The following is an 84843-nucleotide window of genomic DNA, read 5'->3' on the forward strand; positions in this document are numbered from 1 at the left end:
ACTAACACGTCGCCGATCTTCTGGTGGCTAATCGCCAAGGCGTGCTGCCACCCCAGGTTCGCCGGGTCGCGTCTGGCCAGCGCCTCACTGATCGCCAAGGCCATGCGGTACGACGCCAGCGCATCTCCCTTGTCACCCTGCGCCACCAGCACGTCGCCGACGCGTGCGTGGCTAGCTGCAACGTCTTGCTGCCACTTCGTGTTGGCCAAATCGTGGTCGATTAACCCCTGGCCGATCGCCAAGGCCTTTCGGTACTCCGCCAGCGCACCTCCGCTGTCGCCTTGTACGACTAGCACGTCGCCGATCCTCTGGTAACTAACAGCAAGAGCGTGCTTCCACTCTGTGTTGGTCGGATCCCGCTCAGCCAACCTCTCGGCGATCGCTCGTGCCTTGCGATACGCTGCTAGACCATTTGCTCTGTCGCCTTGCGCTAACAGCACATCGCCGATTCTCTGGTGGTTGGCCGCCACGTCATGCTGCCTCCTCGTGTTGGTCGGCTCACTCTCGGCCAGTGTCTCGGCGATTAACAGGCTCCTTCTGAACGCCGCGAGCGCCTCCACCCTGTTGCCCTGTGCTACCAGCACGTCGCCGATGCTTGTGTAGCTTGCCGCCACATCGCGTTGCAACTTCGTATTGCCCGGGTCGCGCCTAGCCAACGCCTCCGCGATCGTCTGGGTCTTACGATACGCAGTCAAAGCCCCAAGTCCGTCGCCCTGCACCGCAAGCACATCGCCGACCCTGTCATGACTCAACGACAGGTCGCGTTGCCATTGGGTGTTGCCCGGATCTCGCCCTGTCAGCGTCCTGGCGATTTCCAGACCCTCGCGATACGCCACCAGCGCCCCCTCACCGTCGCCCTGCGCCACCAGCACGTCGCCGATCTTGTTGTGGCTCACCAACTGGTCGCGTTGCCACTCGGTGTTGGCCGGCTCTAACTCGGTCAAACGTCGTACTAGAGAATCGCCCGCCACGTATTCCCGCTGGGCATCGGCTATCGAAGAGTAGATGTGCGCCCGATTGCCCTGTTCGATGTGAAACCAGAATGCTGCGTGCAGCGCTTGAGGCCAGTCCGGCTCGACATCGAGGATCTCGGCATACAGTGCCCTGCTTTCGACATACGCCCCTTTCGTTCCATACAGTTCGGCGGTGCGCAGTAGCGGCTCAAGTTCGCTGCGGTTACGCTCACGGACGGCTGCGGCACGAGTGCGCACCGACTGAAGGATGGATGTCTTCTGTGCCGCCATGTAGGCGATCGCCTCATCGACGCCTTGCTCGGCGAGGATTCGGCTCAGTTCCCGGAAAACACTGGTCGAATCGCCCCGCGCCTCGATTTCTGCAAACGAAGTGGCGAGTTCATCGACCCGCATCCGCCACATGGCGTGGGCAGCGTCGGCTGCCTCGCGCCGCTTCTGCCGTTCGCGCCAGTCGCTGGCCGTTTCGGCTTCGGCCAACTCCTGGCGATGGGTTTCTTCGATGGTCGTGAGCAGATGGGCGCGGATTTTCTCTGCATCCACGACGGCGGCTTGTTGCACGGTGGTCGTCAGGTGTTGGGTCGCCCACCAGCCACCCCCACTCAGCATCAGCAGCCCAATCAAGACGGCGACGACGGCCTTCCACAGCCTGTGCTGCCGGATCTCGTCCGTGCGACGCAGTTTAGCGAGTTCGTCGCGCAGCTTGAGGATGATGTTCTCGAGCGCGGTGTCGTCGGTGGCCGTGTGGCGCAGGTGGTTCTCACGAACGAGCCAGTCGAGATAGGCCTGCTGAAGCTTGCGCCGTTCGGCCTGCCAGTTCTGGACGGCAGCTGGCTCGAGACCTGCTGCATTCTCAGGAAGATCAAGTTCCGAGGTGGCATGGTCGCGCGAGCAATGGTCGCCGATGAGGACGACCCAGGTCTTCTTCCCTTTTCTATGGGCATGAAGCAGCTCGAACTGGGTGTACGAAACTCGACCGAACTCGGGATCAGCGTCGGGCGGCTCAGCGCCATACGCGTCGCCCACAAGCTGGATCATCCCCTCACAGCCATCGATCTGCTCGCGCAGCCATTGGCGCAACTCGCCATAGCCGGTCGGAAAATCATCCTGCGATACCGGGTCGTAGCCGAGCGTGCGGACCGTGCGGGCCACCCTCTGCCGTGCGCTGCGCAGCTCCACGCTGACCGCAGATAGAAAGACCCGGGGCCGACTCATGGACATCCCCCATCGATCATGAGCGTTTCGAAAGTTGAGTCACGGAGTGCAGGCATTGCCTTGCGCACCTCACCAACTCACGACGAAAGCATAGTGCCATCAGATCGCCCACGGGGAACCGGGGACGATGATCGCGACGTCGACACCGATCGTCTCAGGAAGGAGGGCCCTGAGTGCGACCGGCAGGATATGCGCGACGACAGCCAATGCGAATTTATACGTGCTGTTGCATCGCTTCGATCCGTCATTGAACGCTTGACGTTTCCTGCGGGCGTCTAGCAGGGTGTTGAAAATTGAACCGACACCTTCGGTTTCCAGCTTGGCTGGGAAAAATCGACGCTGAAGAACCCGGGCGTGGTTTGGCATGAAGCACTTTCCAGCCGTTTTTCGAGCCGATTCCGCTACCGCAATTCAGCAGCGCTCCCGTCGCTGCAAAGACGTTGTTTCCTATCCCATGCCGCACTTCGAATGGCGCGCGAGCGCCAACGAATTACGACGCCAACAAATTGCCCAATCGCGTCAGGTTGTACGCGGCGAAATTGAGCAGCGCATGCGCGCGAATCTTGTCCAGGCCGCGTGCCATCAAACGGCGCAGCGTGCCGATGTCCTTCACCCAGCCGAAGGCTTCCTCGATCATCTTTCGACGACGCAGACTGACCGCGTAGCCTTCGGTGGCCTTGATGTGCTCGGGCACGGAGCTGCTTTGGGTCTTGGCCGCTACGTGCGGGGTAATCCCCAGTGCCGTCAGGGTGCTCACGAATTCGGCAGTGTCGTAACCCCGATCTGCAGCGACGGTGGGTTTGCGGCTCCCGCTCGCCGGCTTGACGCTGCGCTTGACCATGACCAGCGCGACCTCACGTTCGGCGGTCCCGGTGGCTGGAGTCGTGTGCACATCGACGATCAGCCCGTGCCGGTTCTCGGCCAGTGCATGCGTGGTGTAGCTCAGAAACGCCATACCGCCGCCCTTGCTCGCGAGCCGCGAATCAGGGTCGGTGCGCGAAACGTGCGTTGCGTTCGAGCGTTTCTTGCCCCGGAAATCGACCTCGGGGTTGCGCCCCTCACCGGGTCCGGGTGGCTCATCCGAGCCGTCGCGCGCGGCCATGCTCTTGTGCGAGGCCCACGCCCGCAGCAACGAGCCGTCGACGCTGAAATGCTCATCGGACACCAGCTCGACCCATTCGGCAATCGCCACCACGCCGCCGAAGAACTCGCGCATCACGCTCTCCTTGAGCAGGCGCTCGCGGTTGGCCGAGAACGTCGAGTGATCCCAGATCGCCTCGTCCAGCGTCAGCCCGACGAACCAGCGGTACATCATGTTGAAGTCGATATGTTCGACCAGCGCCCGTTCCGAGCGGATCGAAAACAGACATTGCAGCAGCGAGGCCCGCAGCAATCGTTCCGGCGCAATCGAGGGGCGTCCGCCTTCGGCATAGAGCGCATCAAAATGCGCAGACATCGAACGCAAAACCAGATCGGCGAGCACTTTCACGCGACGCAGCGGGTGGTCTCGGGGAATTCGATCCTCGAGATTGACGTAGCTGAACAGGGGGCTTTGTTTATGGTCAGTGCCGCGCATCGGAACAATTGGAGTGGTAATGCAGATCGTATTGTAACGTCCGGGAAAGCCTTGCCAGTGCTCGGATCTGGCTAAATCAACAACCTGTTAGGAATTCACGGCGGATATTCCGTGCTGATGTCATGATGAAGGCGCTGTCGAGCGAGCGGGCAGGCGAAGCACTTCAGATGGAATAAGGATGGTCGAGGAACAATGAGTCGTCGTTACCGAAGATCCAGGCGCGAGCCTGGCCTGATCGAGATTGCCGCCACATCGGATTGGAAAGTTGCAGCGGGGATGGCTGCCGTTTGCGCCTTGGCGGCGACTGTCATCATTCCGGCCCTGTTCGGAGGAAGCCGGGTACTCGGTGGCCTCGTACTGATGTTGAGCCCGCTGGCATGGTTGATGGCAGCCGTCTTCGGCGTCATCGCGCTGTTCCGTTTCCTGAAACAACGCACCGCCGCGCCTCCCTCTACCGCCATACCCTCTCGTGTCGAGTGGCGTGAGCCCACCACAGTAGTCACCAGTGCGCCGCTCTCCGATCTCGACAGGGAACTGCTGTCCGGGACGCGGCAGCCGTCTCCTGCGGATACGCCCTCGGCACGACCGACTGCGTGGTCAAGAGAGGTCATCGATCGCATCGAGTGGAAGCGCTTCGAGGATCTGTGCTGCGAGTTCTACCGGGTAAAAGGCATTCGTGCTGAGACCACCCGTCTGGGGGCGGACGGTGGCATCGACATCCGCCTCTTTCAGGACGACGCCGATCCCCAGCGCTGCACGGCGGTCGTGCAGTGCAAGGCGTGGAATCAGGCCGTGGGCGTGAAGCCGGTGCGAGAGCTGCGGGGGGTGATGGCGCACGAGAAGGTCGAGAAAGCCTTCTTCATGGCACCCAACGGGTTCACCGACGACGCCAAGGCGTTCGCGCTGGAGAACCGCATCACCTTGCTCGACGGCCGATTGTTTCTCGCGATGCTCGAGCGCTTGCCCGAGTCGCAACGCCAGGCGTTGCTCGAGTTCGCCACCACGGGCGATTGGACGACCCCTACCTGTCCCAGTTGCGGCCTCAAGATGAGGGCACGCGACAGCAAGCGTGGTCGTTTCTGGGGCTGTGTCAGCTATCCGGGGTGCCGAGGCATGCTGCCGATGCGCGCGACCGCAGGCTGAAAATGGGCGGTGTCACACCGTGTGACACATCTGCGGCTGATCGGTGTCATTGGACGAAACGGCGTCGACTGTCCAATGTCGCGCGCGGTGCGGCCGAAGGCCTCGAAGGTCCCGCGGGGAAGGAACGGCTGGATCCGACCCCTGGCCCGCCGGTCGCTGAGGCGAAGGCTGGGTGGCTCTTGCCCAAGTGAGCTGGCCGTTCGCGACCAGGGGTGCGCTCGTATCGATGTCGGCTCGCTTTACACTACCCGACGCCGCAATAGCTCGTTCGTAACTATTTCATTGTTTTTAAATATCTCTTTTGATTTGGCACTCTCATTGCTTGCTGAAATCTATGCGCAGTGGAACTGCGAACTCCAACAACAACAAGGAGAGAGACGATGACGGAGAGGATTCTGCCCTCACTGGCCACGGCGGGCCTCGCGCTGCCCATTGGTAGTCATGCCGCTGCGCTGGTTTCGTTCGTGGAGAGCGATGAAAAAGTCGTCGGTACGTATATCGACACCAGCTCAACCTACGTCCGGATCGCTCGATAGAGGAGACGCTCATGCTGAATTTCAATCGTTTTGGCCTTGTCCTGACGCTGGCGATAGCCCTCCCGTTCACATCTCATGCCAGTCAGGTGACGTACTACTTTGGCGGCACCTTGAACTTCGCCGATCCACTCCTGAGCCCGACCTTCGATGTCGGCAACAGCTTCCACGGATCCTTGACCGTCGAGTCGACCGCCGTCGACATCGATCCCAACCCGCAGCGCGGCGTCTTCGGGCCTGGACCCGCCTTTACCGTTGCCATAAACGGCATGACCTTTACCAAGGCAAGTATTGGCGGCACGGGCGGCGTAGCGGTAGGCAACGATCTAGGAGGACTCGACTCTGTATCGTGGAATTCGGAAGTTGCCACTGGCACGAGTGTGAATGGCTATACGCCGACGGGGTTTCACTTGCAGTTGCAGGACAACGAAGGCACGGTCTTCAGCAGCGATCAATTACCGACTGCCGGGATTGATCTGAGCCAATTCGAACTAGCAAGATTCGGACTGCTATTTCAGTACCTCAATCCGCTTGCCGTTCTTTTCGACAACGCGGAAATAGGTGGCGACCTTGATTACCTCAGCCTGACCGACCCCAATGCCGTGAATACGGTTCCTGAACCGTCTTCGCTGGCCTTGGGATTGCTGGCCCTAGGCGGTTTAGCTGGCGGAAGAAGGTTTTTCGGTGCCGAGAATCGAGCAGGGGGCGAAAGAACTTGAGGTTCGCGGGCCGCTTCTGTTCTCACCACCAACGTCGATATAGCGAGGATTTCTTCGACATATGCCATCTTCGAAGAGTATTTAAAACGAAACACGGGCTTAAGCTTCGCGGGAAACGGCATAGAGCCATTATGGAACACCGCGTCGTCGGGCCATGACCATGCGGGGTCGTTTAGGGGCATGGCGCGGCGTGATTAGACAAAATGAACCATTTTGTCCAACGGCTGGGCGCCACCCTCAGCGACAACGCGGCTTCGAGCCCGTCCTTCTTACTGTACTTTGGACAAAACGGACAGGGGACTGACCGAATGGCAGCAGCCCAAGTGCGCGGCCGTTCGAGCGGCAGCTCTATCTGCGGGCCAAACGGCGGGGCGTGGCCGGGTCACGCCCTGAGCTTCGTTCCTGTCACCTGTCGTTCGCGACCGGTTTGTAGCCGAGCCAGCTGTCCGGTCTGCGGCGACCGCTGACCCGCGATAGAAATAGCGGCTGATGACACGAGTGTTGGGTCTACCCCCTGTGCAGAAAAAGCAAGTCTGGTCAGTTGCAGAAAGCGTGAGCCGGCGGCGCTGGATTGCGAGCTCGGCGGACGGATTGCTAGCCGGGTTGCAAGGAATGTGAGCCTGGCGGTCTGGTCAGTTGCAGAAAATCTGAGCAGGAAACGGGCCTGGATTGCGAGCCGGGAGCGCTACGAGTGCAAGCCGCTACACATAGACGTCTTCGCGAAACCCCATCAGGCGTTCGAACCAATCCATCGGCGTCACCTTGTCACGACCCAGCGCCGCGTCGGCGCGACAGGTTCAGGACATATTGTTCCTGTTCAGCAGTCTCGATCGCCCCGGGTCGCGCCGACCGGACGCGCCCGATCGCTTCGACCGCCGGCATTCCCAGTTCGACCAGGAGACGGGCCGCGACCGTCCCCGCACGCCCGAGTCCGCCCCGGCAGTGCACCAGCACCCGGTGCCCGGCGAGCAACGCATTGCACAGCACCGGACCGCTCGTCTGCCAGCCCGCCTCGAATCGCGCGCCGGGCGGCTGAACGTCCGGGATCGGCAGGTGGTGCCAATCGAGGCCGCGAGCACGGATCTGGGCGCCGAGCTCGGGCACGCCGAGCAGCGCGAGTTCATGCTCCTCGAGAAGGGTCACCACCGCGCGCGCGCCCCACGCGACGATCACACCCAGGTCGACCGCGAGATCCCGCTCCCAGCGGAAGTCGTACAGGCTGGGGCCGGTCTTGCCCGGGCAAAACGTGATCCCAATGCGGCCGCATTGCTCACCGGCGATCACCTCGTCAATGTGAAGCGGATCGCTGCGGCTCGTCCGCACGGGCGCGGCCTTTTCCGTAAGCGTCCGCCCAATGCCGTCTTTCCTTCGGCGTAGCCGTCGCTGACGATCACCCCCTTGGAGGGGGCACCCAACTTTGTGCCCACAATGGATTTCATGGACACAAACTTGGATCAACGCCCGCAGCGTGGCCCGCGCGGGCCGTACCGCCGCCACACGATCGAGTTCAAACGCGCCGTTGTCGAGCAGTCGCTGCAGCCGGGCGCCTCCGTGTCGCGACTCGCGCGCCAGCACGACATCAACGCCAACCAGATTTTCGCGTGGCGCAAGGCCTACCACGAAGGTCGCTTGGACGCGGCTGCGTTCGTACCGATCGTCCTCACCGACACCGACGGCTTGGACGCAACGGAGAGGCTCGATCCCCCGGCGGTCGCGTTCGGTCGGCTGACGATCGAGCGCAAGGGCGCACGGCTGACCGTCGAGGGACGTCCTGACGCCCAGGTGCTCGCGCAGGTGCTGGCGGTGCTGCTGCGATGATCGTCCCGCCCTCTGGGACGCGGATCTGGATCGCGGCCGGCATCACCGACATGCGGCGCGGCTTCGATGGACTCGCCGCACTTGTGCAGACTCAACTCCAGACCGATCCCTTCAGCGGCCAGATCTTCGTGTTCCGGGGGCGACGCGGAGACCGGATCAAGGTGCTGTGGTGGGACGGCGACGGCTTGTGCCTGTTCGCCAAGCGGCTCGAGCACGGCAAATTCGTCTGGCCGCAGGTCACGCACGGGAGCGTAGCGCTGACAGCGGCGCAGTTGTCGATGCTGCTCGAAGGCATCGACTGGCGGCGCACGGTCAGAACGGCACCGAATCGGGCCGCCTAGCGGTAGATGAGCGTCTTTTAGCGGCATTTGGCGGCATGCTTCGGTATCATGTCGCCATGCCGAACGCGTCTGTTTCCGCCCCTGACGAAGTCATCGCCCTGCGGGCGAAGGTGAGCGAACAGGCGGCCGAGATCGAGCACCTGAAGCTGGTGATCGCCAAGCTGCGCCGCATGCAGTTCGGCCGCAGCTCGGAGCAGATGAACGAGATGCTCGGCCAGCTCGAACTCTCGCTCGAAGAGCTCGAAACAGTGTGTGCCGAGACCCCGGCCGAACCCGCGACGCCAGCCGACACGCGCGAGGCGCCCCCGTCCCGCAAACCGCTCCCCGAGCATCTGCCCCGCGACATCGAGGAGCACCTGCCTTCAGCGTGTGACTGCCCAGCCTGCGGCGGCACGCTCAAGAAACTGGGCGAGACCGTCAGCGAGATGCTCGAGTACGTGCCGGCGAGCTTCCGGGTGATCCGTCATGTGCGCCCCAAGTTCGCCTGCAGCCGCTGCGACACGATCGTGCAAGCGGACGCGCCCGCGCGACCGATCGCCCGGGGGCTGGCGGGCGCCGGGCTGCTCGCCCATGTGCTGGTCGCCAAGTATTGCGATCATCTGCCGCTCTACCGCCAGAGCGCTATCTATGCCCGAGAGGGCGTCGAGCTCGAGCGCTCGACGCTGGCCGATTGGGTGGGGCAATGCAATGCGCTGCTGCGTCCGTTGGTCCAGGTGCTGCGCCAGCATGTGCTCTCGGCCACCAAGCTGCACGCCGACGACACCCCGGTGCCGGTGCTCTCGCCGGGCGAGGGCCAGACCCGGACCGGTCGGTTGTGGACCTACGTGCGCGACGACCGCCCCGCAGGCGACGCGACGCCGCCGGCCGTGTGGTTCGCCTACTCGCCCAATCGCCGGGGCGAACACCCGCAACGCCACCTCGCGCCCTTCAAGGGCGTGCTGCAGGCCGATGCCTTTGCCGGATTCGCGCCGCTCTATCTGGGCGGGGCCATCCAGGAGGCGGCCTGCTGGGCGCATGTGCGGCGCAAGTTCTACGACCTGCACAAAGCGCAGGCCTCCCCCCTGGCGGCTGAGGCGCTCAAGCAGATCGGCATGCTGTACACGGTGGAAGAGTTGATTCGGGGCAAACCGCCCGAACTGCGCCGGGCGGAACGGCAGGCGCGCGCCGGCCCTGTGCTCGTTGCGCTACGCGCCTGGTTCGACGCCACCCTCAAGCAACTCTCGCAGAAATCGGCACTGGCCGAGGCGATCCGCTATGCGCTCGCCCGCTGGGAGGCGCTCGTGCGCTACAGCACCGACGGGCGCATCGAGATCGACAACAACGCCGCAGAACGGGCGCTGCGCACGGTCGCCCTGGGGCGGAAGAATTTCCTCTTCGCGGGTTCTGACGCGGGAGGCGAGCGTGCGGCGGCAATCTACAGCCTGATCGGCACGGCTAAGCTCAACGGCCTCGATCCCGAGGCCTACCTGCGTCACGTAATCGCCTGCATCGCGGAGTATCCGGTGAACCGCGTCGATGAGCTGCTGCCGTGGAAGGTCGAACTCAAGGCAGCGACTCCCAAACAGAAGGCCGCTTGATGAAGCATCCCGCCGCCGATCCGCTGGCAGCGCTCAAGAGCGTGGAGTGGCTGATCTCGAATGGTGGCCAGATCTCGCTCGGCGCGTTCGGTCCGGTGGAGTGTGCCGCCGTGGCAAATGACGAGAGCGACTGCCTGGCGATGCTACAGCGCCGCGATGGTGAATCCCTCTACCAGCTGCTGACCCGCCTCGATGCCGCCATCGCCCGCGCATGGAATGAGGGCGAGTTCACCGACGAGATCAACCCGGACTGCTGAACAACTGGCAAGACGGCGATCGTCGGACGCTTACCCTTTTCCTTCATACGCTCACCAAATGCCTGTCGGTCAGCACGGACTCGCCGTCTCAGCGGTACGCGACCAGCGGGCCCCGTTGCTGGCCGACCAATCGACGCACGCCGCGTGCGCCGACGAAGACCGCGATGCGCCCCGGATGACGCCAGCCGTCGACGGTGTGCCGATAGCCGAGCCTGGCCAGCAGGGCGTCGACCTTGTCGGCCTGCCCGTCCACGTCGCCGATGACGGCGTAGCCCATGGTGTCGCTCAGTGAAGCGTTGCGTCTTCCATCACACGATGCCTGCGTCGAAAGGCTCGCCCGCGCGCCTTTTCGGAAAAGTTGCGGTGCGAAAGCATGCCATGCCCGTGCGGCGCTTGCATGGCCCGGTGCCTACCACCACCCGCCGATCGGGCCGCCAGGATGACCGGGTCTCGAGCGCAGCCCAGAAGCGGCTTGCCGCGGCAACGCCCTCTGCACCGCAGCGCTGCAGCGCTGCAGCGGCATCGATCATCACCTGACATCCCTGAAGCCCCACTGCAGGAATCGCCCCGGATCACGCACCGCCCGCGCCCCGGGCGCCCATCGCCTCGAGCAGCGCCGCGTTCTGCGCCTGTAGCGCCTCGAGCTGGCCGGCGAGCCGGGCGGTGTGCTCCCGAGCGGCCACAGCGACTTTCGCCTGCTCGTCGCGCGCCTTCTCCACCGCGACCACCTTGTCCGCGCAGCGCTGCGCTTCCCGGGCCGCGTCCTTTCGGTGCTCTTGGTGTGATTTCTCCGCGGCCTCGGCCGTCGCCTTCACCGTCACCAGTTCGGCGCGCAGGCCCTCGACGGCCACTACCGCCTGCCTGAGTTCCTGCCGAACCTCGTCGAGCTGGGCGCCGGCCACCTTCAACGCCTCGGCGTGCTGTTCCGCCTCGGTCTGCGCCGCCCTCTCCGCCGCGGTCAGACGCTCGCGCAACTGGGCGAGCTCGACCTTGTGCCGCTGGGACTCGGCTGACACCTGGTCGAAGCGCTGCTGTAGCGCCTCGCGCTCGGCTCTGGAGGCTTCGAGCCGGTCCTCGAGGTCGTCGACCGTTTGCGCTGCGTCCGCGAGTTCGCGCTCGGCCTGTTCGCGCTGCTCGCCAGCGGCACGAACGATCTCCGCCACCCGGCGCTCGGCCGCCTTCACAGCCTTGTCATTGAGCTCGACTGCCAGCGCGGCGATCCGCTCGGTCAGCGCCCTGGTGACCTGAGCGACCGTCTCGGCGACTTCGACCGGCAACTCGGCGACGGGCTCCGCCTGTGCGACCTGCTTGCTCGCCAGATGCTCTTCCCACACCTGGCGCAGGCGCGACGGGTTGCCGCCCCCCACCCTCTGCCGGAGGGCGAAGCCGGTGACGTTGCGGCCGGCAGCCTGGATGGACTCGCCGGCGGCGACGATCTCCTCGGGGGTGTATTCGGCTGGACGCATGGCGGGATCTCCTCAACAGGGGCTAGACTATAAACTAAACAAAGTACTAAACAAACAAACTAATTAAATAAAGCTCTCGACCAGCGGCGATCCGGCGCCGCGCCGCGGCGAGAATCCGCAGAAAAGAGGGGGTTTTCGCCCGAGCAATCGGACGTCGTGCCGCAAACTGGCGTTCGAAGCGGGGAGAGATGGGTGGACGAGGCCCGGAAAACCGCTCAGATCGCCTGGATCAGCGTCGGCGAGTCGTTCCGCACGCTCCCCACCGCCCGCGAAACCGGATACGCCGCGAGCCCTGCCTCCGGACACGGCCTCATTAGCCCCTGCACCTGGTCGGCCGGCGTGGCCCCGCTCAACCACGCCGCGTAATCCCCCGGCGCCAGGATCACCGGCATCCGATCGTGCAGCGGCCGCATCGCCGCATTGGCCTCGGTGGTGACGATCGTGAACGTGTCGAGCTCCTCGCCGTCGGCCGGGCGCGTCCAGCGCTCCCACAGCCCTGCCAGCCCGAAGAACTCGCCCTCGACCGGGTGGATGTAGAACGGCTGCTTTTCGCCGGCGATCTGCTGCCACTCGTAGAAGCCGTTGGCCGGCACGATGCAGCGGCGGCGGCGAAACGCCGCCCGAAAGGACGGCTTCTCGGCAACCGACTCGCCGCGCGCGTTGATCAGCTTGATCGCGATCGCCTCATCCTTCGCCCACGACGGCACCAGCCCCCAGCGCAACAAATGGATCACCCGCTCGCCGCTCGGGCGCTGGCGCACCACCGGCAGCCACTGCATCGGCGCCGCGTTGTAACGCGGCTCGAACTCGAAGCCTTCGGGATCGGCCTCGAAGCGTTCGCGCAGGCGCGAGACCGGACCGTAGAGCGCGTAACGACCGCACATTGCTGAAGCCTCCTGCCGACGGGCTCGAGCAGCGCCCCAAGCCCGACACAATGAGCGAAAATAGACTGTATTTTTTTACAGTCTTTCCATGTACGTTAGAGTCGTCCAACTGATGGCCGAAGGAATACGCCGCCCGCGCGACACGTGCCTGGCCGACCCCGGCATCACCGGCACCCTCAGCATAGGCGACATCCCGATCGGCACCGCCGAGAAGCGCCCGCTGCGCGCCGCGCAACTCTGGGAACAGTGGGGCTCGGCGGCCAAGCGCCCACTGCTGCCGCCACTCTTCGACGTCCAGGTGCTGCGCATGACCCCGCGCGGGCTGCTGCTGCGCGGGTTCCAGATCGACAGCCGCAACCTCGAGGCCATCGCGCAGCACGCGCAGGAATGGTGGGCCGTGCCGATCCGCGACCAGGAATGAAACCTAGTGCAGCGTCCCGGAAGGCCCGCCCTTGCCTTCCTTCACCGGCAGCAGATCCGTGAACCGGCCCTACACCTCGGTGTAATGCCGGAACTCCGGCACCCCGATCGTGCGCTTCTTCTTGCTGATGCCTTTCGGCTTGATCGGCACCTGGGCGACCCACACGCCGTGGCGCGTCTCGAGCGCCAGGCTCACCACCTCGATCCGCCAGCTCGCCGGGCAGTCGAGCGCATAGCGCCCGATCACCGCCTGCTCGAATTCTGGCGTGCCGCGCGGGGGCAGGCCTGCCGGATCGAGGTCGTCGAGCGGGATCTGGAAGATTTCCGGGGCTTGGTGCGTAGTCATTCGGGGCGGGTCTGATCGCTGAAACGGAGGCCAGATTGTCGCACAGCCGATCCCCCCACCTGACGCCGCCCGCGCGTGCATCAAGCCGCCTCGAGGTGCTGAACAGGATCCCAGATGGCCGATGACATCCGTCCTGAGGTCGGGCCCGAGGCCCGTGGTGTCGCCTTCGCGTGCCCGCTGCGAACCACGGACACGCCTTCGTCGTGATCGCCATGCAACCGAGCCTCGACTCGAGGAGAGGTTATCCACAAAAACTGTGGATAAGTCCTGGGGTGAGGGCGCCAGCGGGCTGATTTTTCAGGGGCTCAAGGACTGCTCGGTCCTTGGGCAGAATCCCTTGCATCCTCGAGGGGCGCCAGACTCATCGGTTCCTCGACGCCTCCCAGGCGCAGGAGAAGGCGGGGCTTCGCGCGCCCGGTCAACAAGACATCAAGCCTTTGGGCGTTGTCCGCGAAATCATCGGTAAGCCCCGCGGGCGGGTATTCGGCTGCGTGGCGTTCCTGACCGTCCTGGAGCGCGGGCGGGAAGGGTGGCCGGCGACGAGGTTGCACCGGACCTACACGAAAACGTCGCCCCTCGGTCGAACAGCGAAGAGGTGTTGCCCCTGATTCGCCACACGGCGTGGATGCATGGCCATTGCCACACAGCCGGGCTGATCGTGTCGCGTTGTCTCGGCCAGCCCGCCCATCATCAGGAGAGGCGCCCGATCAGCGCGTCCAACTGGATTCATCGTGTGTCAACCGCCCGTCAGGGTCGTTGACGTTGACGGCATTGCCGTCCTTGAGCTGGCTCACATACACGACGACGTTGGTGCCACCCGCGTGCACCTGCCTGCGCTCGCTGCCTGACATGCGCGCCTGCATCACCGGAGACGATGACCCGCCGGGCGCTTCTGCTGACGCTTCTTACACCATTCCCGGGACACGATCGGAGGCAAACCCCGCGGCAGCCGTGGGGGGCGGGACCGACACGCAAAGCGCCACCCGTGTCTTCCCCGCGTGCCCCTGGGTCACTCTGCGTGGCATCATGTTCCACTTTCGTCATACCACGCCCCCGGCCACCCGAATGAAAGACTTCGACGAACTCACCCTCCCGCAACTCAGGCAGCTTCACGTGCGGATTTCGAAGGAAATCGACAAGCGCGCTTCAGCTACGAAGGCCGACCTCCTCAAGCGGATGCGCAAGCTCGCCGAACAGGAAGGCGTCACCCTTGAAGACCTGCTCGGCGGAACCACCGTCGACGCGCCCGCCCAGGCCCGGGGCGCACGCCGGCGCGCTGAAGCGGCCCCGACGCCGAATCAGAAGGCGCCGTTGCCCTTCAAGTACCGGAACCCGGACAATCCCGCGCAAGGCTGGTCCGGCCGCGGCCGCAAGCCCGGTTGGGTGGTGGCGTGGCTCGCCAACGGCGGCGCCTTGTCGGCGCTCGAGCACACCGGCGCGCTGAAGAAGTCCCGACGTCATACGCCAGCGCCTGCAGAGATCGCCCCAGCCATCGTGGCCTCGGACATCGACGCCGCTCCGGCCACCCCGTCCTCCGACGCATCCGCCGAGGCCACCTGACGGAACGTTCCGGCTCGCTTGCCCACCGCGCAAGTGCGCTTGTCGAGCGCCGGGAGCCCGAGCCTTTCCATGCAGGCCCCCGCCATCGCGCCGACAGGCGAGATCGGCCAGTAGCGCACGCTGGCGTGGCCAGGGCGCGCCCGTCGGCGTGCCAGCGGATCAGGGGTTCGACCAGGCAGGCACTGCGCCTGGCCTTACGCCTTCTCGCGCGATCAGCGGCCCATTCAGGTCCGCCCGCCCCGCGTGTCAGCGGCAGGCCGCGCAGGGCGCAGCACCAGTACGTCGCCGCGCTGGGCGAAATCCAGATGCTTCAGGACACTCATCCCCAGCAGCACTTCGTCATCCTTCATGCCGGGGTTCAGGTGGCCGCGGACGCCCGTCAGCCGGAACGTACCAAAGGCAAGTTCGGCGATTGAGGTTTCGCGCACGGCGACTGGGCCGTTTGCGGTCATCGCTGTGCCGCGGGCACCGGGCACCAACTGCAGCGCTTCAACGAGGTGCGCGGGCACCGCGACGTGCGTGGCGCCGGTGTCGAGCAGGAAACGCACTGGCCGGCCATTGATCAGGCCCGGAAAGCGGTAATGCCCGGCACGATCGCGCCTGAGCACCAGCTCCGTGGCGCCGGGATCGACCACCAGGTTCCGGTTGGGGTGATCGCGCCGCTCGAGCACGCCGTGGAAACTGACCCAGCCCAGCGCCAGAAAAGCCACGGTGGCAAGCAAGCCCATCGTTCGGCCCAGGCGGCGGGTGTCGGCATCGTGTCGGCTGGTCATCGGGGGTAGATCTCCTCGTCGTCGGCCGGGGCCACGCAAGTCAGGGGCGCGAGGTGCTTTGGCTCAGCCGGCGCCGGTTTCGTTCCGGAATCCGCGCTTTGCGGCGATGACCTCGCACCATCTATTCGACCCGGATTTCTGCCACGTCGCCCGTGGCAGGGAGAAAGGCGTCGTCGAGAACACTCAATAGTGTAAATCCGCGTATGTACATTATCCCAGCGCTGATCTAATGTACATCCACGGTACATTCATTTCGGAGTTAGAGATGCACACGACACGCGCGTTCAAGAACGGCAACTCACAAGCCGTCCGCATCCCCGCCGACCTGGCTTACGACAGAACGGACATCGAGCTTGAGATCGAACGGGAAGGTGACGAGATCCGCATCCGTCCGGCGCGTCGATCGCTTTCGGGGGTGCTCTCGAAATTCGCCAAATTCGCCCCGGAGTTCATGGAACAAGGTCGTGGCGACCAGGAGCAAAATGAAAGGGACGCACTGTGATGGCGCGCTACATGCTCGACACGAACATGTGCATCTACCTGATGAAAAACCAGCCCGAGGCGGTCGCCCGGCGCTTCGCACAGTGCTACGTCGGTGACGTGGTCATGTCAGCGATCACCTACGCCGAACTGGAGTACGGCGTAGCTGTGTGTGCGGATCCAGAGCGGGAAAAGGCCAATCTGGCAGCGCTTATTGAGGATATTCCCGTCGTTGCGTTCGATGCAGCGGCGGGAGTAGCGTACGGACCGATCCGGCTTGCAACCCGCGAGAACAAGAAGGATGCGCTCGACAAGCTGATCGCCGCTCACGCGGTCTCCATCGGCGTGACGGTCGTGACCAACAACACCAAGGACTTTGTCAGGTATCCCGGCGTAGCGGTTGAGAACTGGCTGGAGCCCGAAAAGGATGGTCACTGAACCGCGGACGACCACGGTTTTCGGCATTCGTGTGTTTTGGGCCGTCTCAGAACTCGGACAACAACGCACGCCAAGGGTTGGCGCGTCAGGTTGAGCCCATAGACGCCATCCCGTAGGCCTCGGCCACACGGCCGATGCTGCCGACCTCGTCGGCTCGCTTGACGGCCTGCTCCTTGGACTCGGCCGTCCGCTCCGGCTTCCGTGCCGATTGAGGAGGGCGAAGGCCTCGGGGCCGAAGAAATGCTCCAGGAGCTCGACGTCGGTGAGCGCCCGAAGCTCCTCATAGAAGGAAAAGAGCATCGCAAGCTCCTTGCGAAGCCCGGAGACAGTTCCGGGTACCGCTGCGGCAGCGGTGCTGCGGCGATGCCCGGCGGTGTCTTTCCCATCCTTCACCCTACAACCCCACGAGAACGCGTCAAGAGGGCGCTTGCTATTGTTGTATGTTGTAGCAACCTACAACATAACCAAAAAGGAGCACCATTATGGCAATCAGCAAGGAGCAGATCTTCACTATTGCCGACGAGCTCGACGCCGCCGGCCAGAATCCGACCCTTGCCGCCGTGCGCAAGGTGTTGGGAGGCGGGAGCTTCACCACGATCTCCGAGGCGATGAACGAGTGGAAGGCGCGGAAGGCCGAGAAGGAAACCCCGCTCCGTCAGCCGGCCCCGGAGGCCGTTGCCGAACGACTCGCCGAGTTCGGTGCTGAGGTCTGGGCGCTTGCGCTCGAACTCGCGAACGGCCGTTTGGCGTCCGAGCGTGAGGCGCTCGATGCGGCCCGTGTCCAGCTTGAGGCAGAGCGGCAGGAGGCGGCGGAGCTCGCCGACCAGGTATCGGCCGAGCTTGAGGCTCTGCAGCAAAAGGTTGCCGAGCTCGAAGAGGCAAACACAAAGCTCGAGAGCGAGCACGAGAAGGCGCTGCGCCAGGTATCCAAGGCTGAAGAGCGAGCTACGACCGCCGAAGCCCGGATCACGGAGATCGAGAAGCGTGCGGATGACCTCAATACCGAGCTCGCGCGAGTGAATACGCAGAACACCGATCTGGTGAAAGCGCTGGCGGATACGGCGATGCGCGCGAACGACGCTGTAACCAAGAAGGAGTAACGGGGGGAGGTCTCTTCCTTCAACCCGAAAAAGTTGGGACGTCCCAACTTTTTCTCTCGTGGAGCGCCCCGGTCAGAGGGAGGAGAATGCGGCTGCACCAGTTCACTGGGCTGGCCGCCTCGCGTGCAGCGGGCTTCTGACAGAAAACGGTCAGGCGTCCACTGCACGCACCGCCGCGAAAGATCGAAATTGCTCGGAACTCCTGTGCACGGCGCGACAAAGCCGGTCCGTCACAAAAGGCGCGTTGATTGCCCTTGCGCCGTGAGAAGTGCCACCGCCTTCTTATCGAAGGAGACGAAGGTGTCCCCGCCAAGCCAGTTGCCTTCGTAGGCAATGACGCCATCGGCAAAGTCGCCGCCCGCGTCAAGCATCAGCAAGCCGGCCTCGACAGCAGGCCGGTTCACTTCCACATTCGCGGCGGCCAGTAGTGCCCGGATCGCGCTGGCCGCGTCGGATTGCTGGAAGCCGTAGACACGCAGCAGCACCCAAACAAATTCGCATAGGCACGGCAACGCGACCGCGATCAATTCGGCGTCGGTCAAGACTGCGGCGGCAACGTCCGCTTGTACGGGATCGTCACGCACAACCGCACGTACAAGGACGTTGGTATCGACTGCGACCTTCATTGCTTACCTGCCCAGCCTTGCGCCGCCGCCTCGTTGATTTCTTCGATGGTGGCAACTTTCTGTGTCCTGCCCGCGAGCAGGCCGACAAAGCCGGCTATCGTCCCTGCGGGCCGTGCCGCCTTGAGCATGCCCCGACCGTCTGGCAGCAAGTCCAGCTCGATCTTGTCGCCTGGCTTGATGCCGAGGTGTTGCAGTACCTCCTTCCGGAACGTCACTTGTCCCCGTGCGGTAACGGTCAATGTGGTCATAGTGGTGCGCCCTCACAATTCAAGGTTGATGCTTTGCAGTGTAATGCAAAAAAGCCTTACTTGAAGTTTTCGCCAAACGATCATTAGACGGTCAAACCGGACGTGATTTATTTTCCGTTTTCTGAGACGACCCCTGCCTTAGAGGGGTCGCCTCAGAAAACGGAAAAAATCGTACGCTAAGCCGGTTGCAGCGGTCGTAGCGGCCTGAACTTGCCCGCGCCGATCTTGGCGCTGCTGCGCCAGAGGTAATCGCCGGTCAGGTTGATGTGCTCCCAGCCCAGCGGCGACAGGCACTGCAACAGGCTGTCATCGATGACTTGGCCGTGGCTACGCAGGGCGTTCGCCGCCCGCTCCAGATAGACCGTGTTCCACAACACGATGGCCGCCGTCACCAGGTTGAGGCCGCTGGCCCGGTAGCGTTGCTGCTCGAAACTGCGATCGCGGATTTCGCCCAGCCGGTTGAAGAACACGGCGCGGGCCAGCGCGTTGCGGGCTTCGCCCTTGTTCAGCCCGGCATGCACGCGGCGGCGCAGCTCGACGCTTTGCAGCCAGTCCAGAATGAACAGCGTGCGCTCGATGCGCCCCAGCTCGCGCAGGGCCACGGCCAGGCCGTTCTGGCGCGGGTAGCTGCCGAGCTTCCTGAGCATCAGCGAAGCCGTCACAGTACCCTGCTTTATCGAAGTGGCCAGCCGCAGGATTTCGTCCCAATGGGCACGGACGTTCTTGATGTTGAGCGTGCCGCCGATCATGGGCTTCAGTGCCTCAAAGGCAGCATCGCCCTTCGGGATGTAGAGCTTGGTGTCGCCCAGGTCGCGGATGCGTGGCGCGAAGCGAAAGCCCAGCAGGTGCATCAGCGCGAAGACGTGATCGGTGAAGCCCGCCGTATCAGTGTAGTGCTCCTCGATGCGCAGGTCGGATTCGTGGTACAGCAGGCCGTCGAGCACGTAGGTCGAGTCGCGCACACCGACGTTGACGACCTTGGTGTGGAACGGTGCGTACTGGTCGGAGATGTGGGTGTAGAACGTCCGCCCTGGACTGCTGCCGTATTTCGGGTTGATGTGGCCGGTACTCTCGGCCTTGCTGCCGGTGCGGAAGTTCTGGCCGTCTGACGACGAGGTGGTGCCGTCGCCCCAATGCTCGGCGAAGGGGTGACGGAACTGCGCGTTGACCAGCTCGGCCAGCGCCGCCCCGTAGGTTTCGTCGCGGATGTGCCAGGCTTGCAACCAGGCCAGCTTGGCGTAGGTCGTTCCGGGGCAGGATTCCGCCATCTTGGTCAGGCCGAGGTTGATTGCGTCGGCCAGGATCGTGCTCAGCAGCAGGTTCTTGTCCTTGGCCAGATCGCCCGACTTGAGGTGGGTGAAGTGACGGGTAAAGCCCGTCCATTGGTCCACCTCCAAGAGCAGTTCGGTGATCTTGACGTGCGGCAGGATCATCGCCGTCTGGTCGATCAGCGCCTGCGCGGTGTCGGGCACGGCCGCATCGAGCGGCGTGATCTTTAGACCCGACTCCGTGATGATGGCGTCCGGCAGTTCGTTGGCCAGCGCGATGCGGTTGACCGTGGCGAGCTGCGTTTCCAACAGTGTCAGCCTGTCACGCAGGTACTGATCGCAGTCGGTGGCCACGGCCAGCGGCAATTCGCTGGCCTGCTTGAGGCTGACGAATTTCGCGGGCGGCACCAGGTAGTCCTCGAAGTCCTTGAACTGGCGCGAGCCTTGTACCCAGATGTCGCCGGAGCGCAGCGCGTTCTTCAGCTCCGACAGCGCGCACAACTCGTAGTAGCGCCGGTCGATGCCGGTGTCGGTCATCACCAGCTTCTGCCAGCGCGGCTTGATGAAGTCGGTCGGCGCATCGGCGGGCACCTTGCGGGCGTTGTCGCGGTTCATGCCGCGCAGCACCTCGATGGCGTCGAGCATATCCTTGGCGGCAGGCGCGGCTCGCAGCTTGAGCACGTCGAGGAATTCCGGCGCGTAGCGGCGCAGCGTGGCGTGGTGCTCGCCGATGCGGTGCAGGAAATCGAAGTCCTCGGGCTGCGCGAGCCGCTGCGCCTCGGTGACGCTCTCCGTGAAGGCGTCCCACGACATGACCGCCTCGATGGCGGCGAACGGATCGCTGCCCGCCTGTTTGGCCTCGATCAGCGCCCGGCCGATGCGGCCGAACAGGCGCACCTTGGCGTTGATCGCCTTGCCGGATGCCTGAAACTGCTGTTGATGCTTGTTCTTGGCGGCGTTGAAAAGCTTGCCCAGGATGCGATCGTGCAGGTCGATGATTTCGTCGGTGACGGTGGCCATGCCCTCGATGGCGAGCGCTACCAAGGTGGCGTAGCGGCGCTGCGGCTCGAACTTGGCGAGGTCGGCGGGCGTCATCTGGGCGCCCTCGCGAGCGATCTTCAGCAAGCGGTTCTGGTGTACCAGGCGCTCAATACCGGAAGGCAGATCGAGCGCCTGCCATGCCTTGAGGCGTCCGATGTGTTCAAGCATGTGCCGCGAGTTCGGCTTGGCCGGTGACTGGCGCAGCCAGGCCAGCCAGGTCGCCTTGCCGTTCTCGCGGCGCTTGAGCAGATCGTCGAGGCGGCGGCGATGCGCGTCCGACAGCGGTTCGGCCAAGGCGTCGTAGATGCGCCGGTTGGCGCGGGTGATCGCCTCGGCGCAGACGCGCTCGATCACATCGAGTGTCGGCAAGATGATGTGTTGGTGCCGCAGGGAGTCGAGGACACTGCCGGCCAGCACGATGCCCTTGTCGGTCTGCAAGGCCAGTGCGGTCGTGGCATGAACAGCCTGGCGATAGTGCCCCAAGCCGAACGGCTCCATGTCCAGGTACGCCCGCAGTTCGAGCAGGTGTTCGCGCCGGGTCTCCTCCCGTTCGGAATATTGCGGCCAACATGCCGGATCGAGTCGCAGGTGCCGTTCGATCCATTGCAGCAGGGGCCTCGGCACCTCAGCGTCCGGTAACAGGCCCTGACCGGGGAAGCGCAGCAAACACAACTGCACCGCGACACCCAGGCGGTTGGCCTCACCGCGCCGCTGGCGGATCAGTGACAGGTCGGATTCGCTGAAGGTGTAGTGTCGGATGAGTTCGTCTTGTGTATCGGGCAACGCCAGCAAGCTTTCGCGCTCGGCAGCGGACAGGATCGAACGGCGAGGCATGGTCAGGTTTCTCGCATGTACTGGTAAAGCGTTTCGCGGCTGATGCCGAACTCGCGGGCGAGCTTGGCTTTCTGCTCGCCCGCCGCGATGCGCCGTTTCAGTTCCTCGATCTTTTCGCTGTTCAGAGACTTCTTGCGCCCCCGATAGGCTCCGCGCTGCTTGGCGAGCGCGATCCCTTCGCGCTGCCGCTCGCGGATGAGCGCCCGCTCGAACTCGGCGAACGCGCCCATCACCGACAGCATGAGGTTCGCCATCGGCGAGTCCTCACCGGTGAAGGTCAGACTCTCCTTGACGAATTCGATGCGCACGCCGCGCTGGGTGAGCTTTTGCACCAGGCGGCGCAGATCATCGAGGTTGCGCGCCAGGCGGTCCATGCTGTGCACCACCACGGTGTCGCCCTCGCGCACGAAGGCGAGCAGCCGTTCCAGCTCAGGACGCTGGGTGTCCTTGCCCGACGCCTTATCAGTGAACAGCCGGTCCACCGAAACCTGCTCGAGCTGGCGTTCCGGGTTCTGGTCGAAGCTGCTGACGCGGACGTAGCCGATGCGCTGACCGTTCAAGGTGTACTCCTGAGGACAATGTGTCAGGAAGAAATTTATGACCCTTGGTGGCGTGTGTCAATCAATTCGGAAAGCAAGTCTATCCTGACGCTTTCGCGTCGGCTGGTCTGACGCCAGGTTAGGGTATGCTTCAAATTGACACAAAGGAGCGAAATACAGACATGCAAGACATCCGGGAAATATTCGAGAGGCACCAAGTCGGCATTTACTTCGCGGCCGTTGTGTTGGCTGCGCTTGTCGCTTTGCTCGTACCCGGCACGGCAGCGCTTGAGGGTGGCGTCAACCCGGCGCTTGCACTCATGCTGTTCGTGACATTCCTGCAAGTGCCCCTGGCCGACCTTGGCCGGGCCTTCAGTCGCGGCCGGTTCCTTGCCGCACTGCTCATTACCAATTTCATCGTAACGCCGCTCGTGGTGGCCGTATTGGTGCAATTCCTGCCATCGGACCCTATGGTGAGGCTTGGCGTGCTGCTGGTGTTGCTGACGCCTTGCATTGACTACGTGGTTACGTTCTCGCACCTCGGTCGTGCCGATGCGCGGCTGCTACTGGCGGCAACCCCTGCGCTCCTGGTTGTGCAAATGCTGCTGCTGCCGGTCTATCTCGGCCTGCTTCTCGGGAACGATGCCGCAACCCTCGTGCAGCCCGGCCCGTTCGTTCATGCCTTCGTCTGGTTGATCGCGGTTCCACTCGCTCTTGCTGGGCTTGTGCAACTATGGGCGGCTCGAAGCCTGGCCGGTGAAAAGACCTCAGCGGCACTTGGTCTATTGCCGGTACCAGCGACCGCCCTTGTCCTATTCGTCGTCGTCGCGGCCGTGGTGCCGCGCCTCGGCTCCGCGACCGATGCGGCCTTGGGTGTGATTCCCTTCTATATCGCCTTTGCTGTGATCGCCCCCCTGATCGGATGGAGCATCAGCCGGCTGTTCCGCCTTGATGCCCCCGCCGGCCGAGCCATCGCTTTCAGCGCAGGCACTCGAAATTCCCTTGTCGTGTTGCCGCTTGCTCTCGCTGTGCCTGGGGCCATACCCGTATTGCCTGCCATCGTCGTTACGCAAACTCTTATCGAGCTGCTCAGCGAGTTAGCCTATGTCCGCTTCATCGCGCGACTCGGCGATATTGATCCTGTTGCTTCGCAAACCTCCTCGTAGTCGAGCGTGGCAAATTTAGGGCCGCTACGACCGGCTTAGCGTACGATTTTTCCCTTTCGTGAGCCGACCCCGACTACTGCACCCGATTCGCTATCGACGCACCAACCCCTCATACATCGCCACATAGCAACCAACGACGGCAGCCCTGGAATGATGGGCTCGCACGGTATGGGCGCCCCGCTCGGCAAGCCGATGCCAGGCAGTCGGCCCCGCCGTGAGCAATGACCGCAGACATCCTGCAAGTTCGTCGGGCCGACCCGTTGCAACAACGAGCCCATTGTCTTCCGCCTGAATCAACTCGCGAGCGCCTACCGTGTCGGTGGACACAACCGGCAGTCGATGTGCCCAGGCCTCGAGAATGACATTGCCCAGCGGCTCATCGCGTGACGGGCAGATGAAGATATCGGCCAGATGAAAAATCGGCGTCGTCTGCATCTGCCAGCCGAGCCATCGTGTTCTGTGCTCGATACTTAGCGCCGCCGTTTGGCTTGCCAGCTTCGTGCATAGGGGTCCATCCCCGGCAATCACGAGAAAAAGGGGACGTCCGCCGATATGAGTCGGCAACGCTGCAAACGCCTCAAGGAGGTCCGAGAAGCCCTTCTTGGGAATCAGGCGTCCGAGCGAGAAGAGCACGATGGCATCGGCAGGAATTTCATACTGTTTGCGCAATGCGCCGATGAGGCTGGCCGGCGTGGGCGCAGGTGGCTCGACGAAGTTTCCAATACGATAGACGCGCTGAGCAGGCAGCCCTTCTCTGATCAGATAGTCGCACAGGGCCTTGCTGTTTCCGACCCAGGCATCGGCATGCCGATAATAGCCATCGATCTTGTAGAAGCCGCCCAGCCGAGCGACGTGAACAGCCGACGCACTGCGTGGAATGCGTGTCAGCCGCGTCGCCCGCCCCATGTAGGTTTGGACGATATCCGGCCGAAGACGATGAATCAGCCGCCGAATCGAGACGACGGATGCAAGGTCCCATCCACTTCGCATGGGTACGCCCTGACATGTCAAATCGGACGGCAAGGTCTGCGCCACCATTGCACCGGGGCGCGTTACGGCAACGACCTCCTGCCCTTCGAAATTTGACAACGCAGGGACAAATCGGGAGTAAAAGCTTTCTGCGCCGCCCAGTTCCCGACTGCCGATGATATGCAATGAACGCATGATTTGACGCCTGTGAAGTTATCTTTGGAACAATTGATTTGGGCAACGCGCGCGATGGGGCTTCGCTGTCGAGGCTGCTGCCGTACAGGCGCACAGTCGCAGCCTCAATCGCCCACGACGCCAAGGGGACGAGGCAGTACGCGGCACTGAACGGTGTGCATAAGGCGTGACCGGCCGCCCGGTGCCGGAAGCGACACCAGGGAGCGCAACAATGAATGCGGATCAGGCGGCTGCTCGAAACGTGCTCAGCACGTAGAGCGCAATGGGTGCGTCAAGTCATCGCAATCGGAACCATACGGTTGCCTCACCCCGCCCGGGGAGGGCAACCACGGCCACAAACTTCATGCCGGGGATGATCTTGAAGTGGCCTTGCACCTCGAATTTCTCCCCGGCGGGCAAGAGCGCGGTTTCGATCCTTTCCTTACCCGACAGCAAAGTGACTCTTGCGGCGCCTCCGGTGACGGCAACGCTCTTCCCATGATCGCGAAGGTAGAGTTGCAGCAGGGTTCGCGTAGCCACGAGTTCATAGTCCACTTCATTGACTTCGGCCACCATGCCGCCATGTCGGGGCACATGGTCCTTGTCATGGTCATGCCCGCCTGCGGCGAAGACGCTGAAGGACACCAGGACGATCACCGTTGCAATGACAGAAGCGTGTTTCATGCGACCTCCATGACGAAGGAGAGAACCGCGGGTGGATCGGGTCTATCGGGCGAAAGCGCAGCGGTCCGTACCCTTCCGCCCCACACAGGATCAATGGGCGGGAGCCAATGTCTCCGCGGGTGACGCCATTCGCCTCTCGCGTCCATGGGCGATGCGATACAGCGCCGGCAGCACGAGCAGCGTCAGTGCGGTAGACGACAGGATGCCGCCGATGACCACAGTGGCCAGTGGCCGCTGCACTTCGGCACCGGTACCGACCGCGATCGCCATGGGAACGAACCCGAGCGATGCGACCAGCGCCGTCATCAGCACGGGACGCAATCGCGTCAGCGCGCCCTCCCGGATCGCGTCATCGAGATCGAAGCCGTCATCGCGCAGACTCCGGATGTACGAGATCATCACCAGGCCGTTCAGCACGGCCACGCCCGACAGCGCGATGAAGCCGACACCGGCGGAGATCGACAGCGGGATATCGCGCAACCACAGCGCCAGGATGCCGCCGGTCAGCGCGAAGGGGACGCCGGTGAAGACCAGCAGCCCGTCCTTGACATTGCCAAACATCATGAAGAGCAACGTTAGGACAAGCAGCAACGCGACCGGCACGACGATCTGAAGCCGTTTGGCGGCCGACTGCAACTGCTCGAAGGTGCCGCCCCAGGTCGTCCAGTACCCTGTGGGCACCTGCACCGCCGTGGCGATCTTCGTTTCCGCCTCGGCGACGAAGGAACCAATGTCGCGCCCGCGCACGTTGGCGGTCACCACAACCCGACGTTTGCCGTTTTCGCGGCTGATCTGGTTGGGGCCGGGCGCAGACTCGATGCGTGCGACATCGCCCAGCCGGACGAAGCCACGCGCGCCGTTCTCGCCGGCGGGCACGCGGATTGGCAGACGGCGGATCGCCTCGAGGTCACCGCGAATCGCATCGGGCAACCGGACCAGGATGTCGAAGCGCCGGTCGCCCTCGAACACCGCCCCGGCCTCCTGCCCGCCGAGCGCAGCCGAGACGCTGTCCTGGACGTCGGCGACGTTCAGGCCGAGCCGGGCAATCTGATTCCGCTCGATCCGGACCGTCAGCATGGGCAGGCCAGTGGTCTGCTCCACCTTCACGTCGGCAGCACCCGGAACCCCCTCGAGCACGGCGGCAATGCGTTCTGCCGTCTCGTTCATGGTGTCCATGTCGTCACCGAAGACCTTCACCGCCACGTCGCTGCGAACGCCCGAGATCAACTCGTTGAATCGCATCTGAATCGGTTGCGTAAACTCGTAGTTGTTGCCCGGTATCTGACCGACCGCACGCTGCATCGCCGCGACCAGCTCACTCTTGGACTTCTGCGGGTCCGGCCACTGGTCCCGCGGCTTGAGCATCACGAAGTTGTCGGCGACATTGGGTGGCATCGGGTCGGTGGCGATCTCGGCCGTACCGATCTTGGCGAACACGTTGTCGACTTCGGGGAAGGTCTTGACCGTGCGCTCCAGTTGCACCTGCATGTCGATCGATTGGCTCAGGCTCGTGCCTGGAATGCGCAACGCATGAAGTGCGACGTCGCCCTCATCGAGGCTCGGGATGAATTCGCTGCCCATGCGGGTCGCCAGTAGCCCTGACAGCACGATGCTGACGCAGGCGATCGTCAGAACCAACGGCTTGCGCGCCATGACCCAGTCGAACGCCGGGGCGTAGCCGCGCTTGGCGATCGTCATCAGCCGATTTTCGGTCTCGCTGACCTTGCCGGACAGAAAGAGCGCAACCGCTGCGGGTACGAAGGTGACCGACAGAATCATCGCGCCCAGCAATGCGGTCACGACGGTAAAGGCCATCGGGTGGAACATCTTGCCTTCGACCCCGGTCAGGGCAAAGATCGGCAGGTACACCACCATGATGATGAGCTGGCCGAAGAGCAGCGCCCGCCGCGATTCCTTCGACGCCACGAAGACTTCGTGAAACCGCTCGTTGCGCGTCATCGGCCGGTCGAGCGCAGCCTGCGCGTGGGCGAGGCGGCGCACACAGTTCTCGACGATCACCACGGCCCCATCGATGATGATGCCGAAGTCCAGGGCGCCCAGGCTCATCAGGTTGGCGCTGACCCGGTTCGTCACCATGCCGGTGAAGGTGAATAGCATCGCCAGCGGGATCACCATCGCGGTGATGAGCGCCGCACGGATGTTGCCGAGAAACAGGAACAGGATGGCAATGACCAGCAGAGCGCCCTCGGTCAGGTTCTTCTTGACCGTGTCGATGGCCTTTTCGACCAGGATGGTGCGGTCATAGACCGTCTTGGCGACGATGCCCTCGGGCAAGGTCTTGTTGATTGCCTGCAGGCGTGCGTCGACCGCCTTCGACACGTCGCGGCTGTTCTCACCGATGAGCATGAACACCGTGCCCAGCACCACTTCGCGGCCATTCTCGGTCGCGGCACCGGTGCGCAGCTCCTTGCCCAGGCCCACTTCAGCCACATCGCGGATGCGTATCGGGACCCCTTGGGCGTGGCCGACGACGATATTGGCGATATCGTCGATGCCGGCGACCTGTCCCGGTGCGCGGATCAGATACTGCTCGCCCCGACGCTCGATATAACCTGCCCCCACGTTGGCGTTGTTGCGCTCGAGCGCCGTGACCAGATCGCTGATGGCCAGCCCGTAGGACACCATGCGCTCGGGCAGGGGTGCCACCTGAAACTCCTTTGCATAGCCGCCGATCGTGTTGATCTCGGTGACCCCTGGGACGGTGCGCAATTGCGGCTTGATGATCCAGTCTTGAATCTCGCGCAGATCCATCGGTGTGTACGCGCTTCCGTTGGGTTTTTTCGCGCCCTCGGTCGCCTCGACCGTCCACATGTAGATTTCGCCCAGCCCGGTGGCGATGGGGCCGAGCGCCGGGGCGAGGCCGGCCGGCAGTTTGCTGCGGGCCTCCTGGATGCGCTCGTTCACCAGTTGCCGGGCAAAGTAGATGTCCGTGCCGTCCTTGAACACGACGGTGACCTGGGACAGGCCATAGCGCGACAGGGAACGGGTCTGCTCGAGATTGGGCAAACCGGCCATCGTGGTTTCGATCGGGAAGGTCACGCGCTGTTCGGACTCCAGCGGGGAGTAGCCGGGTGCTTCGGTGTTGATCTGGACCTGGACATTGGTGATGTCGGGCACCGCGTCGATGGGCAGACGCTGATAGTTGTAGATTCCGACGCCGACCATGCCGAGCACGGCGAGCAGCACGAGCCATCGTTGATCGATGGCGAAGCGGATGATGCGTTCGAACACGAGCCTCTCCTCAAAGCGCCGCGGCGTCGCGTTCGCCGGTGCGAATACGGACCGCGGTGACGAGTTCGACGACACCGACCATCCCGTCGCCCGGTTGCCCCGTGCGTGCCGCCGCCGCGACCGCGTCGACGATGGCGGACGCGTCATCGTCCTGGCACAGGATCAGCAGCACGAGCACATCGTGGGCGTGGGGATTCCATTCATCGGCGACGAACCGGTGGTCCGGCCCATGCCCGCGGGGATGGCCTTTCGCGCCGAATACGGTGAAGCCGGGGCAATGCGGGAGCGTTTCGAGCGCCGTCTCGACGGCGTCGAGGCGGTGGGGGCGAATCATGGCAGTGATCTGTTTCATGTCGGGGGCTCCCGGTCAGTGGTCGTGGCTGGCGCCGGCCTTGCCGAGCTCCGCCTTGATGACATAGCTGTTCTTCGCCGCGTAGCGCTCGCCCGCCTGCAGGCCTGCCAGCACCTCCACGTGTCGGCCGTCGCTGCGACCCAGTTCGAGCGGGCGCGCTTCGAAGGCGTCGCCGTAGCGGCCGAATACCACCTTCCAGTCGCGCAGATCCTGGACGGCGTCCACCGCGACCGCGACCGGCACCTTCGTTTCCGCGGCGACGACGGTGACGGACACCGGCAATCCCGGTCGCCAGACACCGGAGGGGTTCTGCACCACGATGCGGGCGATGCCAGTACGGGACTGCTCGCCGATCAGCGGGCTGATGAAGGTGACCCTGCCCGGCGCCGACGCGTCGAAGGCGCTGGCGCGGATCGTTACCGTCTGGCCTGCGGCGAGCGCACCCAGATCCTGCGCGGACACCGGCGCCTCCACCCATACCGACGACAGGTCCGAGACGGTGAAGACCGCGGCGTCCTCCTTGACCGCCTCGCCGACCGACAGGCGTTTGTCGGTCACGACCCCGTCGATCGGGGAGCGAAGCTCATAGCGCGTGAGTGCGCTGCCGCCCGAAGCAACGCTGCCCAGAGTGGCGAGCTTCTGTTGTGCGCTCTGTACGGCAATCTCGCCTTCCTGCATGACGGTGCGCGCCTGCAGCATGTCCTGCTCGGGCGAGATCTTCTCCTGCCACAACGTCCTTTCACGCTCGTAGGTGGTCCGCGCGAGTGCGAGACGACGCTGCGCGGCCAACAATTCGGTACGCTGGTCGGCGAGCAATTGACTGCTCAGCACGGCGAGCACCTGTCCCTTGCGCACACGTTCGCCTGCGCTGACCGCCACCGACTCCACCAGGCCGGCCAGCCGCGGGACGACCTGCACGGTACGATCACTGTTGTAGCGCACCTCTCCCAGTAACTCGAGCGCTGTTCCGATCGTGGCCGGCCCCGCTTCGGCGAGCTCGATTCCGGCGCCCTGGAGCTGTGCATCGGTCATGGTGACGCGGGCCTCGACCTGTTCGTAGCCGAGCTGGTAGCGTTTTCCTTCGTAGTCCGCCTGTACCTTGACCGCAAAGGAGTGCGGCTCGGCCACGACCGCATCGCCCTTGAGGTAGTCCCCTTCCTTGATGAAGCTGAAACGTTGCGGCGACTGTCCCAACCGCTCGAGGACGAGCTGGATCTGGCTCTGCGCGACATCGAGCGGCTTGCCCTCCCAGTACGTGTAGAGCCGGAATTGAGGTTCCGCCCCGGTTTCGAAGATCGTCACCTCGATGCCGTAGCGGCCATCGGTGAGCAGCTTGCCGCCGTGTGGACCTTTGGCCGGTTCGGCGGCGGCCTCGTGGTGCTCTTCATCGGCATGCGAGGCATCGTCGGCGTGGTCGGTCGACTTGGCCTGACCGTGATGCTCCTCCTCGGCGTGCCCGGGCGCCTCCGGGTGGGCGGCATGCCCATGTTCGTCAGTGACGGCCTTGTTGCCATCGGTCGCAAGAATCGCTGCACCCAACGCGAGCCCGACGACGAGCACGGCGACGATCGCCCAGTGTGTGTTCTTCGGTTTGGTTTCTGCCATTTCACTCTCCAGTGCGCCGGACCGTTGCCGGCGCGAGCGGGGTTTCGGTTGATTCGTCGAGGCCGAGCAGCCGGTCGAGGTCCGCGCGGGCGCGGTGGGTATCGGCCAGGGTGCGCAGGTACTGGCTGCGGGCCTGCAGCAGCGTGCGCTGCGCATCGAGCGCTTCGAGGAAGCTGAACTTCCCCAGTTCGAAGCCCTTCGCCGCCGCGTCGTAGGCACTTTGGGCGCCGGGCAGCACCTGCTCGGCGAAGAGCTGGGCTTCCTGGCGTAGCGACGCCAGGCGCGCACGGGTCTCCCGCGCTTCGGCCGACACCTGCAACTGGCTGGCGGAGAGTCCTTCCCGAGCCTTCTCCTCGCGCTTGAGCGCCTCGAGCAGGTTGCCCCGATTCGTATCGAAGATCGGCAGCGGGACGGACAGGCCGACGATGGCCTGGTTGCGCCCCAACTCTTCAGACCGCTTCGCCCCCAGGCTGACGGTGATGTCCGGGATTCGGCGCGCCTTCTCGAGTTCCGTCAGCGCCTGCCGTCGGTCGATCTCCAGTCGGGCGCGGCGCAGGGCCGGCGCGTTGTCGAGCGAGCGCTCGAGATCGGCCATCGACGGGACCGCGGGCAACGCATCGAGCTGGGCGTCCAGCCTCCACGACAGGCCGCCGGGCTCGCCGAGCAAGGCCGCCAGCCGCGCCTGCGCACCGACCCACTCACTGCGCGCCTGACTCAGTTCGACCTGTACGCCCGCTTGCGCAACGTGGGCCTTGGTCTCCTCGATGGGCGCCACCTTGCCGGCCTTGACGCGCTGGCCGGCGGCCCGGCTTGCCCGCTGGGCAAGCTCCATGGCCTGCTCGGCCAGGCGCACGCGCTCCTGTGCGGTCAGCGCGTCGTAATACGCGGAGGTGACGGACGCGCGGATCGCGAGTCGCCTTGCCGTGAGTTCCTCGGCGGCGATGTCGTGGCCGCGCTCGGCCGCCAGCATGCGCGCCGCGCGTTTGCCGCCCAGCTCGATCGTCTGGTTGAGCTGGAGCGTCGTCGTCCGCGTCTGACGCTGGGTGTCCTCAAGCAGGTAGGCGATTTCGGGGTTGGGGCGGCTGTGCGCTTGCTGGCTCGCGCCGGCCATCGCCTCCACCTCGAGCCGCGATGCGGCCAGTTCCGGGTTCTGCGCGTGGGCCAGCGCGAGCGCTTGGCCTAGCGACAGGGTGCCACTCACTGCCGCGTCGCCGGCTGCCGGCTGCGAACGCCATGCTGGCGCTGGCGCGGCCGGCGCGGAAGTGGGCGGGTTCTGCGCCCACGTCATGAGGGGAAAGCACAGTGCGACGCACAGGCCGATGCCGCGCGAAGGGTCGATCTTCGTCATTGAGTCCTCGTCTGGACGGCGTCAGGCTCGCTCGGGCAATGCGCCCGGCGAGACGGATCAAAAGGAAACCGACGAGGGCGGCCACGCGACCGGTGCTCAACCGATGCGTGGATCCATGAAACCCGAACTCGTCGGCGGAATCAGACGAGGAGGGATGCGGGCGGGCGAAGGAGGTTGTCCGGCGGCGGCTCGGACAGCGGGGAGCGATAGGGACTGTCGCCCGAGCGGTCCGGGAAGACCTCGAGACTGTGCGTGGCGGCAAACAGGGCGTGCGGGCTATGGCTGTGGTCGTGATCGGCGCTGCAACTGGCGTCACACGCCTTGCTCGTCCCGTGATCCGAGCGCTCGGTGCCGTCACGGTCCGCATGATCGTGCGTGTGATGACCCAGATGAGCGCGCTTCAGGGAACCGCCTTCGTGCGAGCAAAATGCCGCCACGGCCGCGGTGCTCCACTGCAGCGGCAGAAAAAACACGAGGAGGACGATCAGAAGCTTGCGCACGCACCGATTCTACAGGAGGTCTCAGGGTTGGAAATGGGGTGGCATCAATCCGTGGCGCGAACTGGAGGCTCAGTTCGCGCCATAGAGTTCCTCCATGTAAGCGCGCTCGGCAGGCGTCACGTTCTTGAGTTCCTGCAGGACCTGCTCTCGCGTTTTGCCGGGGCCCGCGTTCGTATCCGGCATCGGCAGATCACGCAGGAAAGATTCGTAACTTCCGTCTGCCTTGGCCTGCGCAAGCTCGCGCATCACGTCAGCGCGGGTCTTGGTGCTTTCACCATGGTCGGGATGAAACGTCCAGCCCACCTCGGTCGTCGTGCGATGCCAGACGTCCGCGTACGAGACGGTGGGGGCGACCAGAAGGCTGGCGATGAGCGCAGTGGAAGTGAGTATGCGAGCGACCATGATGGAACTCCTGTCGAATCATCCGTGACGCCAGACCGGTTTGGGCCTGCCGATGCCTTGAGGGTGAAGGCATGAATCGACTATACGAAGGCCGCTTCGTCAATTTGCGAACTGCCGCATTACGTTTTTGTAATGTCCGGCTCAGCCGGTTCTTGACATAATTCGATCATGAAAGTCCTGGTGATTGAAGACGAGCCCAAGCTTGCCGACTATCTTCGCAAGGCCTTGTCGGAGAGCAGCTACGTTGTCGATGTCGCCAATGACGGGGCCACCGGACTGCACTTCGCCCGCGAAGGGCAATACGATCTGATCCTGCTGGATGTCATGCTGCCGGTCGTCGACGGCTTCGGCGTCCTGAACGAACTGCGCAAGAGTAATCAGGTTCCGGTCCTCATGCTGACGGCGCGCGACAGGATCGAAGACCGGGTACGGGGGCTACAGGACGGCGCCGACGATTACCTCGGCAAACCGTTTGCGCTGTCCGAACTGCTCGCGCGGGTGCAGGCCTTGATGCGCCGGGGTGCCCTTTCCGCGTCACCCGCGGCGGAACTCAACATGCTTCGCCTCGAAGACCTCGAACTCGACCTGATGCGCCGCAGGGCGACCCGCGGCGGGCTGCGGCTGGAGCTGACCGCCAAGGAGTTCACGCTACTGACGTTGCTGCTGCGCCGGCAGGGGGAGGTCCTCTCCCGCACCGTCCTGGCCGAGCAGGTCTGGGACATGAATTTCGACAGCAATACCAATGTCGTCGAAGTCGCCGTTCGCCGCCTGCGCGGGAAACTGGACGATCCCTTCGACCGGAAGCTTCTGCACACGGTCCGGGGGATGGGCTACGTGCTCGAAAGCCGGGAAGAATGAAACCGGCGGCCCCTCGTTCGCTGCGCCGGTGGCTCTCGCGAGGGCTTGCCCTCCTGACCCTCGTCGGCTTGGGTCTGGTCTGCGCAGCCGTGTATGTGGCCACACACTTGAGTCTGGCGTCCCGGCAGGCGGTTTCGCTCGAGCAACATCGTCAGGTGATTGAACATCTCGTTGAAGAGCTTACGACCCCGGGCGACCTGGCCATCTTGCGTCACAAGCTCGACGACTTTTTTGCCGGTCGATCCGATCTGCGCTTGCGCCTGCGCTCCGCATCGGGCCAGTGGGTCTACGGCGCCGATGATCGAGGCCTCCTCATGCTCGCAAACGAGAAGCGGGTGGTCTTCGAGATCGCTTCTCCAACACATCCCTTCGCCCTGATGCAGGCAGAACTGACGTTGGACGTTTCATCCGACGATCAGTTGCTGCGCGGACTTGCATGGACACTGGCCGCCTGCGCCTTGACAGGCACGATCGCGATTTCATTGGGAGGAGCGTGGCTGGTGCGTCGAGCGCTCGAGCCGGTCAACGAACTGGCGCAACAGGCGATGCGTCTCGTGCCCGAACGGCTCGCAGAACGGCTCGACGGCGCCGCGCAGGCAGAGGAAGTGCAGCCGCTGGTTCAGCAGTTCAACGCCGTGCTCGAACGCTTGCAGGGAGCGTACATCCAATTGGAAGGTTTCAACGCAGACGTCGCACACGAACTGCGAACCCCCTTGACGACGCTGATAGGGCAGACGGAACTGGCGCTGAAGGGCAAAGGTGACGCGGCTGAGCTTCGCGACATCATGGGTTCAAACCTCGAAGAGCTACACCGTCTTTCGAGTCTCGTGCACGACATGCTGTTCCTGTCCAATGCGGACCGGGGCGTCAAGGCACGCACCCGCACGATCAGCAGTCTTGCCGCGCTTGCGCGTGAAGTCGCCGAGTACCATGAGGCCCCGCTGCTCGAGGCGCGGCTCACGATCGGGATCATTGGCGATGCCGTAGCGTGCGTCGATGGTCGTCTCGTTCGGCAGGCGCTGTCGAATCTTTTGTCGAATGCCACCCGATACGCGCAACCTGGCACGACGATCGAGGTCGATATCCACGAAGCGGCGCCGGGAGAAGTCGCGTTATCCGTTACCAATACGGGTCCCGAGATTGCCGAAGAGCACCTTTCTCGCCTCTTTGACCGTTTCTACCGGGTCGATACTGCGCGCAAGCATGGCGAGGATAACAACTATGGCTTGGGCCTTGCGATTGTTGCCGCGATCGCGCGCATGCATGGGGGGCGGACGTTTGCTCGTTCCTCTCAGGGAATGACGACGATCGGATTCTCGGTTCCGTACAGCGACCGGTAGCGTTGGTCAGCGCCCGTTTCGCAGCGGCTGCTCGCATGCACGATACTTCTCCTCCACCGATGTTCCGTCCCTCAGTCCGTGCGTTCGGTCGGGCGCAAGAGGCGCAGGCCGTTGAACACGACGAGCAGGCTCGCGCCCATATCGGCAAACACGGCCATCCACATCGTGGCCGACCCCAGAAGAGCGAGCACCAGAAAAACGCTCTTGATGCCGAGCGCCAGGGTAATGTTCTGCCACAGTACCGAATGCGTGCGCCGCGACAAACGGATCGTCTCGGGGATACGGCGCAGATCGTCGTTCATGATCACGATGTCAGCCGCCTCCATCGCCGTATCGGTGCCCGCCGCGCCCATGGCGATCCCCATGTCGGCCTGAGCAAGTGCCGGCGCATCGTTAATGCCGTCCCCTGTCATTGCCGTAGGACCATATTGGCGCTGCAGGTCGCGAATCGCAGCGAGTTTGTCTTCAGGCAGTAGATTGCCGCGGGCATCCTCGATACCGGCCTGCGCGGCAATCGACCGTGCGGTCGCTTCATTGTCGCCGGTCAGCATCACCGGGGTGACCCCCAGCGCACGCAATTCGGCAATGGCAGTCCGGGACGATGCCTTGATCGTGTCCGCGACCGCGAACAGGCCCAGCACCTTCGTCGACGAGGCCAGCAGCGTGACAGTGCGTCCTTGCGATTCGTGCTCCGCCAGCCGTGCCTCGAGTTCAGCACTGCACTGGCCGCGATCTTCGATCAAACGGTGGTTACCCAGAGCATGGACGTCGTCGCCGACGCGCCCCTGAACACCGCGCCCCGCAAGGGCATTGAATTCGTCGACGGCCTCCAGCGGGTGATCGAGCCCGGCCGCAATGGCTTTCGAGACCGGATGGTCCGAGTGGGCGGCAAGGCTTGCGGCAAGGCTCCCGGTTCGCTGCTCGGTATGGTCGGCGGCGATGGCGTCGAAGGCCACGAGGCGTGGCTTGCCTTCGGTCACGGTGCCGGTCTTGTCAAGCGCGATCGCCTTGATCTTGCGCGCATCCTCGAGGTACGTTCCACCCTTGATCAGAATGCCCCGTCGTGCAGCCGCGGTGAGCCCGCTCACGACGGTCACCGGTGTGGAGATGACCAGCGCGCAGGGACAGGCGATGACGAGCAGGACCAGCGCCTTGTAGAGCGCATCAAGCCATGGCCAGCCGAATCCCAATGGTCCGACGATCGCCACCGCCAGCGCGATCACGAAGATGGCGGGCGTGTAGATCGCCGCGAAACGGTCGACGAATCGCTGCGTGGGCGCCCGCGTGCTCTGTGCTTCTTCCACAGCATGAATGATGCGTGCCAGCGTCGTATTGCTCGCCACGGCCGTCACGCGACATTCGAGCAACCCGGTTTCATTGATCGTCCCGGCAAAGACGAGATCGCCGGGTTGCTTGTCGACGGGAATACTTTCGCCCGTGACCGGCGCCTGGTTGATCGCACTGTTTCCGACGGTCACGACACCATCAAGTGGCACACGCTCGCCGGGTTTCACGCGAATGATGGCCTCCAGGTGCACCGAGGCCGCCGCGACGCGCACCCAACTTCCGTCCGCCTGCCTCACCTCGGCTTCGTCAGGGGCCAGGGCCATCAGGCTCGTGATCGCATTGCGTGCCTGGTCGACCGCGCGCGCCTCGATCAACTCGGCGATGGCATAGAGCGCCATGACCATGGCCGCCTCGGGCCACTGGCCAATCACGAATGCGCCCGTGACGGCGACGGACATCAGGGCATTGATGTTCAGGCGAGCACGACTGAGCGCGACGAGCCCCTTCTTATAAACGCTCAAACCCGACAAGCCGATTGCCGCAGCAGCAAGGGCCATACCCACGACCTTGACCAGGAGGGTTGCCGGTGCAAGGTAGGCCAATGCTTCAGCGCCCACCGCCAAGATCAGGGCACCCATCAGCCGCGCGAGCCCAGCTCCGATTCGCCGATCGTCGTCAGCGGACTCGGCTTGCAACGTCTGGCCAGACTGCCCCGCATCGACGAGATTGATCTCGAAGCCCGCCGCACGTATTGCATCTTGTGCCTGTTGCTGCCCGGCCGCGCCGGCCGTGATCATAAGCGTGCGCGTACCCAGCGCGAAGCCAAGCCGGCGAACCCCGACGACCGACGACAGCGCCTGCCTGATCTCCATCTCTTCGGTAGCGCAATCCATTGCCGGAATGCGATAAACCGTATTCTCGGCCGCCGCGCCGGGCAAAAGCTCCTGCGACGGCGTCGCGTCCTGCGCGCATGCACCCCCGACATTGCAGAGCTGGGTATCTTCAGTCACTTTGTTCATGATCACGCTCCTTGACGCCATTGAAAACCCTGTAGTGACCACAGAGTCAACCACTTACCCTAATCAGCGCCTCCTCGGTCGGGCAGTCCATGTGGGTGATGACGAAAACGGATTGCTTCATGGTGGTCCTGCACGAGGAATGCAACGGTCGCTCGCGGGGCATGACACCGAAGTGACCACCCCGGGACGGCTCACTTCGGCTGCGGCTGCTGCGACATCCACTGCTGATGCTGCATCATTTGATCCATCATCATCTGCTGCATCGGCATGTATTGCTCCATCATGAATTGGCGCTGCTTGAGTTGCTCGGGCGTCAGACGCCGGTAGTCCCCCCACATGGGCCCGCCCATCATGCGGCCGCCCATACGGCCCTGGCCCATCATCGGCGCCCCGCCGCAACACCCCATCATCCCCGGTGCCCACATGCCGTGCATCATCTGCATGTTGTTCTGCATCGTGGTCCAGTGGTCCTGGAGCAGTTTCTGCCGCGCCTGGGGATCCTCCGTCTGGCGGATCCTGTCCATCTGCTCCTGCATCGCTCTCATGTTCTCCTGCACCTGCGCCATCTGCTTGTCAAAGTCCGTCGTGCCGGGGGCCTCCTGTTTCGTCTGCCCGCCCGCGCCGGCTGGCGGGTCGGCGGCAAAGAGGGACGGCGCCGGCATCGCGAGGGCCGCGGCCAATCCCAACGTGATCAATGGTTTCATCTTGCGCTCCTTTCGAGGGTTCCCTGAGTCCTGCCCGCTGCGGCAGTGTCAACATTGAAAACCCTGTAGTCGCTCCGGGGTCAACGGCTTAGCATGAGCAATCGTGCGAGGAGGTGTCATGCGGATCGGAGAACTTGGCCAGGCGACCGGCGTCGATGTCGAAACGATTCGCTACTACGAGAAGGCGAGGTTGCTGCCGCCGCCCGCCCGGGCAGCGAATGGCTACCGCGCCTACGGCGCGGCACACCTGGAACGCCTGAGCTTCGTCCGCCACTGTCGGGCGCTTGACATGTCGCTTGCGGAGATCAGGCACCTGCTCGATTTCGTCGCCCACCCGGAGGCCGATTGCGGTGAGATCAACCGGCTGATCGACGAGCATCTCGGACGGGTGCGGGCGCGGTTGAAGTCCCTGAACGCCCTGGAGAATCAGTTGGTGGCGTTGCGGGCGAGCTGCGGGGCCGGGCACGTGGCTGCGGACTGCGGCATCCTGCACGAACTGGAGGCCGCCGCCCATGGCGAGGCGTGCGTATGCCATCCGGCGGGGAGAAAACATCCAGCAGTGACGACGCAAAAAGCGAAGGAACGTTGATCGGCGCTGCGTTGCGGCGGCTGGTCAACGAGTCTTAACGTACGATTTTTTCCCGTTTTCTGAGACGACCCTAAGATGAAAAAGATGATGGCTCAGATGGGCTCGGGCGGCGAAGGCCCCATGGACATGATGCAGAAGATGATGGGGCAGATGGGAAGTCAGCCCGGCGGCGAGGCCGGCAACCCCATGCAGCAGATGATGGGAATGTGCTCGGAAATCCTGGCGGCCATCCACAAGACAACGTCGATGGCCGCGCTTGCTACGCCCGAACTTCACACCCTGTTCGGCGAGTGGATGGAAAGCCTGGAACGTGAGGCGCTCGCGGCACTGGACGACCAGGGCGCGGCAGATGCAACGGCCCTGGCGACCAAGCTCAAGATCAGCGAGGCAAGCGCAATTCATGTTGTTGCGCACCTTGCCAGCAAGGGCAAGGTAAGTCTGAGCGTCCGCGCCACCGGGCAAGGTGCGCCGTGAGTCCCATTGTCCTGGAGTCCGTGTTGACGTGCCCACGCTGTGGATATGCCCAGCAGGAAACCATGCCGACCGACGCCTGCCAGTTCTTCTACGAGTGCTGCAACTGCAAGGCGTTGCTGCGCCCCAACCCCGGCGACTGCTGCGTGTTCTGTTCCTTCGGCTCGGTGAAATGCCCGCCGATTCAGGCGCAGCGCGGGTGTTGCGGGTAGCGCCCAGCTTTCACCGGCATCATCGACAGCCCGCCTTCGCGCGGGCTGTTTGCATCGTGGGGCTGAGGAACGGCTTAGCGTACGATTTTTTCCGTTTTCTGAGACGACCCGTTAGAGGACGCCGGTCCGCTCCACCCGGTCCACAGAGCTTCTTACCTGATAACTCTTATTATCAGGCAAGGATTTTTCACCTAATATCCGGGAAAAGGCGGTTTCCGGGAGGCGGTATGGCGCAGAACACGGTAGTCGAACGGGCGCTGCCGCGCTACACGCGGGCGGACTTCGCGGCGCTGCGTGGGTGGCTGAACAAGCTGCTGGTGGAGCGCCTCGCCGCGCTCTATTACACCGAGGACGATCTCGAGGCGCTCGGCTGCACCGCGCCAGGTGCGCTCGAGGCGCGCCTCGCGCTGATGCGCGATCACCTCATCGAACGGGCGAGTCTCACCAATCCGCGTCTTGCAGAAGGGCTGCGCGAAGCGCGGCGCTCGGCGCGCTGGAGTGCGGTGGCGATGCGCTATCTGTTCGATGCGGCCGAGTTCGCCTCGCGCGAACCGCAGTCCACCGATGCCCTCACCGCGTGGCTGAAACCGCGCATCAGCCGGCATCTGGCGCATGAGGGCGTGCGCGCGGTGAGCGAGCTCAAGAACCTGATCGAGGTGCGCGGCCCTGGCTGGTGGCGGCCCGTCCCGCGGCTGGGGGCGGGCAAGGCCGCGGCGCTCGAGCGCTGGCTGCGCCACCACGAAAAAACGCTCGGCCCCCTGGCCGTGCCCGTGGCTCCTACCCGGGCTCAGCCGCCCATCGTACTGCGCCCGGACGAGCCGATCCTCGTGCCGCTCGAGCGCATGGCCCTCGCGCACGAGCTCGACGGCCGCCATGGGGTCAATCGGGCCGCAGCCCTGAGCCTCATCGCTGCCGACAACGACCTGGAGGCGGTGCAGGCCTTCCTGGTGAAGTACCGCGGCCAGGCGAAAACACAGCGCGCCTACCAGAAGGAGCTCGAGCGGTTTCTGCTGTGGTGCCTCTACGCCCGGCACAAACCGCTCTCGAGCGTGCTGGTCGACGATTGCGAAGCCTACAAGACGTTCCTCGCCGCACCCGATCCCGCCTGGTGCGGCAAGAAGGCGGGCCGCCATACCGTCTACTGGCGGCCCTTCGGCGGGCCACTCTCACCCGAATCCCAGCGCTACGCGATCACCGTGCTGAAGACGTTTTTCGCCTGGCTCATCGATGTGCGTTACCTCGGCGGCAATCCATGGGTGGCCGTGGGCGCGCCGCTCGTGGAGCAGCGCTCGGTGGCATTGCGCCTGGACAAGGCGTTGCCCGAAGATCTTTGGACCCGGTGCGCACGCGAGGGCGGGCTCCTCGATGAGGCGTGCGAGATGGGCCCCGACGAGGACGCGCGGCGCCAGGCGCGGCTCGTGCGCGCGGCGCTGCTGCTGATCGGGCACGCCGGCATCCGGCGCGAGGAAGCGGCCCGCGCGCAGCGCCGCCACCTGAAGCCCCTGCCGGGTCAGGCCGGCGCGCTGTGGGAGCTGGAGGTGCTGGGCAAGCGCCGGAAGTGGCGCACCGTATTCCTGCCCGTGCGGGCGATTGAAGCGCTCGCCGCGCACTGGGCCGACCGCGAGGAGGATTTTGCGGCGGCCGATCACGCCGGCGCACTGCTCTCGCCGCTCATCATCCCCTCGACCCCGGCCGCCCGCGACAAGCACCTCGACAAGCTCGATGCGCCCGGCGCCGGTTTTTCGCCCGACGGGCTCTACCGGTGCCTGAAGACGGGGCTGACGCGGATCGCGGCAGATACGCGGCTCACGCTCGACGACTCGGAGCGCGCGCTATTGAAGCGCGCCGGCCCGCACGCCTTTCGGCACACCTTCGGCACCCTCGCCGCCGCACACGCGCTGCCGCTCGATGTGCTGCAACGCGTCATGGGGCACGCAAGCCTGCAGACCACCTCGATCTATGTACAGGCGGAGCGCCGGCGCAGCATCGAGGAGATGGGGAAGTTCTTCAGATGAAACATTCCCGCCCAACGCAGGAATCCAATCTCCATGCCGCAACCGGGTAGGTTTCGGCGTTGCGCGAGACTGCCGGCGAACGCGAGGACAACGCGTCGCCGACGAGGTGGTCGATGCCTCGCGCGTCTGTGTGGCGGGACGGCGTTGTCGCGCAGTGCCGAAGCGGCCTGCTTTCGAGGACAGTACGGTCTCAGGATGAGCCAGCCTTTCTCCAGGCCATCCGCTCCTGGGCGTCCTTGAGATCGAGCAGCGCATCGATCATCGGGTTGAGGACGCTGGCTTCGAGATAGACGCTCAGCTTGAGAGCCGTCTTGTCTGGTGACGTGATCGTAAACCGGAAGCCGCCTCCATCTTCGGCATCCTGGTGGCGATGTACTCCATTGTTCCCACGGTGTGCTGATAGGCGATCAGACGCACAAACGCGTCGCCTTCCATGTGCTTCATGACTGGCCTCGCTGGTGAAGTGGGCGGACCGCTTCGGCGGTCCAGGTGATCCCATTGAGGTGGCCCGCACTCATCCATGCGAGCGCTGTGGTGGCCGAAGGCGAAAGGCCTGGTGACTCCGCCATTCGCCGACGTGCCCGCATCGTCGCAGCCCAAATGCGCGGAGAGTCCCCGGTTGCACGCCACTTCATCCTGCGTGTGAGGATGCGCCTCACCGTGGTCTCGACGCGCGTCAACACCGCTTTGCTGACGTCGCATCGAACGCGTGCGTCTCGTGCAGTGCGGTCTGGTCGGCCGCTTCCAGTCGCTGCCCGATGATGGGCAGTAGTCGGGCCAGGCTGTCGGCTACGGGCCGCGGGCGGTTCGTTCTCCCTGGCAGTGCAGTCATGACCAACACCATCGCGCGCAAGGGCGTGACCGCGGCACCGAAAGTTCCTGCGCGGACCCGCCCGATTCACGGGACACCCACGGCCATCGGAACGAGCCGTCCCTCGTCGATGGCATCAAGGAACGCGACATCCATCGGCCTAAAGCCCCGACGATCGGGCCCGATCTGCTCAACAAAGCCGTTTGCCCTCACGAAGACCTGGATCCGGCCGTCTCGGGTGCGGTAAGCGCGGCCTTCGAGCTCCGCCGCCTTGCGGGCCACGCGTGCCTTGTCGAGCCCGGCTTGGTGCGCCTGCGTCTCGTGCTGCACAACGGCGCGGTAGTCCTTGTCCTGCAGCACCAGTTTGCGGAGGTAGGCGAAGAGCCCTCGATCGGTGAGCCCCTCGAGGTACTTGCGCGAGGCCTGCACGATGTCCGAGAGCCGCTGCTTGCGGCTGCTGGCCAGCTTCATCAGCGCGAGCACCCCGGTGGGTTTCATGTCGTTGCGGGCGACGAGCCAGGCAAGTTCCGTGGGCAGCGCGCAGCCTTCGATTTTGACAAAAGGCGCCGGCTTCGCCGGTTGATTTTCTTTAGATTGTTTTTGATGGGTTGATTTAGAGGCGTCAGCCGGGACGGGTGATGCCGCGGCGGGGCTGTGGATAACCGGGGTTGAGGACGCATCGGGCGCCGGAGCGGCTTCGCCGGTGAGGGTCAGCGCCTCGAGCAGGCGCTCGGTCGGCGTGATGGGCGACGAGGAGCCTTTGAGGCCTTTTCGGGCGATTTGCTCGCGTTCGATCAAACCGCGCTCTTCCAGCCATTTCACGACGCGACCGACGGTTTCGACCGATTTGCCCGATTCTCGGGCAAGGGTGGCGCGTGCGGCATAAATGGGCGATTTCAGGCACGCGAGCCGGATCTTTTTGACGATGCGCACGACAACGCGAAGGTAGCCGTCCGGGAGGTCCCGGAAGACGGCGGCTTCATCGATCGCGGCGCAGGCGCGCGCGATCGACGAGGGGTAGGCAATGGCAGACATTCAAAACCTCAAGGCGTAAAGGTTCCTTGACGTTTCAGGCCGTTTTGGTAGCATTGCCTCGTTGCGGGAGGGTTTGACCGGTTGGCGCCGGTTGCTTCCAAAGTGGTCCGAAACACCAGTTCCAGATAAACCCCGTTGAGTTGGCGCTCAGCGGGGTTTTTCTTTGGCAGGAAGGGTTTTGATCGGGTCAGGTCATCGTGATCTCCTGGGCTGAAACCTGATGCTCGAAATCGGACGCCCAGATGTGCGAAACCCCGCGGAGGGCGGGGTTTCTGTGTGTTGCGTCGTGGGCTGGCAGGCGGTGTTTATACGTATAAACACGCCATACCCGATGGGATCGGGGAGGCTTTCGTTTTGGATCGGGCAGTTCCTGAGAGGAGACCATGGATGGCTTGCGGCCTCCATGATGTTTATACGTATAAACAACTCCGGCGCCGGCTTGGGCGGACGTGTTTATACGTATAAACATCTCTTGGGCTTTCCGATGCGCGGCGATGTTCGCGTCGCCGCGCGGGCGTGAGTAGTGAGCACCTCCGCAAGCCGGCTGTCTGGTGTTTATACGTATAAACAGCCTGATCATGCTAGTCCCGCGCCTCCTCGTTCTCGGCTGGAGCACTACCCATCGACGTGTCATCCTCATTGAACTCTTCGGCGACCGTTGCCAGCAGCTCCTCGAGCGCCATCGCAAACTTGACGCGCTTCGACGGCTCGACGCTGATGTTGACTTCGAACGCGTCGCCGCGCCGCTTGTAGTAGCCGTTCTTGTAGCGAACCTGTTTTGAGGCCGTCGGTGTCTTGCTCGTCTTCGGTTCAAGCAAAGCCTGGGTCTGATTCACAAGCCAGGCATGGGTGTGATTCTCTTCTGCAAACTTCACTGCAAGCCGGACGGCCTGTCGGAGGCCGACCTTGTCGGCAACTTTGCTCAATTGGTATGCGGCGTTGGCGCCAAAACGTGTTGGTGCGCCTTTGATAATCTCGACGACATCGGGGGGCAGCTTCGAAAACGCCCGATAAAATGTCATCTGCGATCGAGAAACGCCCGCTCTGCGCGCGACATCGGCCGACGTCTCGCCAGCGGCAATGAGCTTCTCGTAGAACAGTGCCCGATCAAGGTCGCAGTGTTGCTCGCGCTCTTCGTTCTGTTGATAGCCGAACCAGGCTGATTCTTCGAGTGTCAGGTTGTCGTGAACTTCTGCGAGAAGTTCTTCGAGAACCTTATGCTCCAGGCACGATTGAACGCGTGTCCAGCCGTCCGCGATAATGAATCGGCCGTCCTGATCCGGGTTCGGGATGACGTGGATTGGGTCGTGCTGCCCTTGCGTGCGGAGCGCCTCTGCGCGATCCCGGATCATTTCGGGGGTGTAAACCTCACGCGGAGCAAGGGGGTTCGGATCGATGAGTCGTACATCGATCATCATGAGGTTCCGGCCTGATCCGTTCGTGGAAATCGGGACGGCTTTGGGTGGCAGCGCAGATGTGACCTTGAGTGGTGGCACGATCTGCCCGATTGCCTCCTCGGGAACGATGGGCTGATGAGAGATGACAGCGAATTCTTCGGGCTCGGCATGAGGCGATGTCGATGGAACGACGGCGCCTGACTTGATCAAGCCCGATATCTTATAGGGTGCACGCTTGGTCATCGTCAGCGCTCCGTGTCAACTTTCGGCAAGCCGGGTTGAGTGATTCCGAAGCTCAGGATCAGGCTCTTCGCGACATCGATGATCGCGATCGATCCTGCGGAACTCGGATCGGATTCGACAAGTGGAACGGCCTCGCGCGTCTGCGGATTGAGTTGGCGGGAGAAACCGCTGAATGTCGGGACGATCGAGTCGTTCAGCATGGTGCCGTACTTGCTGTACAGAAAACCCATCGATTCACGCACATGCTTGAGCTGAGGGTGATACTTGTTGATCACGACTTCGAGACCAATCTTTGCACCCGTCATCGCCTCGATTTCAGCCAAGTTTGACGACAGGGAATCAAGCGCGCGCAGACAACTTCCCTCTGGTTCGACGACCGTCAGGACTTTCCCGGATTCTTTGGCTGCGTAAGAGAATGCGAGTCCGATCGGAGTGGTGCCCGGAGCTGTATCCACAACGATGACATCGTAATTTTCTGAGAGAAAGGCGCCGTTGCGCTTGAGGAAAAGCAGCGCGCGTTCGTGGCTCGCCATGGCCGTGACGAGTGACGCGTCAGCCTCGGCAAGCGTGATGTCCGACGGGATGACGTCGAGGAACCCCCCCTCGTACACGTGAACGATCGCCTCGGATAGATCGGTATCCGGGTCAGCAGACTTCTTGACCAGAAAGTGCCCAATGTGTTTGATCGTCGTGTCGAAGGTGGACTCGACCCCCAGCAAGTTCGAGGCGGTCGCCTGCGGATCCGCGTCAATCACCAGAACGCGATACCCCATCAACGCTAGCGCCGTTGCAGCATTGACCGAGATCGACGTCTTCCCGACGCCCCCCTTCGTCATTCGGGTCATGATGATCGGAGGAATAGCCCCGGTCTTTGGCTTGCCTTTACTTTTCGGGATGTTGGTGGGATCGATACCAGCAAACCGATAGCGCGCGGAGCGAAGATCCGCCGGTGTGTAGCGCATATGATGCTGCCCTGGCGGCTTTTCTCGGCCGACAAGATCTTGCAGACGCTTTGCCGGCACATCCAGTCCGGAGAGCATCACTGCTACCGATGTCTTGAAATCAACCTTGCGCGCCATAGAACACCGCATCAGACCTTGTCAACGCTTGCAAGGCTACTCGTTGCGAAAGTTGTTAGCAAGTTTTTTATATATAAGACAAAAAAAACTATTTTTCCCCGGTTCAAGCTTCCCAACAAAAGTTCTGGGTCGGCGGGGTTTTGGACTGCAGGCCTCGGTCGTGTAACAGGCTCTCAAGAATCATTGAGGTACCGTTGGCACATGAGCGGACGGGCAGTTCTACCCACGTAAGCATCACCCGAGGGCCTTGCCGTGCAGTGCCAGCACCTCGCCGATCAAGGCGTCCTGGGCACGGGCATCGTCTGGCAGCGGCAGCCGGCCGTCGATGAGCAACATCGCCAGGCCATGGACCAGCGACCAGGTCGCGATCGCCAGCGCCTGGGTATCCGCGCCCGGCGCTGCGCCCCGCTCGCGCTTGAGGGTGGCAACGGCCTGGGCGCAATGGGCGAACGCCTCGCCGCCGGCCTGCGCGAGGCCGGCGAACTGTGGCTTCCCGGCCAGCGTCGGGCCGAACATCAGGCGATAGAGCGCCGGGCGGCGGCGGGCGAAGTCGAGGTAGGTCAGGCCGAAGGCGCGCAGTCGCGCGGCCGTTTCGCTCTCCCCCGTGGCGGCAGCGCCCATGTCCGCCGACAGGGCGCGGAAGCCGCGCTCGGCGACCGCAGCCAGCAGGCTGTCCTTGTCGGTGAAGTGCCGGTAGGGCGCCATGTGCGATACCCCCGCGGCACCGGCCACCGCGCGCAGCGTCAGGGCCTCGAGGCCCTGCGCTTCCAGGATCGTGGTTGCCTCGAGCACCAGCCGCTCGCGCAGATCACCCGTTCCCGCCGTCTCGGCGTGCGTCAGCGTCGTATTCATCGGGGCAGTATGGCGAATCGAGTTTACAACGTAAACATCAACGTCTATGTTTACGGTGTAAACAACCCGCCAAGCCCATGTGCGGCCCATCCGATCCATGTGCCCGTCCGACGGCCGCCCCAGGAGGCGTTCGATGAAGACCTTTCTTCGCATCAAGCTTTTTCTCGTGCCCCTGCCGGCTTTCCTGATCGCCACCGCACAAGGCCATGGGTTCGCCGGCGCGCTCGCGGGCCTGGTGTGGACCCTCGGTGCGTCCGTCCTGAGACGCGGCCTGCGACCGCCACCCCCGTTCGAGGCCTCGCTGGTGGTCGGCTTTGCCCTTGCCATCCTCGCACTGACGGTCACAGCCCTCGATCCGGGGCGGACGGTCAGCCTCGTGATGGGCAGCCTTGCCGCTGGCGCCACCGTCAGCATCCTGCACGGGCGTCCATGGACAGCCGGGTTTTCGGCGGCCGAGTTTGGCGGCGCAAGCGCGACCCCCTTGTTCATTTCCATCAACACGGCGATCTCGGCCCTCTGGGGAGCGCTGTTCGCCTGGCTCGCGGTGGCTACGTGGCTCGCGCTGCCGGCTCTCGCGCACTGGCTCGCGGTCGCCGCCGGCGCGGTGGCCTCCATCGTGCTGCCCAGGCTGCTCGTTGCGCGCGGATTGCGCCGCATGGCGGCGGGCGACACGCGCCACGCCTGGCCGTCCCCCGACCTGCACGCCTCCTCTGCTGCCGCAGGGGAGGTGGTCGACGTGGCCGTGATCGGCGCCGGCATCGGCGGTCTCACCGCGGCCGCCCTGCTGGCGGATGCCGGACTGCGGGTGGAGGTGTTCGAACAGCATGAGGTGCCCGGCGGCTTCGCCCATACCTGGCTGCGGCGCGCCCGCGCGTGCGACCCGGAAAATGGCGCATCGCTGGCGTTCCGGTTCGACGCCGGCGTGCATGACGTGTCGGGCTGGCACCCGGGCGGCACCGTGCGTAGCGTGTTCGAACGTCTGGGAATCGCGCACGAGGACGAATGGGTCCGGCTGGACCATCGTTATGTGTTCGATGGCCGTGCGATCGACGTGCCGCGCGACTGGCGGGCCTGGGTCGAACGGCTCGCGGCCGAGTTTCCACACGAGGCGGCTGGCCTGCGCGCGCTGTTCGCCGACATCCATGCCATCCACGAGGCGATGTTCTCGACCGCTGCCGAACGCGGCGGCATTCCCGGCACGCCGGGGACGCCGCAGGCCCTGCTCGCGTTCGCCCGGCGTCATCCGCTGGCGGTCACCTGGCTGGACCGGCCCTGGCAGGATCTCGTCGCGCACCATCTGCGTGACCCTGCGGTGCAGGCCTGGGTCTGCGCCTTGGCGGGCTACCTCAGCGACGACATCACCCGCCTTCGGGTGCGCGACTTCGTCCCCCTCTTCGGCTACTACTTCAACGGCGGCTACTACCCGCTCGGCGGTTCGGGCCTGATCGCGCAGCGGCTGGTCGAGGCCATCGAGGCGCGCGGCGGGCGCGTCCACCTGCGCACCGCGGTGACGCGCATCGTCACCGCGCAGGGCACCGCGACCGGTGTCGTCGTGCGCAGACGCAACGGCCCCGAGCAGACCGTGCGGGCGCGAGCGGTGGTCACCAATGCCGACCTGCGTCAGAGCCTGACCCGGCTGCTTCCCCAGGACGACGCCCCTCCGGAAGCACGCATCGCCGAGGCACATCTCCAGGCGAGCTGTTCGGCGATTGGCGTGAACCTTGCGGTCAAGGGCACGCTGGACATGCCGCCGGTCGTGCATGTGGCCGACGCGAGCGGTGCCGTGTCCATCGTCATCCCCTCCCGGGTAGATCCGGGCTGCGCGCCCGCCGGCTATTCCACCGTCGAGCTGCTGGCCTTGATGCGGCCGGACGAGGCACACACATGGTTTGCCGACGCTTCGACCGACGGCAATCTCACGGAAGATCACGACCACCGTGCCTACCGCCGCTCGGCGCCCTATCTTGCAAGAAAGCAGGCCGCCGGCGACCGCCTCATCGCGCTCGCACGCCTGGCGATCCCCGATCTGGAGCAGCGCATTCTGTTTCGCACCGACGCCAGCCCGCTCACCTTCCAGCGCTATGCGTGGACGAGTGGAGGCGGCATCTATGGCACCCGCAGCGATGGGATGATTCCCACCAAGTCGGCGGTACGCAATCTCGTGGTGGCGGGTGCGGCCACGCATGGGGCAGGGATCGAGGCGGTGGTGATCTCCGGCGCCTTTGCTGCCGAAGCCCTCGTGCCGGGGCTGCTTGCGCGCACCGCGGCATGAGGTGCAGCCATGATGCCGATCATTCAGCGCGCCCAACCGGTCTGGTCGTGTGGGAGTCGCCCGTCAGGGTCATTCACGATGACTGCGTTGCCGCTCTTGGGCTGTTCCGGGTATACGACGAGGTTCGTGCCGCCCTCGTGCGCCTGGCTCGGAAAGAGGATGCCGGTGTAGCCATTGGCCAGCACTATGTCCGCGAGAACCCAGGTCGGGGGCACGATGTGCAGCTCGAATTTGAGTGTGCGCCAGTCATGCCATAGCTCGTCCCACGGCGCCCCCTGGTGGAGCTGACGCAGATCGATAGGGCGCGACAATCATCCTGTCCTCGGCGATCCGCGCCCACGTCTATAGCGAGGCGGTGGACATGAGGAAGTCGATCGATGGGCTCGCGCAGATCGTGTCGCGCTGCATGGGCATGAACCCGCTCTCGGGTCAGGTGTTCGTGTTCATCGGCCGGCGCCGCGACAAGGCCAAGCTCCTGGTGTGGGACCGTCATGGGTTCTGGGTGCTTTACAAGCGCCTGGAGCGCGGGCGTTTCACCGACCCCGCGCGGCTGTCGGCTGAGGGCCTGGCGATGAGCGAGTTGCTCGCCTGGCTCGATGGCATCGATCTGTCGCGAACGCGCCGCCTGGCGCCGGTGGCGGCCAGCGTCGTGGGGTGAATGTCGGCCGCACGGGCAATCGGTGATTCACCGCATTCACCGAGACGGCCTGCACGGGCATGCTTGGCCCCATGAACCTGCCTGTCCCGATCGATCGCGCCAGCCTGCCTAAGGAGGTGGTTCCGCTGCAGGATCTGGTGCTCAAACTGGGGCAGCAGGTGCAGGCGATGCGTGCGCAGTTTGACGCGCAACTGGACACCCTGCGTCACCAGCTGGTCGAGTTGCGGCGGCGCCTGTTCGGGCTCCGCAGCGAGGTGATCCACCTCGGCCAGGCAGAACTGTGGTCCGACCCGGTACAGATCCCCGTACCGAGTGAGGAGCGTCGCGAGGTCGGCGCCCACACCCGGCGCAAGGGCGGGCGGCCGGCGATCAGCCCGGATCTGCCGCGCCGGCGCGTCGAGCACGACCTCTCCGATGTCGAGAAGGCCGGCTACGCCGCGCTCGAGCGCATCGGCGAGGAGGTCTCGGAGTTGTTCGAGTACATTCCCGCCCGCCTGGAGGTGATCCAGAACGTGCGCCTGAAGTACCGCTGCGAGAGCGCCGACGGTCGCAGTACCGTGCGCACCGCCACCGCCCAGGGTTCGCCGCTGCCCAGGAGCAACGCCGGTGCCGGGCTGCTCGCCCACGTGATGGTCTCGAAGTACCTCGATCACTGCCCGCTGGCGCGCCAGTCGCGGATCTTCGCGCGCCAAGGCGTCGCTCTGTCGCGTCAGACCCTGTGCGACTGGGTGCTCGATGCGACCGAGTTGCTCGCCGTGTTGATGCCCGCCCTGCAGCGCCACGTACTCGCGAGCCCGGTGATCTTCACCGACGACACCACGCTGTCCCTTCAGGCCCCGGGCAAGACGATCACCGCCCGGATGTGGGTGTATCTGGCCGGCGGGCAGCAGAAGGACGATGGGGGCCAGTGGCAGCAGGTGGCCCCGGCCGCACTCTACGACTTCACGGCCGATCGATCCGGGACGCACCCGCGCCGGATCCTGGGCGCGTGGCGCGGCTACCTGCAGGCCGACGACTACAGCGGCTACCACGCCAGCTTCCGCGAGGGCGTCACCCATGTGGCGTGCTGGGCGCATGTGCGGCGCAAGTTCTTCGATGTGCTCAAGGCCGCCCCCAAGGGGGCGCCGCCGGGGCTGGCCGATGACGCGTTGCGCTTCATCGGGCTGATCTACCGCATCGAGCGTCGCCTGGCCGAGGCCGACCCGGACGTGCGCCTGCGCGTGCGCCAAGGGCGCACCCGACGTGTGCTGGCCGCGTTCCACCGCTGGCTCACCCATCACCAGCCGACGCTGCAGCCGCGCTCGCCGCTGGGACGTGCGTTTGCCTACGCGCTGTCGAACTGGACAGCGCTCACCGTGTTTGCCGACAGCGGCCTGCTCGCGCCGGACAACAATACCGCCGAGCGGGCGATGCGCCCGGTGGCGATCTCGAGGAAGAACTGGCTGTTTGCCGGAAGTCCACGTGGCGGACGGGCCGCTGCCGTGGCACTCTCGCTGATCGAGACGGCGCGGTTGAACGGCATTGAGCCCTACGCCTACCTGAAGGATGTGCTCACGCGCCTGCCCGGCCACCGTATGGACCGGCTCGACGAACTGCTGCCGATGAACTGGAAGCCTGCGCCCTGATGGATCCCGCCACCCTCGAAGCCCTCAACCGCGCAAGCTCGCTCGAACTGTTCCACCTGTCGCGCGTGATCGAGCGCCTGATGTCGGATCCGTCGCGGATCGTGCAGATCCGGCTGCATCTGCACCTGGGACAACGGGTGCGCTTCGTGGACGGGAAAGCACCGGGCGCCGCGCTGCAACTGCGCAGCGGCACCGTGGTGGCGATGAAGGACACTCAGGTCACGGTGCAGGACGACGCCACCCGTGCGACCTGGACGCTGCCCTACGCAGCGATCGAGCTCCCTGCCGACAGCCGTGCCGCGCCTCAGGTGTCAACAGCCAAGCCCGCCCACCGCCCCACCCGCGAAGACTTCCGCGTCGGCGACCGCGTCAGCTTCGAGGACCGCCACCTGCAGACGCGCATCGGCACCATCGTGCGCATCAACCAGAAGACGGCCAGCGTCGACTGCGAAAACGAGCTCGGCTGGCGCGTGTCGTTCGGACTGCTCAGGCACGTCGTCGACCTTTGAAGCCCTCCGCTCCGCCGGGGGGCGGGGTTGCTCGGACGGTTACTTCACTCGGAATGGTGCCATTCCGTCAGCCCTCTGTCTGTCTTGTCCAAAGTACGGCGAGAAGCGCGGGCTCGAAGCCCTGCCGTTCCTGGAGGTCGTGCCCAGCCGTTGGACAAAATGGTTCATTTTGTCTAATCACGCCGCGCCATGCCCCTAAACGACCTCTTTGCCGGCCCACTCATGACAGACAGCAGGCGGCCGAGGCTGTGTAAAAACGGCTACGCCCGCAACGACCGGCGGCGGCTTCTCGCCACCTCGCGCAATTCAAGTCATTCGATGATTGTGAGTTGGCGGTTCACGTGACGTACAAAGGCCCCCATCAGGCCCGAATTGCGGTCATAAGCGCTTCACTTCCCATCAGCTTCATCACTCGCTTCAAGTTGTACGCCAGAACGTGCAGGCTCATCTCGGTTCGGACGCGCTCAAGGCCCTTGGTCAGGAAGTGCGTCGCGCCCATCCAGGCCTTCAAGGTACCGAAGAGATGCTCGACGGTCCGCCGTCGGATGCGCATGCTGTCGGGTGCCTTATCCAGCCGCGCCTGCATCACCTCCAGCTCCTCCTCGTGCGCCCAACGGCTCACACGCCGGTAGTCGCTGGGCGTGCATTGCCTCTTGATGGGGCATCGTGGGCAAGATGAACTCCAGTAGCGGTTCATCATGAGCCCGCCTTCCTCTCTGGCGAAGCGCCAGATCAGGCGCTCGCCGGCGGGGCAGACATACTCATCGTTCTCGCAGTCGTACCCGAAATCTGCGCGATCAAAGCGCCCGTCGGCTTTTGCGCCGGATGTAGCGCTTTTCGGAACAAGCGGCACGATGCCGGCTTTGTGGCAGGCGAGGATCTCCTCGCTCTTGAAATAGCCCCGATCAGCAATCGCCGTGAGGGAGTCCACCTGCATCGCCTTACGAGCCTGCTTGCCCATCGTGCTCAATTGATCCCGGTCGAGCCCATCGTTGGTGACTTCGTGCGCCACGATCAGGTGGTTCTTGGTCTCAACGGCCGTCTGGACGTTATAGCCGACGATGCCCGTGCCTCGCGTCTTCATGGAGCGGGCGTCGGGATCTGTCAGGGAGATTTGCTTGTCAGGTGCGTTCTCGAGTTGGACGCCAATCGCGTCGAGCTCCTTCATCCGGGCCTTCAGGGTGGTGATCTTGTCGGCCAGTCGTTCCTTCTTTGCCTGGGCCACGGCGGGCTCTTGCCGGTCGGCGCTGTCCATCTCGACGAGGTAACGCTCGATGCTCGCGTCGATCTCCTGCATTCGCCGCTGCAGCTTGGCGCTGGTGAAGTTTCGATCTCGGTTGTTCACCGCCTTGAACTTGCTGCCGTCGATTGCGACCACAGCCTCGGCGAACAGTCCGAGTTCCCGGCACAGCACGACGAACTGGCGACAGACGCCACGAATCCCCTTCGAATTGTCCTTACGGAAGTTGGCGATGGTCTTGAAGTCGGGCGTCAAGCGGCCCAGCAGCCACATCAACTCCAGGTTTCGCTGTGCTTCGCGCTCCAGGCGGCGACTCGACTGGATCCGGTTCAGGTAACCGTAGATGTAGAGCTTGAGCATCGCCCCTGGGTGATAGGCCGGGCGTCCAGTCGCGGCGGGATCGACGCCAGTGAAGCCGAGCCTGCGAAGATCGAGTTCATCGACGAAGACATCGATGACCCGAACGGGATTGGCTTCAGCGACAAAGTCGTCCAGCGATTCGGGCAACAAGGCCCCCTGTGTGCGGCTCTGTCCTTCGACGAATCGCTTCATAGCATGATGTCAGTCTGGAAATGCCCATATCATACAGAAGGGGCTGTTTTTACACAGCCTCGGCCAACAGCTGCCAGTCGCCACCCGATCCGGATAGCGGCCATCCGGGCGAGGCGGCATGCTCTCAGCCTATGGGCCACATGGGGCGCATTACCCCACTAAGCTGTCGGCTGCTGCTTCTCTAGTTTTGTTAGGCGGCTACGAATGTATACGACATCGTTTAATAAAATTAAACGAAAGTGTTGATAATTAGGGGCGGCCGTTATACGCTCTGAGCCTCGTTAAAACCTAGGAACACTCACATGCCAAAGCAACCCGCATCAGTTCCACCTGACCCGCTTGAGCAGGTCATGACGACTGTCGTTCAAGGCTTCAAGATGACCACGGAAGCGATCCAAGACCTCCGTACCCAACAGGCGAGCTTGGAACAAAAACTTCAGCAACAGGCCCGCGCCGCTTACCACGGAATGACCGGGAGTGGAAAGTCAAGATACGCCACAGAACTCGTAAAAATCGAGAGTGAGCACAATCCACGCGGTGCGCAAGCTCGTGTTGCCGAAACGCTCGGCGTTACGCCTGGCCGTGTCACTCAGCTATTGAACTCCGACAAAAACCGCAAAAACGGCAAATGACATCAACTGCGCACCAAGCCTTGTGTGCGCAGTTATTAAACCGGCCCTTGAATAAATACACTGCGCTCCAGTCTGTTACCCATGTACTTCTTTGAATATATGAGTATTTCAGACTCCTGGTCATCAGTAAATTTAAGGGCCTTTTTAATAGCGTTGTGCCTAATGCGCTCAACTCGGACGCGCTAAAGCGCGCAGATTAACGTGAAACAACAGGTTTTTAGGCGCAAAAAGGCTTCGCCGACCATGACGTCGCGATGCGAGAAAAAAATAGCCGCCCACAGCCAACTCGGTTGCAGAGGCCAAGCACCACCTCTGGTGCCTCTAACCTCGGCCGGAGAGCTGGCTGCGAGTGTTTCGTCACACGGGGTGGCATCGCCTCGTGCAATGAACGTTAGCTTAGGCGTTGAACGACAGCTTTCGTCAAACCTCAACGACGGCATTGGGTCGATACGAGACTGTCGCAGGCGGTTCGCTGAGCCGCTGAGCGGGTTAAGGGGAAACGCCCACGTCAGATACATGTACGGGTCAGTAACCCAACGGCGGCGCCGAATCGACGTTTGCTGTTTCTTGCTGCAGATCAGCCCTGCGGGACTTGATTGCGATGGATGGACGCTGTTGCCCTGTCGATCCACGCGATCCCTGGCCGCTCTCCCTCGACCCGCTGGCGGTACCGAGCCAATGTTCGAGTTTTTCCACTCGGGCTCACCGTCAGCCTTCGATCAGCGCCACCAGTTTCATGTCTGCCAGGCGGGCTTCGACCTTATTCCCGCCATCCTCGTAGGTTAGCCAGGCCCACCCCTCGGTCGATGGGCGCTTGCTGAGGATTAGCCGGGCCCGCCGCCCGCGGTGTTCGACCTGGATGATGGCCCGCTTGAGCATGTCAGGGCCGGCCTTGCTTCTGGCGCCCGTCCTGTCCGGGCGCGGAGTCTCCCCTTCGCCCTGCAAATGAGATCCGTCCCCGAGGAGGTCATCGATACCTGCGTCGTGCTCGTCATCATGATGGCGCTTTTCCGCCAGGAACTCGCGCAGCATCCTGACCGACCCGCGCGTGAGTTCCTGGGTCTCGTCGGAGAGCCAGGCGCCAACTTCCGCCGGATATCGTTTGAAGGCGGTGACCAGTTCGTTGACCACGGTCACATCGCTTGCCCGGCCGCTGCTGAACGCGCGTGCGATGGGATCGGGCAGATCGAGAAGCGTCACATGCTGGGTGACGAACGCCGGGGATTTCCCGATCTCGCGGGCGATGTCGCTCTTCTTCTTGCCGCTCGAGAGTTCGCGACCGATGAAATCGGCGATCTCACGCGCGGTGAGCTCGTTGCGCTGCAGGTTCTCGATCACCTGATCGGCGTGGCTGTAGTCGTTGTCGATGAAGGCGGGGATAGTTGTCTTCCCCGCCCAGATCGATGCACGGTATCGCCGCGCGCCGTGGTTGATGAGGTAGCGCCCCTCGCGCTCCGGATGCTCACGCACCGAAATCGGCGACTTCACGCCCCGGATCTGGATAGTCTGGCCGATCTCAGCAATGCTCTGCGCCGAAAAACCGGGGTTGTCGGCCGTGCGCGGCTGCTGCGGATCTTCGTCGATCAGCTCGAGCGGCAGCTCCAGCGGGCGCCCGATGCGCACGAAGGCTTCCGACGGGCCCGGTTGCCGTGAGGGCTTGTCGTTACCTGCGGTGTCCGATGCGGATGCCCGGGGCCTCTCATCGGCTTTCGTCCTGGCATTCTTCACGCGGCTCATGGTGTGCTCTCCCATTTTCTTGTTGTCCGCGCAGGGTCACGGGTTGAACGCGGTGCGCGAGCGCGCTTTGGCCTCCCCCCTCGCTTCCGCCTTCATGGCCCAGGGGGTGTGTTGCCCGCCTGTGGGTCTGGGGTCACGCCACGCGCGTTACCGCTTCGAATGGGACCCGTCGGCGCCAGCGCAAGCTCCTCAAGCCCGGCAGGCCGTGCCTCCGCAGGCGGCGAAGCGGTCGGCGGGAGTGACGCATTCCGCGTGTCCGATCGTCGGCGCGCAGGTAAAATCGCGGGTTGACGAGAACAGGTCATGCCATACGCATTGTTTGAGACCCTCGCCCGACGCCACGCTGTGTGTGCGCAGGGTGTGCGGCGAAAAAACAATGCGATTTTAGCGGCTAAAGCCGAACGCGTGCAGCCAGAAGGCCCGAGCCTTGTACAACTACATCTTCTTCACGAACGTGCTGCGCGTCCTCGATGAGCTGCAGATGACCAAGCACGACCTCGCCGAAAAGTCCGGCGTGTCCATCTCTTTTCTCTCCGACATCACCACCGGCAAGGGCAACCCGTCGCTCAAAGTGATGGAGGACATCGCCCGCGCGCTGCAGACGCCGCTGCCGCTGCTGCTCGAAGTCACCGATCTGGATCCGGCCTCGCTCGAGGCGCTCGCCGGTGGCAAGGTCCCCAGCAGCCTGCCGCCCGGCTACGAACGGGTGGCGGCCGTCCTGCCCGAGCACCAGGCCTTCATCGTCAGGAAGTGGGCCGAGGCGGCCCAGAAGAAACTCAGGAAGTCGTAACGCCAGGGGTAGGGCGACGCAGCGGCACGAACGGGCAGACGCCCGCGTTTTAGCGGCTAAAGCGTGCCACAGCGGCACAGTCGCCTCTGGATGCCGCGCGTCCACAGCCTTTTCTCGCCCACGCACTCGTGCCCCCGGACGGCCGGCGGCCACGGTCGTGCTGCGCGCCCGTCTATTCACGCAGGATAATCAGGCCGCAACATTTTCGTCAAAACATTTTTCTTGAACTGCAAAATAGTTCGGTATATCGTTTAACAAAGTTCGGTGCCAACACAATGGCATTGTAGCCGGGGGAGACGATGTCCGAACAGCCTGAAGCCATCAGCATCCGCGAGCGTGCCCGGCGCAAGCTCGAACGCGACATGGGGCCGGCGTTCCTGGCGGCGCTGCACGACCCGAAGACCGTCGAACTCATGCTCAACGCGGATGGCCGCCTGTGGCAGGAGCGGCTGGGCGAGCCGATGCGCTGCATCGGCACGATGCGGCTGGCCCAGGCACAGGCCATCATCGAGACGGTCGCCGGCTACCACGGCAAGGAAGTCACCCGCCAGAAGCCCATCCTCGAGGGCGAGCTGCCGCTCGACGGGTCACGCTTCGCCGGCCAGCTCCCACCGGTCGTCCCGGCGCCGACCTTCGCCATTCGCAAGCGCGCGCTGGCCATCTTCACGCTGGATGAGTACGTCGCAGCCGGCGTGATGAGTTCCCACCAGCGCGACGTGCTGGTCGAGGCGGTGCGTGCGCACCGCAACATCCTCGTCGTGGGCGGCACCGGCAGCGGCAAGACCACGCTGGTCAATGCCATCATCGATCAGATGGTGGCCCATGACCCGGGCGAGCGGGTGTTCATCATCGAGGACACCGGCGAGATCCAGTGCGCCGCACAGAACTATGTCCAGTATCACACCAGCCTCGATGTGAGCATGACCGCGCTGCTCAGGACGAGCCTGCGCATGCGCCCCGACCGCATCCTGGTCGGCGAGGTCCGCGGTCCGGAAGCGCTCGATCTGCTGATGGCCTGGAACACCGGTCACGAAGGCGGGGCGGCCACCTTGCACGCCAACAGCGCGCGTGCCGGTCTGGACCGTCTGGCGATGCTCATCAGCATGCATCCGGACGCCCCCCGACCCATCGAACCGCTCATTGGCGAGGCCGTGCAGCTCGTCGTGCATATCGCCCGCGTCGACGGGCAGCGCCGTGTGCAGGACATCCTCGCCGTGTCGGGGTTCGACGGCGGCCGCTACCTCACCCACACCCTCTGAAGGAGTCTTACCGATGCCGCTTGCCCTGTCCCCGTTCCGCCTCAAGCACCTCGGGCAGCCCGCCGTGCGTGCGCTCTGCCTGCTCGCACTGCTGGCGCTCGTCCTGCTGGCACCGCAACTGGCCCTCGCTTCGGAGGGCACCGGGGGTTCGTTGCCGTACGAGAGCTGGCTCACGAACCTGCGCAACTCGGTCACCGGACCGGTCGCCTTCACCCTGTCGCTGATCGGCATCGTCGTCGCCGGCGGCATGCTGATCTTCGGCGGTGAGCTCACCGCGTTTTTCCGCACGCTGATTTTCATCGTGCTGGTCATGGCGCTGCTGGTAGGTGCGCAAAACATGATGAGTTCCTTCTTCGGCCGGGGCGCGGAGATCGCCGCGGCAAGCGGGGGCGCGGCCGAAGCCGTGCGGGTGCCGGCCGTGCAGGCCGGTACGGCGATGTCGACGGCGCAGGCGGTGTGACATGGCGCTGCGCACGATCCCGCTTCGCCGCGCCGGCAACCGGCACAACCTCTTCATGGGCGGGGATCGCGAACTGGTGATGTTCGCGGGCCTGCTGGCCGGTGCGCTCATCTTCAGCGCGCAGGACCTGCGCGCCACCGTATTCGGGGTCATGCTGTGGGTGGTGGCGCTCTTCATGCTGCGGCTGATGGCCAAAGCCGATCCGAAGCTGCGCCACGTCTATCTGCGCCACCGCCGCTATAGGGGCTACTACCCGGCGCGTTCGACCCCTTTCCGTGACAACACGGCCGCCCAGGGGAAGCAGTACACATGATCGCGGCCATTGCCTTCGTCGTAGCGGGGCTGGGCGCCGCCTTGCTGCTGATCCTGGTGGCCCGCATCCGCGCGGTCGAGGCCCGGGTGCAGCTCCGGCGGCATCGGTCCCGGGACGCGGGCCTCGCCGATCTGCTCAACTACGCCGCGGTGGTCGATGACGGCGTGATCGTGGGCAAGAACGGTGCCTTCATGGCCGCGTGGTGCTATCGGGGCGAGGACAACGCCAGCCGCACCGATGAGGCGCGCGAGCAGGTGTCGGTTCGCCTCAACCAGGCGCTGGCGGGTCTGGGCAGCGGCTGGATGGTGCATGTCGATGCGGTGCGCCGGCCCGCACCGGGCTACCCCGAGCGCGGGCGTTCGCATTTCCCGGATGCGGTGTCGGCGGCGATCGACGAGGAACGGCGGCGCCTCTTCGAGCGTCTGGGCACGATGTACGAGGGCTATTTCGTGCTGACGCTCACCTGGTTCCCGCCGGTGCTGGCGCAACGCAAGTTCGTCGAGCTGATGTTCGACGACGACGCGATCGCGCCGGACCACACGGCGCGCACGATGAATCTCATCGCGCAGTTCAGGCGCGAGATCGCGGCCATCGAAAGCCGTCTGTCCGCGGCGGTGACGCTCACGCGGCTGCGGGGCGAGCCGAGGGTCGAGGAAGACGGATCGACCGTCACCCATGACGCCTTCCTTGGCTGGCTGCAGTGCTGTCTCACCGGCGCCCATCACCCGGTGCGGCTGCCGGCCAACCCGATGTATCTCGATGCGGTGATCGGTGGTCAGGAGCTGTGGGGCGGGGTGGTGCCACGTATTGGCCGCCAGTTCATTCAGGTGGTGGCGATCGAAGGTTTTCCGCTGGAATCCGCGCCGGGGCTGCTCACCGCCCTGGGCGAGCTGCCGTGCGCCTACCGTTGGTCGAGCCGCTTCATCTTCATGGATCCGCACGAGGCCGTGCGCCACCTCGAGCGCTACCGCAAGAAGTGGCGGCAGAAGGTGCGCGGCTTCTTCGATCAGGTCTTCAACACCCACCTCGGACCCATCGATCAGGATGCGCTGTCGATGGTCGCCGACGCTGAAGCGGCGATCGCCGAGGTCAATAGCGGCCTGGTGGCGCAGGGCTACTACACCAGCGTGGTGGTGCTGATGGACGAGGATCGGGATGCGCTCGAGGCCTCGGCCCGCCTGATCGAGAAGGCGATCAACCGGCTGGGCTTTGTGGCCCGCATCGAGACGATCAACACGCTCGATGCTTTTCTGGGGAGCCTGCCCGGTCACGGCGTCGAGAACGTGCGCCGGCCGCTCATCAACACGATGAACCTGGCCGATCTGCTGCCGACCTCCTCGATCTGGACCGGCAGCCCGGAGGCGCCTTGCCCGCTCTATCCGTCGGGCGCGCCTGCGCTGATGCACGGCGTGACGCAGGGGGCCACGCCGTTCCGGCTGAACCTGCACGTGCGCGATCTCGGCCATACCTTTATGTTCGGCCCGACCGGCGCGGGCAAATCCGCGCACCTGGCGCTGATCGCCGCGCAGTTGCGCCGCTATGCGGGCATGTCGATCTATGCGTTCGACAAGGGTCTGTCGCTCTACGCGCTCACCCGCGCGGTCGGCGGACAGCACTACGCGGTCGCCTCCGACGACGGGCGGCTCGCCTTCTGCCCGCTGCAGTTCCTCGAGTCCAGAGGGGATCGTGCCTGGGCCATGGAGTGGATCGAGACGGTTCTGGCGCTCAACGGCGTGGAGGCCACGCCGGCCCAGCGCAACGAGATCGGTCACGCCATCCTGAGCATGCAGCGCAGTGGCGCGCGCACGCTGTCCGAATTTTCGGTGACGATCCAGGACGAAGCGATCCGCCAGGCGATCCGGCAGTACACGGTCGATGGCGCGATGGGCCACCTGCTCGACGCCGAGGAAGACGGCCTGGCGCTGGCCGGTTTCACCACCTTCGAGCTTGAGGAGCTGCTCGCGCTCGGCGAGAAATATGCGCTGCCGGTACTGCTGTATCTGTTCCGTCGCATCGAGCGCAGCCTGAGCGGCCAGCCCGCGGCGATCCTGCTGGACGAAGCCTGGGTGATGCTGGGGCATCCGGTGTTTCGCGCCAAGATCCGCGAATGGCTCAAGGTGCTGCGTAAGGCCAACTGCCTCGTGCTGATGGCGACCCAGAGCCTGTCGGATGCGGCCAACAGCGGGCTGCTCGACGTGATCGTGGAATCCACCGCGACCAAGATCTTCCTGCCCAATGTTTTCGCACGCGATCCGGACACGGCGGCGCTCTACCGGCGCATGGGCCTGAACACGCGGCAGATCGAGATCCTGGCGAGCGCGGTGCCCAAGCGCCAGTACTACTACGTGTCCGAGTCCGGCCACCGGCTCTACGAGCTGGCGCTGGGCCCGATCGCACTCGCCTTTGTTGGGGCAACCGACAAGGCATCGGTGGCCGCCATCCAGCGCCTCGAGGCGCGCGTCGGCGAGCGCTGGGTGCACGAATGGCTGGCCGCCAGGGGCCTGACGATCAACGATCAACGCGACGACGGGGACCCCGTCGATGCAATCCGGGAGGCCGCATGAGTCTGGCTGATACCGTCAAGGGGTGGCGCTTCCGGCGGCCGTCCGCATCGGGGCGCGACGCGACCGCGCCGTCGCACGGCTCTGAGGCGCCCGCATCGGGCGATTCGCCCGGCGCGCGGCGCACTGGCGACACCGACAACCCGTATCTCGCGGCGCGGCGCACCTGGAACGAGCATGTCGGCTCGGTGATCGCTCAAACCCAGACTTGGCAGGTGATCGGCCTGCTGTCGCTGCTGATCGCGCTGGCGGCCGTCGGTGGGCTGATCCACATCGGCAGCCAGTCGAAGTTCATCCCCTACGTGGTGGAAGTCGACAAGCACGGCCAGACGGTGGCTGCCGGACCGCTGACCGCCGCCGCGAAGGCCGACCCGCGCGTGGTGCATGCCGCGGTGGCCGAGTTCATTGGGGACGCCCGCATCGTGACGCCCGATGTGGCCCTGCAGCGCAAGGCCGTGTTCCGCGTGTATGCCAAGCTCGCGCCCAACGATCCGGCCACCGCGAAGATGAACGAGTGGCTCAACGGCCACGCCGAGGCGACTCCGTTCAGGCGCGCGGAAAAGGAAATGGTCAGCGTCGAGATCCGGACCGTCCTGCCCCAATCGCCCGACACCTGGCAGGTCGATTGGGTGGAGACGCGCCGCGACCGGCAGGGCACGGTGATGGGAGAGCCCGCCACGATGCGCGCGCTGGTCACGGTGTACACGGCTGAAGTGTCCGGCCAGACGACTGACGAGCAGTTGCGCAACAACCCGATGAGCCTGTTCGTCCGCGACTTCGCCTGGTCGCGGATTCTGTGAAGCGAGGGGGGCGACGATGCAAAAGCACCTGTGTGCGGTGATCCTCGGCGCGATGGTGGGTGCGCCCGTGGTGGCGGCGCCCGGCGACGAGCTGGCCGACAAGTACTTCTCCGGGAAGAACCCGGAACTGACCGCGCCCGAGCGCGAGGCGCTGCGTATCGCCAAGCGGTGGGGCGGCAGTGCGGCGTCGGGTGTGAAGCCGGTGGCGGGCCCGGACGGAGCGGTGCGCTTTCTCTTTGGGGCGCAGCAGCCCAGCATCGTGTGTGCGGTGCTGCAGGTCTGCGATATCGCCCTGCAAGCGGGCGAGCAGGTCAATTCGATTCATCTGGGCGACACCGCGCGCTGGACCGTCGAGCCCGCGATCACCGGCAGTGGCGCGACCGAGACCCAGCACCTGATCGTGAAGCCGATGGATGTGGGCCTGATGACGAGCCTCGTCGTTACCACCAACCGGCGCACCTATCACCTGAAGCTGCGCTCGCACCGCACCGAGTACATGCCGCAGGTCGCGTTCACCTACCCTGAGGAGGCGCACGCCAAATGGGAGGCGATCCGCAGCCGAGAGGCGCGCGAGCGTGACGCCCAGACGCTGCCGCACACCGGCGAATACCTCGGGAATCTGTCCTTCGACTACGAGGTGGCGGGCGCCGCGCGCTGGAAACCGGTGCGCGTCTATAACGACGGTCGCAAGACCATCATCGAGATGCCCGCGTCGATGGCGCACACCGAGGCGCCGACCCTGCTGGTCGTGCGCAAGGATGGCGGGCTCTTTACTGAGGATGAAACGGTGCTGGTGAACTATCGCGTCCAGGGCGGGCGTTACATCGTCGACACCGTCTTCGACAAGGCCATCCTGATCGCAGGGGTGGGCGGTGGCCAGGACCGGGTGACCCTCACCCGGACGGGGAAATGACCATGACACGACGTCTCCCCCTGACCGGCCTCGTGCTCGCGGTGTGGGTGCTGGGCGGTTGCGCCACGGGCAGGCCGTACGGCAACTTCGTCGCGACCTCGGCCGCACTCGATCAGCCCGCGCTCGCCGCGCAGGCGACCCGGCAACTGGCAGCGCTGTGGCCGCCGGCCCGGACCCGGTTCGCGCTGACGCAGCCCGCGGCGGACACGTTTGGCGCTGCGCTCGTCGGGCAGTTGCGCGCCGCGGGCTATGCCGTTCAGGAGGCGGCCGCGGGGAGCCCCGCGCTGGGCACGGCGCCGGTCGATCCGGCAGCCGGCTTGACGTCGGAAGCGCTGACGCTGCGTTACGTGCTGGATCACGACGCGGGCACGGACCTCTATCGGCTGACCCTCTCGGTAGGCGAGCAGTCGATCACGCGGGCCTACCTGGTGCAGGGCGGCACGGCGAGACCGGCTGGCGCCTGGGTGCGCAGGGAGTGAATCCGATGCGCGACACCGATGATCCCATGGCCCCCGAAGCCTCGCCCGGGACGCTCACGACGCGCTCGGGCGTGCGCCGGGTCAACAATCTGCCGATGTATCTGATGGGGGGCGTCATGATCGCCTTCCTGGTGATCATGATGATGGTGGCGGCCGATCGGGCGGCCCGGCAGCACACGCCCGCCGGCGAACCGGCCGGGAAAGCGGGCAGCACCGCGATGTTCGCCCGGGAGATCGCGGGCGAGCAGACTGGCGGGATCATTCCCCCCGCCCCTCGACTGATCCCGCCCGCGCTGGACACGGCGCCCGCCCGGGGCTCGGTCTCGGAGCCGATCCTGATCGCCCGCCCGGACGATCTGGACGCGCCGCCCCGGCCGCCCGATCGCAGCGGACCGGTGCAGCCCGCGCGCGATGAGGAAGCCGAGCGCATCCGTATGGCCAAGCTCCAGCGCCTCGAGGAAGCGGCCAGGGCCCCAACCGGTGTGCCCGTCGGCGCCCCGCGCAGTGCCGCTTCCGCGCCGACCGGTGTTGCCCGTTCGTCGTCTTCGCGCGAGGACGTACGGGCGCGGCTCGCGGCGCTGCGCCAACAGGCCGAGGGCGCCCGCGGCGACGATCCCACCGCAGCCTATCAGGCGCGCCTGGCGCAGATCCGCAGCCAGCTCAACACCGGCGCCGGCACCCCGGCCACGAGTGGGGGTGGCGCACCCTCCCTGCTTCAGGGGGCCGGTGGCGGACGTCACGCCCTGGCCTCGTTCGGCCAGGCAGGAGCGGGCGACCGCTGGGCGATGGACGCCCAGCCCGAGGCGCCGCGCACGCCGTTCGAACTGCGAGCCGGGTTCGTCGTGCCTGCGACGCTCATTTCGGGGATCAACTCCGATCTGCCGGGCCAGATCATGGCGCAGGTCGCGCAGCCCGTGTATGACACGCCGACCGGCCGGCATCTGCTGATCCCGCAAGGCGCGCGCCTCATCGGCGCCTACTCGAGCGAGGTCGCCTACGGGCAGGCGCGCGTGCTGGTGGCCTGGCAGCGCATCGTGTTTCCGGACGGCAAGGCGATGGACATCGGGGCGATGCCCGGCGCTGACAGCGCCGGGTACGCCGGCTTCAACGATCAGGTGAACAACCACTACGTGCGCACCTTCGCCTCCGCCTTCCTGATGTCGGCGGTGACGGCTGGCATCGCCCTGAGCCAGGACCGGGGCGGGCGCACAGACCATCGCGACACACAGCGTGCCGGCGACGCCCTGAGCGAAGCGCTGGGTCAGCAGCTCGGCCAGGTCACGGCGCAGATGATCGCGAAGAACCTGAACATCTCACCGACGCTCGCGATCCGTCCCGGCTACCGCTTCAACGTGATCGTGACGAAGGACATGACGTTCTCGAAGCCGTACCAGTCATTCGATTACTGACCCGAAGGAGGAGCCCTCATGAAGATGCAATGCCGAGTCGCGCGCGCCGCTCTCGTTGTGGCGCTGGCTGCCGGCCCCGTCACGGCGCATGCCGGCGGGATCCCGGTCATCGACGGGGCGAACCTGTCGCAGACGGTCATGACCGCCATCGAGAGCGTGGCCCAGACGCTCAAGCAGATCGAGCAGTACCAGACCCAGCTCCAGCAGTACGAGAATCAGTTGCAGAACACGGTGGCGCCGGCGGCCTACATCTGGGACCGCGCGCAGGCGACCATCAACGGGCTGATGGGCGCGGTCGACACGCTGAACTACTACAAGTCGCAGCTCGGCAGCGTCGATGCGTATCTCGGGAAATTCCAGGACGTCGCCTATTACCGCGGCTCGCCGTGCTTCTCGCCGGCCGGCTGCAGCGAGGCCGAGCGGGCGGCCATGCAGGAAAACCGGCGCCTGGCGGCCGAGTCGCAGAAGAAGGCCAACGATGCGCTGTTCCGGGGACTGGACCGGCAGCAGGATGCGCTGAGGGCCGATGCCCGCACGCTGGAGCAGCTTCAGTCGGGCGCCCAGGGGGCGGGCGGCCAGATGCAGGCCCTGGGCTATGCGAATCAGCTTGCGAGCCAGCAGGCCAACCAGCTCCTGCAGATTCGTGCGCTGCTGATCGCCCAGCAGAACGCGGTGGCGGCCCGTATGCAGGCGGAGGCCGACAGAGAGGCGCAGATTATCGCAGCGGATGAGCAATTTCGACGTGGCACATATCGGCCCAGTTCTGGGCAGACCTGGTAGAGGGAGTGGGACAAATGAATCAGTACGTGAATTTGACAGCGGCTGCTTTCACGATTGCACTGTTGTCCGGCTGCTCGCCGCAGACCCCACAGGAAACAAAGGGTAGGGAGGTGCCTGTAGTAAGCGACGAGAACTGCAGACCGGAGAACATCAAGCAGATCCAGGACGAGAAGGTGCGGCAGACGTTTGCCGATACCTGCGCACGTCGTGGCGGCTTCAAGGCCAGTTCCGGAAAGAACTACTGAGGGACAGACCGTGAAGCTGCCAATCATTTGTAGAGCGCTGCGGTTACTGTCGGCCGTCTGGCTGGCGCTTCTCGTCCCGAACGCACATGCCGCCATCGACAACGCGGACGTACTTGATAGCGTCCTGACGCGCTATCAGACCGCAGCAAGCGGCTGGGCGGACACCATCATCAGTTCTGCATCCTGGCTCTTCTGGCTGCTGGTCGCCATCTCTATGGTTTGGACGTTCGGGATGATGGCCTTGCGTAGGGCGGACCTGGGTGAGTTCTTTGCTGAGTTCGTGAGGTTCACAATATTCACCGGCTTCTTCTGGTGGCTCCTGATGAATGGCCCGAACTTCGCCAAATCGATTATGGATAGCTTGCGACAGATCGGAGGCAATGCGACCGGCCTCGGTACAAGACTTTCGCCTTCCGGGGTAGTAGACGTGGGCTTTGCCATTTTCAATAAGGTAATCGACCAGTCGTCGATGTGGTCACCTGTAAATAGTGCGGCGGGAATCATCATTGCGGCGATCATCCTGGTGGTCTTGGCGCTGGTGGGCGTCAACATGCTGGTACTGCTCGCGTCCGGGTGGGTTCTCGCGTATGCCGGCGTGTTCTTCTTAGGGTTCGGCGGGTCGCGCTGGACGTCGGACATGGCGATCAGCTACTACAAGACTGTGCTGAGCGTCGCTGCCCAACTCCTTGTCATGGTGCTCATCGTCGGTATCGGAAAGACCTTTCTCGACGACTACTACGCGCGAATGAGCGAAGGCATAACGATTAAGGAGCTGGGGGTCATGCTGATTGTCTCCATCATCTTGCTCCTGTTGGTCAATAAGCTCCCAAGCCTGGTCTCCGGCATCATCACCGGCGCCAGCATCAGCCACGCCGGCATCGGCAGTTTCGGCGCAGGCGCGGCGGTGGGGGCTGCCGGGATGGCAGCGGCTGCAGCGGCGACGGGCAGCGCGATGCTGGCTGCGAGTGCTGCGAACGCTGCCGGCGGTGCGCAAGCCATAAGGGCGGCGATCGCGAAGGGCAACGAAAACGTGCAGTCCGGCGCCGACGTGCTCACCAGCCTGTGGGGTGGTGGGTACGACGGGGGAGACACGGGCGAGCGTGCCAAAAATCACATGTCGTACGCCGAGGCCGCTGGCATTTCATATCCCAACAGCACTCCGATTGATTCGGCAGGGCAGGGTGGGAACGTCAGGGGCAGACAGCAGGCGAGGAACGACCAGTCAGGCAAGACAAGCGCATCTAGGGACCGCGTTGGCGCGAGCAGTACGCGGAATACCGAGGGTCGTTCGCAACCGGACTCGGGTGGGCTGATGGCCTCGGTCGCGAAAGCCGGATTGATCGCCGCGGATACCGCCGCGAACCTGGCCAAAGGCACCGCGCAGGTCGCCAAAGACGCGCTGGCCGGAACCACAGAGGCTGCACTGGACCGCATCGCCGAAACACCAGGCGGCAGGATCGCGGCCGCCATCAAAGGTGCGGCTGCGCCCGAAGGCGCGCATGGCGCGGCGCCGACGTTCGAGGGCAACACCCTCGCGGGCGCAGACACCAGCGGCATCGACGTGGAAGCGGAAGTCGCGGCGTTCGTCAATCGCGACACCCGATCCGCATGAGCAGGAACAGCGCGGACTCGTCACGGCAAGGCTGGCACGCCCGGTGAAGGGCAAGGCGGGCGACGCTCACGCTACTGGCAAGCAGCGCAAATCAGCGAGGAGAAACGCACCATGAAAAGGCACCTCCTGGGCATCGCCGTCGCGGCGATGGTCCTCGGCGTAGCGATCCACCCGGCCGGTGCACAAGAGGCAGAGGCGCTCGCCGGAGACACCCGCCTGGCTTGCGAGGCGATCCTGTGCCTCTCAACAGGTCAACGGCCGGGCGAGTGCACGCCATCACTGAGTCGCTACTTCGGCATCATCAAGCGGAAACTCTCCGACACGCTCGAGGCCCGGCAGAATTTCCTCGAGCAATGTCCGGTCGCCCATCAGACGCCGCAGATGTCGGCCCTGATTCGTGCCGTCTCGCGCGGTGCCGGTCGGTGTGATGCGGCCTCGCTCAATCGAACGCTGCAACGGTGGAGCGGCGACGACGGCGGAGAGATCTCGATCAGCGACAGACTCCCGGAGTACTGCGCGGCGTACACCGGGCACGCCTACACCGACTTCAGCCAGACGCGACCCCGGTACGTGGCGACGCCCGAGAGCGGGGGCTATTGGGTCGAAGCCCAAGACTACGAGCGAGCCCTTGCGGAATACAACGCGCGCCGGGAAGCAGCGCGCCGCAGCGAGGGGTGGGGAGATCGCTAGACATGCTTCCCTTCGTTGCCGATATGCCGCCGCTGGAGCAGGAAAGGATCCTGTGTTCGATTTCTTCGGCGGTGAAGTACGCCGTGCCGGCCAACATCGTGCTGGCTGTTGCCGAGAAGGAGGGCGGCAAGCCGGGCCAGTGGGTCCGCAACACGAATGGCACCCATGATGTTGGTGCGATGCAGTTCAATACGGCGTACCTACGCGAGCTGGCGCGCTACGGCATCGCGGCGGAGGACGTTGCGGCCGCAGGCTGCTACGCGTTCGAGCTGGCCGCCTGGCGGTTGCGAAAGCACCTTCGGAACGACCAGGGCGACCTCTGGACGCGCGCCGCGAACTACCACTCCCGTACACCTCGATTCAACGCCGTGTATCGCACTGACCTGATGAAGAAGGCGGCAAAGTGGGCCGATTGGCTGGAAGCCCGGTTTGTCACGGTAGACGTGACCCGGGCGGACGCGACGCCATCAATGCCGATGGCGAATGCGGCGAATGCGCCGGCGGCGCTGACTGCGCGGCGATAACCCTGTTTGCATTCATCCAGAGCCCCCGAGTTCGACCTGGACGACACGTTTCTGAGTGGAGCTGCCATTGGGGAAACGGCCACGAACTGCTGGTCGTCGGCCTTTGCTGTCGCTCAGAAAGCACGGCCCGGGCGGCAGCAGTGCCGTCCACACCCGCCCCTCGGTGCTCAGTTTGAATGACCGGAAGGCCTCCAGTCGCTTGACAGTGGTGTCGCCCCTATACCCTTAGCTGACACGCGGACTGGATGAAGTCTCGGAACGACTCGATCCGATCGAACAGGTATAGACGGTTACAGACGAGCGACTAGATCGCGGCTGCCAGGCTTTGTCCGATTGCGTCTCCGGAAGACCGTGCGACTTGATTAGCAGACGCACTATCGCGTGAGCCACTGCCCATACGCCTCTACATCGATCATGGGAACTGTCCCACTGAACTGAAGTTGGGAAATCAACTTGAAAAGAAAGGCCGTCGCTGGTTTGTTCTCGTTGATGAAGCTGTAGCTACCCGCAGCATGGTCAAAAAAGAAATGGCCGTGAGCAGCTACGCACCCGATGTCCAGCCGCCCCTCTCCTAGGTCGGCGGTCAGCGCTCGGTCGAAGGATTTCCCCAGCGCAGGGCTCCATTCACTCTCAAAGGTAAGTAATCCGCCCAAAATGGGAATGAGAGGCTTGGGAGGGTAAGTCCCACCCGCATGAGGAATTGGCAAGCTGGTCCGATGCAAGCTGCGGACGCTAGCAATCTTCTGCTGTGCATAAGTCACCAAACTGGCGTCTGCCGTCTGCTTGGCCTCGAACACGGCGTATACGCTCTCGGCCGGGATGATGGTCTCGTTCTCGTAAGTGAAGATGAACGGAGAGTACTGCCGATCGAAGATCACCACATCGATCTGCTGGCTGAAATTCCCAAGGCTGTCCACCACATGCGCCTTGGCGGCCTGATAACGCTTCGGCAAGTACGTGTCTAGCATGCTGATCCAGACGTTTTCACTTGCGTCGCCTTTCGTTCCTGGATGGCCAAACGACTTCCGAACAGTAGAAAGGCGCTGTTGGATGTCTTCATGCAAGGACGAAAGAAGCTGGGAGAGCGACCACTGAGGCATTTAATACCCCCTTGCGGTGGAGTCTTTGAACGGCGGAGTCGGCACCATCGCGCGGGCCAGTTCGATCGCACGAGACGGCTTGATGGGCCCCTGAGGGTAGGCGTCCAGCACGATTGCGGGCAGCAGGCGCTGCGTGAGGTCCGAGTAGGTGAAGCCGTAGGGGCGTTTGGCCTGCTCGCCGGTAGCGGCCACCAAGGCCTGCAGATCGGCCTTACTGAAACCGGCGTCGCCTAGACGCCGGTGAAGGAGCTCAAGTCGCTGTACTTCGTCAGGACGATCAAAGACCAGGATGTCGGCTGCGCGCCGGCGCACAGCCGGATCCAGCGCGTTGAGGCGATTGGTGCACATCAGCACGGCGGCTGGCAAATCTCCGCTTGCCAAGCGATCGATCCCTCGGATAAATGCATTCACTCCGGCGCGGTCTTCGTGATGCATCTGATCGGCCTCCCGGGACTGAGCCAGCGCGTCGGCTTCATCAACCAGCAGGATCACGCCGCCGCGCGCGCGGCTGCTACTCGAGGACTTGAACTTGCTGGCCTCATGGAAGGCGTGGTCGAACGCTGCGGAGACTAACTGCGTCATCTCACCGACACGGCCCTGCCCACGAGACGAGAGGCTGAGCGGCAGCAGTGTGATGTCGATCCCTTCTTGCCGTGCCACCATGTCCCCGATGGTTTCTGCGAGTTCGGTTTTCCCGGAGCCGACGTCACCCGAGAGCACCACCAGTGGGGGCCGGCGCAGCACAGCATCGAGCAGCCCCGGCGCATGGGCGTGGTGCTGGTCTAGCCATTTCTGGAGTCCAGCCGGGTTGATTAGGACAGCGAGAATGTTGCTCAGGCGCCGGATCTTGTCGTCCATTCCGACCAGTCGGGCCAGACGGCCTTGGGCATCCGTATCGGGCAGGGTGATCGGGCGTTCGAATAGCCCCGGCGTGTTGGTGGTGGTCATCAATAGCTCCTGACACTGGCGCGGCCCAAGGCGCGTCCCCCGGATGAATACGTCTTGTCGTCGGCGAAGTAGCCTCCGCTGACCGAGGGCTCGGGAGCCCCCGTACGCTGGACAGGCAACTGCCGTTCGATGGCCTCACGCTGCGCCGACGGGAGTGCATACCAAGCAGAGCTGTAGGTGAGATAGCTGTAGAACGACGCTCCCGTCACGTTAGCGGCGGGACGCACGCGCCCTGGATCGTCATCCATGCTGTCACCGGCCAGTTCCCTGGCCGTGTATCGCAGGGTAGGCTCGATCCAGTCACCGTTGCGCTTGAATCCATAGGTAACCGTGCCGAGGTACCCCTGGCGCAAGAGCTCTGTGATCTCGCCTTCGAGCCGCTCGATGTGGGCATCGTCTGGGGCATGGTAGAAGCGCTGCATCCGCTTCAGATCCGCCGCCACCTTCGCGGCCAAATGCCTGGCATGCGTCAAGGTGAACGTCTTGGTCTCGGTGATGGTGTAGGCGTAGCTCAAGTTGTTCACCCTTGGAAAGCGGAGCCGAAGACTTTCTGCCAGTAACGCACGGTCAGCTCTTTGGTCGGCGCCCTCAAGGCGGCATCGATGGCATCGCCCGCGTCCAGGGCTGCCTCCACGATCGCACCAGCGTTCTGGTCGGTGTACAGCCGCGCAACATTGTTGGTGACGTTGATCGGATCAATGATCTGCACCCGGTCCGCGCAGGGAGCAACCTCCGATGCCTTGTAGTGGTCCTCGAACACGATGCGCTCGCTCAGATTGCTGTTGGCGACGTACGTGAAGAACGCCTGCAGCGCCTCGGGATAGTCCGATAGATCGGTTCCGTCGTCGGCGAGCTTTGCCAGGATCATCTCGATCATGAACGACTTGAAGCGGAACCCATCGTGCTCCTGCTTCATGCGGCGCGCCCAGAATTTGACCAAGCGCACGATCTGCGCGAAGTGCGTGGGCTGAGCCTGCTTACGCTTGCGTGCGAACTCCAGGTGCAGCGGAATGCTGGTTTCCAGGAACGACCCATCGTCCTGGCTGACGAGGTTGCCTCGCCAGTCGGGCAGGCCTGCGTACAGCACGGGCACGATATCCACATTCAAACCGGTCCCGCGGAAGTTCACGGTGATCGAGTAGGTCTGGGGCTGCACCTGTTCGGGGCTGAAGTTGGGGAATGCCTTGCGCAGCCTCTCGGCAAGGTAGTCCAGCAGGGCCTTCACGTCGTGCGGTGCATCGGAACCGCTGACGTAGACGGCCATGTCGATGTCGTTCAGCGAGCGCAGCGCGGTGCCCTTGGCCAGGCTGCCCGAGAGCTGCATCTTCTTCAGCGCGAAGTCCGGATGGTCCGTCAGGTAGGTCTCCAACTTCTCGCGCAGCCGGCGCGCCTGCGCCCGGAACTCATCGGCCTTTTCCTTGGGCAGATTGACCCGCTCTTCAGCAAAGCGAACGAGGTCGCGGTGATCGACGTGGGTTCTGGACATGCGGACATGCTCCTTGGGTCGTTGACGGGGGCTGCGCGATCAGGTCCCCCGTGATCGTCGTTCTTGGAGGCCTAACAATAAGTTCGGAATAGCGAACTCGAGGCAGATGTTACACCGTCTTTCTCGGTTGTCAAACAAAAAGTTCGGTATCGTGGTAATCTTCAGGCTTGCAACGCATGACTGAACAGGAGACGAGACCATGGCGACCCGTCTCGGAGAGAAACTGCGCGAACTGCGAAAGGCGCGCAACCTGACCCTCGAAAAGCTGGCCGACGCCGCTGGCTTGAGCAAGAGCTATCTCTGGGAACTTGAGAATCGGGAGTCCCAGCGGCCGTCGGCAGAGAAGCTCACCGCGCTCGCTGACGCGCTAGGCGTGGCGGCGTCGTATTTCATCGAGGAAGATGTACGCGCCCCGGAAGAGCGGCATTTGGACGAAGCGTTCTTTCGCGGCTACCAGAAGCTGGAGCCTGAAGCCAAGGAGCAGCTTCGCAAGATCCTCGAAACCTTTAAGAAGACTTCATGACAGACGGCGGCTGGACGCCTCAGCGCGCAGCCAACCGCCTCGTCAAGGTGGTCGAGGCCGTCAGCGTGGCGCATGGGATTGACCGGTTTCCGGTGGACGTGCCGCAGCTTGCGCTGGAATGCGCCCATATATTCAAGTGGCCAGATCCGATCACGAAGGTCCAGGCCGCGGCCATCAAGGGCTTCGACGGAGCCTTGTTCGCGGGAGAAAGCCGAAAGGAGTGGCTGCTCCTCTACAACGATGCGGTGACCTCGCCAGGGCGGATGCGTTTCACGCAGGCACACGAATTGGGACACTACATCCTGCATCGGATGCAGCGAGAGTCCTTCCAGTGCAGTGATGCCGACATGCTGAACTGGTCCCAGGACGAGCGCGACATCGAGGCCCAGGCTGACTTATTTGCCTCGTACCTGCTGATGCCTCTGGACGACTACCGCAAGCAGGTCACCACGGACGTCGACATGGACATCCTCGGCGCATGCGCGGAGCGTTACGGTGTGTCGTTGACGGCGGCGGTCCTCAAGTGGTTGCAGTACACCGATGAGAAAGCCGTTCTGGTGATGTCCAACGACGGGTTCATCAATTGGGCTTGGTCGAGCGAGCCCGCGGCACGCGCCGGCGCGTTCTTCCGTACCCGCGGCAACGTCATTCCTCTACCAGAAGGCTCGCTGGCAGCAAATCCAGAAATTCTGCATGATCGGCACGGCACCAAGATCCCTGCAACCGTCTGGTTTCCACACGCCGACCCTCATATTCCGCTGCGTGAGATGAAGATACACGCGGCACAGTACGATGCCACGCTAAGCCTCTTGTGGTTACCTCGATCTGCCGAGGTTTGGCCGCCGCGCGAAAGACTGGAAGGGTAACGAGCCTCAAAGCCACCGGTTAATCGTGGGCCTACTTTCTTTGCTGCCTTCGCCTCCGCACGCACCGAATGAACGCATGATGTCGAGTCAAATATGGTTCCACGCCAAGTGGCTTCGAGGAACGGTCTTGCGATTAGGTGTCTGCCGCTCGTCAGTGTTGTGCTTCATGCGGCCGGTGTACTTTGCATTGCGGTCGCCCAGCCTGGGGCAGATGGGCGTCCGCATAGGCCGAGGACGACTCGGTCAGCTTGGAGAAACGACTGGCAGCTTGAAGGTCAGAAAGCCGACTTCGACCTTGCAAACATCATCAGGCAGCTCAGGGTCGTTAGCGGGAATCGGAAGTTCGGGTAAGCGGCCATCCTCTTCGCATATAGCCGAGCAGAATCGAACGGCGGCAGTGGCCGAGATTCAGCCTCATGCCACCGACAACAGGCGGCACCTCGGCCTTATGTGGAGCTCCACATAAGGCCGATCAGCAGAAATTGATTTCGGCGTAACTGTCGGACTCGGGAGGCCCCGTGCGTGAAGGTGGTAGGCGCCGATGGGCTGCGGCGATGGAACCGAGTGCTGTAGGATATGCGTTTTCCATTTTCCGGGGAGACGATGAAGCTGCATGTCTACACCGGTGCCGAAGTGAAGGCACGTCGCAAGGCACTGGGCCTGGTTCAGGCCGATTTCTGGGGACTGTTCGGTGCCACCCAAAGCGCCGGTAGCCGCTACGAGTCCGAAGGTGGTAGGGAGATTCCCGAACCGATCCAGATCCTGCTGAACATTGCACTTGCCAGTGACGCGAAGGCGAGCACGATCGTGCAGTCACTGCGGACGCTGGGCAAGCCGCCGAAACAGGACAGCAAGCCCAAGGTGCCGCTCGGGTTCGGCCGGCTGCCGTGACCAATCACCCGTGACGGGCCTTGGCCGCCCGTCGCAATCCTTCCCCTACCAAGTTCCTCATCCCCACGACCTGTCGGTACAACCGGCAGGCCGATTCGTGTTCATGCGCGCCATCCTCTTGTTGGTCAGCCTCATGCTGGCCGGCTGCAATGCGGCCTTCATCCACGACCCCGTTGTCGATCAGAGGTCATCGAGACCGTCCCCGCTGCCGGCGCCGACGGCCGACGTACCCTTCGATCTCGTCACCGGCAAAACGACGGTCGGCCACCGCAGCTTCGCCAACGCCAAGAAGGTGCTTCCGTACGTCTTCGCGGGGATGGAGCAGGATTTCTACTGCGGCTGTAGCTACGTGGGGACGGCCGTCGATTTTGCGAGCTGTGGCTACGTTCCCCGCAGGAACCTGACGCGGGCCAGTCGCATCGAGTGGGAACATGTGGTGCCGGCCTGGACGATCGGACACCAGCGGCAGTGCTGGCAGGACGGCGGACGGCAGCGCTGCACCGAAATGGATCCGGTGTTCCAGGTCGCCGAGGGCGACCTCAACAACCTGGTGCCCGCCGTGGGCGAAGTAAACGCCGACCGCAGCAACTTTGCGTACAGCATGTGGGAACGAGACCCGGCGCCGATGTACGGCGCCTGTCCCACGGTGGTCGACTTCAAGCTGAAGCGGGTCCAGCCGCGAGAAGGTGTCCGGGGCCGGGCTGCGCGGATCACGCTCTACATGTACAAGACATACGGTCTGCACCTCAGCGATCAGGACAGGAAGCTGATGTGCGCCTGGGCCAGGCGCTATCCCATTGATGACTGGGAGCGCGAGCGCAACCGGCGGATCGTGCGCTGGCAGGGCCGGGGCAATCCGTTCGTGACCGACGCCACCGAGCTCAAGCGCAGCTGCGGTTGAAGGCTCAGGCGGCGGGGCCGACCGGCATTTTCTCGCGCGACAGGTAGCGGTCCGTGTAGCGCTCGCGGCCGGTGACCGTGTCGACCGTCACCTGTGCGGCGCGCGGATAGATGTCGCGGCCCAGCATGGCCAGTTCGCCCGCCAGATCCTCCACGCCCGCCTTGTACCAGGCCTTGATGGGCTTTTGCGGACTGGTGCCGTCACTCCAGGAATACCCCTTGTCCATCTTCAGCCGATCCTTCATCTCGAAGGGTGCGTGCTCGGCCCACACGCAGTAGGTCCGGCGGCCGCTGCGCTCGAGGATGTGCGAGAGGATCGTGCGCGCCTCGGGCCCCGATCGGGTCAGCAGATACAGCAGCACTTCCGCGTCCACGAGCGCCCGGTGCGCGCCATAGAACACGCTGCCGAGCCGGTAGGCGAGCCATTCGAGTTTCGTCGAACCGGTCATCATGGCCTGCCAGGGTGCTTCACGCTGTGAGCACGCCCACCACTTGTTCATGAATGAGGGGAACCGCGCTTCCAGAAACCCCCGGTCGAACGGCGCATTGTGGGCGATCACCAGGTGGGCGCGTGCGATCGCCGCCTCGACACGCACCGCATCGAACACCTGCCCGGCGACGTCCGCATCGCGAATCCCGGTGAGTTCGGTGATGTTCGCCGGAATCGGCCGGCCCGGATCCTCAAAGCCGCTGTAACGCTCCAGAACGCGATGCACGAGGCCGGTTCGGGGATGGAACTCGGCCAGCACATACCCGAGGTCGATGATCCGGTCGTCGTCCTTGCTCAGACCCGTGGTCTCCGTGTCCACCACCATCGCGACGCGCAACTGTTGCGGATCCACGCCCTCGAGCGGGGCGTAGCACGGAGCGGGCTCGAAGCGTCGCAGTACCTTGAAATCGCCTGTCGCTTCGAGTTGCCGGGCCAGGTCCGCGTAGTCGGCCGTGGGTCGGCTCCCGGCAGGCACTGAGGTTTCCCCGGCGTTCACGGGCCTCGTGGTCGGGCTCATCTCATCCTTCCGCGCAGTCGGCGGCGGTGAGCCGCCAGGCGATCCCGAGGCCGAGGCCGAGGAGTACCTTGGATGCCGCGAAGCTCGCGGACGCCGCGAAACGCGCTCGACGGGCGTCCACGGTGTCGTCCGGCGCAACCCTGGTGACGTGTGGTCGGGACACGGCGTTCAACGCCTTCCCGCAATGCCTTGTCCGGCTTGAAGTGTGGCCGCCATTTCGCCGGGACCGACGCCGCTGCTCCCGTTCTGGGATTGCGCCCCGATCTGGCGGGCCCGCGACTGACACTGAAGCTGCCGAATCCCCGAATCCCCGAATCCCCGAATCCCCGAATCCCCGAATCCCCGAATCCCCGAATCTCGACCCTGCCGCCGGCGGCCAGCGCCGTCTGCAGGGCATCGAGCAGAATACCGACGCCTCGAAGGCCTTCTTCCCGGTCAGTTGGGGGAAGCGCTCGGCAAGGCGATCGTGCAGTTCCGATTTGAGCATGACCGGATTCTACCCAAGCGCTGCGCCGTGCCCCGCATTGATCGGATCGCGCACAGGTTTGCCCCACCACCGCCGAGTCAAGAGCGTGGGCCGGCATCAGGCGTTCGTGGTGCGATCGGGGTCATGGGCCCCGAGTCGCGGTACGGCCACTGTCACCGGCGAGGCGTCTTTGTCACCTGTACAGGGTGGCAAGGTGCTGCAGAACCTTCGGCTTGAAGCAGAGCGCCACACCGCATTCCATAATGATGATGGATGCAATCGGCTTCGACGCCTATGACACCCTGCCGCGGTCCGCGCGCTGGCGTTAGCTGACCCGTCATCATCCACTGCGCCGGCGCGGTTGGCGAACCGAAGGCCCCGACGCGAAAGGAGGAACTCATGCAGTTTGCTGAACGCACGTTTCGTGATGCACTTGGGGCCATCGTGATTCAGAGTCGCCTGCGGCCCGGTGTCACCCGCCAGGACTTCGAAAAGCAGATGTTTCCAGGTCTGGAAGTCGGCCTGCCCGGGTGGCAACGAGCCCATAGCCAAGGCGCAGGCACGGGCTTCGAAAGCCCGAACGCGATCAGGTATGCGCCGGAGGCCGTCAATCAGCAGTATCAGCGCCTGGGCATTGAGCGCCACGTCCGTGAATTGCTCGCCCACAAACCGCCTGGCGTCGAGCTTTGGCTGACCACCGCGACGACAACGCATCCACGCACGCTTCGGCTCAAGGAGATTCAGTACCGGGTGGATGCCGTGCAGGGCACCCAGTCCCGCAGGCTCTTCGAAGCGAGCATTGCCGTTTCGGACAGTCGGGACAGTCCCCGCGTCACCGTGCAGGCGACCCCCTTCGGCACGTTCTCGTGATTGGAGACCGTCGCTCGGGCGCCAGTTTGGCGACCTCAAGCGCCGGCACCGACGTCGTCGGGATCGTCCCGGACGAGGCCTCGAGCCTTGGCCCGTCGGTCTCCCCGCGGCTCGAGTCGCACGACGAACGGGCGCTGCAATGCCGCGACATGGCGCGGGAAACGCGCGCCGAGCGGGGTGGTCATGCCAGCGTCCGTCCGTCTGACGTCACCGCCTCTTCCGCCACGCCCCGGTGCCGCGATCGATTGTGGCGCTGACGATTCCCGCTGCGGCGCATCGACAACGCGCCGCATGGCCACCGTGTTGCCGTCGTCTTCGGTGCGACAGACGATGGAATCGTTTGGCCGCACCGCGAATTCACAGGTGCCAGGCGTTCTCCCCCGCCCGGTTCAGGGCCGGGCGCTGCCGGGCGAGTTCGGCCTTTTCCTCGAACGCATCATCGAGTTCGACCGCGACAGCCGGATTGTCCCCGGCGACGTCATCCATGATGGCGTCGCGGTCGGCCAACGCCGTCGGCCGCTGGACAAGCCGCATCACGGCCCGCGCTGGCGCAGCGCGGTCTTCCGGGGCGCGAAGTGGGTGCGAGCTGCGTCATCGGGCACGCTCGGGCGAGGACCATCGATAGTCGCCCGGACCTGTGCGCGGAACCAAGCGTCATACGCAGCGGCTTCGTGGACACGCTGCATCTGCTGGGCTGCATCCTGGCGCGGCCGGCGGCTCATGTCGCCCTCGCTGTCTTGCGGGGCGTCGAGCAGGTCGACGCGAACGATGTGCAGCTCGTTGTGCAGGTAAGCCATGCCAGTATCCAGGCTGCGCCACGTCCTGGGCTTGTCGGTGCACCGGGTGCCGAGATGCTTTTCCACCCGGCCGAGCCTGAGCGTGACGGACCAGCCACCGGGTCGGCCAATGATGAAGGGGCCGCGGATGGCGCTCGCCCCGGCTATGCGTCGCTATGGATCGTTTGCGTGCTCATCCGTCCATCCTGCCGCTGGCGCAGTGAAATGGCAGGCGGCCGGCATCGTTTGGCAGCCGCAGCTCGACGAACCGATTCGGCGAGGGGACGGGCGGCCGGACATGGCCGGACCCAGTCCACGGCTTTCGCGTGCTCACTTGTCCCTTGCACGATTCCCGCACTTGCCTGCGCCTGATGCTCGCTGTACCGGGATGATATTCTTGCCCGATGGCGCTCTCGACTCGCATGTTCCTGCTGGATCAGGCTGATCGGCTGTATCGGCTGCCGGGCGCACTGTTTGAGCGCATGCTTCGTGATCCTGGCGGCCACCCGGTACGCCAATTTTCCGGTGCGCGGATACGTATGATCGACATGCTGGTCCAGCTTGAGAACCGTCAGCCGATTGATGTTGCCTGGATGTCCTGTCATGTCCTCACCTTCGATGCGTCCGGATGCCTCGACCCGGGCGCATTCGAGCGTCACCAGCGGGCGCGTGCTGATCTGGGTCTGGCGGCGCTGAGCGGCACGTTCGATCGTAGTGCGTCCGTCGTCGACGCCGCAACGCACTTCGTTGCGCGGGGTGGAGGCTGGACGCCGTCACCCGGCATGCTGCAGCGTCTCCGTGATGTCGGATTGGGCAAATCAGCCTGTGCCCGGCTGTCACTGCGCCGCGGTCCGCGTACGCCGCCATCTCGGTAGAACCCATGCACGAAGCCCCGGAACAGGAGGTCGATCGCTACCTTCGCAGCGGAAACGTCGAGATGCGTTACTCGGCATGGCCCGGGGAGGCCTTTTGCGATCGTGTCCGATACGGCGAAAAAGCGCTTCGCGCGGCGCTGATCGAGGCTGTGCGCAGCCGCCGCCCACGCCGCCGGCGCGGTACGGTGCCGTCCGAGCAGAGCGGCGCGGCGTTCGTTCGCACGAAGCTCGCGCCGATGGTCCAGGGCCTGTTCCCGCGCCATGAGCAGGCGCTCGTGCTTGACGTGCTCTGTGGCTCGATCGTCTTTGTGACGCCGACGACCATTGAGGGGGTGCTCGAACGGGTGTCCTCCCTGAACACGGCGTGGAAGCTGGCCAACCTCTATCTCGCGAGCATCGATGCCGCACTGCTTGCCGACGATGCGCCGAGGATCGTGGGCTTGAGCGAGGAAACGACGTGCTACGTGTCGGGCGAATACTTCAGGGAGGCGGGTCGCTTCGACGACTATCTGGTCCACGAGGCCGCGCATGTCTTTCACAACTGCAAGCGTGAATCGATCGGCCTGCGCCAGACCCGGGTGAAGGAATGGCTGCTGGAGATCGATTATGCCAGGCGCGAGACCTTCGCCTACGCCTGCGAGACCTATGGCCGTATCCTGGAACTCGGTAGCGGGCTGAGGGCGCGGCAGCAACTGCTCGCCGACTACGCTCGCGGGCCGATGCCGGCCGACGACCGGGTGGAGACCGGCGAGTATCTGGACATCCTGGGCGAGGCCATTGCCGCCCGCAATGGCTGGAAAAGCATTCTGGCGCGGTGCGCTGCACCCCGGCCGATGCGTCCCCACCTCACGGGCCATGGAGCATGGTGAGCGGACCCTGTCCTGGACTTGCATGTCGGCTTTGCGACGATCGACGGGTTTAAGCGAAGAGAATGCCAGCCTTCAGGGATCTCTTCCTGAAGAACGCTCCAGGAAGACACACCCGTTCCATGTCGTCGCGGTGCGACCGGTTTCACGTCGGTCGTGATACCCCTCACTGGCTGTGTCGTCAACCGTCCCTTTTTGAGCCGGGGTAAGAGCAGCACGCGGCTCTCGACGTCGATCGGGTGCAGCTTCCGCCCGCAGACCTTCTACACCCGCAGCCCATGGCGAAACATCACCAGGATCAGGCAGTGTTCGCGCGCCTCGGTGGGGCTGACGCCGGTGGCAGTGATCAGGCGCTCGACCTCGCGCGCGGCGAGGTCGCGACGCTCATTCATCCTGTCGCGCAGGAGAAACCGGCATGACCGCTCAAGTCTTCAAGAGCCATCCCAAACAGGAAAAGAGGCTACCGCCAGTTCTCCACCTGTAAGCCCCCCACACGATGGAACTCGCCGACGTTCGACGTCACCACGATCAAACCGCGTGCGACCCCGGTGCCCGCGATCAACACGTCGTAGGCGCCAATCGGCTGCCCCTTGTTCTTCAGCGCAGCCCGAATGGCCGCTGTGGCCTGCGCATCGGCATCCTCGAAGAATACGGTACGCGTCACGGAAAAGAAGGCATCGAGCATGGGCGCCAACCTTCTCGCGCGCTCGCTGTTGAGCGCCAACCCATAGTCGATCTCCATGCGTGTGATCGAGGAAACGACGATCTGATGCGGCGAGGTGGCCTTGATGCGGGCCAGCACGCCGGGCTGGCCTTTCACGAAATCGGACACCGTGCAGGTGTCCAGCAGATATTTCATGCCAACGGATCTTCCACGGGGAGAGTCAGCCGGTCGCGCCCCGCCTCGAACGGCGGTATGTCCGCCATGCCCTGGAAGTCCATCACCGCATCAGGCCACTGGGCCTGCGCGTGTCGTGCAAGCCATTCGCTGACCGCCTTGCGGATCAGCGCATTGCGGCTCTCTCCCGCCTGCGCGGCAACGGCCGTCAGCCGCTGCCCGGTCACGTCATCGAAATAGACATTGAAATGCATGCACGCCTCCAGCACTCCGGCATCACACGTTGTGATGTTATACGCTCGCCGTAACGGGCTCAAGGAGGGGTCGTCTCAGAAAACGGAAAATAAAGCACGTTAAGCCGATTGCATTGGCCACCGCATCGCACGGATAGGCGAGCGTCTTGCCACCGGCTGCGGTGCTGGTCAGGCGCCCGGCCGCATCTCACACGTAGGCCACGGTGTCGCTATTGTCGGCGTACTTGGCCTGGGTGCGACGGCCCAGCAGATCGTAGGCGAAGGCGACGTTGTCAGCGGCCGTGGGGTAGCTGCGGCTGGTCAGGCGGTGCAGGTTGTCGTAGGCGAGCGTGATGGTTTCGCCGCTGCGCTTGCGGTGGTTGATGAGGCTGCCGACTGCGTTGTAGCCGAACTGCTTGTAGTCGGTGGTCGATGAGGTATTGACGGTGCTCGGGTGCGGGTAGCGCAGCTTCACCCGGCGGTCGTGGCCGTCGTACTCGTAGGGGCCAGCTCACGAAACGGGAAAATCGTATGGTAGTGGCGTGGATCTGTACGGCAATCTGCCGTATAATTTCAGCCGGAGGACAAGACTATGCCCGCAGCCATTTCTACCGCCCGCCTCGAAGCCCGGATCAGCACCGATCTGCATTCGATGCTCAAGCGCGCCGCCGAACTTCAGGGGCGCACCATGACTGATTTCGTGGTCGCTGCCGTCCAGGACGCCGCGCAACGCGCCATCGAGCAAGCCGAGGTCATCCGCCTGTCGCTGGCCGATCAGGAGTGCTTTGCACAAGCGTTGCTGTCGCCGCCGCAACCGGCCCCGGCCTTGGAACGCGCTTTCGCCCGTCGCCGCAAGCTCTTGCGTGCTGAATGAGCAGCGCACCGTTCCTGCTCACGCCGCTCGATGCCGCGCATGTTCGCGCAGCGTTCAACTGCGGTTCAGAACCGCTTGAGCGCTACCTGCGGGAACAAGTCACCCAAGATGTTCGCCGCCGTGTGGCTGCCTGCTTCGTGGCGTTGGCAGAAGGGCAGCGCATCGCGGGCTACTACACGCTGGCGTCGGCAAGCCTGCTGCTGGCCGATCTTCCGGCCAGCGTCGGCAAGAAGCTGCCGCGCTATCCGACCGTCCCAGCGGTTCGCATGGGCCGCTTGGCCGTCGATCAGGCTTTCAAAGGGCAAGGGCTTGGCGGCGCACTGCTGGCCGTTGCGCTTGACCGTGCTGTCCGTTCCGAGATTGCCGCCTATGCCTTGATGGTGGATGCGAAGGACGAGGCGGCAGCGGCCTTCTACCGACATCATGGCTTCATCGCTTTGCCCGACTCACCGTTCACGCTCTTCCTGCCGCTGGCAACGGTGGAGGCGTCTCGGAAAACGGAAAATAGCGCGCGCTAAGCCGTTGGCATTCTTGCGCGTCAGGTTGGGCTATAGCTCAAATTGACGTTGACACCACTTATTGGCCTCATCGTCCTGGGCATTCACTCGTTCATTAGCTTGCTGACCGCCTTACGGATCAGCGCATTGCGGCTCTCTCCCGCCTACGCGGCAACCGCCGTCAGCCGCTGCCCGGTCACGTCATCGAAGTAGACATTGAAATGCATACACGGCTGCGGCACGCCGGTATCACGCGTCGTGATGTTATACGCTCGCTGTAACGGGCTACAGGCTGACCGCAGCGGCGCTCCCTTGACGCGCCGACCGCCGGACGCATGGCGTCCTGAACGCACAGGGTCGGCGTTTGGGGATCGCGATTTCCGATATTGCGCATTTATCGTTAATTAAGATAATCTGCATTTATCGGCTTTCCCGCTAGAAGTCCATGCTCAGGCTCAACTCCCCCCAGCAGACCGGCCAGATTCTCGTCACTCGACGAAAGGCGCTCAGCCTGTCCCAGGCAGCCGTCGCGGCAAGCCTCGGCATCAGTCAGAACCGTCTCTCGGAGCTGGAAGCCCATCCCGAGCGCTTCACGCTCGACCGTCTCCTCGCCCTGGCGAGCCAGCTCGGCCTGGAACTTGTGCTCCAGGACAAGACGCCGCCCACCAATGAGAGCGAGTGGTAATGATGGGGCGCCCTGCCCACACCCGCGCTCTCAATGCGTGGACCAACGGCAGGCTGGTTGGCCAGTGGCGTTTGCCGGGGCGGGGACCGACCGAGTTCCAGTACGAGCCGGCCTGGATCGCCTCGCCCGAAGGGCGCCCCCTGTCTCTGTCGTTGCCCTTCACGCTGGACAATCTGCCCCTGCGCGGCGACGTTGTCCGCAACTACTTCGACAACCTTCTGCCCGACAGCGACCGCATCCGTGCGCGCCTGCAGTCGCGCTTTCGCACGGAAAGCACCGGAGCCTTCGATCTGCTGCAGGCCATCGGGCGCGACTGCGTGGGTGCCGTGCAACTGCTGCCCGATAACGTCGAACCCGACAGCGTGTTTCGCATCGACGTAGAGCCGCTCGACGACGCGGGCGTGGAACGGATCCTCAGGGGCACCGTGTCCCTGAGCGGCGTTCTCGGTCTGGCCGCGGTGGAGGAAGGCGAGTTCCGCATCTCGATTGCGGGTGCCCAGGAGAAGACCGCACTAACCTGGCATGCGGGTCAATGGTGCCGCCCCTGCGGCGCCACGCCCACCACTCACATCTTCAAGTTGCCGCTGGGTCTGGTCGGCAACCGTCAGGCGGACATGCGCACTTCGGTCGAAAACGAGTGGCTCTGCGCCCAACTCCTGGCCGGCTTTGGTCTGCCGGTTGCGCCTTGCAAGATCGAGCGCTTCGGTGACCAGAAAGTCCTGGTCGTGGAACGCTTCGACCGCCGGCTGGCGAGCGCCGGCGACTATTGGCTGCGCTTGCCCCAGGAGGACTTCTGCCAAGCCACCGGCACCCCCCCCGGGGCAAAGTACGAAGCCGATGGCGGCCCCGGCCTGATGGACATCGCGCGCATCCTGCAGAATTCGGAAACGCGCGAGGCCGATCTCCGGACGCTTCTGAAGGCGCAATTGCTCTTCTGGATGCTCGCGGCGACCGACGGCCATGCCAAGAACTTTTCGCTCTTCCTGCTCCCCGGCGGGCGCTACCGCCTGACACCGCTCTACGACGTGTTGTCGGCCTGGCCGGTCACCGGCACGGGCCCAAATCAACTCGATTACGAGAAGCTTCGCCTGGCCATGGCCGTGCGCGGCAAGAACACCCACTACAGGCTGCGCGACATCCAGCGCCGGCACTTCAACGATATGGCCCGCAAGTGTGGCCTCGGTGCCGACATGGAGCCCCTCATCGACGAACTGGTGTCCCGCACCCCCCGCGTGCTCGAGGCGGTGAGCCGGGCACTGCCACCGGATTTCCCGCCGGACGTTTTCGATGCGGTCGCTGCTGGTCTGCGTAGCTCGGCCAAGCGGCTATGAGCGGTCGGTGCGTCTGGCGGGACGGCTCGCCGGTGACCGCTACCTGCGGGTGAGCCGCCCGCCCGCGCAGGTGCAAGTGCGGGCGACCAGCGGCGCCTCAGTTGCCCGGGAGGCCCGATGACGCGTGCCGTCGCGCTGTCCGCTCGAGCATGAATTCCTGTACGTTTACCCACCCACACATCGACGTCATTGCGCTCCCCGCGCGAGAGGCCCC

At 64.3% G+C, this 84843-nt stretch carries 95 protein-coding genes and 1 pseudogene (1 of these 96 cut by a window edge); 49 read left to right on the forward strand and 47 right to left on the reverse strand.

Annotated elements, in window-relative coordinates:
- From CCZ27_RS22740 to CCZ27_RS22745, 3 genes are all read right to left on the reverse strand, one after another.
- Positions 1-2192, reverse strand: the 5' portion of a protein-coding gene (locus tag CCZ27_RS22740) for a tetratricopeptide repeat protein (RefSeq protein ID WP_096453013.1). The gene continues 574 nt to the left of window position 1, outside the view; the window shows 2192 of its 2766 coding nt (coding positions 1-2192); its start codon is at positions 2190-2192; its stop codon lies off the left edge, out of view.
- A gap of 93 nt (positions 2193-2285) precedes the next feature.
- Entirely contained in the window at positions 2286-2552 is a 267-nt protein-coding gene (locus tag CCZ27_RS23840) for a hypothetical protein (protein WP_157748700.1), read from the reverse strand.
- Positions 2553-2676: 124 nt separating this feature from the next.
- Entirely contained in the window at positions 2677-3762 is a 1086-nt protein-coding gene (locus tag CCZ27_RS22745; protein ID WP_096453015.1) for an IS5 family transposase, read from the reverse strand.
- 192 nt (positions 3763-3954) lie between these two features.
- Between CCZ27_RS22745 and CCZ27_RS22750 the strand changes: the two genes are divergently transcribed.
- The 3 genes from CCZ27_RS22750 (at position 3955) to CCZ27_RS22755 (ending at position 6157) form a co-directional block, all read left to right on the forward strand.
- On the forward strand, positions 3955-4905 hold the full coding sequence (locus tag CCZ27_RS22750) for a restriction endonuclease (protein ID WP_096453017.1): 951 nt from the start codon (positions 3955-3957) through the stop codon (positions 4903-4905).
- A 380-nt stretch (positions 4906-5285) separates the two neighbouring features.
- Positions 5286-5441: a hypothetical protein gene (locus CCZ27_RS23845; protein WP_157748701.1), complete on the forward strand. Its 156-nt coding sequence runs from the start codon at positions 5286-5288 to the stop codon at positions 5439-5441.
- 11 nt (positions 5442-5452) lie between these two features.
- Positions 5453-6157: a PEP-CTERM sorting domain-containing protein gene (locus CCZ27_RS22755; protein WP_096453019.1), complete on the forward strand. Its 705-nt coding sequence runs from the start codon at positions 5453-5455 to the stop codon at positions 6155-6157.
- A 765-nt stretch (positions 6158-6922) separates the two neighbouring features.
- On the opposite strand, the gene CCZ27_RS22760 is transcribed toward CCZ27_RS22755, so the two are convergent.
- On the reverse strand, positions 6923-7480 hold the full coding sequence (locus tag CCZ27_RS22760; protein WP_232516699.1) for a cyclin-dependent kinase inhibitor 3 family protein: 558 nt from the start codon (positions 7478-7480) through the stop codon (positions 6923-6925).
- 126 nt (positions 7481-7606) lie between these two features.
- Here CCZ27_RS22760 and tnpA point away from each other — a divergent pair, with 126 nt between their 5' ends.
- Genes tnpA through CCZ27_RS22780 form a run of 4 tightly spaced genes read left to right on the forward strand, consistent with a single transcriptional unit; the run spans position 7607 to position 10150 of the window.
- Positions 7607-7975, forward strand: a complete 369-nt coding sequence (gene tnpA, locus CCZ27_RS22765) for an IS66-like element accessory protein TnpA (RefSeq protein WP_232516700.1) — start codon at positions 7607-7609, stop codon at positions 7973-7975.
- Positions 7972-8316 carry an IS66 family insertion sequence element accessory protein TnpB gene (gene tnpB, locus CCZ27_RS22770; RefSeq protein WP_096453023.1) on the forward strand — a complete coding sequence of 115 codons (345 nt, stop codon included), beginning with the start codon at positions 7972-7974 and terminating at the stop codon, positions 8314-8316. Before tnpA ends, tnpB (CCZ27_RS22770) begins: the two co-directional genes overlap by 4 nt.
- Positions 8317-8372: 56 nt before the next feature.
- Entirely contained in the window at positions 8373-9893 is a 1521-nt protein-coding gene (gene tnpC, locus CCZ27_RS22775) for an IS66 family transposase (protein ID WP_096453025.1), read from the forward strand.
- Positions 9893-10150 carry a hypothetical protein gene (locus tag CCZ27_RS22780; protein ID WP_096453027.1) on the forward strand — a complete coding sequence of 86 codons (258 nt, stop codon included), beginning with the start codon at positions 9893-9895 and terminating at the stop codon, positions 10148-10150. Before tnpC (CCZ27_RS22775) ends, CCZ27_RS22780 begins: the two co-directional genes overlap by 1 nt.
- 88 nt (positions 10151-10238) lie before the next feature.
- On the opposite strand, the gene CCZ27_RS22785 is transcribed toward CCZ27_RS22780, so the two are convergent.
- From CCZ27_RS22785 to CCZ27_RS22795, 4 genes are all read right to left on the reverse strand, one after another.
- Positions 10239-10427 (reverse strand): hypothetical protein, encoded by a 189-nt coding sequence (locus CCZ27_RS22785; protein WP_198363387.1) that lies wholly within the window; start codon positions 10425-10427, stop codon positions 10239-10241.
- 31 nt (positions 10428-10458) lie between these two features.
- A complete protein-coding gene (locus CCZ27_RS23850) occupies positions 10459-10680 on the reverse strand; it encodes a hypothetical protein (RefSeq protein ID WP_157748702.1) in 222 nt (73 codons plus the stop codon).
- Positions 10681-10722: 42 nt separating this feature from the next.
- The gene (locus CCZ27_RS22790; protein WP_096453029.1) at positions 10723-11616 is read right to left on the reverse strand and encodes a DNA-binding protein; all 894 of its coding nucleotides are present in this window, start codon (positions 11614-11616) and stop codon (positions 10723-10725) included.
- A 215-nt stretch (positions 11617-11831) separates the two neighbouring features.
- A complete protein-coding gene (locus CCZ27_RS22795; protein WP_096453031.1) occupies positions 11832-12500 on the reverse strand; it encodes an SOS response-associated peptidase in 669 nt (222 codons plus the stop codon).
- A gap of 88 nt (positions 12501-12588) precedes the next feature.
- Here CCZ27_RS22795 and CCZ27_RS22800 point away from each other — a divergent pair, with 88 nt between their 5' ends.
- Positions 12589-12921 carry a hypothetical protein gene (locus CCZ27_RS22800; protein WP_096453033.1) on the forward strand — a complete coding sequence of 111 codons (333 nt, stop codon included), beginning with the start codon at positions 12589-12591 and terminating at the stop codon, positions 12919-12921.
- A gap of 69 nt (positions 12922-12990) precedes the next feature.
- On the opposite strand, the gene CCZ27_RS24475 is transcribed toward CCZ27_RS22800, so the two are convergent.
- Together CCZ27_RS24475 and CCZ27_RS22815 are read right to left on the reverse strand one after the other, a co-directional pair.
- On the reverse strand, positions 12991-13266 hold the full coding sequence (locus tag CCZ27_RS24475) for a hypothetical protein (protein WP_232516701.1): 276 nt from the start codon (positions 13264-13266) through the stop codon (positions 12991-12993).
- 707 nt (positions 13267-13973) lie between these two features.
- The gene (locus tag CCZ27_RS22815) at positions 13974-14117 is read right to left on the reverse strand and encodes a hypothetical protein (RefSeq protein ID WP_198363388.1); all 144 of its coding nucleotides are present in this window, start codon (positions 14115-14117) and stop codon (positions 13974-13976) included.
- 214 nt (positions 14118-14331) lie between these two features.
- Here CCZ27_RS22815 and CCZ27_RS22820 point away from each other — a divergent pair, with 214 nt between their 5' ends.
- A complete protein-coding gene (locus CCZ27_RS22820) occupies positions 14332-14826 on the forward strand; it encodes an H-NS histone family protein (RefSeq protein ID WP_096453037.1) in 495 nt (164 codons plus the stop codon).
- 224 nt (positions 14827-15050) lie between these two features.
- Here the strand turns inward: CCZ27_RS22820 and CCZ27_RS22825 are convergent, their stop codons facing one another.
- Positions 15051-15599, reverse strand: a complete 549-nt coding sequence (locus tag CCZ27_RS22825; protein WP_096453038.1) for a retropepsin-like aspartic protease family protein — start codon at positions 15597-15599, stop codon at positions 15051-15053.
- A 265-nt stretch (positions 15600-15864) separates the two neighbouring features.
- Between CCZ27_RS22825 and vapB the strand changes: the two genes are divergently transcribed.
- From vapB to CCZ27_RS22840, 3 genes are all read left to right on the forward strand, one after another.
- A complete protein-coding gene (vapB, locus tag CCZ27_RS22830; RefSeq protein WP_096453148.1) occupies positions 15865-16101 on the forward strand; it encodes a type II toxin-antitoxin system VapB family antitoxin in 237 nt (78 codons plus the stop codon).
- On the forward strand, positions 16101-16517 hold the full coding sequence (locus CCZ27_RS22835) for a type II toxin-antitoxin system VapC family toxin (RefSeq protein WP_096453040.1): 417 nt from the start codon (positions 16101-16103) through the stop codon (positions 16515-16517). The genes vapB and CCZ27_RS22835 overlap by 1 nt, the downstream gene beginning before the upstream one ends.
- A 482-nt stretch (positions 16518-16999) precedes the next feature.
- Positions 17000-17617, forward strand: a complete 618-nt coding sequence (locus tag CCZ27_RS22840) for a DNA-binding protein (RefSeq protein WP_096453042.1) — start codon at positions 17000-17002, stop codon at positions 17615-17617.
- A 230-nt stretch (positions 17618-17847) separates the two neighbouring features.
- On the opposite strand, the gene CCZ27_RS22845 is transcribed toward CCZ27_RS22840, so the two are convergent.
- From CCZ27_RS22845 to CCZ27_RS22860, 4 genes are all read right to left on the reverse strand, one after another.
- Positions 17848-18243, reverse strand: coding sequence for a type II toxin-antitoxin system VapC family toxin (locus CCZ27_RS22845; protein ID WP_096453044.1), 396 nt, complete (start codon positions 18241-18243; stop codon positions 17848-17850).
- On the reverse strand, positions 18240-18491 hold the full coding sequence (locus tag CCZ27_RS22850; RefSeq protein WP_096453046.1) for an AbrB/MazE/SpoVT family DNA-binding domain-containing protein: 252 nt from the start codon (positions 18489-18491) through the stop codon (positions 18240-18242). The genes CCZ27_RS22845 and CCZ27_RS22850 overlap by 4 nt, the downstream gene beginning before the upstream one ends.
- 176 nt (positions 18492-18667) lie before the next feature.
- Positions 18668-21634, reverse strand: coding sequence for a Tn3 family transposase (locus CCZ27_RS22855; RefSeq protein ID WP_096453049.1), 2967 nt, complete (start codon positions 21632-21634; stop codon positions 18668-18670).
- Between the two features lie 2 nt (positions 21635-21636).
- Positions 21637-22194: a recombinase family protein gene (locus tag CCZ27_RS22860; RefSeq protein ID WP_034928705.1), complete on the reverse strand. Its 558-nt coding sequence runs from the start codon at positions 22192-22194 to the stop codon at positions 21637-21639.
- 161 nt (positions 22195-22355) lie between these two features.
- Between CCZ27_RS22860 and CCZ27_RS22865 the strand changes: the two genes are divergently transcribed.
- On the forward strand, positions 22356-23339 hold the full coding sequence (locus CCZ27_RS22865) for an arsenic resistance protein (protein WP_034928702.1): 984 nt from the start codon (positions 22356-22358) through the stop codon (positions 23337-23339).
- Positions 23340-23429: 90 nt separating this feature from the next.
- Here CCZ27_RS22865 and CCZ27_RS22870 read toward each other — a convergent pair whose 3' ends face one another.
- The 8 genes from CCZ27_RS22870 to CCZ27_RS22905 form a co-directional block, all read right to left on the reverse strand.
- On the reverse strand, positions 23430-24503 hold the full coding sequence (locus CCZ27_RS22870) for a glycosyltransferase (protein ID WP_096453053.1): 1074 nt from the start codon (positions 24501-24503) through the stop codon (positions 23430-23432).
- Positions 24504-24779: 276 nt separating this feature from the next.
- Positions 24780-25166 (reverse strand): hypothetical protein, encoded by a 387-nt coding sequence (locus tag CCZ27_RS22875; RefSeq protein WP_034928700.1) that lies wholly within the window; start codon positions 25164-25166, stop codon positions 24780-24782.
- Positions 25167-25256: 90 nt separating this feature from the next.
- Positions 25257-28418 (reverse strand): CusA/CzcA family heavy metal efflux RND transporter, encoded by a 3162-nt coding sequence (locus tag CCZ27_RS22880; RefSeq protein WP_096453055.1) that lies wholly within the window; start codon positions 28416-28418, stop codon positions 25257-25259.
- Between the two features lie 10 nt (positions 28419-28428).
- Positions 28429-28770, reverse strand: coding sequence for a P-II family nitrogen regulator (locus CCZ27_RS22885; protein WP_034928697.1), 342 nt, complete (start codon positions 28768-28770; stop codon positions 28429-28431).
- Positions 28771-28785: 15 nt separating this feature from the next.
- Positions 28786-30375 (reverse strand): efflux RND transporter periplasmic adaptor subunit, encoded by a 1590-nt coding sequence (locus tag CCZ27_RS22890; protein WP_034928694.1) that lies wholly within the window; start codon positions 30373-30375, stop codon positions 28786-28788.
- A 1-nt stretch (position 30376) separates the two neighbouring features.
- Entirely contained in the window at positions 30377-31723 is a 1347-nt protein-coding gene (locus CCZ27_RS22895) for a TolC family protein (RefSeq protein WP_228111558.1), read from the reverse strand.
- A gap of 140 nt (positions 31724-31863) precedes the next feature.
- Positions 31864-32223, reverse strand: a complete 360-nt coding sequence (locus tag CCZ27_RS22900; protein ID WP_034928692.1) for a hypothetical protein — start codon at positions 32221-32223, stop codon at positions 31864-31866.
- 69 nt (positions 32224-32292) lie between these two features.
- Entirely contained in the window at positions 32293-32625 is a 333-nt protein-coding gene (locus tag CCZ27_RS22905; RefSeq protein ID WP_034928689.1) for a DUF4148 domain-containing protein, read from the reverse strand.
- Between the two features lie 168 nt (positions 32626-32793).
- Between CCZ27_RS22905 and CCZ27_RS22910 the strand changes: the two genes are divergently transcribed.
- Complete coding sequence (locus CCZ27_RS22910) at positions 32794-33483, forward strand: heavy metal response regulator transcription factor (protein WP_034928687.1); 690 nt, start codon at positions 32794-32796, stop codon at positions 33481-33483.
- Positions 33480-34823 carry a heavy metal sensor histidine kinase gene (locus CCZ27_RS22915; protein ID WP_096453057.1) on the forward strand — a complete coding sequence of 448 codons (1344 nt, stop codon included), beginning with the start codon at positions 33480-33482 and terminating at the stop codon, positions 34821-34823. Before CCZ27_RS22910 ends, CCZ27_RS22915 begins: the two co-directional genes overlap by 4 nt.
- 71 nt (positions 34824-34894) lie before the next feature.
- Here CCZ27_RS22915 and CCZ27_RS22920 read toward each other — a convergent pair whose 3' ends face one another.
- Both CCZ27_RS22920 and CCZ27_RS22925 read right to left on the reverse strand, forming a co-directional pair.
- Entirely contained in the window at positions 34895-37129 is a 2235-nt protein-coding gene (locus CCZ27_RS22920; protein WP_211164110.1) for a heavy metal translocating P-type ATPase, read from the reverse strand.
- Positions 37130-37320: 191 nt separating this feature from the next.
- Entirely contained in the window at positions 37321-37833 is a 513-nt protein-coding gene (locus tag CCZ27_RS22925) for a hypothetical protein (protein WP_034928684.1), read from the reverse strand.
- A 118-nt stretch (positions 37834-37951) separates the two neighbouring features.
- Between CCZ27_RS22925 and cadR the strand changes: the two genes are divergently transcribed.
- The 4 genes from cadR (at position 37952) to CCZ27_RS22945 (ending at position 41120) form a co-directional block, all read left to right on the forward strand.
- Positions 37952-38422 carry a Cd(II)/Pb(II)-responsive transcriptional regulator gene (cadR, locus tag CCZ27_RS22930; protein WP_043743675.1) on the forward strand — a complete coding sequence of 157 codons (471 nt, stop codon included), beginning with the start codon at positions 37952-37954 and terminating at the stop codon, positions 38420-38422.
- A 75-nt stretch (positions 38423-38497) separates the two neighbouring features.
- Positions 38498-38896 carry a hypothetical protein gene (locus tag CCZ27_RS22935; RefSeq protein WP_034928677.1) on the forward strand — a complete coding sequence of 133 codons (399 nt, stop codon included), beginning with the start codon at positions 38498-38500 and terminating at the stop codon, positions 38894-38896.
- Entirely contained in the window at positions 38893-39105 is a 213-nt protein-coding gene (locus tag CCZ27_RS22940; RefSeq protein ID WP_034928676.1) for a GDCCVxC domain-containing (seleno)protein, read from the forward strand. Before CCZ27_RS22935 ends, CCZ27_RS22940 begins: the two co-directional genes overlap by 4 nt.
- 227 nt (positions 39106-39332) lie before the next feature.
- The gene (locus CCZ27_RS22945; RefSeq protein WP_096453059.1) at positions 39333-41120 is read left to right on the forward strand and encodes a site-specific integrase; all 1788 of its coding nucleotides are present in this window, start codon (positions 39333-39335) and stop codon (positions 41118-41120) included.
- A gap of 294 nt (positions 41121-41414) precedes the next feature.
- Here CCZ27_RS22945 and CCZ27_RS23855 read toward each other — a convergent pair whose 3' ends face one another.
- The 5 genes from CCZ27_RS23855 to CCZ27_RS24095 form a co-directional block, all read right to left on the reverse strand.
- The gene (locus CCZ27_RS23855; RefSeq protein ID WP_153167942.1) at positions 41415-41564 is read right to left on the reverse strand and encodes a hypothetical protein; all 150 of its coding nucleotides are present in this window, start codon (positions 41562-41564) and stop codon (positions 41415-41417) included.
- A gap of 454 nt (positions 41565-42018) precedes the next feature.
- A complete protein-coding gene (locus CCZ27_RS22950) occupies positions 42019-42966 on the reverse strand; it encodes a hypothetical protein (RefSeq protein ID WP_096453061.1) in 948 nt (315 codons plus the stop codon).
- A 581-nt stretch (positions 42967-43547) separates the two neighbouring features.
- On the reverse strand, positions 43548-44606 hold the full coding sequence (locus CCZ27_RS22955; protein ID WP_096453063.1) for a ParB/RepB/Spo0J family partition protein: 1059 nt from the start codon (positions 44604-44606) through the stop codon (positions 43548-43550).
- A gap of 2 nt (positions 44607-44608) precedes the next feature.
- Positions 44609-45685, reverse strand: a complete 1077-nt coding sequence (locus CCZ27_RS22960) for a ParA family protein (protein ID WP_096453065.1) — start codon at positions 45683-45685, stop codon at positions 44609-44611.
- Between the two features lie 234 nt (positions 45686-45919).
- Complete coding sequence (locus tag CCZ27_RS24095; RefSeq protein ID WP_194270374.1) at positions 45920-46537, reverse strand: TetR/AcrR family transcriptional regulator; 618 nt, start codon at positions 46535-46537, stop codon at positions 45920-45922.
- Positions 46538-46670: 133 nt separating this feature from the next.
- On the opposite strand from CCZ27_RS24095, the gene CCZ27_RS22970 reads away from it, so the two are divergent.
- Positions 46671-48809 (forward strand): phytoene desaturase family protein, encoded by a 2139-nt coding sequence (locus tag CCZ27_RS22970; protein WP_194270375.1) that lies wholly within the window; start codon positions 46671-46673, stop codon positions 48807-48809.
- Positions 48810-48832: 23 nt separating this feature from the next.
- Here CCZ27_RS22970 and CCZ27_RS22975 read toward each other — a convergent pair whose 3' ends face one another.
- Positions 48833-49120, reverse strand: a complete 288-nt coding sequence (locus CCZ27_RS22975; protein ID WP_096453069.1) for an RES family NAD+ phosphorylase — start codon at positions 49118-49120, stop codon at positions 48833-48835.
- A gap of 17 nt (positions 49121-49137) precedes the next feature.
- On the opposite strand from CCZ27_RS22975, the gene tnpB (CCZ27_RS22980) reads away from it, so the two are divergent.
- The 3 genes from tnpB (CCZ27_RS22980) to CCZ27_RS22990 all read left to right on the forward strand — a co-directional run bounded on the left by tnpB (CCZ27_RS22980) (position 49138) and on the right by CCZ27_RS22990 (position 51601).
- The gene (tnpB, locus tag CCZ27_RS22980; protein ID WP_256219483.1) at positions 49138-49467 is read left to right on the forward strand and encodes an IS66 family insertion sequence element accessory protein TnpB; all 330 of its coding nucleotides are present in this window, start codon (positions 49138-49140) and stop codon (positions 49465-49467) included.
- Between the two features lie 71 nt (positions 49468-49538).
- Complete coding sequence (tnpC, locus tag CCZ27_RS22985) at positions 49539-51092, forward strand: IS66 family transposase (protein WP_198363386.1); 1554 nt, start codon at positions 49539-49541, stop codon at positions 51090-51092.
- Positions 51092-51601: a hypothetical protein gene (locus tag CCZ27_RS22990; RefSeq protein ID WP_096453071.1), complete on the forward strand. Its 510-nt coding sequence runs from the start codon at positions 51092-51094 to the stop codon at positions 51599-51601. Before tnpC (CCZ27_RS22985) ends, CCZ27_RS22990 begins: the two co-directional genes overlap by 1 nt.
- Before the next feature lie 361 nt (positions 51602-51962).
- Here CCZ27_RS22990 and CCZ27_RS22995 read toward each other — a convergent pair whose 3' ends face one another.
- Positions 51963-53393 (reverse strand): IS1182 family transposase, encoded by a 1431-nt coding sequence (locus tag CCZ27_RS22995; protein ID WP_096453073.1) that lies wholly within the window; start codon positions 53391-53393, stop codon positions 51963-51965.
- 302 nt (positions 53394-53695) lie between these two features.
- Here CCZ27_RS22995 and CCZ27_RS23000 point away from each other — a divergent pair, with 302 nt between their 5' ends.
- Complete coding sequence (locus tag CCZ27_RS23000; RefSeq protein ID WP_232516694.1) at positions 53696-54025, forward strand: hypothetical protein; 330 nt, start codon at positions 53696-53698, stop codon at positions 54023-54025.
- 708 nt (positions 54026-54733) lie between these two features.
- On the opposite strand, the gene CCZ27_RS23005 is transcribed toward CCZ27_RS23000, so the two are convergent.
- Positions 54734-55762 (reverse strand): transcriptional repressor gene korB, encoded by a 1029-nt coding sequence (locus CCZ27_RS23005; RefSeq protein WP_096453152.1) that lies wholly within the window; start codon positions 55760-55762, stop codon positions 54734-54736.
- Positions 55763-56189: 427 nt separating this feature from the next.
- Here CCZ27_RS23005 and CCZ27_RS23010 point away from each other — a divergent pair, with 427 nt between their 5' ends.
- The 14 genes from CCZ27_RS23010 (at position 56190) to CCZ27_RS23075 (ending at position 68597) form a co-directional block, all read left to right on the forward strand.
- Positions 56190-56552, forward strand: coding sequence for a transcriptional regulator (locus CCZ27_RS23010; RefSeq protein ID WP_096453077.1), 363 nt, complete (start codon positions 56190-56192; stop codon positions 56550-56552).
- A gap of 299 nt (positions 56553-56851) precedes the next feature.
- Positions 56852-57811: a P-type conjugative transfer ATPase TrbB gene (trbB, locus tag CCZ27_RS23015; RefSeq protein ID WP_096453079.1), complete on the forward strand. Its 960-nt coding sequence runs from the start codon at positions 56852-56854 to the stop codon at positions 57809-57811.
- Between the two features lie 13 nt (positions 57812-57824).
- Positions 57825-58271: a conjugal transfer system pilin TrbC gene (trbC, locus tag CCZ27_RS23020; protein ID WP_096453081.1), complete on the forward strand. Its 447-nt coding sequence runs from the start codon at positions 57825-57827 to the stop codon at positions 58269-58271.
- 1 nt (position 58272) lies between these two features.
- Positions 58273-58584, forward strand: a complete 312-nt coding sequence (locus CCZ27_RS23025; protein ID WP_096453083.1) for a conjugal transfer protein TrbD — start codon at positions 58273-58275, stop codon at positions 58582-58584.
- Positions 58581-61148, forward strand: coding sequence for a VirB4 family type IV secretion/conjugal transfer ATPase (locus CCZ27_RS23030; protein WP_096453085.1), 2568 nt, complete (start codon positions 58581-58583; stop codon positions 61146-61148). The genes CCZ27_RS23025 and CCZ27_RS23030 overlap by 4 nt, the downstream gene beginning before the upstream one ends.
- Complete coding sequence (locus CCZ27_RS23035; RefSeq protein WP_096453087.1) at positions 61145-61945, forward strand: conjugal transfer protein TrbF; 801 nt, start codon at positions 61145-61147, stop codon at positions 61943-61945. Before CCZ27_RS23030 ends, CCZ27_RS23035 begins: the two co-directional genes overlap by 4 nt.
- Positions 61946-61961: 16 nt before the next feature.
- Positions 61962-62858 carry a P-type conjugative transfer protein TrbG gene (gene trbG, locus CCZ27_RS23040; RefSeq protein ID WP_096453090.1) on the forward strand — a complete coding sequence of 299 codons (897 nt, stop codon included), beginning with the start codon at positions 61962-61964 and terminating at the stop codon, positions 62856-62858.
- 2 nt (positions 62859-62860) lie between these two features.
- On the forward strand, positions 62861-63337 hold the full coding sequence (locus CCZ27_RS23045) for a conjugal transfer lipoprotein TrbH (RefSeq protein ID WP_096453092.1): 477 nt from the start codon (positions 62861-62863) through the stop codon (positions 63335-63337).
- A gap of 5 nt (positions 63338-63342) precedes the next feature.
- Positions 63343-64746 carry a TrbI/VirB10 family protein gene (locus tag CCZ27_RS23050; RefSeq protein ID WP_096453094.1) on the forward strand — a complete coding sequence of 468 codons (1404 nt, stop codon included), beginning with the start codon at positions 63343-63345 and terminating at the stop codon, positions 64744-64746.
- An 18-nt stretch (positions 64747-64764) separates the two neighbouring features.
- Positions 64765-65526 carry a P-type conjugative transfer protein TrbJ gene (gene trbJ, locus CCZ27_RS23055; RefSeq protein ID WP_096453096.1) on the forward strand — a complete coding sequence of 254 codons (762 nt, stop codon included), beginning with the start codon at positions 64765-64767 and terminating at the stop codon, positions 65524-65526.
- 14 nt (positions 65527-65540) lie between these two features.
- Positions 65541-65771: an entry exclusion lipoprotein TrbK gene (gene trbK / locus CCZ27_RS23060; RefSeq protein WP_096453098.1), complete on the forward strand. Its 231-nt coding sequence runs from the start codon at positions 65541-65543 to the stop codon at positions 65769-65771.
- A gap of 10 nt (positions 65772-65781) precedes the next feature.
- On the forward strand, positions 65782-67383 hold the full coding sequence (trbL, locus tag CCZ27_RS23065; protein ID WP_096453100.1) for a P-type conjugative transfer protein TrbL: 1602 nt from the start codon (positions 65782-65784) through the stop codon (positions 67381-67383).
- Between the two features lie 111 nt (positions 67384-67494).
- Entirely contained in the window at positions 67495-68073 is a 579-nt protein-coding gene (locus CCZ27_RS23070) for a TrbM/KikA/MpfK family conjugal transfer protein (protein ID WP_096453102.1), read from the forward strand.
- 2 nt (positions 68074-68075) lie between these two features.
- Entirely contained in the window at positions 68076-68597 is a 522-nt protein-coding gene (locus tag CCZ27_RS23075; RefSeq protein WP_096453104.1) for a transglycosylase SLT domain-containing protein, read from the forward strand.
- 374 nt (positions 68598-68971) lie between these two features.
- On the opposite strand, the gene nucC is transcribed toward CCZ27_RS23075, so the two are convergent.
- Genes nucC through CCZ27_RS23095 form a run of 4 tightly spaced genes read right to left on the reverse strand, consistent with a single transcriptional unit; the run spans position 68972 to position 72131 of the window.
- The gene (nucC, locus tag CCZ27_RS23080) at positions 68972-69697 is read right to left on the reverse strand and encodes a CBASS effector endonuclease NucC (protein ID WP_096453106.1); all 726 of its coding nucleotides are present in this window, start codon (positions 69695-69697) and stop codon (positions 68972-68974) included.
- Positions 69698-70645 carry an AAA family ATPase gene (locus CCZ27_RS23085; protein ID WP_096453108.1) on the reverse strand — a complete coding sequence of 316 codons (948 nt, stop codon included), beginning with the start codon at positions 70643-70645 and terminating at the stop codon, positions 69698-69700.
- The gene (locus CCZ27_RS23090; RefSeq protein WP_096453154.1) at positions 70645-71160 is read right to left on the reverse strand and encodes an HORMA-1 domain-containing protein; all 516 of its coding nucleotides are present in this window, start codon (positions 71158-71160) and stop codon (positions 70645-70647) included. The genes CCZ27_RS23085 and CCZ27_RS23090 overlap by 1 nt, the downstream gene beginning before the upstream one ends.
- Positions 71161-71165: 5 nt before the next feature.
- Positions 71166-72131: a CBASS oligonucleotide cyclase gene (locus tag CCZ27_RS23095; protein ID WP_096453110.1), complete on the reverse strand. Its 966-nt coding sequence runs from the start codon at positions 72129-72131 to the stop codon at positions 71166-71168.
- 199 nt (positions 72132-72330) lie between these two features.
- On the opposite strand from CCZ27_RS23095, the gene CCZ27_RS23100 reads away from it, so the two are divergent.
- From CCZ27_RS23100 to CCZ27_RS23115, 4 genes are all read left to right on the forward strand, one after another.
- Positions 72331-72654, forward strand: coding sequence for a helix-turn-helix domain-containing protein (locus CCZ27_RS23100; protein WP_096453112.1), 324 nt, complete (start codon positions 72331-72333; stop codon positions 72652-72654).
- Positions 72651-73520: an ImmA/IrrE family metallo-endopeptidase gene (locus CCZ27_RS23105; protein WP_096453114.1), complete on the forward strand. Its 870-nt coding sequence runs from the start codon at positions 72651-72653 to the stop codon at positions 73518-73520. Before CCZ27_RS23100 ends, CCZ27_RS23105 begins: the two co-directional genes overlap by 4 nt.
- Before the next feature lie 603 nt (positions 73521-74123).
- Positions 74124-74411 (forward strand): helix-turn-helix domain-containing protein, encoded by a 288-nt coding sequence (locus CCZ27_RS23110; protein ID WP_096453116.1) that lies wholly within the window; start codon positions 74124-74126, stop codon positions 74409-74411.
- A gap of 103 nt (positions 74412-74514) precedes the next feature.
- The gene (locus CCZ27_RS23115) at positions 74515-75312 is read left to right on the forward strand and encodes an endonuclease (RefSeq protein WP_096453118.1); all 798 of its coding nucleotides are present in this window, start codon (positions 74515-74517) and stop codon (positions 75310-75312) included.
- A 4-nt stretch (positions 75313-75316) separates the two neighbouring features.
- Here the strand turns inward: CCZ27_RS23115 and CCZ27_RS23120 are convergent, their stop codons facing one another.
- From CCZ27_RS23120 to CCZ27_RS24485, 3 genes and pseudogenes are all read right to left on the reverse strand, one after another.
- On the reverse strand, positions 75317-76318 hold the full coding sequence (locus CCZ27_RS23120) for a 3'-5' exonuclease (protein WP_096453120.1): 1002 nt from the start codon (positions 76316-76318) through the stop codon (positions 75317-75319).
- Position 76319: 1 nt separating this feature from the next.
- Complete coding sequence (locus CCZ27_RS24480) at positions 76320-76481, reverse strand: hypothetical protein (RefSeq protein WP_228111459.1); 162 nt, start codon at positions 76479-76481, stop codon at positions 76320-76322.
- A 67-nt stretch (positions 76482-76548) separates the two neighbouring features.
- Positions 76549-76902, reverse strand: a pseudogene (locus tag CCZ27_RS24485) (HU family DNA-binding protein); the annotation flags it as partial.
- Positions 76903-77183: 281 nt separating this feature from the next.
- Between CCZ27_RS24485 and CCZ27_RS23130 the strand changes: the two are divergent.
- Positions 77184-77654: a polymorphic toxin type 4 domain-containing protein gene (locus CCZ27_RS23130; protein WP_153167885.1), complete on the forward strand. Its 471-nt coding sequence runs from the start codon at positions 77184-77186 to the stop codon at positions 77652-77654.
- Positions 77655-77689: 35 nt separating this feature from the next.
- On the opposite strand, the gene CCZ27_RS23860 is transcribed toward CCZ27_RS23130, so the two are convergent.
- From CCZ27_RS23860 to CCZ27_RS23135, 3 genes are all read right to left on the reverse strand, one after another.
- Positions 77690-77839 carry a hypothetical protein gene (locus CCZ27_RS23860; protein ID WP_157748705.1) on the reverse strand — a complete coding sequence of 50 codons (150 nt, stop codon included), beginning with the start codon at positions 77837-77839 and terminating at the stop codon, positions 77690-77692.
- A 172-nt stretch (positions 77840-78011) separates the two neighbouring features.
- Positions 78012-78161 (reverse strand): hypothetical protein, encoded by a 150-nt coding sequence (locus CCZ27_RS24490; protein WP_157748706.1) that lies wholly within the window; start codon positions 78159-78161, stop codon positions 78012-78014.
- A gap of 26 nt (positions 78162-78187) precedes the next feature.
- Positions 78188-78451: an antitoxin PaaA2 family protein gene (locus tag CCZ27_RS23135; RefSeq protein WP_096453126.1), complete on the reverse strand. Its 264-nt coding sequence runs from the start codon at positions 78449-78451 to the stop codon at positions 78188-78190.
- A gap of 383 nt (positions 78452-78834) precedes the next feature.
- Here CCZ27_RS23135 and CCZ27_RS23870 point away from each other — a divergent pair, with 383 nt between their 5' ends.
- Both CCZ27_RS23870 and CCZ27_RS23140 read left to right on the forward strand, forming a co-directional pair.
- The gene (locus tag CCZ27_RS23870; RefSeq protein ID WP_157748707.1) at positions 78835-79305 is read left to right on the forward strand and encodes a hypothetical protein; all 471 of its coding nucleotides are present in this window, start codon (positions 78835-78837) and stop codon (positions 79303-79305) included.
- Between the two features lie 5 nt (positions 79306-79310).
- The gene (locus CCZ27_RS23140; protein ID WP_096453128.1) at positions 79311-80174 is read left to right on the forward strand and encodes a hypothetical protein; all 864 of its coding nucleotides are present in this window, start codon (positions 79311-79313) and stop codon (positions 80172-80174) included.
- 260 nt (positions 80175-80434) lie between these two features.
- Here CCZ27_RS23140 and CCZ27_RS24600 read toward each other — a convergent pair whose 3' ends face one another.
- The 4 genes from CCZ27_RS24600 to CCZ27_RS23155 form a co-directional block, all read right to left on the reverse strand.
- Positions 80435-80563, reverse strand: coding sequence for a site-specific integrase (locus CCZ27_RS24600; RefSeq protein ID WP_255424921.1), 129 nt, complete (start codon positions 80561-80563; stop codon positions 80435-80437).
- A gap of 68 nt (positions 80564-80631) precedes the next feature.
- Complete coding sequence (locus tag CCZ27_RS23145; RefSeq protein ID WP_096453130.1) at positions 80632-81030, reverse strand: type II toxin-antitoxin system VapC family toxin; 399 nt, start codon at positions 81028-81030, stop codon at positions 80632-80634.
- On the reverse strand, positions 81027-81263 hold the full coding sequence (locus tag CCZ27_RS23150) for a YlcI/YnfO family protein (protein WP_096453132.1): 237 nt from the start codon (positions 81261-81263) through the stop codon (positions 81027-81029). Before CCZ27_RS23150 ends, CCZ27_RS23145 begins: the two co-directional genes overlap by 4 nt.
- A gap of 187 nt (positions 81264-81450) precedes the next feature.
- Positions 81451-81717: an RHS repeat domain-containing protein gene (locus tag CCZ27_RS23155; protein WP_096453134.1), complete on the reverse strand. Its 267-nt coding sequence runs from the start codon at positions 81715-81717 to the stop codon at positions 81451-81453.
- Positions 81718-81834: 117 nt separating this feature from the next.
- On the opposite strand from CCZ27_RS23155, the gene CCZ27_RS23160 reads away from it, so the two are divergent.
- The 4 genes from CCZ27_RS23160 to CCZ27_RS23175 all read left to right on the forward strand — a co-directional run bounded on the left by CCZ27_RS23160 (position 81835) and on the right by CCZ27_RS23175 (position 84629).
- Positions 81835-82116: a type II toxin-antitoxin system TacA family antitoxin gene (locus CCZ27_RS23160; protein WP_096453136.1), complete on the forward strand. Its 282-nt coding sequence runs from the start codon at positions 81835-81837 to the stop codon at positions 82114-82116.
- Positions 82113-82634 (forward strand): GNAT family N-acetyltransferase, encoded by a 522-nt coding sequence (locus CCZ27_RS23165; RefSeq protein WP_096453138.1) that lies wholly within the window; start codon positions 82113-82115, stop codon positions 82632-82634. The genes CCZ27_RS23160 and CCZ27_RS23165 overlap by 4 nt, the downstream gene beginning before the upstream one ends.
- Positions 82635-83058: 424 nt before the next feature.
- A complete protein-coding gene (locus CCZ27_RS23170; RefSeq protein WP_096453140.1) occupies positions 83059-83298 on the forward strand; it encodes a helix-turn-helix domain-containing protein in 240 nt (79 codons plus the stop codon).
- A gap of 2 nt (positions 83299-83300) precedes the next feature.
- Positions 83301-84629 carry a type II toxin-antitoxin system HipA family toxin gene (locus CCZ27_RS23175; RefSeq protein WP_096453142.1) on the forward strand — a complete coding sequence of 443 codons (1329 nt, stop codon included), beginning with the start codon at positions 83301-83303 and terminating at the stop codon, positions 84627-84629.
- The last annotated feature ends 214 nt before the right edge of the window (positions 84630-84843 follow it).

The organism is Thauera sp. K11 (assembly GCF_002354895.1).
GTDB classification, from domain to species: Bacteria; Pseudomonadota; Gammaproteobacteria; order Burkholderiales; family Rhodocyclaceae; genus Thauera; species Thauera sinica.

Bases quoted from the DNA above. Each gene is read 5' to 3' on its own strand.
- trbK (WP_096453098.1), top strand. From the start codon at position 65,541: ATGAATCAGTACGTGAATTTGACAGCGGCTGCTTTCACGATTGCACTG.
- CCZ27_RS22840 (WP_096453042.1), top strand. From the start codon at position 17,000: ATGGCAATCAGCAAGGAGCAGATCTTCACTATTGCCGACGAGCTCGAC.
- CCZ27_RS23135 (WP_096453126.1), bottom strand. From the start codon at position 78,451: ATGGCTTACCTGCACAACGAGCTGCACATCGTTCGCGTCGACCTGCTC.
- CCZ27_RS23110 (WP_096453116.1), top strand. From the start codon at position 74,124: ATGAAGCTGCATGTCTACACCGGTGCCGAAGTGAAGGCACGTCGCAAG.
- CCZ27_RS22970 (WP_194270375.1), top strand. From the start codon at position 46,671: ATGAAGACCTTTCTTCGCATCAAGCTTTTTCTCGTGCCCCTGCCGGCT.
- CCZ27_RS22895 (WP_228111558.1), bottom strand. From the start codon at position 31,723: ATGACGAAGATCGACCCTTCGCGCGGCATCGGCCTGTGCGTCGCACTG.
- trbB (WP_096453079.1), top strand. From the start codon at position 56,852: ATGTCCGAACAGCCTGAAGCCATCAGCATCCGCGAGCGTGCCCGGCGC.
- CCZ27_RS23150 (WP_096453132.1), bottom strand. From the start codon at position 81,263: ATGCATTTCAATGTCTATTTCGATGACGTGACCGGGCAGCGGCTGACG.
- trbG (WP_096453090.1), top strand. From the start codon at position 61,962: ATGCAAAAGCACCTGTGTGCGGTGATCCTCGGCGCGATGGTGGGTGCG.
- CCZ27_RS22910 (WP_034928687.1), top strand. From the start codon at position 32,794: ATGAAAGTCCTGGTGATTGAAGACGAGCCCAAGCTTGCCGACTATCTT.
- CCZ27_RS23050 (WP_096453094.1), top strand. From the start codon at position 63,343: ATGCGCGACACCGATGATCCCATGGCCCCCGAAGCCTCGCCCGGGACG.
- CCZ27_RS23840 (WP_157748700.1), bottom strand. From the start codon at position 2,552: ATGCCAAACCACGCCCGGGTTCTTCAGCGTCGATTTTTCCCAGCCAAG.
- CCZ27_RS23005 (WP_096453152.1), bottom strand. From the start codon at position 55,762: ATGAGCCGCGTGAAGAATGCCAGGACGAAAGCCGATGAGAGGCCCCGG.
- trbC (WP_096453081.1), top strand. From the start codon at position 57,825: ATGCCGCTTGCCCTGTCCCCGTTCCGCCTCAAGCACCTCGGGCAGCCC.
- CCZ27_RS24475 (WP_232516701.1), bottom strand. From the start codon at position 13,266: ATGACTACGCACCAAGCCCCGGAAATCTTCCAGATCCCGCTCGACGAC.
- CCZ27_RS22795 (WP_096453031.1), bottom strand. From the start codon at position 12,500: ATGTGCGGTCGTTACGCGCTCTACGGTCCGGTCTCGCGCCTGCGCGAA.
- CCZ27_RS22890 (WP_034928694.1), bottom strand. From the start codon at position 30,375: ATGGCAGAAACCAAACCGAAGAACACACACTGGGCGATCGTCGCCGTG.
- CCZ27_RS23870 (WP_157748707.1), top strand. From the start codon at position 78,835: ATGGCGCTCTCGACTCGCATGTTCCTGCTGGATCAGGCTGATCGGCTG.
- CCZ27_RS22995 (WP_096453073.1), bottom strand. From the start codon at position 53,393: ATGAAGCGATTCGTCGAAGGACAGAGCCGCACACAGGGGGCCTTGTTG.
- CCZ27_RS22925 (WP_034928684.1), bottom strand. From the start codon at position 37,833: ATGAAACCATTGATCACGTTGGGATTGGCCGCGGCCCTCGCGATGCCG.
- CCZ27_RS23000 (WP_232516694.1), top strand. From the start codon at position 53,696: ATGCCAAAGCAACCCGCATCAGTTCCACCTGACCCGCTTGAGCAGGTC.
- CCZ27_RS22855 (WP_096453049.1), bottom strand. From the start codon at position 21,634: ATGCCTCGCCGTTCGATCCTGTCCGCTGCCGAGCGCGAAAGCTTGCTG.
- CCZ27_RS23170 (WP_096453140.1), top strand. From the start codon at position 83,059: ATGCTCAGGCTCAACTCCCCCCAGCAGACCGGCCAGATTCTCGTCACT.
- CCZ27_RS23105 (WP_096453114.1), top strand. From the start codon at position 72,651: ATGACAGACGGCGGCTGGACGCCTCAGCGCGCAGCCAACCGCCTCGTC.
- CCZ27_RS24095 (WP_194270374.1), bottom strand. From the start codon at position 46,537: ATGAATACGACGCTGACGCACGCCGAGACGGCGGGAACGGGTGATCTG.
- CCZ27_RS23070 (WP_096453102.1), top strand. From the start codon at position 67,495: ATGAAAAGGCACCTCCTGGGCATCGCCGTCGCGGCGATGGTCCTCGGC.
- vapB (WP_096453148.1), top strand. From the start codon at position 15,865: ATGCACACGACACGCGCGTTCAAGAACGGCAACTCACAAGCCGTCCGC.
- CCZ27_RS22920 (WP_211164110.1), bottom strand. From the start codon at position 37,129: ATGAACAAAGTGACTGAAGATACCCAGCTCTGCAATGTCGGGGGTGCA.
- CCZ27_RS22825 (WP_096453038.1), bottom strand. From the start codon at position 15,599: ATGACCAGCCGACACGATGCCGACACCCGCCGCCTGGGCCGAACGATG.
- CCZ27_RS22750 (WP_096453017.1), top strand. From the start codon at position 3,955: ATGAGTCGTCGTTACCGAAGATCCAGGCGCGAGCCTGGCCTGATCGAG.
- tnpC (WP_096453025.1), top strand. From the start codon at position 8,373: ATGCCGAACGCGTCTGTTTCCGCCCCTGACGAAGTCATCGCCCTGCGG.
- cadR (WP_043743675.1), top strand. From the start codon at position 37,952: ATGCGGATCGGAGAACTTGGCCAGGCGACCGGCGTCGATGTCGAAACG.
- CCZ27_RS23100 (WP_096453112.1), top strand. From the start codon at position 72,331: ATGGCGACCCGTCTCGGAGAGAAACTGCGCGAACTGCGAAAGGCGCGC.
- CCZ27_RS23095 (WP_096453110.1), bottom strand. From the start codon at position 72,131: ATGTCCAGAACCCACGTCGATCACCGCGACCTCGTTCGCTTTGCTGAA.
- CCZ27_RS22850 (WP_096453046.1), bottom strand. From the start codon at position 18,491: ATGACCACATTGACCGTTACCGCACGGGGACAAGTGACGTTCCGGAAG.
- CCZ27_RS23120 (WP_096453120.1), bottom strand. From the start codon at position 76,318: ATGAGCCCGACCACGAGGCCCGTGAACGCCGGGGAAACCTCAGTGCCT.
- CCZ27_RS22935 (WP_034928677.1), top strand. From the start codon at position 38,498: ATGAAAAAGATGATGGCTCAGATGGGCTCGGGCGGCGAAGGCCCCATG.
- CCZ27_RS23115 (WP_096453118.1), top strand. From the start codon at position 74,515: ATGCGCGCCATCCTCTTGTTGGTCAGCCTCATGCTGGCCGGCTGCAAT.
- CCZ27_RS23035 (WP_096453087.1), top strand. From the start codon at position 61,145: ATGAGTCTGGCTGATACCGTCAAGGGGTGGCGCTTCCGGCGGCCGTCC.
- CCZ27_RS22790 (WP_096453029.1), bottom strand. From the start codon at position 11,616: ATGCGTCCAGCCGAATACACCCCCGAGGAGATCGTCGCCGCCGGCGAG.
- CCZ27_RS22945 (WP_096453059.1), top strand. From the start codon at position 39,333: ATGGCGCAGAACACGGTAGTCGAACGGGCGCTGCCGCGCTACACGCGG.
- CCZ27_RS22820 (WP_096453037.1), top strand. From the start codon at position 14,332: ATGAAAGACTTCGACGAACTCACCCTCCCGCAACTCAGGCAGCTTCAC.
- CCZ27_RS22745 (WP_096453015.1), bottom strand. From the start codon at position 3,762: ATGCGCGGCACTGACCATAAACAAAGCCCCCTGTTCAGCTACGTCAAT.
- CCZ27_RS23850 (WP_157748702.1), bottom strand. From the start codon at position 10,680: ATGATCGATGCCGCTGCAGCGCTGCAGCGCTGCGGTGCAGAGGGCGTT.
- CCZ27_RS23845 (WP_157748701.1), top strand. From the start codon at position 5,286: ATGACGGAGAGGATTCTGCCCTCACTGGCCACGGCGGGCCTCGCGCTG.
- CCZ27_RS22835 (WP_096453040.1), top strand. From the start codon at position 16,101: ATGGCGCGCTACATGCTCGACACGAACATGTGCATCTACCTGATGAAA.
- CCZ27_RS23140 (WP_096453128.1), top strand. From the start codon at position 79,311: ATGCACGAAGCCCCGGAACAGGAGGTCGATCGCTACCTTCGCAGCGGA.
- CCZ27_RS22865 (WP_034928702.1), top strand. From the start codon at position 22,356: ATGCAAGACATCCGGGAAATATTCGAGAGGCACCAAGTCGGCATTTAC.
- CCZ27_RS23030 (WP_096453085.1), top strand. From the start codon at position 58,581: ATGATCGCGGCCATTGCCTTCGTCGTAGCGGGGCTGGGCGCCGCCTTG.
- CCZ27_RS23045 (WP_096453092.1), top strand. From the start codon at position 62,861: ATGACACGACGTCTCCCCCTGACCGGCCTCGTGCTCGCGGTGTGGGTG.
- CCZ27_RS23025 (WP_096453083.1), top strand. From the start codon at position 58,273: ATGGCGCTGCGCACGATCCCGCTTCGCCGCGCCGGCAACCGGCACAAC.
- CCZ27_RS22800 (WP_096453033.1), top strand. From the start codon at position 12,589: ATGTACGTTAGAGTCGTCCAACTGATGGCCGAAGGAATACGCCGCCCG.
- CCZ27_RS22845 (WP_096453044.1), bottom strand. From the start codon at position 18,243: ATGAAGGTCGCAGTCGATACCAACGTCCTTGTACGTGCGGTTGTGCGT.
- tnpC (WP_198363386.1), top strand. From the start codon at position 49,539: ATGAACCTGCCTGTCCCGATCGATCGCGCCAGCCTGCCTAAGGAGGTG.
- CCZ27_RS22950 (WP_096453061.1), bottom strand. From the start codon at position 42,966: ATGTCTGCCATTGCCTACCCCTCGTCGATCGCGCGCGCCTGCGCCGCG.
- CCZ27_RS22785 (WP_198363387.1), bottom strand. From the start codon at position 10,427: ATGGGCTACGCCGTCATCGGCGACGTGGACGGGCAGGCCGACAAGGTC.
- CCZ27_RS23145 (WP_096453130.1), bottom strand. From the start codon at position 81,030: ATGAAATATCTGCTGGACACCTGCACGGTGTCCGATTTCGTGAAAGGC.
- CCZ27_RS22875 (WP_034928700.1), bottom strand. From the start codon at position 25,166: ATGAAACACGCTTCTGTCATTGCAACGGTGATCGTCCTGGTGTCCTTC.
- CCZ27_RS23130 (WP_153167885.1), top strand. From the start codon at position 77,184: ATGCAGTTTGCTGAACGCACGTTTCGTGATGCACTTGGGGCCATCGTG.
- CCZ27_RS22905 (WP_034928689.1), bottom strand. From the start codon at position 32,625: ATGGTCGCTCGCATACTCACTTCCACTGCGCTCATCGCCAGCCTTCTG.
- CCZ27_RS23160 (WP_096453136.1), top strand. From the start codon at position 81,835: ATGCCCGCAGCCATTTCTACCGCCCGCCTCGAAGCCCGGATCAGCACC.
- CCZ27_RS23075 (WP_096453104.1), top strand. From the start codon at position 68,076: ATGCTTCCCTTCGTTGCCGATATGCCGCCGCTGGAGCAGGAAAGGATC.
- CCZ27_RS24600 (WP_255424921.1), bottom strand. From the start codon at position 80,563: ATGAATGAGCGTCGCGACCTCGCCGCGCGCGAGGTCGAGCGCCTGATC.
- CCZ27_RS22815 (WP_198363388.1), bottom strand. From the start codon at position 14,117: ATGTCAGGCAGCGAGCGCAGGCAGGTGCACGCGGGTGGCACCAACGTC.
- CCZ27_RS22960 (WP_096453065.1), bottom strand. From the start codon at position 45,685: ATGGCGCGCAAGGTTGATTTCAAGACATCGGTAGCAGTGATGCTCTCC.
- CCZ27_RS22755 (WP_096453019.1), top strand. From the start codon at position 5,453: ATGCTGAATTTCAATCGTTTTGGCCTTGTCCTGACGCTGGCGATAGCC.
- CCZ27_RS23175 (WP_096453142.1), top strand. From the start codon at position 83,301: ATGGGGCGCCCTGCCCACACCCGCGCTCTCAATGCGTGGACCAACGGC.
- CCZ27_RS22885 (WP_034928697.1), bottom strand. From the start codon at position 28,770: ATGAAACAGATCACTGCCATGATTCGCCCCCACCGCCTCGACGCCGTC.
- CCZ27_RS22780 (WP_096453027.1), top strand. From the start codon at position 9,893: ATGAAGCATCCCGCCGCCGATCCGCTGGCAGCGCTCAAGAGCGTGGAG.
- nucC (WP_096453106.1), bottom strand. From the start codon at position 69,697: ATGCCTCAGTGGTCGCTCTCCCAGCTTCTTTCGTCCTTGCATGAAGAC.
- CCZ27_RS22915 (WP_096453057.1), top strand. From the start codon at position 33,480: ATGAAACCGGCGGCCCCTCGTTCGCTGCGCCGGTGGCTCTCGCGAGGG.
- CCZ27_RS22990 (WP_096453071.1), top strand. From the start codon at position 51,092: ATGGATCCCGCCACCCTCGAAGCCCTCAACCGCGCAAGCTCGCTCGAA.
- CCZ27_RS22870 (WP_096453053.1), bottom strand. From the start codon at position 24,503: ATGCGTTCATTGCATATCATCGGCAGTCGGGAACTGGGCGGCGCAGAA.
- tnpB (WP_096453023.1), top strand. From the start codon at position 7,972: ATGATCGTCCCGCCCTCTGGGACGCGGATCTGGATCGCGGCCGGCATC.
- CCZ27_RS22955 (WP_096453063.1), bottom strand. From the start codon at position 44,606: ATGACCAAGCGTGCACCCTATAAGATATCGGGCTTGATCAAGTCAGGC.
- CCZ27_RS23085 (WP_096453108.1), bottom strand. From the start codon at position 70,645: ATGACCACCACCAACACGCCGGGGCTATTCGAACGCCCGATCACCCTG.
- CCZ27_RS23855 (WP_153167942.1), bottom strand. From the start codon at position 41,564: ATGAAGCACATGGAAGGCGACGCGTTTGTGCGTCTGATCGCCTATCAG.
- trbJ (WP_096453096.1), top strand. From the start codon at position 64,765: ATGAAGATGCAATGCCGAGTCGCGCGCGCCGCTCTCGTTGTGGCGCTG.
- CCZ27_RS23860 (WP_157748705.1), bottom strand. From the start codon at position 77,839: ATGACCACCCCGCTCGGCGCGCGTTTCCCGCGCCATGTCGCGGCATTG.
- CCZ27_RS23165 (WP_096453138.1), top strand. From the start codon at position 82,113: ATGAGCAGCGCACCGTTCCTGCTCACGCCGCTCGATGCCGCGCATGTT.